This is a genomic window from Candidatus Zixiibacteriota bacterium, from assembly GCA_034439475.1.
Lineage (GTDB): Bacteria > Zixibacteria > MSB-5A5 > GN15 > FEB-12 > JAWXAN01.
In genome coordinates, this window is the sequence record JAWXAN010000048.1 from 1 (window position 1) to 115343 (window position 115343).

The window sequence follows — 115343 nt, forward strand, 5'->3', positions numbered from 1 at the left end:
GTCAGACGTCATTCGAGCCTGAAGTATATCAGTCCGGTTGACTTTGAACTCATAAACAAATAACCTTAGAAAACTCTCCATTATTTCAGGGCAAGATCACACCCGCCCTACCAGTACGAGACGGCCGGCGCAGCGAATCGCACGAATTTCAATACTGGGTTCCGCGCTTGACCGCTTCTATATCCACAATCTTATCCGCGATATTCTGCAGAAACATTTCATCGTGGCTGATAATCAGCTGACCGATATCGATTCGCTTCAAATGGTTGGACAAGGCACAAAAAAGCTGGATTGCATTCGCGTCCAATCCAGATGTCGGTTCATCGAATATTATGAACTGCGGTGACATGGACAAAATGCTGATAAAGGCGAGCCGCCGCTTCTCTCCGGCTGACAACGTATGCGGGTCGCGCTCCGCTAGCGTATCATAATCCAAACCAACCAATTCAAAAAGATGCCTCAACTCAACATAACTAAGTGTCATGCCGAGATTTATAGGCCCGAAAGAAACCTCGTCGCGGCAGGTCGACATGCAGAACATTTTTTCAGGCTGTTGAAAAACCATCCCAATAATTCGCGGATCAACGATAGTTTGTTCTTTCTCTGCGGTTAGCGTATGAATTTGGACGCTTCCTGTATTCGGTTTCAGAAGACCTGTCAGAAGCAGAGCCAAGGTGCTCTTTCCGCTTCCGGTACTTCCTCGCAGGCCGGTAACGTTTTCTGTCTCAAATGAAAAATTAATAGCTGAAAACAGTTCCGGACTGTTAAGAAACGCAAAAGAGAGATGGTGAAGTTTGGCGGCGGTAATTTTTGTGTTTTGCCGCTTAACCAGAAACGAAATTGTCGGGGCCGGAATATTTTGGTTTGGGACATCTGCGAGGAGCCCTATTCTTTTAAGCATTTCGCTGTCATTCAATATCACCTCAGGTTTGCCATCTGCGGCCACACGCCCCGCATCCAGGATTTCAAGCCTCGAATATCCGCGAGCAGTGTCGAGCGACTGCGTAATCCGCAGTTCAATAAGATTTGGATTCCGCGCACGCAAACTGCGCAACTGCTCGTCTAAAATCTCGCGCCCTTTGATGTCAAGAAACGAGTCCGGTTCATCCAACAGCAAAATAGCCGGATCAGTTATCATCACCGACGCCAAGGCCACACGCTGTTTTTCACCACCTGACAACTGCGATGTGTGACGACTAAATAGATGAGAAATCCCAAATTGTTGGGCGGTATCCAACACTTTTTCATGCATTTCACTAAAAGTCATCGCTTGATTTTCAAGTCCAAAGGCGAGTTCTTTCTCGACTGTAACAGCAACCATCTGATTGTCCGGATTCTGGAAAAGTACGGCAATTTGACCCCTGTCTGTTGAATCCTTATCGCCCCCTGCCCGCTGATGTGTGATGAAAATCATGCCCGAATCTATACTTAACAGCCCAGCGATTGCTTTAATCAGTGTTGATTTACCCGAGCCGTTTGCGCCCATCACACAAACCGACTCGCCGGGCCGGAAGGTCAGGGAAATATCTGACAGAGAATCTTTGTCAGATTTGGGATAGCGGAATGTCAAATGGTTGAGGAAAAGCATAGAATGGTTTGTTGTCACATAATATCTTACTTAAAAAAACCGGCCTTTCACACGAGGAAGGCCGGTTCAATTCAGTTTCAACCGCAATTATCCCTGATAATTCACATCGAGCATCCGCGCCGCAGTCGATTCATCGAGACGCCGCACGGGTGTCGTAAAGGGCGCCAAGGTGACTTTTTTGGGGTCGGTCTCCGCCTCACGGGCAATCTGTTCCATAAACCCGGCGAAATCATCAAGCGTCTCTTTGCTCTCGGTTTCGGTCGGCTCAATCATCATCGCTTCGGGAACGATAAGCGGAAAATAGTTAGTCGGGGCATGGACACCGAAATCCAGCAGACGCTTTGAGATATCTGAAGTTTTCACGCCAAGCTTTTTCTGGCGGTTGCCGGAAATAACAAACTCATGCATGCAATGTTTATCATAAGGCAGGTCATAATCTTTGCGCAAAAGCTCTTTGAGATAATTGGCGTTGATGACCGCATTTTCGGATACCTCGCGAAGTCCTTTGCCGCCGAGAGTTTTAATATAGGCGTAAGCTCGGACCATGTGGGCAAAATTGCCATAAAAAGCATGGAGTCGGCCAATCGAATGAGGGCAGTCGTAGTTAAGGAAAGAGCGGCCTTTGTTGTCTTTTTCTACAACCGGAGTCGGTAGATATTTTTTCAACCGCTCAGTCACACCAATTGCGCCTGCGCCCGGTCCGCCTCCGCCATGCGGGATGGTAAACGTTTTGTGCAGATTGAAATGCATCATATCAAAGCCAATATCAGCCGGACGAAAGATTCCCATATGAGCATTCAAATTCGCCCCGTCCATGTACATAAGACCGCCCTTGCCATGGACAATTCGGGTGATCTCTTTGATATTAGTTTCAAACAGTCCCAGCGTATTCGGGTTGGTTGTCATCATCCCCACCACATGCTCATCCATGACTTCGGCCACTGCCTCGGGAGAGATGACTCCGTGCTCATTTGACTTAATTTGAACGACCTCGAAACCTACCGATGTCACTGTTGCCGGATTTGTGCCATGGGCTGATTCCGGAATGATGACTTTGTATCGCCGTTCGCCTCCATTTTGAAGCTGGTGGGCACGCATTATCAGCAGTCCCGCAAACTCTCCCTGCGCTCCGGCAACGGGCTGAAGCGAGACTCCTGCAAAGCCCGATATTTCCCCAAGCATTTCAGCCAATTCATACATGATTTCAAGAGAACCCTGAGAGGCAAAATCCGGAGTCAAGGGATGAAGCGCACTGAATCCGGGCATCGCTGCCGCGACTTCGTTAAGCTTGGGATTGTATTTCATTGTGCATGATCCAAGCGGATAGAAGCCTTTGTCGATATGATGGTTCTTGACCGACAGATTCACAAAATGCCGCATTACCTGCGGTTCTGAGACCTCGGGCAGATTGGCATCCTCGGCGCGGAGATACTTTTCAGGAATAGAGTCAAGAATCTCGCGTTCGGTTCGCTCACCGGCAGGCAGGGTATACCCCTGCCGGCCGGGCATTGAATGATCATAAATCAGTTGCTTGTCGGTCACTCGTCTTCTTTCATCAATTAAGCCGTGGAAGAAATAGGTTCGCTCTACTTTTTCTCTTCGGTCGGTTTCGCTTTCAATTTGGCAATCTGTTTCTGGGCATAGGCCGTGTCTTCGGAATTCGGATGGTTTTTCATGAACTTTTCGAACGAGGATATCGCCATGGTAGTATCCCCTTTTTGCCTATATGCAACAGCTGTCATGATGTCGGCCTCTTCAGCGGCTGGGCCTTGTTTGAAGTCGGCGGCAATAGCAGAAAAGAGGGATATCGATTTATCATAATCTTTACTGCGCCGATACATATCGGCAATAGCAAGCCGCGACTTGGCCGTCAATGTATCTTTCGGCTCTCCTGCAGATATTACTTTGGTGTACCAGCTTTCGGCTTCGACCGATCCGCCGCGGTATTTGTATTTGTCAGCTATCTCAAAATAGAGGGCGCGATCTTCTTTGGTTTTGGCTTGATTGAGCAAGTCATCAAGCGTCCCGATACCGTTTTTGTAATCAGTCAGGGTTTTCAAGAAAGGTTCTGTCGCCAAATACCCGACAATTCGGTCAATTTCCTTGCCTGTCTGATCTGTCAGCACAATTGTAGGATACCCAGATACATGATAATGCTTTGCCAAGGCCGAATCAACTTCAGCGTTTACTTTGGTCAGCACCATCTGGGTGTTAAAGAAATCAATTGCATTTGAATCAACGAACACGACCGTGTCCATAACCTTGCACCAGCCTCACCAATCGGTGAAAAATTTTAGTACAATCGGTTGATTCTTTGCCGCCGCCTGCTCTATCGCTTCCGGCATGGTCGTGTAAAACGAAGCATGTCCTGGTTCCGATACAAGCGTGGCGCTCGCAGAACTCGCTAAAACAACAAGTCCGGCGATAACAACTGCCATTGTCAGTTTGCTCATACGCGCTCTCCTTTTCCACAGAGGTTAAACCGTTTTAATATGTACATGTCGATAATTTTTACCAAGTAATCCCTCAAGCGCGAGGAGGGCTTCTTCCTTAAACTCACGTGGAACCATAAGGACGATTGACTCCTCGCTTTGGTCGATGCCATTGCTGTCGATACCCTGCGCCTGAATACCGCTCAAATGAATTGATGAAACCATCGATGGTATGTTGACCGAGTGCAGAACTGCCTGGGACCGTTCGGCATTAAGCTTTCCATTGAGGGCGCAAACGGGGACCCAGCTGTCATCAGGCGATGTCGCCACAGTCGGTGTGAGCGGTTGGGCCACAAGCGTTTTGCCGCAATCAGGACAGACCCCGACGGTGGGTTCAAACTCGTATGAACATGACGGACAAAAGGGCATTATTGTTTATCTCCTCTATCGGACTTTCGTTTCCAGCGTTCGCCGACAGTCATTTCCAAAATGCCCGATGCTTCCTCGGCGAAGGAGCTGGGGACTGATATTTCAAAGAGCGATGAACCTTGGCCATAAAAACTATTCAATGTCAGGCCGATCTCTCCAAAATAGCCGGACTTGGATATAACCACGGCGGGTATATTGTACGACATCAATGCTTCGCGGGCAAAATCCGCAGAAAGTTTATCGTCGACTGTGCCGAGTAACATCCATTCCTGATCTTTCTCGTGTTCCGAATCAACGTCAAGTTCTTCCTTACAGATTGGACAGGTTGTCGCTTCATCGGCCCATTCATTATTACATACGGGACAAAACACCACTTGAGGTCAATTCCTTTAATCCTGAGACCATCCGGTCAATTTCCGCATCAGTTCGCTTTTCTGTTGTTGCGACAATAAGACAATTGTCCATTCCGCCGAACCACCTGCCGGCATCGACTCCGGGAAGCACCCCGCGCTCCACCAGAGCAGAGATAATTTCCGCGGCGGGACGGGGCGTCTCGACTGCAAATTCACGAACAAACGGGGCTTTAAAATACGAACGGTATCCACCCAGCGCAAAAATTCCACGCGCCAACCTCTGCGCTTTTTCTGCCGAAAGGAGCGCAACTTTTTTGAGACCTGTTTTACCTAAAAGACTCATATACGCTGTAGCCATAGTCGCGCAGAAGGCCTGATTGGTGCAGATATTTGAGGTCGCCTTATCGCGGCGGATATGCTGTTCTCGTGTTTGGAGAGTGAGGACAAAACCGGGACGGCCATCGACATCTTTTGTGCGGGCCGCGATTCTGCCGGGAAGATTGCGTATCAGTTCTTTTTTTACAGCAAAAAACCCTACCAGTGGCCCCCCGAATGAAATTGGAATGCCCAATGGCTGACCTTCGCCGACTGCGATATCCGCGCCATATTCGCCGGGTGTTTTGAGCAATGCCTGAGCAATGGGGTCGACCGTCATGATGAGTTTGCCGCCAACTCCATGGATTATGCGCTCTGCAGTTTCGATATCTTCGAGCAAGCCAAAGAAGTTTGGCTGGCCAAGCATGACACACGCCGTTTCTTCATTTACAGCATCCTGCAAACGATTGAAATCAGTCAAGCCCTCTTTCATCGGGATGGTTTCAATCGAGACTTCGCGCGCCGCAAGATAGGTGGCAATAACTTGGCGGTACATCGGGTTGACTGTCTCAGAAAGCACAATATGTTTCCGCTTGGTTGCCGCGCAGGCCAAAATAACGGCTTCGGCGGCAGCGCTGGCGCCATCGTAGAGTGAGGCGTTTGACACATCCATCCCTGTCAGACGGCAGATATGGGTTTGGAACTCATAGATTAGCTGTAGTGTCCCCTGCGCGACCTCGGGCTGATAGGGCGTGTACGCCGTCATAAACTCCGGACGCATGACGGCCGCAAATTCAGCCGCGGGAATAAAATGGTCATAGATTCCTGCACCAGCGAAGCAGGCGATCTCGGATGAATTTTTCTTACTAATTTGATCAATCTCGGCCAGCAATTCCATCTCGGAGAGCATAGGAATATCGAGCGGTCGATTCAAGCGGAGGCTGTCGGGAATGGCCCCGATGAGTTCATTGAAATTTTTGACACCGATTTTGTCGAGCATTGCTCGGCGATCGTCATCGGTATTCGGAATGAATGACATAGCTTCTGTTGACTTTCCTTATTCCTATTTCAACTGACTTGCTATATTGTGCGCTTTTTGTCGCTTACGATACTATCTTTTTATAACCGTCGGCATTGAGCAATTGTTCTACCTGCGCAAGGTTGCTCACTTCAACTTTAATCATCCAGCCCCCCCCGTATGGGTCTCTATTGATAACCATCGGATCAGCGTCGAGAGACTTATTGATTTCGAGAACTTTGCCGCTGACCGGCGAAAAAAGCTCCGAGACCGCTTTGACGGCTTCGATCGTCCCGAAATTGCTCATCTGCTCGATTTTCTTCCCGACATCCGGCAATTCAACAAAAACTATGTCGCCCAGTTCTCCCTGGGCATAGTCGGTAATGCCAATGGTCGCAGTCGAGCCATTAATTTTAACCCATTCATGTTCTTTTGTGTATTTCAGATCGGCTGGAATATTCACCAATCTCCTCCCGAGTTATTCTCGATCCGTTAAAGTTGTAACAGTGGCCGGTTCCTGCTGTTCGGTGTTCAAGTTTTCGGTCTCATTGGCCTCAAGACCGTCGCTCTCAGGGTTTTCTTCCCCTCGTCGGAGCGTGACGGACTTTTTTTTTGAACCGTCTTTTTTGAAGTTCGCCTCGATAAATCCGGTGTTGTACTTTCCGGCAATGAAATCAGGATGCTGGCAAATTTCCTGATGAAATCCGATTGTTGTCGGCACACCCTGTATGATAAACTCGCTCAAGGCGCCGGAAAGTCGAATTATTGCCTCTTCACGAGTTCGCGCTTTGACAATCAATTTGGCAATCATTGAATCATAATAGGGTGGAATGACATAGCCAGCATAGACAGCCTTATCCACCCGTACACCTGGCCCGCCGGGTATGTGCATCGCTTCGATCTTGCCCGGTGTCGGGCGAAAATCCTTTTCAACATCTTCGGCGTTGATACGCGCTTCAATCGATGCCCATTTCGGCTTGATTTCATCTTGGTTATAAATAAGTTTTTCGCCCAGAGCGACTCGGATTTGGTCTTTGACCAGATCGACTTCGTAGGCCTCTTCGGTGATCGGATGCTCCACCTGGATACGGGTATTCATTTCCATAAAATAGAAATTCAAATCATCGTCGCAGAGAAATTCGATTGTACCCACCCCAAGGTAATCTACCATCTTTGCGCCCTTAATTGCGGCATCGCCCATTCGTTTACGAAGGTCTTCGGTCATAATTGGCGACGGCGTTTCCTCTATCAATTTCTGGTGCCTGCGCTGAATCGAGCAGTCGCGCTCACCAAAATGGTAGATATTGCCGTGACTGTCAGCCAGAAGCTGGATCTCTATGTGATGCGGATTGACGATTACTTTTTCAAGGTACAAATTGGGGTTACCAAAAGCATTGCCGGCTTCAGTGGAGGCTATATGAAAACCCCGTTCGAGCTCTGCGGCATCTCGGCAGATGCGCATTCCTTTGCCGCCTCCGCCCGCCACGGCTTTAAGAATTACCGGATATCCAACTACTTCTGCAATAGTGACCGCTTCGTCATACGTCGGAACGATGCCTTCGGAGCCGGGGATAATCGGAACTCCCGCGCGTTTCATTACTTCCTTTGCTTTGGCCTTATCCCCCATCTGGCGGATAGCATGCGATTTCGGGCCGATAAATGTGATCCCGCAGGACTCGCACACTTCAGCAAAATCAGCGTTCTCGGCCAAAAAGCCATAGCCGGGATGAATCGCCTGGGCGTTGCAGACCTCAGCTGCGGCAATAATTCGTTTGAAATCTAAATATGATTCTTTAGCCGGACCCGGACCAATACAAACATCCTCGTCGGCGAATCGGACATGTAGGGCATCACGGTCAGCCTCTGAATACACGGCGACTGTCTGAAGTCCAAGTTCGCGACAGGCGCGGATAATGCGAAGAGCTATTTCGCCCCGATTTGCAATCAGGACTTTGGTGAAAGGTCTATTTTCAATAGTTGTCATACGCGAATATTCGTCCCTTGCTTGGCTTCATCCATTAGCGTAATAAGTTAAAAAGATACTGGGATTTACAAGAAATAACAAGTCCGAATATAAAACATAAATTGACTGGTTAACATGTTACCATCTATGACAATCCGTTTTAAAAAGCAGAGTTCATTGATTCATTCCGTACCAACACGTCGCGAACGAGAAGGCGAGGATTAAATAATGCTCGCATGTCGTCAAACGGCTTAATCCAATAGATTCCTGATACTCTGGCCGTTCTTTGGAACGAAGAATCGTACATTATTGTGCAAAAGGTGTAGGGCCGCAGATGAATATCTCTTGAGTTTACAGGCCATACTCCCGAGAGACGTTTTTCTTCGGTCGGAAATAGAGCATATATATTGAAAGGAATCAATTTTATGGATGAAAAAAACAAAGGCCAAGGGCGAGGATGGCATGGGGACCCAGCAGGACACGCGGCAGCAGGCCGCAAAGGTGGCGAGGAAGTCAGTAAGGACCGCCAGCATATGGCTGAAATAGGACGTAAAGGCGGTCAACAATCCGGCGGTAATTTCGCCCATGATCGTGACAAGGCGAGCGAAGCCGGACACAAAGGCGGAGAAGCCTCGCCCGAGAGCAACGAGAACGAAGAATAGGATTCTACTATCTACGCGGCACTCGAAATTATAGCACAATACTGTTCAAATTGGAAAACCCGCTAGCTTGGGGGTTTTTTATTGGTGTTCTCAATTCCGTCGGGTCTTGGCTTTGGCTGAGTGTAACGAAGACAAAGATGTGACCTGACGATCACTTGGTACGCGACTGAGACATCCCGCACGAAGAGAAATATCAAAGTCTTGTAGCGCGTCCGCCGCCGCGGACAGACACCACAGCATACCCCTATTCTTCATGCGGGGTGTTTCTGCCCCGCATCATATAACCGTCAGGTCACACCCACATCTTCGATGTGTGCAAGACCTAACGGAACATCAACCGAGTTTTGTGGCGCATCCGCCGCCCGACACCACAAAAAAACCCCACCGCAAGCAGTGGGGTACCCAATTAAAAGTCATTTCGGCAATTCCGGAGAACCGGATTAGTACTTACTATAACCGCCGGGCATATCCCGAGTGCTTCCGCCAATATTCTGTTTTGGCGGAACCGGAGCCTGCACATTGGGCGTATTTCCCGATGGCTCTTCGTCCCATCGGTCGGCCGCGCCGGTAATCCCCTTTAATCTGAGATCAAAATCGTCAGGATTGGTAGTCGCGCTCATTGCTTCTTCAAAAGTAAGCATCCCCTGTTTGTACAGACGCATAATAGACTGGTCGAAACTCTGCATACCGTACTGTACCCGTCCTTGCTCAAGCAGTTCAGGTATATCAACAGTTTTGTCCTGGTTCATTATGCACTCGCGAATGGCGCCGGTGTTGACCATTATCTCGAGCGCAGGCACAAGCCCGGGCATATCGGCTCGAGTCAACAGACGCTGGCAGACAATCGCTTTGAGTGTTCCTGCCAGAAGCAGGCGAATCTGCTGGTGCTGATGCGGCGGGAAAAATGAAATAATACGAGTAATCGTTTCCATCACATTCAATGTGTGCAAAGTGGTGATGACCAGATGCCCGGTGTCGGCGGCGGTCAGCGCAATAGACATTGTTTCCAGGTCTCGAATTTCACCAATCATGATGACATCCGGGTCCTGTCGGAAGGCATGCCTGAGGGCCGAGGCAAAATTCTCGGTATCTCCGCCGACTTCGCGCTGGGAGATTATTGCCTTCTTGTCGCGATAAATATATTCGATTGGATCTTCGATCGTCAAAATGTTGAGCGGTTCAGTCACATTCATTTCTTCTATAATCGAAGCCATTGTGGTCGATTTACCCGAGCCCGTTGTGCCGGTAATAATAATAAGGCCATGCCGTTCGCGGGCCAGCTTTCTGAGTATGGGCGGAAGATTAAGATCTTCAAATGTCGGCACTGAAGTATTGACCGAGCGGATGGCTATACCAGTGGTCCCGCGCTGGCGGAAAAGATTTATACGGAATCGTCCCAGCTTGGCAACGCTGAGGGCCAAATCCATTTCATTTTTTCGATTGAACCGTTCGAGTTGCTTTTCATTGAGGATCTGCGAGGCAATCTGATCCATATTGTCTATCGTGATTGGATCAGTGGAAATCTGTTCGAGATTGCCGTTCACTCGCAAATATGGGCGAATACCGACGCGAATGTGGAGATCCGACGCCCGTCGGTTGAGCATCTCCACGAGCATCTGTTTGAGCGTCATGGACGTCCCTTCTTGAGACTAAGTAAGCTAAAGTCTCTTATCCGTTCGGATCGATTAAGAAGAGAGCCTGACCGAATTCAACAGGTTTGCCGTTTTGAGCAAATATCTTGACAACCCGGCCGCTCACTTCAGCCTCGATCTCATTCATCAACTTCATCGCTTCGACAACGCAAATCACCTGTCCGGCGTTCACTTTTTCATTCAGTGACACGTAGGGATCGACATCCGGCGAAGCCGCCGAATAGAAAGTGCCGACCATTGGGGATTTGATTTCCACCAGCTTACTTATATCTTCGGCAGGCGCGAGAACAACTTGAGGTTGCGCCGCCGGGGCTGGAGTGGGAGCAGATGCTTGAGGGGCAGAGGGTTGGGGATTGTATGAGGGTTGGACAATCGCGCCAGTATTGCTATGGCCGTTTGTATACGGCGCATGCTTCTGGGTAATCCGAATCTTTCGTCCCCAGCTTGAAACTTCAAGGGACTCAATTTCAGATTCTTCGACCAGACGTATCAGTTTTCGAATATATTTTTCATTCATAGGCAATTACAAAGCAAGGCTGGCGAAAAATGCGCTTTCAAACTAAAGTACATGGGCCAGCCAACTCCTGTAAAAAATGATAGTGAATTCAACTTAGAGCTCCAACAATTTTTTTTCGGCCCTATTGAGCGGTTGACCACCGGATTTGGTCACCAAAACATCGTCTTCTATCCTCACACCACCCCATCCTTCAATATAAATACCCGGCTCAATGGTTACCACATTGTTAGCCTTCAGGGTGTCTTTGGAAAGTGAGGAAACCCTCGGTCCGGTATGGATATAGAAACCTATCCCGTGGCCTGTTCCATGACCAAACATCTTCCCATACCCCGCTTTTGTGATGATATCCCGACAGGCGGCATCGACATCTTTGGCCGGGGTTCCGGCCTTTACCTTCTTAATGCCTGCCAAGTGGGCTCTGAGGACAGTGTCATAAATCTTCTTCTGGCGGGAAGTTGCCTTGCCCAGAACGACTGTGCGGGTGATGTCCGAGACATAGCCATTTACAGTAGCCCCGAAATCAAAGGTGATGAAATCCCCTTTAGCAATTTTCTTAGCCGATGCCCGCCCATGCGGGAGGGCAGAACGATGCCCCGACGCGACTATCGATTCAAAGGCTGGTCGCTCAGAGCCAAGCACTGCCATCTGGTATTCAAGTTCCGCGGAGAGTTCATTCTCACGTATACCGGGCGAAATCATGCTCAGGATTCTCTCAAAAGCCCTATCTGATATTTTGACGGCAGCTTTTATCGATGCAATTTCCACGCTGTCTTTGACCCATCCAAGCTCGGATAAGATAGAATCGGCTGGGATAAAGATCGCCTCCGGCAGAGCTTTTTGCAGGCGGTTACGCACGGAAATGGTCACATAATCCCCGCTGTATCCGTATCGTTTGTTTTTTCCGTGAAGCTGAGTGAGGTCTCCGATGGCCGAAATCACTTCCGAAGGCACAATTGTAATACGGGCGTTTTTGACTTCGGCTGCCGCCTGTATGGCATAGCGTGAATCGGTAAGAAAGTCAGCCGTTCTGTCTGTCAGAGCAAACACTCCGGCCGTGCCGGTAAATCCGAGCAGATACCGGACATAATCCAAATGCGTCACAATTATCCCATCCAGGTTTTCAGCTCGGAGTTTTTTTCGAAGTTCTGCGAGGCGTTTGGCGTGCATCTATCAGCTTTCCCTTTCTCTTATTGTTTCCTCAGCCGTAGCCAGTTTGACCGCCAGACGTGGATTGTCGCTTGTCCCTTGAAGGTGCTTGTAGACTTCGGCGGCAAGGCGAGGATAGCCCTGCGACATATAAAGGTCACCAATTGTTTCCGTAAAAAATATAACCGGCCGCAAGGATACCGGTTTATTGACGACTGGCTCGGAGGTTCTATTCAGTATGATTGTACGGGTTGTCCCGATCTTATGGGGACGAATATCGGACCGAAGACCTTCGGTATCTGGATCAATTTCAAGAATCCGCTGATAATTCGCAAATGCCGTCCACTCATCCCCGTTTTCAAAGCTTATATCCGCCAGATATTTCAACGCGACAAGATTGTCAGGGTCATGCGAGATAACCTCATAGAATTGCTGTGAAGCAAGCTCCTTCTGTCCGGCATAAAACAGCGCTTTGGCATAGATGAGCCGTCCGGACAAAAGTGTCGGTTCGTTCACCAATTGCTCTTTACACAACTGGACAACTCCCGAGTATTTCTTTTCCTCAAGTAGTTTTGCCGCATGGATAGGCCAATAGTCGGAATGAACGAGTGTGGCCTGAGCTGAATCCACTGGCGTAATTGCATGTTCTGTCATAGAATAAGAAATAAGCAGTTCTTCTGCTCAAAAAGCAAGTGTGGTTATAGGCAGTGCATATTTTTATATAACGCGAGATAAAGCTGAAACTGATGCGAAATGATAAAGATTTAACAGAACTACCCGTTCGCAGCCCCCAGCTTCAGCGAGTAGACAAGCGCATTTCAAGCTGGATGGAGCGCCACGGCATGGTCTTCCTGCGCTATTCGCTCGGCATTATTTTTGTCTGGTTTGGGGCCCTCAAAATATTCGGCATAAGTCCAGCGGCTAACTTAGCGGCTCAGACTATTACATCTATTCCCTCAGATATTTTTATTCCTCTGCTCGGGGTCTGGGAAGTGGCCATCGGGCTTGGGTTGTTTTTCAGGCCCTTGCTTCGCGCCGCTATCTTTCTGCTTTTCTTGCAAATGCCGGGCACTCTGTTGCCGCTGTTTTTACTTCCCGAACAATGTTTCACCAGTGTCCCTTTTGGATTGACTTTGGAGGGACAATATATCATTAAGAATCTGATTTTAATCAGCGCGGCAATAGTTATAGGCGGCACGGTTCGAAAGAAATCTGACCCGAAAAGGTTCGAAGAAGCAGTATAATTCGCTAAGTGTACATTTTCTTAATAATTGAACTCGAAGATCGGCCTTTGACAATGCGGACTCGTTTGACCTGACCGCTGTAGGATTTAAGGAAATCGGCTCCGACTATCTGATCTAATTTATAATCAGCCCCTTTCACAAGCAGATCAGGCCGGATACGCTCAATCAAACTCAAAGGAGTCGGGTCGCTGAAAAATATGACATAATCCACTGATCGAAGTTCAAGCAAAATCGCCGCCCTATCCGCCTGCTTTTGAATCGGCCGTGATGGTCCTTTGAGACGTCGCACCGAAATATCGCTATTCAGTCCGACGACAAGAATATCTCCGAACGATTTGGCTTTCTTTAGATATTCGATATGTCCGCGGTGGACAATATCAAACACGCCATTCGTGAAAACAATCCGCTTCCCTTTTTTTCTCAAAGGAGCCAGAATTAGTGCCAATTTGGCAAGAGTTGTCGGTTTGGACATACGAAATATGTCAATACTGATAACGCACGGCGCGGGTCTCGACACTTTTGCCGAGGTATCGGCTTCCGGTGGAGTCGACTTCAAAGCCGTACTCAATTTCTCGGACGGTCTTTTCCGAACGCATAAGCAGGGTTTCCATCTCAACCAGCATCTCGGTTGTCAGCCGCATGACTCCCCTTCCGGCGGGATAACGCTGCAAGACCGTATCAGGAATATGAAAAAGGTCTACTATCGCTTTTAGTGAAAGGCCTGAAATTGAGGCAAGTTCTTTCGGGCTGGTTGCTGCCGTAATCTTAGTCTGAACGCACCACTTTCCCTGTAAACGGAGCGTATCCATGAGCCTGCTGAGAATGTAATACTTTTGGCTCGCGCCTTCGGGCATGAGATAAAATGCCGTGTCAGTTATTTTAGAATCGAGCGAGACAACCCGATCCACCAAATTGGCGGCTCGGCCGTTCCACTCGCCAACCTCACGAGCGCTCATTTCTTCGACCGACAATGCCGATTTAAGGGCCCCGGCAGTATCTGGCGGAAAAATTGAATCAATAACAGCGGGAAGTTTCTCATATCCATTTATCCCGGATGCAAACCCTTCAGCCGTAATATCCATACTGGTTTCCAAACTCGCAAATATCAGTTCAAGTGGATTGTCCAAAGACCTGCCGTTGCGAAGGCTTCGCTGGGAGGTAAACTTCGTGTGGAGAACATAACCGGAATTTGATTTTTCAAGGGTATGATTGGAAACAATGATGGTCGAGTCTACCTGCCGTTCGCCGGGTGTTATCTGTAACCGCTCCGTCGTGGTTATCATGGTGTAATTCACTTTGGGTGGCGGAGAAAAATTCAGAATCCGCGCTTTTGAAGCGAGAACAGATAATGATAATACAAGAGCAAGAATCAGCAGAAGACAGGCGGGTTTTTTCATCGCGAGGAACAATCTTTCGTATCCATATACGTCAATGGGCTGCAACCCGCTTCAAATTTCCATCTTTAATATGCCGCTCAAGTTCAAGAGTCAACTGCTCGATGCCTATTGTCGCGGTGCCGATTTCTCCGACAGTATATCCCGCGGCGGCGTTGGCAATGATTGCGGCCTCAATGAGATCGGCTCCGGCAGAAACTGCGGAAACAAAGGCCGCAATGACGGTGTCTCCTGCTCCTGTGACATCGAATACTTTCCGGGCGAATGTCGGGATATGGGTTGCCGGGCGGTCAACCTGGAAGAGAGACATCCCTTCGGCGCCTCGAGTAATCAGAATCGATCTGGCTTGAAGTTTTTCAAGCAGGCCATTGCCGACTATCAGTAAATCTTCCTCATTGCTAATCCTTCGGCCAAAGGCAAACCCGGCCTCATGGTGATTGGGCGTTATGAGCGAGACATGTTGATATGAAAAGAAATTGGCGTCTTTCGGATCGACGGCAATGAATATTTTATTCTCTTTGCAGAATGGAATGACTTTGGCCAGCAGAGATTTTGTTATGACACCTTTGCCGTAATCGGAAATAATAACTGCCGCTATTTTCGGAGCAAGCTTTTCCAGATGGGACATAATCTCATTTTCAATGTCGTCTGAAAGCGGATGACGGTCTTCGCGGTCGGCGCGAACAACCTGCTGGGAATGCGCGATGATGCGGGTCTTAATTGTTGTCTGGCGCGTCTTGTCGACCACAATATGGTCTTGGGAGATTCCCCGCTCATTCAGGAGTTTTTGAAATTTGAGCGCGGCATCATCTTCGCCGACGGTACCAATCAGAAGCGGGCTGTCTCCGAGCGCGCGTACATTGGCCGCGACATTGGCCGCTCCGCCAAGCAATATTTTGGTGGAAGATATTTCCACAACTGGCACAGGCGCCTCGGGCGAGATGCGCTCGACCGAGCCGAAATAATACTCATCGAGCATAATATCACCGAGTATAAGAACAGATGAACGTCCCATCTGCTCGGTGATTTCATGCATGCGGTCGCGGCTAAGCGGCATATGTCTCCTCGGCGTTGGTATAACGCTTTGGTCTGTTAAAATCAGTTGACATGAAGCGTGAATATATTACAATGCATGACTATCGACAAGAAAAATTCGGCCATTAGAAATGAGGGTAAAGCATGGCGCAGACGCCGCAACAGCAAATAAATATCGAACTCGGGGAAAAAGAAGCCGAAGGCATTTACGCCAATATGGCAATGATTACCCATTCACCCACTGAAATCGTCATCGATTTCGCCCGTCTCATGCCGCGATCTCCCAAAGCCCGTGTTCTCTCACGGATTATCATGACGCCTATGCATGCCAAACTTCTCCATAACGCGCTGGCCGAGAATCTGAAAAAATTCGAAGGTCAGTTTGGAGAGATAAAGATTCATGGCGCTCCCGGCGGCGGCGCAAAAACAATCGGTTTCCAATCGGGCGAGAGCGAAGGGGATTCCACGGAGAACACGAATGCCTAAGGGCTACTTTGCTTTCGTCCTGCACAGCCACCTCCCCTATGTCCTTTCCCATGGCCGCTGGCCGCATGGAACCGATTGGATATGCGAAGCCGCAGGTGAAACTTATCTACCGATTCTCCGCATCCTCAATGAACTTGTAGCCGAAGGCTACCACCCGAAACTCACTATCGATTTTTCCCCAGTCTTATCCGAACAATTGGCCGACAGTTCATTCAAAGATGAGTTTGTCTCGTATCTGAATCAGAAGATTGAAGCCGCCAAAATTGACAGCGAGGAATTTTTTCGCCACGGCAAGACAAATATGCTTGCTAATGCCCACATGTGGGAAAAATGGTACAGTGACACCCTCCTACAGTTCGAAGATATTGGTCAGGATATTCTCTTCGAATTTAAAAAACTACAGGACGCCGGAATTGTCGAAATTATCACCTGCGGCGCGACGCATGGCTACTATCCTCTGCTGTCGCGGGATGAATCGCTTCAGGCGCAAACCAAGGCGGCGGTGAAAAACTATGAGAAACATTTCGGACAGAAGCCGCGCGGGATCTGGCTGCCTGAGTGCGCCTATCGACCCCGCTATGAATGGACTCCGCCTGTCGAAATAAACGGAAAACAGGAATCGTATCCACGCAAAGGGGCCGATGAATTCCTCTCTGAAAACGGAATTGACTTTTTTATCATCGACACACCGCTTCTGAAAGGCGGCAAAGCTGTCGGGGTATATATCGACCGCTTCGAAGCGTTAAAACAGCTATGGGCACAGTTTGAGAGCCACTACCAGCCGCGCGCCGAAGAGCATGATAAGTCACCCCGCGAGGTCTACCTTGTCTCCTCGTCATCGGAAGGGAAAAAACCCACCGCCATTTTCACACGCGATCCAGAAACCGGGATGTTGGTCTGGTCCGGAGAACATGGCTATCCCGGCGATGGCAACTATCTGGACTTTCATAAAAAGCGGTTCCCCGGCGGACTTCGCTACTGGGCGGTCACATCCCCAAAATCCGATCTGGCGGATAAAGTGGAATACGTCCACACAACTCCGATTAGTCGCATCAACGAGAATGCCGATCACTATGTCGCCAAAATCGAGCAGATATTGACCGACTACAACGCCGAATCCAAAAGAGAAGGGATTCTGGTCGCTCCGTATGATGCTGAGTTGTTTGGCCATTGGTGGTTTGAGGGCCCGATGTTCCTCAAAGAAGTACTCAAAAGAATTGATAAAAATAAAAATGTCGATGTCACTTTCCTCAGCGAAGACTTGGACCGCCGGCGTCCCAATCAGATAGTGTCAATTCCCGAAGGAAGCTGGGGACAAGGAAATCACCATTACATCTGGCTCAATGAAAGCAATGAATGGACCTGGAAGCATATATATGCCTGCGAAGCAAAAATGTGCGAATTGGCAAAGCGATGGACAGATGCCAAACACGGGAGTAAAAGCGGATTTGATTTTGAAACCGAGCAGGTCATTAAGCAATTGGCTCGTGAGCTTCTCCTGATGTCGGCCTCCGATTGGCAGTTCTTGATTTCAACTCTGTCCGCACGCGATTACGCCGAACTCCGCCTGACAGAACATTACGAGGACTTCGTCCGCCTTGCAGCTATAGCTGAGAAAAAACTTAATCATGAGCAGATATCTAAGGGCGACCGGCAATTTTTGGAGGACTGCTCCAAACGGGACATCCTCTTTCAGGAACTTGAGATTGAGTGGTTTGCCAAGGTTGAATATCCGGTCTGAGCGATTCGGCTCTTCATAACATCCGACACCATCTTACCGCAGGACGACTTGGTAATCTCAGTTCTTCTTTTCTTAATCTCGTAGCGATTCCGCCGCCGGTTCGCCACAGGCAAACGGTTCAGCGATTCATCAGGACTTATAAATATGCCCTCACCCCCGCCCTCTCCCATAGGAAGAGGGGGAAACCGAGTACCACTAATATGTCGTTGCGTGGAGCCCTGCTTCTTAGCAGGACGACGTGGCAATCTCATATTCACAGATATTCGTAGGTAGATGTCTTCTTAGGTTTCGATGACTATTAACAAAGAAATACTGTATCCCCATTATCCCCTTTCAGAGCAGTTTTTGTTGACTGCCACCATGCATCAAATACAATAAGGCTGTGTCGATAGCCAAACCTCCAACCGCTTGTCCGTACTGCCGCGAGATGATTCATTCCGAGGCCATAAAGTGCAAACACTGCCGGACAGAGATTGTTGTTCGGCCCGAGAAAAAGACGTCTATCTTAAAGCAATTCAATAACTTTCGCGTAGGATTTCTGATCGGACTCTGCTTTTCAATTATCCTTGCGGTGCTTGCTTACTTCCAGTTCAACTGACCAATTATTTTTTCATCGCTTAATTACGCAAATTCCGACATTCGCCCGACAGAAATAATCATTGTCCGGCTAAATGGTTGGCCCGCCTTTGCCGACTATATATTCAAGCGCAGCAATCAACTACGTCCGAAATCGGACCAGACAGACAACTTGGCCTGATTCAAGCGCAAAAATAATATGTAGACCAAAAAGGCCTTCTGTTCGTGGTTGTGCTGTTGATTTCAATCTTCTCTCTTATTTTTCTCTTGATGGCTTTAGCCCAAATCATCCGGCTTTACAAACTGGGGCGAGGACAACTCGGCTGGTTAATCTGGGGAATGGGAATTGGGTCAATATCGATTCTTCAGGCTGTAACAATCATTCAGTCCTTTCTAAGCCCTCAGACTTCTAAGACCGAATTCCAAAGCGAAATAACTGTCTTGATCGTTTCGCTTCTTTTTGTCAGCGGCACCACTTTTGTGTTTTCATTGCTGAAAACCGCGGTATATCGGAATGCGGCAGATGTGGTGAACGAAGAAAGAATGGAACTGCTCGATATGAGCGGAATCGAAGGCATTTTAGTCCATGAAAAAGGCGTTATTGTCGACGCAAATCAAAACCTCTGCACTCTTTTTGGAGCGGGCCGCCAAGAGATAATCGGCAGGTCTATTTATGACTTTGTGCCGCCCGATTGCCAACATGCCGTCAAACACCATATCAGTTCCGGCAGCACGGCCGGACTCGAAACGAAGGCACAAAAAAAAGATGGTTCGGTTTTTCCGGTCGAGACTAATGCAAAGCAAATTTTATATCTGGGACGAAATGTTCGTTCGGTCTCACTGAGAGACATCAGCGCTCGCAAACTCGCAGAAGAAAAACTGCTGAAATCCCTCGCGACCAATCGCGCTCTTCTTGATGCCATCCCCGATATAATATTCCGGGTTCGAACTGATGGTACTTTTCTCGATTACAAAGCGTCCAACAGCAATCTGCTGATGGTGCCTCCGGGCTATTTTTTAGGCCGCCGGGTAGGAGATATAATGCCCCCCCATATTGCAGAATCTATTATGCAGTTTATTTCCAAAGCCCTCAGCACAGGAATGGTGCAGATATTTGAATATGACTTGCATGTCAATGAAGAGGATCATTCCTTTGAGGCGAGAATAGCATCATGCGGGGCCAACGAAGTTTTAATTTTGGCTCGGGATATCACCGAGTCCTCAAAGGCCCTCGCCGCGTTGCAGAAAAGCGAAACCCGATACCGGGCGATAGTTGAGGACCAAACAGAAATGATCTGCCGCTTTCAACCTGATGGAACGATCACTTTCGCCAATGATTCCTACTGCCGCTACTTCGGAATTGACCGGCATCTATTGATGGGCAGCAATGTAAAGGAAGTGATTCCATCCGAAGATCGTGAGTCAACCTTTGCCCGACTGCGTAGCCTTAATCCTATTAATCCCGTTGTAATGATAGAGCACAAGGTCTTTCTTAAAAACGGAGCAATCGGTTGGAACCGCTGGACCGACCGTGCCATATTCTCTGATAGCGGAGAATTGAGAGAGTACCAGGCGATAGGAATCGAAATTACCGAACGAAAACGGGTCGAGGAGGCTCTTCGCGAAAATGAAACGCGGCTCCGCATGCTCACAAATCAAATCCCAGCCATCCTGTGGAGTATCGATAACAATCTCAGATTCACATCGAGCGTCGGCAGCGGACTTAAGAGGTTGGGCCTCAAACCGAACGAAATAATCGGCGTTACTTTGCATAAATTCTTCGGGCCCTCTGAAACTGATAATATCGCAATACACATGCACCGTCAGGCTCTCGATGGGACACCTGTGAGTTATCCGCACGAATGGGGGGGCAGCAGTTACCAATGCTATCTTGAACCGCTTTTTGGAAGTGATAATGAGATTGTGGGATGTATCGGGGTCGCTGTTGATGTGACTGATCAGCAGAACGCGCAACTGGCGCTTACAAGAAGCGAGGAGCGCTACCGCCTGTTCATCCAGCAAAGCAGCGAAGGTATTTGGAGGATTGAGCTCGATTCCCCAATTAATATCTCTGACAGTCTCGAAAACCAAATCGAGCAGTTTTATAAGCTGGCACGCCTCGCCGAATGCAATGATGCCTTTGCACAAATGTACGAGTTTGCAAGCGCTTCAGAAATAATTGGTATTCCGCTGGATAAACTGCTGATTCGGACGGATCCTAAAAATATCGAGTTCCTCTTTGCCTTCATTCAATCCGGATACCGCCTGACCGATGTCGAAACGCATGAACAGAACAAGAACGGCGATGACATCTATATTCTCAACAATTTGATTGGGGTCGTTGAAAATGGGCTTTTGGTCCGGGCATGGGGCACTCAGCAAAATATCACTGAATTAAAGCGCTCTCAGCATATCGCCCTCGCTGAAAAACAGAGCAAGCTGGAATCAGATTTACAAATCAAGACGCTTGTCTAAAATTAAGTATGATGCCAACGGGCAATCCGCGATTTATCGCACAACCGCTGTCAGTAAATGCGTGACCTCATCCATCACAGCCGACACCGAAATCCCCCGCATACATCTCATAAAGTCTTCCCCTTTTAGCGGACAGACATTTTTCACACAGCTTATGCAGGGCAGTTCACTCAGACGGATCATTCGTTTGTGGTCAGAGAGCGGGGTTGTTTCCATCGGATCATCAGCGCCTGAAAGCACCACCAGTGGAGTCCCGACAGCGGCGGCCAAATGAGCCGGGCCGGAGTCGTTGCCGATAAACACTTTGCCTCGCGAGAGAATACCGGCCAGTTCTCGTAATGAGGTTTTCCCAGACAAGTTTACTATCCGGCCCTGGGAGTCGGAGGCTATCTGGTCACCCGTTGATTGATCATCGCCGGAGCCGATAAGCAGAACTTTTAGATCGATTCGCTCAATAATTTCCCGCGCCAACCTTGCATAATTTTCACTCCCCCATCGCCGTGATTCAGCTACAGACCTAAACGCTATCACCGCAAATTCATCGGCGTCAGCGATTGAGAATCGTGACAGAAGTGTATTGGCGGCGTCAGTGTCCTTCTCGTTGAGAAGAAACTTAGGGGATATGTATTCAATGTCCATCCCAGCTCCTCTGCGCAATAGATCGAAATAGACTTTCGAACGATGTTCAGAGTTGAGCGGCGACGGGGCCGCCAGAGGTCGGGTAAGCAGAAGTCGGCGCCCATCGGAAATATAGCCAATGCGCTCTTTCACTTGACCGAGACTAAATCCCGCCGCGGAGCCAAACGATGGCGGCAGGATATAGCCGACATCAAACCGCTCAGGTGTGAGCAGGTCGCGTATCCGCATTACTCCCACCAGACCATGAGCCTGTTCTTTGGGAATGGTCATGATTCTATCGACAGCCGGATTTGAGATGAAGAGATCAGCAAGATTTTCCGGAGCGAGTACTGTGACTTTTGAGTTCGGGTATGCCTCGCGGGTGTCGTTAATCATCGGCAACGCCATCAGGCAGTCCCCGAGATGATTCGGAACTCGGATTATAATTTTTGTGGCCATCGTGCTACGACGAAAACTTGCTCTCGAGGTCAATTCGGTTGATCAGATAGGTTTTCAGTTCGTCGAGATATTTGTCGCGGGCTTCAAGATGAAAAATCTTACTTCCAAGGTAGGTTATCTCAGATATCTGTCCATCTTCATATCTCCCTTTTGCGATCGAAAGACGGTTTTGTGCGAGGTCGATTTGTTTCCGAAATATCTCAAGCCGGCGATAGCTGACATCGATTTGATTGACAAGATTAATAATCGCTGCGCGGGCTGTCTTCTGGGCGCGTTGATATTCTAATCGAGCCTGATCGGCCTGAAAGCGCGAGGCTTTGACCGCGGCGCTTCCTGAGCCGCCATCAAAAACAGGCAGTTTGAAGTTAAGGGAAATACCATACGAAGAAGTTTTAATGTCATTGTTGAATACGCCGTCGACCCGTCGTGTTTCTACTTTTCCTCGTCCAAAGGAATAATTAAGCCCGAGGTCGCCGGTCAACCCATGTCCAGCCGCCGAAAAGTCCGCAGCCCTTTTGGCTTTAAAAAATTCATGTTCCGCTTTGTGGATTGAAACCGAGCTTTCCCATCCGTTTATCAGTCTCTCTTTGGTCGCTGGGTCAAAGTGATTTGTGATAACTGGCTCGGTCGCATTTATCGCTTCGGCGACATCGATGTCAAGAAGTATAGCAAGATCGCGCTTTGTCTGTTCCGCTGTGGTCTGAATCTCGAACTGCTGAAGCTCGGCATCGAGACGTGTTGAGGTCGATGTTAAGTATGTCTCTTCTGAAACGACCCCGTCAATCAGTTTTGCCGAATCGATCGCCGTTTTGAGAGTCGCTGCGTTCAGTTTATTTCCATAGAGCTCTGATTGAAGTGTCGTCTTGAGTGTTCCCATATACGCCTCTACCACTTCTTTTTTGAGAGCAGCTTCGGCTTCGTAGCGATTCACTTTAGCTATTTCTAAATCGTCACGGCGATTGTGCAGTTCGTTTTTTGCGCTCGATGGTTTGAGCAATGGCTGTGAAAATGAGAAGTCAAAAAAACCTCGGCGAGTGTCATCAAACACAACCGAATCCAAAGAGAAGGGCGCGCGAAAATCCGGATACCGTTCCGCTTGATTAAGCAGATTCGCGCGGACAGTCAGATCGCCGCCAGTTAATAGACTCTGCTTTAACTCGATGAAAGAATTGAAATCAACATTCCGCCTTGGCACCAGCCCCTTCTGGCCAAAAAATTCATCATACGATTTGTTTGAACTGTATGACGGAACTGATCCATTAATTGAAATCGCCGGAAGATAGAAATTGATACGCTTGGCGGAATAATTCTGTTCGGCGACTTCGAGATTGCCTTTAATCATTTCTCCGCGGGCAGTGCGTCCAAGTGCGATATCGATTGCTTCGTCCAAAGTCAGATCGCGCGCCTTGGCATCAGGTGCATGAACACACAGAGCAATGCACACAGCGGCAATCAGCTGTCTGGATAAACTTGAACTTCCGAGGATATATATTCGACTCATTGACTTCCCTTAATTAGATAATTTCTATTCGTAACGCAATGATTCTATGACATCGAGCCGCGCGGCCTTTTGTGCCGGATACAGTCCAAAGACAACTCCCACAGTTGTCGACACCCCCACAGCCAGCACGATCGAAAGCGCAGACACAATTGTCGGCCATCCGGCATAGACGCTTATTCCCTTGGAGATCAACAGACCAAGAATCAATCCGATCGTGCATCCGAGCAAACAAATGGTTACGGCTTCAATGAGAAATTGTCGCATGATGTCATTCTGGGTTGCTCCGACCGCGCGCCGAACTCCGATTTCGCGGGTTCGTTCAAGAACAGTCGCAAGCATGATATTCATAATTCCTATTCCTCCGACGAGAAGAGAAAGTCCGGCAATGGCGCCCATGACGATATTGAATATCTCCTGTGTTTTCTGTGTCTGACGGAGAAGAGACTCCGGAACAACAATCTCATAGTCTTCCACACCTGAGTGTCGGCGGGCAAGAAGTCGCTCGATAAGTTTTGTCACCCCCGATACGTTTTTGAGGTTGGTGACGGTCACGGTCAATTGGTCAATTTCAGGCGTGTTGTAATTCTGTCCGGTGGAGCCGTCATCAATTATAAAGAAGCGGCCGCGGCCGCCGCCACCGGTCACATTACTGGCCAAATCAGTCCTGTCGAATTTCTTTTGCGCGGTGTTGAACGGGATATAGACATCTTCGTTGAAATTCTTCAACTGAAGTCCCTCGACTTTGCCCCGTCCGATATATTTGTCAGCCATTACGCCTATGACTGTAAAGTCCAAATCCCCTATCCGAACTGCCTTACCAATCGGATCGGAAAAGGCAAAGAGAGATCGTTTTGCTTTTGAGCCCAAGACGCACACCTGTGTAAAATCGGCATTGTCGCTGTCATTGATAAACCGACCGCTTTGGACTTCAATTGATGACGAGAGCGTGAACTCCGGAGTGGTGGCAACCACCCGCACTGCGGCTTCGTGTCCCCCATGAAAAATACTTGTCACCGGCTCAAAACGCTGAGGCACGACGTTGAGAACTAACTCTTTGAACTCGGAGATATTTCGGCCATCCTCCAGAGACAGTCCGGGGGATTTCTGAAAATTCTCATCGATTCCCGGGCGTTCCTCGGGAGTTTTCGCGTTCACGATTATATTGTTTATTCCCAAAATTGAAATCTGCTCCAGGGCTTCCTGTTTGGCGCCCTCGCCAATGGAGAGCATGGAAATCACCGCCGCCACACCGATAATAACGCCCAACATGGTGAGAAGGGTGCGGAGTTTGTGCGAATTGAGCGATTCGACTGATATTTGAAGGACGCGCGAATAATCCACTTAACGTCCCTTGCGAGTCATTACTCTGGCTCCAGCCGGCGGCTGTCCTGCCGTTGGCGCCGATTGACGTCCTCTGTTTAATTCGGGTTCGGTCGCTTTTTCACCCGGTAGGCCGGCTTCGTCGAGGGTCGGATCTATGAGACAGATGCTTTCGTTACCGTCAAGCCCGGAGAGGACTTCGATTTCCATATCGTTGCGCCGGCCAACTTCGATTGGCATTTCTTTTTTATCATCACGGTAGACAACGGGACGTCCTTCTTTTTCAAAGACAGCTTCGAGCGGAACCGAAATGATATCATTCATACGGTCGATGATAATCCGTCCCGAAGCAGACATGCCGGGTTTGAAACTGTCGTCCTTATCGAGGATTGCGATGTCGATATCGAAGACATTGATCTTTGAATTCGGTTCTTTCTTTCTGGCCAGCGTCCCTTTTTTATAAACGATACCTTTGTACGTCCTGTCGGGGAAAGCATCAAGCTTGACAATAACTTCCTGTCCCGAGTCTATGGTGCTGGCATCGACTTCGGATGCCGTAGCCCGGACAATCATTTCTGATAAATCAGGAAGATTCACAAGTCCCTGTCCCGGCCACGGTGAGTCGCCAGCCTGGACTTTGCTCATCGATCCGCCCTTCCAGATCTCAAGATAGACAACCATACCGGGAATCGGAGCAGTGACGGTCAACTGCTCAAGCTCCTTCTGTGCGGCATTCACTTTGTCCTGAGCTCGCTGGACTTCGAGTTCCGCTTTCTGAACATCGGATTTAATCTGATCGAGTTTCGCCTGAAAGTTAAGTTGAGCCAGTTCGAGTTCGAGTTTGGCTTCCTCGGCAAGTTTGGGGGCGTCATGCTTTTTTTCGTCGTAGTTGCGCTGAGCCTGTTGAAGCTCAAGTTTCAATGATTTGTCCTGGATAGTGTATTCTTTTGTGGTCCGCTCAAGCGCAGTGCGGTTGATTTTAAGCGAAGTCTGCTGGTCGGATAGTTCGGTCATGACTTGAGTGACATCAAATTTAACAACCGGATCGCCGATATTGACCATTGAGCCTTCGGGCGCAAGCCAAGTCAACTGCAGAGAGCGAATTCTTGGAGTGCTCAACACGAATGCCTGTTTGGCATCTATCGCGCCATTGACATTAAGGCCGACAATAAACTCACCTTTTTTCACCTGTGCAGTTGGAATGTCAACGGCAGTCGCAAACAGGGCATTGACACCGTAGTAGCCTACTAAGACTACGCCCAAAGTTACACCGACAATAATCATCTTTTTCTTCATGGAGTATTCCTATGGTTGCAGCGCGATAGCAATCGTTTCAATTTCTCTGTTCAGCCAATATTGTCCGCTTTTGCTCACTCCGGACGCTAATCCGGTATATCGCCGATGGACGTTTTACGACATTAACATGCCTAAGTTGCATAATGTTTCCACAAATCAGCTTTGCACTTTCCATCGCCTATGCGTCCACATCCACTGGTCAGGGTATTGACGAATGGTTTGCTCAAAAAATTCAGTAAATTTTTTGGTGATGGTCAAAATCTCTGTTTCCTCGTTGTTGGCCGAGCCGGGATAAATAATATCTCCTCGCATAAGAATGTGTGAATCATACTTTTCCCGACGCATCATGAGCGGAATAATCGGGGCTCCCGTTCGTATCGAAAAATATGCCGGCCCTTTCGCCGTCGAGGCCATTCGGCCAAAAAATGGAACCATGACGCCGCCAGAAGGCGCGTGCTGGTCAGCCACAATGACAGCCAAGCGATTGGCTTTAAGGGTCTTAAACAGCTGCCTTGCGCTCGCATTGGAAGTAATTATGCCTCCTCCCAAGTCAGCCCTAATCGTATTTACCATCGAATTGATGTATTTATTGTGTTGTTTGGCAACCATGAAATCCACTGGAAAGCCCGATGCGGCGACCCAAGCCCCTGTCAATTCCCAATTTCCAAAGTGGCCGAAGACAACAATGCCACCTTTTCCGTGTGAAAGTACTTCAATTAATGCTTTTCCTGCTCCGCCGCTTTTGATTATCCGCTTGGCTGTCTCTCCTTTGAGTTTACCGAGGCGAGCGAGCTCCACAACCGTCCGGCCCATGTTTTCAAATACTTTTCGCGCGATAATGACTCGTTCAGCTTCAGACATTGAGCCATTGAAAGCCTGTCTGAGATTTTCGAGGGCAATTTTTCGGCGTGAGGCAAGCAGACGATATGTCAGCTTTCCTAAGCCCGCTCCGAAAGCATCGGCCTGTGAGGAAGTGAGTAAATTTGCGATGAATGCTCCTATTCGCGCCGCAAAGTATTCGAGGCTGTGACTTATTGACGCCATCGCTCGTCATCATCCAGATCGGCCTGCTCCGGTTTGTCGGAGTCGCCATAATCGAAATCAGTCGATTGAAGCCGCTCTTCGTCCTGCCATTTTTTGTAGAATTTCCTTCGCTGGCGGTATTTTACAATTCCGACAACTACAAAAAACAGCGCAATAATGAGCCAAAAGTACATCGTATCCGCCAATAGACTAACAGCATTGAATCGACTATTCAAATATACATGAAACTCCCGCTCAAAGTCAGGATAATTAGACCCGGTGGAATATAGAAGAGCGCGATCCACGCTGACACCTGTCGAGATTGAATCAAGGAACTGGTTGACGACTATAACTCCATATGTGTCAAAAAGATAGTTTACGGCAACAAACGATGTGGAGTAGGCGGTCTGAGCTTGGTTTTCGTTGAACATATTGACATCGTCAATTTGTGAAAGGGGAATTAATTGATTAAAGACGGCCGCCTTGCTCATGGCCAGGTTGTTCGACCAGTCCCATTCTGATGACGCTCTCATCGAAAGACCCTCGTCGAACCACCGTGGGGCGCTAAAAAGCCCTGTTCTATCGGCCAATGCCAAATGGGAATACTCGTGTATCAGGAGTTCTTGAAGTGATTGGCTGATATTAAAGCGGCGCGGGGACTTGATAACGGCCATCTTTCTGTGTGGGATAGCCGCCGCGGCTCCCCAATCAGGGAATTTGCCGCCGATAAGTGAATCAAAGAGCAGCGGGCTTTCAACTATGTAAATGGATGGGCGGTAATCGATTGTGTCCTGAAGAAGTCCAGTGAGATGACTTTTTGCATAGTTGAGAGCTGAGTCAACAGCGGACAGGGAAATAGATTTTGCAATGTGATACGAGAAGTGAGCGGACTCATGATGATCCAGAGTCTCCGCGCTTGTCTGGGCAGGCTGTAGAGTCAACACCAATAGGAAAACCACAGTCGCAATCATTCGCTTGATGAACATGGATGCAAGATACGGTTCCGAGAAGACCCACCGCAAGCGGCGGGGTACCCGAACTTGATGCAAACATTCCCGACACTGTCTTTGCGAGGAGCGAGGCGAAGCTGAGCGACGCGGCAATCTCATGTTCTTCTTCTCTTTGGTGCGCGACAGGGACGTCCCGCACGAAGAAGTTAGGTGGCCCGTCCACCGCAGGCTCCCGACAACAGAAACAATAAATATCCCCTTCTAACAAAAAAAGCCCGGCCAGTAATGGCCGGGCTTCAAAAAGCGAATAATTCGCTTATAAAATCAGACTAGAACATCTCGTAGAGGGCTGAGATACCAAAATTCATCGTTTCTTCGTTGTAGTTGTTGTCTGTTGATGCGCCGCTGATGAAGTTGAAACCGTTCAAGAACAGTTCAGGGTTGATATGGGTATCGAGATGGAGACGGTTGAAGTTGAATCCAAGACCGACATAGGTCATGTTATCAGGGAAGTTGTACTTAGTTTTGTCATTGGTTGAAGCCTCGAATGTCGCATTGTCCCAATACGAGGTAGCTCCAAGGCGGACATCAAGCCATGTCCAGACATCGGCCTCAAGACCCATCTTGAAGTAAGGCAGAGTGAAAACATTGAGCTTATCTTCAGTTGCTGTCCCACCAACTGGTGCTACTTTATCTTTCAACGTAAAGTAGCTGAATCCGAAATCGAGAACTGCGAGAACATTAGTTGTCGGAACATAGTGAAGGCCAGCACCGCCGGAAAAATTAATTCCGCTGAATTCCTGTGTGCCAAGGGATGTTGAACCACCACCAAACTGATTGGCTTTAAAGCTATAGCTAATGAAACGAGCATGTGGGACTAGAGTCCACTGCGGATTGACTGTATGGAACCAACGACCAGCGAGGAAAAAGCTCATATTTCCGTCCGGATCGTTATAGAAAGTGCTATCTGTCGGGCGATCGGTCCATGAAAGTAAGCTCAAGCCAGCGGCGACATCCCAAGTCGCTGCTGCGTTGGTCAAACCGAGCTTAAAGTCCCATTGGCTGAATGACTCTTCGTCTGAGCCACCACCTGGCGTTGCAGGCTCTTCTTTAGAGCTGGCACCGCTATAATTGAGGTTAAAGCCAAAATTGTTGCCACCGAGCATACGTCCGTAGAATAGAGAGACACGCTGTGTGCCACTATTGCTAGTCAGAGGATCGGATGGGAAGGTGAACCAGTTAGTAATATCAGGGGAAGGCAGACGATAGGGTAGCATTGTCGCAAAGCCGTAGTTGCTTAACTCAAACGGGTCATTGTCATTATAGAAGTAGGTTCCGAGAACCCATGGTCTGTCGGAGCCGAATTTCCAGTTGATACCGAACTGGGCAAGCGAACCGCCGTCATTCCAGTCACCGTATTGGTTATATCCGAGTTCGCCGGTGGCGAGGTTCGGATACATATTAATTCTCGACGGCCAGTTCCAGATGTTGGCATCGTCGACGAGGATGTCATAGTTTTCACCCATTGTCAATAATCTGTTGTTGGTGGCATTAGCATTCATGCTAAGCGCGACAACAAGAACAAAAGCTGACGTTAAAATTCGTTTCATTTCTATTTCCTTAGTTAAAAAACATTTCCTTTAAAACAGTGAGGCGGCCCAAAACCGACATTTACCGGATCTGTCCGAAACTGGCTTTTGGTGCGCCGTTTCAAAATGAGATGAACGGTCATCCCATTTACTGGGTCATAGGCATTCCTCCTTGAGAGAGCCGGTCAAAACCGACTTCAGTACGCTTCCTATGAGCATTCTCAAATCAAAATCTATAAGCAAACGAATCTTCTCTTTGGCGCTTCTTCTCATAAGTGGGGCTAATATTATGAGCCATCCAAAGCGGACACAACAAAAAAATAAGAATATTCCTCCCCCCTGTTTTTTCCTATTGACATGCCTTAAACAGAAACCAGTCAATAGGTTAGATGGCTTAACACTAAGGATTGAGATGTTTTTGAGTGATTATTTTTTTGATTTTATTTGCTGCCAGATGGCTTCAAGCTGGTCAAGAGTGAGGCCGTCGAAGCTTTTGTGCTCGGCTTTGACCACTTCTTCCAGTTGTTTGAAACGATACTGAAATTTGGATAGAGACCCTTTGAGAGCAGATTCGGGGTCGACTCCGACTTTGCGGGCAAGCGATGCTACGGCAAAGAGCAAATCGCCGATTTCATCTGCTAAACGCTCTTTTTCAAGTGTCGGTTTAGATAGTTCTTCTGAAACTTCCTTAAGTTCCTCATGGATTTTTTCCAGAACGTCAGCAGATTCCTTCCAGTCAAAGCCAACCCCGCCAGCCTTTTCACCGATGCGGAATGCTTGGGTGAGGGCAGGCATGCTTTTGGGAAGCCCGGACAATAGAGGCTTTTTGTTGTCTGTTCTCGACTTTATCTTCTCCCATTGGTCGCGAACCTGCTGGGCATCGAGATTGGATCGCTTCTCAAAGACATGTGGGTGGCGCAGTAGGAGTTTGTTCACAATACTCATGATAGAATCATCGACCGTAAATGTCCCTGCCTCTTTCGCAAGCTGGGCATGGAAAACGACTTGGCAGATAAGGTCGCCGAGTTCTTCCTTCAGATCGTCGGGATTGCCCGATTCGATTGCTTCGATAACTTCGTAGGTTTCTTCGATGAGATAAGGAAGCAAAGACTGATGAGTCTGTTTGCGATCCCAGTTACACCCTTCAGGGGAGCGGAGAATTTCCATTAGCCTGACCAAACGCTCAAAAGGGGTTTTTGCAGGGTCAAGAACTTGTTTTTTTAGGTCGTGCATTATATCAGGCATCTTTCAATTTTCAAGCCGCATGCCTTAGAACGGCGCTACGGCCAACCGGCCTTTCTTGACAAGACTGATAACCGTCTCTATACTAACAACTTTTGTAACTGCCACGCATTCGCGTAAACCGCGGCTGGCCAATATAAAGCGAAGTAAAGAGATGAGCAACGAAATCGAACCGCAACCGAAAAAGTCCTCTGCCTACGACCCTCAGGAAGTTGAAGACAGGTTGTACGCCCAGTGGCTGAAAAAGAAATATTTTCATGGGGACCCCATTTCACCCAAACCGGCATATTCCATTGTAATTCCCCCACCGAATGTTACATCGATTCTCCATATCGGGCATGCCCTCAATGTAACCATCCAGGATGTGCTTGTTCGGAAACACCGCATGGGCGGATTCGAAGCCGAATGGCTGCCTGGCTCAGATCATGCCGGTATCGCCACACAAGTGCTAGTTGAAAGACAGCTTGTAAAAGAAGGACTCACCCGGCGCGAAATGGGACGCGAGAAATTTCTTGAGCGCACCCACGAATGGGCCCACAAAAACAAAGACACTATTTTAGAGCAGATCAAAAAAACCGGATGTTCATGCGACTGGGACAGGACGAGATTTACCCTCGACCCGGAACTTTCCCATGCGGTGACCGAAGTTTTCAAGCATCTTTACAACAAGGGGCTGATCTATCGCGGAAACCGGATTGTCAATTGGTGTCCGTCGTGCAAAACATCGCTGTCAGACGATGAAGTCGAACATCAGAATGTTGACAGCCATCTCTGGTTTATCCGTTATAAAGTGAAAGGCTCCGATGATTATCTGACTGTGGCAACAACGCGTCCCGAGACGATGCTCGGTGACACCGCGCTGGCGGTAAATCCGAAAGATATTCGTTTCAAGAAATACATTGGCAAATCGGTCATCCTCCCTATTCTCGAACGTGAAATTCCGATTATCGGCGACAGTTATGTCGATATGGAGTTCGGCACTGGAGTGCTGAAAATAACTCCTGCCCACGATGCCAACGATTTTGAAGTCGGAAAACGGCATGACCTACCGCAGATTAATATTTTCAATATTGATGGCTCGCTCAACGATGAGGCCGGCAAGTTTAAGGGACTCGATCGGTACGAGGGGCGCAAACAGATTGTCGATGAACTGAGCCGCAAAAATCAGATGGCCAAAATAGATCCGTATGTTCTTTCGGCTCGCACATGCTATCGATGCCACAGCATGGTCGAACCGCTTCTGTCCGAGCAATGGTTTGTCAAGATGGCCGAGTTGGCCAGACCCGCGCTTGAGGCGGTGAAATTCGGAGAACTTACTTTCTATCCTGAATACTGGACCAAAACGTATCTGCATTGGATGGAAAATATCCGTGACTGGTGTATTTCGCGCCAACTCTGGTGGGGACATCGGATTCCGGTTTGGTATGCCGAAGATGGCACCATGTTCATTTCAGCAGAGCGTCCATCGGCTAAAGAGACCAAAGGGTATGACCCGGGGACATTAGTGCAGGATCCCGATGTGCTCGACACCTGGTTTTCCTCATGGCTCTGGCCGTTTTCGACATTCGGCTGGCCGAATGAAACACCGGAACTAAAGAAATTCTATCCGACAAAGGTTTTGGTCACGGCATCGGAAATTATTTTTCTTTGGGTGGCGCGCATGGTTATGGCAGGATATGAATTCATGGGCAAATCGCCATTTTCGGATGTCTATATTCATGGCACAGTGCGTGATGCCAATGGGATTAAAATGTCCAAATCTCTTGGCAATGGAATTGACCCGCTTGAGATCATAGAAAAATATGGCGCGGACTCGCTCCGCATCTCGATGATTCTGGCCACTCCCGACGGCGCTGATCCCTGGATAAGCAAAAATACATTCGAGAATGGGCGCAATTTTGTCAACAAACTCTATCAGGTGTCGCGTTTTGTTATTATGCGACTCGACGGACGCCCGGCCGAACTAAATAAGTTTGATGAAAACGATCTGGTTATTTTTGACCGCTGGATACTCTCAAGGCTTGAGCGAACAATCGAGACGGTGAATAAGGCCTTTGATGAGTATCGCCTCGCGGGGGCATCGAAGACATTGTATAACTTCGTTTGGGATGACTATTGTTCATGGTATATCGAGTTAATAAAACCCGACCAGCCCGGTGTGTCGATTCGGAAAACATCGCTCGATGTTGCGACGTATGTGCTTGATAAAATCCTGAAACTCATGCACCCCTTTGTGCCGTTTGTGACAGAGGAGATTTATCAACAGTTGATTGGCGACACCGAAGCAACAATCACTTTTGGGCCTTGGCTTGAGAATGAAAAGCATTACCGCGATGACGCGCTAGAGGATTCGCTCAAACAAATTCAGGAAGTGGTAACGGCCGTACGCGGGATGCGGGTGGAGCTGAATGTCCCGCCCGGCAAAAAAGCTGATTTGCATATCCGGGTAAGAGAGGAATCGCATGCTGAACTGCTTCAGAACCATGCCGAATATTTCAGGTCATTGGCGCGTGTCGAGAATTTGACCGCCGGAACGACTGTCAAGAAACCCCCTTTTTCGGCATCGGCGGTGATTGCGGGCGCGGAAATATATTTGCCCCTTTCGGGACTTATAGATATTGATGTCGAAAAAGGTCGCCTGCAGAAAAATCTCAATGAGCTTAAAGTCCAGCTTGAGAAACTCTCCAAGAAAATGGGGAATGCCGATTTTCTGGCCAATGCGCCGAAAGATGTGATTGACAAAGAGAAGACAAAACGCGAGGATTATGAGGAGCGTATTGAACGCCTGAACCGAAACCTTGAACAGATAATGGGCTGGTGAGGATAGAAAATGAGTCTGTATGGATTGTTGTTGCTAAAGAAGGCAATAAAACGCTTATTCTTATTATGAAGCAGTGTTTGACAAATCTTTCTTGTCTTCTTGTAGACAGATTCGTAATTAAATAGCTAAAGAGTAAGAGCAAGCTATTTGTGAATCGAGAACTGGATCTCATCGCCGCCGATACTCATGAAACAATAGAGCTTCAATCGAAGGCAGAAGGTCACAAACTAAAGCCAGTCAATCCCATCACAAGTCCGGTTCTGGCACAAGCCCACACCGCCATTTATAAAATGCATCGCTACTACGCACGGCGGCCACACAATGTTTTCTCACGCCTCATTAAGGAATACACAAACCCTTCTGATATAGTACTTGACCCTTTTTGTGGGGGAGGAGTTACGGTCGTAGAGGGCCTAAAACTTCGTAGAAAAGTGGTCGGTGTAGACTTGAACCCTCTTGCAACATGGATAACACAAGTAGAGTGCGAACCTATCGATATTGATGTTTTCACAGAACTATTTGCGAAATGGTACGATGAATGCAAGAAAGCAATCAGCCCTCTGTTTGGTTCTGAATGTCCAAAGTGCCTCACGGTTTCAGCGGCTTCTTGGTTTGAGTGGTCAAATGTCATAATATGCCCTCATTGCGAGGTCGAAAACGTGCTTGCGATTAGCAAGAAACTCAGGGCGGGAGTTTTCGAATGCTTCAATAAGCGTTGCAGGGCTAAGCTAAAACCCAGTAAATGCATTAGAAAAGACGATAGGATGATTGCGACATTTTTAGATTGTAGCAAGTGCGGATACAAGGGGCGAGCGGACTCATCAACTTACGACGTAGAGAAATTCGATAAATTAGTAAAATCAGAATCCAGAATTATTCATAATAAAGGCTTAGATATTCCGCAGGATGAATTTCCTGATATGGATCGCGCGAGAGATGACAATATTTTCGGCAAAGGAATTAAATACTTTAAAGATTTTATGACCGTACGTCAACGATTAGCGATGGCAATGGCCAAGAAATATCTTCCGCAAGATTCCAAAAAACCCAATGAAATAAACGCTTTGAATCATCTCTTTTCAGGAACACTTCGATTCACAAATAAATTTGTTTTTCAAAGTGCTGGCTGGCAGAGTGGAAAACCGATTGAGTGGGCCGGACACAATTATTGGTTGCCTTTTCAGTATGTGGAGCTAAATCCTATTGCCCCGATTCAGAGAAGATATTTGGCTATTAAATCTGGAAAGAACGAACAAAGAAAGCTTATCGGCACTTTCTACAAGTCTCCGAGAACCCGTACACCTTGGAAAGAATTACAAAATGGAGCAACATGCTGGCTACTCACGCAATCAAGCCATAAGATCAACATGCCGGATGCTTCCATCGATGCGATAATTACTGACCCACCGTTCGGTGGGAATGTGCAGTACGGTGAATTGTCAGATTTTTACCTTGTATGGGTTAAGGATTTATTAGGGCTAAAGGGACTTTCCGACAAGTCACAAGAAGCAATAGAAACACGGCATCAGGGATTTGATGGTGCAAAAGATCGAAAATTCTACGAGGAGACTTTATATAGGATTTTTAAAGAGTGCCGACGCGTAATAAAGCCAGACGGATGGATGGTTATGACTTTCCACAATCGTGATCTGGGTGTTTGGATGTCCCTTCATAGAGCCGCACTCCGCGCGGGATTCCGCCTTCCTTTAGAATCTGAAAGTGCTACAAGGGGAATGGTTTATCAACCGCCCGTTGAGAATTATCAACAGACAATCCACCAGAGAGCGGCCGGCTCAATGCTTGGAGACTTCATACTTTCCTTTAAGCCGGTCGATGTTCCGACATCAATAGAGAGCGTCAGAGCACAGTTGAGTTCAAATGAAGAAAAAGATTTACAAAACAAAGCTGCAGGCATTATCCAACACCATGGGGGTGCTGATGAGACGACATTAATGACTGGCCTTATTCCGTTTATGCATGAAAAATCAATACTCCACCGAATCGCTAGATATGATTTAAAGTTTCTTCTCTCTAACGGACCTTTCACTTTTATACCGAAAGAGAAAAAATGGTTTACTAACGATATGTTGGATGGTGGGACTACCTTGAAGCCAATGGATGTAATCCCTGCAGAAGCTCTAGTTCAGGATATTGTCTTCAGTTTTCTTACTGAACACAAGCAAGCCACAATGGACGAGTTGTTGGTGTCTATTTATAGCCAGCTTGTAAATTCTCATCGACCTCAAATCAGTACAGTGGATAAAGTTGTTTCCAAATACTGCAAAAAGAAAAAAGTTAAGGGCGAAAAAAGAGAACTTTATGTTTGGAATCCGTCAACTCGAACACCTTCGCAACACTTAACTGCCAAGAGTTCTCAAATCTCAATGGGACTTCAACTCACGCCAATGCGCGACCACAATTCCATAATCGAGAATTTGGCCGTTCGGTTCAAGAAGAAGGGATTGGACACGCACGTCGGAATGACTGAGCAACGCAAATCGCCGATTCTCAGAGCATTAAGCTTAACTTTAAGTGGGTTGGAACTTGGGTTACCACCAAAGGCTTTTAAGGTGATTAGAGAAATAGATTTGATTGCATTGCAAGACCACACAATGATTGCGGCTATTGAGGTCGCTACTTCAATTTCTACATTCAACAAAGCAATAAATGATCGCTTTCGAAATATCCTCCAAGTTGCTCCTAACTTGCGCGTAAGTCTAAATGTCATTGTTAATGATGAAGATCACAAAAAGGCTTCCGAGGAGTTATACTCACCTGCCAACATTAAGTCCGGACTTTCTGGCCGCGTCAAACTTTTTAAGACGAGCCAACTAGCAAGTACGGATATATTAGAATTACTAACTGAGAACCGAAACGTAAAATCAAGTTGAAATAAATGATATATTCAGACTGTCTGATTTACCTCTCGAAGAAAGATGCGGTGCTTCGCAGAATCATTAAAGAACTGCCGCCGCTCACATTCAAAAAGAAACGCGGCGGGTTCGACGCCATTGTCAAAATCATCACCGGACAACAATTGTCCGGCAAAGCGGCTGAGTCTATTTTTAACAGACTTCGCGCGCTCAACAATGGAAAACCGCTCACTCCAGAGTTTGTCGACAGGATTGCAGACACGACACTGCGCGAAGCCGGCCTGTCGACTGCAAAAATAATCGCGGTTCGAGCGTTGATAGAAAAGATAGCATCCAAAGAACTTCGGATCTATCGTTTTTCTAAAATGACGGACGAAGAAATAACCGAAGCCATCACCCAGGTCAAAGGGCTTGGGCCGTGGAGTGCGCAGATGTATCTCATGTTTGTGCTTCACCGTCCCGATGTTTTTCCCATCAATGATTTGGGCATCAAGCGCTCGGTTCAAAGACTCTATGAAGTCGAGGCGACAGTCGATGAGCTTATTGCCCTGAGCGATAAATGGCGTCCGCATCGAACGACTGCGGCCTGGTATCTCTGGCATTCTCTCGCGAACAGACCATAAGTCCGTACGCCGCTTAGGACTTGGGTGTTTGTCTTATTACCACAGATCACACTGCAATGAGCGATACTATCGAGCTTTCTGACATAAAATCATACCATGACCTAAAACGCCTTTTTGGGAAAGAGTCCGTGCAGGCTGTGGTGCGCTATATTGCATGGCATAACCGCCTGACGATGACTCCAATCATTACTGTATGGCAGGCGGTGAGCATGGGATATTTTGTTGAAACACGCGCTCTTGACCTGCTCTTTTATTCGACGGTGAAGAGATTCTGGGATGGAAAGTACGGGATAGGAATCACGTCGCTTGAGGAATGCCGCGCGATGGCGCGAGAACTTGAGGGGTATCTTTATCCCGCAGAGTGAAACCGAAGGCGATACACAGCGCGAGTCTCTCTGTATGTTGGCAACGTCATATTCTGTTTCATGAGTATCCAGTATGAGACCAAAAGACGAACTGAGATTGCCGTCCGCCGCGGCGGACCCGCCGTGGAGGGTCGCTCCTTGTGGAGGGTCGCTCCTTGGAAGTCGCTCCTCGCAACGACAGTGTTGGCAATGCCATCCTCATTTCGATGTCACCCTAGCGCCTGCCCGCTGTGGCGGGGAAGCTGGGGTCCATCTTCTCTCTAATCTTGTACCACACTCCGCCGCGGCGGACGGTGTGATTCGAATATTGGTGCGCGACAGGGACGTCCCGCACGAAGATCAAAACAAATTCCCTCAGCGGGCAGGCGCTAGGATAATATAGAATACAGAATCGCTGAACCGCAGTCCCGACATTCGTGGGGACGGTGTGATTCTCGCCAACAAGGATAATAAAGACCCGCGGGGCATAAGAATGACTCGCGCTACATGACTGTCGGGCGAGGGCGCCTGACAGCACAGACTATAAACATGTGATTGCCGCGTCAGCGGACGGGCTTCCCAGCGCTATCAGATACTAAGAAAAAAGTTATCACACAAAAAAAGACTGTCCGGAGGGGGTGGACAGTCTTTAGGGAATGGAAGTAAAAACAACGAGGGTAGATAATTTCGTCGATTAATTTCTATGTCGAAGCGCCATGTCATGCAAATATTCTGAAAGTGTCTTTGCTCCTGCGGCATCGGGATACGATGCCATTTCCAGCGAAATCAATTCACCTGTGCTCTGGCCGGACTTGGATGCGATATGCTGGCTTATAAGTTCACCAAGTCTTTTCCCTGCCGTTTCGGCACCTTGACGTGGAGTCTCGGGAAAGAGGATTGTCAGAGATGACTCATCGACAAGGGTAACATGGTCACACGCACGGGCGTTTTGACGGACGATCTGATATAGATCCTGACAAAGATCCAACACGGAAAGCTCCGCTTTCTGGCAAATTGCTTCGAGATCAAAGACAACAAGCGAGACAAAAACCCGGTATCGCTCGGCTCGCTTCAGTTCTATTGTGGCTTTCTCCAGAAAGTTCTGAAGGCCGAGATCAGAGGCGGCTTCTATTGGTAATGTGCTTTTTGTTTCCAAATCGTAATCCTTGGTTTCCTGAGCTATCTGACAAGACATAAAGCAATTCTTATTCCGATTTTTTGAAAGGATGTTTTACCAGAAAAGCTTTCCCATGTCAAGGAGCAAGAGCATGATGATATCCGCCCATTTTGTTTTATTTCAAAGAGTTAGGCTAGTCTTTAGGCGGCAAGAATTACGAAAACTGGCCAGCAAACTGGTCAGTCACGCAAAACATTGCGCTATTTTTGCACTATGAACGTGGTGAAATAATGTAACTTAAATCAGGTCTTGAGGATGCTGACTTGTTACTTGGTGGAATTGAGGTTGTAATCTTTGATCTTATAGAGGAGAGAACGATAGCTAATATCGAGCAAATCGGCGGCTTTACGCCGGTTCCAGTTAGTCTTATTTAGAACTTCAGCGATAAGTTTTCTTTCTTCGTTGGCGATTGTCTTTCCGACCCGATTTTTCAGCGAATAGTCATCGCCGCGTACTTCGGTGGCGGCATTGCCATCTGCTGCATAGACATGGACTGGCTGGCGAACATCCGCATAAATCGGCATGGAATGAAGACCGGCTCCGGCTAATTCTATTAGTTCGATAATTATCGCTTCGTCTCCACGCACGACTACCTGTTTTATCATATTTTCCAACTGACGCACATTTCCGGGCCAGCGGAATGAGACGAGGTGCTGTATTGTATCATTTGAGACGGCGGGATATTCTTTTTCGTACTGCTTGTTGTACTTCTTGATGAAATGGTTGACAAGAAAAGGAATATCCTCGGGTCGCTGCCGGAGCGGCGGGAGAAAGAGGGTGATCTCATTTAGACGGTAGAATAAATCATCGCGGAAGCCCTGCTCTTTTATGGCAAGCTCCAGATTCCTGTTTGTCGCGCATATAATCCGGACATCGACATGGATATTGTGTATCCCGCCAACCCGAACAAATTCCTGTTGTTCAAGGACCTGGAGGAGTTTGGATTGCAGTTCCATAGGCATATCGCCGATTTCATCGAGGAAGATGGTCCCTTTGTTGGCAAGCTCAAAACGTCCCTGCTTGTTCTTGTGGGCGCCGGTGAAGGCTCCTTTTTCATATCCGAAGAGTTCCGCTTCAAGCAAATCTCTTGGAATTGCGGCGCAGTTGACTTTGACAAATTCCTGGTCACGACGCGATGAAAGCTCATGGAGTGACCGAGCGGCAATTTCCTTACCTGTGCCCGATTCGCCGCGAATCAGGACCGTCAGTTCGGAATCTGCAACCTGTTCGATGATACTCTTCACTCGGGTCATCGGCTCGGAATCACCGATAAATCCGTTGTAATTAGTGCGCGATTGGAGTTCTTTTTTGAGCTGTCCGATTTCGCTTTTCATGCGTATGCGGTCAAGTGCGACGTTGAGGTGTATTTCGACTTCCTTGACATCGAACGGTTTCGGGATGAATTCCGCCGCTCCAAGTTTCATCGATTCGACCACATATTTTGTGTCTCCATGGCCGGAGATCATTATAACATCGGGTCTATTTTCCTGGCGGTTGAGTTTTTCGAGAACCTCAAGGCCTGTCATGCCCGGCATTTTGATATCGAGAAGTATCAGGTCCGGCTTTTCGGTTGAGACCATTTGAATGCCTTCGATGCCATCACGGGCTGAAAGAAACTCAAATGATGTGGACAGCCCTTCGGAGAGGAGCCAAGCGATTTTGGGGTCATCGTCTATGACGAGTATCTTAATTTTTTGTTTGGCCATATATTATGTTCTGCCTTGCCGCTAAGTATCGGCAATATTAGGATAAAATCAAGGCGTTTTTCTTTAGATTTGCCGATTTTCGGCAAAATTCTGCATTATAAAGAGGGGGCGCGCCTGAAAACGAAGGTGGGAGTACCGAATATGTTAATGTTGGAGCGGGAAATAAACGGTAAAAGTTGTACCTATTCCCTCAGATGATTCAACTTTAAGGGTGCCGTTGTGGGCAGAAATGATACGCTCCACGACCACAAGTCCGAGTCCGGTGCCGGTTTCTTTGGTTGTGTAATAACGGTCGAAGACCTGTGAGAGGTGTTCTTTTTTGATGCCAACACCGGTGTCGATTACTTTTACCGCAAGATAATCCTCTTTTTTGTGATCAGGCCGCTCCTGACATCCCACGACGGTCAGCGAGCCTCCTTTGGGCATGGCATCGATGGCATTAATAAACAAATTGAGAAACATCTCCAAAATTTGATTTTTATTGGCAATGACCTCCCAACTTGAGTCATCGAATACGGCTTCAAACTTGACCTTGCCCTTGCGGAGATCTGGCGCGACAAGTTCCGCGGAGCGTGAAATAGTATGTCTGAGGTCAAATTTAGTCGTCTCATATTTGTTTGGATTGGAAAAGTCAACAAGCTCACGGACAAGCTCATTCATCCGATGAACTTCTTCCTCAGCAGTTTTAAAGAAATCGGAATTGTCACAAATCTCCGGCCAGCGTTGTTTCAGAATCTGGAGGCCGCCGCTGAAAGAGGTGAGCGGTTTACGTAGGTCATGTGAAATTTCAGAAATCATATTCCCCATGGTGATAAGGCGGGTCGCATTGAGAAGTGTCTTCTCTTTTTCAAATAGGAGCGCCGATTGAGAAACTACCAGCCGCGCCAGAGACATGTCTTCGTCGCTGTATGTCCGCTCGCTTTCCGAACCGAAATAGAATAGATACGCAAGCTCTCCATTTCGAAGAGTCGGAATGGCCATATAGGCGCGATCGGGCTTTGGATACTGCGAGCGCTCGGATATTTTCTCGCCAATAAAAGCGGATAGTGACTGAAGATCGGTCAGGTCGAGCGAGTCGATTTCCAATTGTGTCAAGTTTATCTGACTCCGCTGGGCTTTTGATATATCGATCTTGCCGCTATCGGTTTGTGGCAAATCTGTTTCGCCGATTGAGCTATCGGGACTGAGGATTCCGGTCGCGGCATTCCAACTGAACCAAACGGCGTAGTCAATTGGAAACACGCGACGGAGCTTATCAACAAGTGTTGTCCGAAAACGCACCAGCGAATCCATGACCGGAAGTTCATTTGACATTTCCTGAAGGATTTCAAATTCAACCAGACGTCGGCGGCTCTTCTCGAATTCGTAGGCATCGTCTACAGCAACCGCGGCCTGGGATGCGAAAGTTGTAAGCAAACGGAGGTCATCGTCGGTGAATTGCTGACCGTCCTGTTTATTGGCCATATTGATGACGCCAAGAACGTTATTTTTAATCTTTAGAGGCGTGCACAGCAGCGAGGCGGCACCGTACTTGTCACGATTCATACGGCGAAAGCGGTCATCATTTTCGACATTGGCAACCATGAGGGCCTCGCCCGTTTTGGCGACATATCCAGATATAGATGCCCCAATCGGCAGGCGGGTGTTAAGAATAATGTCGTTTTCAAGTCCAATAGCCGCGGCGATTTTCAAAAACTCTTTGCGCTCGTCAAGGAGCATGATCGAGCCGATCTGCGCCTCGGTGACAGTCGCGGCAAGGGTGACAATCTGACGGAGCAAATCATTGAGATTAATCGAGGACCCGATAGATTTGCCGGCCTCATACAGCGCGTTGAGTTCCCCCACTCTTCGATTGAGGATAAGGTTGGACAGCTTTAGTTCTTCCAGAAGGCGAAATCGGGCAAGCTCACTGCGTCGTTTGTCCAACGCTCTATTTACTGCAAAGAGCAGGTAAGTAAACTCAACCGGTTTTAAGAGATAATCATCCGCTCCCTGAGAGACGGCATGGATTGCGGTATCGAGCGAACCATAGCCGGTCATGAATATAACAGGGATGCCTTCGTCCTGTTCTTTGACGGCTTTCAAAATATCAAGCCCGCTCATGTCGGGCATTTTAATATCGGTTATGACCAAGTCGACTTTTTCTGCTCGGATACGTTCGATTGCTTTGGAGGGAACCTGAAAGGTTTCGACTTTATAACCATCCCCCTGCAGGAGAACGGAAAGGGAATCGCACATCCCCTTTTCGTCGTCGATAATCAGGATTTTTTCAAACGAAGCCATCAGCGCTGCCTTATTCCTTTACTCGCGGAAGAACAATATCGATGCGTCCACCGAAATTCATATTACTGAATGTTATCGACCCGTTGTGGTTTTTTATTATTCCATAGCAGACAGACAATCCCAAGCCCGTCCCTTTGCTTGCCTCTTTGGTGGTAAAGAATGGTTCAAATATTCGCGGGACCAGTTCAGGCGGTATACCTGTTCCGGTGTCCTGAAACGACAGCGTGATATTGTCTTCGCCGCTTTCGATGCCGACGGTCAGTTTGCCGGAATCGGGCATTGCATCGCGCGCATTAATAATCAAATTTAAGAACACCTGTTTTAACTGTTCAGAATCACCTTTTATATAAACCGGTTGAGCGTTATACGCGCGAATGGTTTCGATAAGTCCCATAGCGAGCGGACGCTCCATCAAATTCAAAATAGTGTCGACTTCGGCGGTTAAGTTTAATGTCATAAACTGAGTTGCCTCAGGGCGGTGCATTTGCAGAAGCTGACGCACGATCCGGGCTATCCGGTCAATTTCGCCGCTGATGATATCGGCGTACATTTGAGCCTGGGCATTTCGCTCGTTGGTGCGCCGCATGAGGAGCACATAATTCTGGATAATTCCGAGCGGATTGTTGACCTCATGGGCGACCCGCGCCGACATTTCTCCAAGAGCCGCAAGTTTTTCAGTCTGCAACAGTTGGTGCTGGGTTTCGCGAAGCAGACGGGTGGCCGTGTTGACGCCTTCAAAGAGCAGCGCATTTTCGATTGCAACGGCAATTTGATTGGCAAGAACAGAAAGGAATTCGAGGTCATCAGTGCTGAAAACACCGCTGGAGATTTTGTCAGCCATGGCAAAAATGCCGCTCAATTTACTCTTGTAAATGAGAGGAACGATGACACCCGATGGAAACCGGCTCAGAATGGAATGCTCAGATGGCGTCACCAGTTCCCCTGTCAATTCATCAACCAGAATCGGTCTGTTGAGACGGGTTAAGTAATCTGTAAGTCGCGACGACGTAACAAAATGCTCATCTGTGTCAGGGAATTCCCCTGACCCTTTGGCCTTGGCAAGGAAGAATTTGTCCTTATGCCCTTCTCGGGACAAGAAGATAGCCCCTTTTGCCACGCCGACCTGTCCCAGACAGGTGAAAATAAAACTGTCGAGCAGTGTTTGGTATTCCAAGACCGAATTAATATTTCGGCTGATTTCGAAGACAGTATAAAGGTCAAATATTTTTCGTTTCAACTGGCGATTAGTGTCGCTGAGAAGCCGGACTTTTTCTTCGAGTTCTTTTTCAAGAGTCGCAACGGCTTTGATTGTCGTCTCTTTTGCAGGTTTGGTTGCCGTCGATTTGGCTGTAGTCCTGACTGGCAACGCCTTTTTTTTTCTAGAGAGTTCGCTCATGACCGTATGAAACCCTCCAGGAATTCTCCTACAAGATAATGCGATCCTATAATTGCGATGGGCATCGTCTGTTGTGGAGACAGTTGTCGTTTTTTGGCCGTCGCCAATGCGCTTCGGAGTGATCCTGAAGGGATGATTTCGACCCCATGCCAGTCCATTTCTTTTATAAACTCCGCCAGCTCGACACTTCGGTGGGTTTTCATCGGGACAAGGGTGAACCGTGCGGCAACGGGGGCGAGTTCGTCGATCATTTTCTGATGTTCTTTTTTCTTCACAAACCCGGCGATAATATCTGCTTTGCGATGCGGAAACATTCTCCTGAATGTATCGGCAAAAGCACGCGAGCCGCCCACGTTATGACAGACATCCAAAATTAAGGTAGGCTGGCCCTTCTTCTCCACAATCTGAAAACGCCCGGGCCAGTCGGTTGATTTGATCCCGTGGATTATGGCTCGTTTTGATAGAGGGAATCTATTCGTATTAAGTATCGAGGCGGCTTTGATTACAAGAGCGGCGTTGATAAGCTGATGCGTCCCTTTCAGTGACGGAGCCAAATGTGATATCTTCATGTTATCTGACCTGTAATCGAGTAAAAGCTTGGTTTTGTCGGCTTTGAAATCTCGCGAAGAAATTGTCTGATACTTTGTACCCACCAGTTTTGCTTTCTTCTTCAGAATTACAGAGGCTTCAGCAGGAACCAGCCCACTCAAATGCGGCACCTCGGCTTTAATAATGCCAGCTTTCTCCGAAGCAATCTGGGCCAAAGTCGAGCCGAGGATGTCGGTGTGGTCAAAACTGATGTCGGTTGTAATGGTCAGCAAGGGATGGAGCACATTTGTGGCATCGAGACGCCCGCCAAGTCCGACTTCGATGATTGCAATATCGACTTTCTGTCTGGCGAATTGATCGAAAGCCAGCGCGGTGACTAATTCAAAGAAGGAGACTTTTTTTTTACAAGTTGGGCGCGATGGCGGTTTACAAAAGCAAGCACAGTCTGCGCCGGGATATATTTTCCATCGATTTGGATTCGTTCGCGAAAATTAACAAGGTGGGGAGATGTATACAGCCCGGTTTTGTATCCGGCGGAGCGACAGATAGAGGCAAGCATCGCTGATGTTGAGCCTTTGCCGTTGGTTCCGCCAATATGCACCGTCTTATATTTCGACTGCGGATTGCCAAGGGTCGCCAAAAAATCCTGTATATTCTCCAGTCCGAGCTTCATTCCAAAAAATTCTCGCGAGAAAATAAATCTTTCAGCCGCTGAGTACGTGGTGTAATAGTTCATCATAAGGGTTTCCTCATGTAGTTGAGGAGGCGGATAATCGTATCTCGAAGTTCTTTGCGTTCGACGATTTTATCCAGAAAACCCTTTTCCATGAAGAATTCCGACGACTGAAAGCCCTCGGGTAAATCTTGCCCTATTGTCTGCTGAATAACCCGGGCACCGGCAAAGCCAAGCAATGCTTTCGGCTCGGCGATAGTGACATCTCCCAGCGACGCAAATGAGGCCATGACACCGGCAGTGGTCGGGTTGGTCAGCACTGAGATATACGGCAGATGCTGTTTGGCGAGAATAGAGAGCAGGCCGGAGGTCTTGGCCATTTGCATGAGCGAGAGAATTCCTTCCTGCATTCGCGCTCCGCCTGAACAGGAGACAATAATGAGCGGGACATTGTGTTTGATAGCGCGTTCGATAGTGCGCGCTACTTTCTCACCTACAACAGAACCCATCGAGCCGCCGATGAAGGCAAAATCCATAATGGCGAATGAAATTGGCATACCACCCATGCCGGCCAAGCCGGTTATCAGACCCTCGGTTCCTCCTGCTTTTTCATTGGCTTCTTTGAGACGGTCAGGATATCGTTTTGAATCTTTGAATTTGAGCGGATCACCCGAATGTAAATTGGTATCAAATTCATCGAGATGACCGTCATCAAGCAGAATCGAAATATATTTCTGGCTTGGAATGCGGAAATGATAATTGCAGCTTGGACAAACCCACAGAAGCTGCTCCATTTTTTTGCTGTATACAATTTCGCCGCATGAAAGACATTTACTCCAGAGCCCTTCCGGAATATTCATCTTTTCCTGATCCGGCAGACCAGATTTTGTTTTGCGGAACCATTCCATGGTCAGCGCTCTCTGCCGGGATATTCAAGTGTTCGAGTCATCACCAATGCATCCTCAATAGGGTTGTGGTAATATTTTGGACGGCGGTAGAGGAGCGAAAATCCATACTTTTCATAGAAGAGCTGGGCATCTGTATTCGAAGGACGAACTTCCAAAATTATAGTCTCGCATTTATGCTCACGGGCCATAGATAAGATATGCTCCAGCAGATGTTTTGCAACTGATTTCCGACGGAAGGCGGCGCTTACGGCGATATTGGCGAGATGTAACTCATCCAGCACAATAAGATAGCAGGCATAGGCGACAATTGAGCCATCGGCTTCGGCCACCAGCCCCCCCCAGTCGGAATCTTCGGATATTTCATGAAATGATTGTTCGGGCCAGGCATCGGAGAATATTTCACGTTCCAATTTTGCAACGGTTGAGATATCGGCTTCAACCATGCCGCGAATTGAGACAGCGTGTTCATTGTCTTTGCTGGCGCTGTTCATAGCGAATTTCCGCAGATGATTTTTGTATATAAAGCGGCTGAATCGAAGCGATATCGGCGAAGTCTTCTGTTTCGAGTTTTTCCCGCCCAAGATAGAGCAACTCGGATGCGTTATTGTCGAGTTCATCGAAACCGGGGCAGATTTGATGATCCGATAACACATCTTTCAAAGAAAACCCGATTCCTATGGCCAGCTCGGTTCCAATAGATGAGGCTAAGTCAGGCAATTTCACGACCTGAATGGAGAGCATCTCGGCCTTGCCCTTGGACATCGGTGCCATAATAAACTCATCGCGGGTTATTTTCACAATTGCCCAGAGCCGGTCGGTGATGGAACGAGTCTTCATTGCGGCAATCTCAAAAACACTTACGGCAACAATCGGAATATCGAGGGCGACTGCGATCCCTTTGGCAGCGGCAAGGCCGATTCTCAAACCCGTAAAAGAGCCGGGTCCAATTGAGACAGCGAGGGCGTTGATGGCTGTTCTATCCAACCCGCTTGATTCAAGCAGTTCCTGAATTTTTTTCATGATTACCTGGCCATGTGTCCGCTCGTCTTCGGCAGTTGACTGCACCGAGCGGTCGCTTCCAAAACTCAGGGCGAGTTTGAGTTTTTGGCCCGAACTGTCAATGGCGAGGACGTTTTGATATTTTTCGTCGAAATGATTCATGACCCAATCCGGGTGATGACTATTTTTCGTTCGGTCTCGCCCACAATTGAGAAATCGATAAGATAGTATTGACTTGGAAGTTTGTCCTGCGCCTTTTCGCCCCATTCGACAACAGTCAAGCCGGTCCGGCCGATATAGTCGTCCCAGCCGATTTCATATAGTTCAGTCGGGTCATTAATTCTGTAGAGGTCGAAATGGAAGATAGGACGCTCGGAAGGATATTCGTTCACAACAGTATAGGTGGGGGAACTGACCGTCGCTTCTTCGATTCCGCGAGCTATCGCAAGCCCTTTGACAAATGTTGTCTTGCCTGAGCCGAGTGCGCCTCTCAGCACCAGAACTTCCCCTTCGGGAAATGTAGCCGCGAGTTTTTGGGCAAGTGATTTGGTCTCGCTCTCAGAATGAGAGATAATCTCCAGTGCTTTCATAGAACGTTATCACTTGGGAGTCATGACAGCAACCGGAACAACCATCTCTTCGAGCGAGATGCCGCCATGCTGGAACGAATTCTGAAACTGCCTGACCATCTCATTGTAGTTATTAGGGTAAACAAAATAAAAGTCTTCTTTTGCGATGATATAGGTCGTCGCCAAGGTAAACGATGGCAGACGCCACTGCTCGGGTTTTTTCACAAGAATGGAATCCTTGGGATCAGAGTTCAGATTGTCGCCGTATTTATAGCGAAGATTGGTGGAGGTCGAACGGCGTCCATGCGCCATCGTCCCTCTCCGGCATAGTACGGAGCCATGGTCGGATGTCAGCACAATGGTAAAGTCCCGTGCGGCGAAAGATTTCAAAATTGCAAAGAGTGGAGAATGTACAAACCATGTTCGCATGAGGGTACGGAAGGCCGATTCGGTTCCGGCAATTTCTTTTAGAATAACATTATTTGAGCGGCCATGCGCCAATATATCCAGAAAGTTAAAGACCAGCGCGACAACCGGGCTGTCGAAGAGATCAGCGACTCGTTTTGCAAGCTCTTCGCCTTCGGTATTGTTGAATATTTTATGGTAGCGCAGTTGTCGATCATAGCGGAGTCCATTGCGAGCGAGATTGTCTATGAGAAATCTATCCTCGAAGCGATTGAGCGATCCTTCGTCCTGCACGGCATAGTTATCCGGATACTGGCGGTGGATATCATCGGGGAAAATACCGGCAAAAAGGGCGTTGCGGGCAAAGGGTGTGGCAGTCGGAAGCATTGAGAAATAATAATTGCGCTGGATATTATAGAAGTCTGCAAGCAGTGGTTCGACAAGCATCCACTGGTCGAGACGCATGCAATCGACAACAACAAAGAGCACCTTCTTTTTTTTCTTCAGTTCAGGCACAACATATGTGCTGACGATATCCGATGACAAGAGCGGCCGCTTGTTGCTTTGGAGCCAGCGCGGATACTGGCTTTCTATATATTTTGTGAACTCGACATTCCACTCTTTCGATGTTCCCTCGTGGGTCTCCTTGAGACCTTGATCATTGCTTTCATCGAGGTCGAGATTCCACTGGGCGATGGTGCGAGCGGCTTCGTGCCACTCTTCCGGCTCCATTGCGCCATACATGCGCTGATTGAAGCGATTTATTTCTGTGATGTAGCGTCGCATTGATGACGAGCCTATAATTTTTTTGGACTCGAGTCTTCGTTTGATGACAGAGAGGACCTGAGAGGGCACAACCGGTTTGACGATATAGTCGTCGATCTTTTGTCCTATCGCCTGCTCCATCAAGCTCTCTTCTTCCGATTTTGTTACCATGACAACGGGCAGGTGCGGGCGAATCTCTTTGATTTCCTCGAGGGTGGTAAGGCCGTCTTTTCCGGGCATCATTTCATCGAGCAATACGAGGTCAAAGAGTTCATCGCGGACAGCTTTGATAGCGTCATCGCCGGACATTACGCCTTTGACTTCGAATCCTTTGCCTTCGAGAAAGATAATGTGCGGTTTCAGTGCGTCTATTTCATCATCCACCCAGAGAATTCTTCCCTTGTCTTGTGCAACGGCCATTCGCTATTCCTTTATTTCGCCCGAATTCGGGAGAATGATTTCAAATACAGTTTCGCCGGGTCGAGAACGCGCAAGTCTGACACGTCCGACATGATACTCTTCCACGATGCGTTTGACGAGTGTCAGTCCCATTCCCCAGCTGCGTTTTTTTGTCGAAAACCCGGGTCGGAAAATCTTCCGCGATGCCGCAGTCGATATCCCGCCCCCGTTGTCGATTATATTTATTTGTACACCCTTTTTGTCCTGTGTCATGGCAGTTTCAAGAAAAATCCGCCCGCTTTTAGGGTCCACGGCCTGAAGTCCGTTCTTTACCAAGTTCTCTAAAACCCAGCCAAAAAGCTCAGGGTTCAGCATAACCATGCCTATTAGACCCGGCCTGAAATCAATTTGTGTCCCTTTCCCTTCAAAGGGGAGCCGCCTGCGATAATATTCGGCCGTTTCACGAATTAGCTCATTTAGATCACACTCCTGCAGTTTCGGTATGGAGCCGATTTTACCGAATCGATTGGCAACTCGTTGAAGCCGGTCGACATCAATGTTCATATTTTCGACCGTATTATCAAGCAATGATTCAATCTGTTCCGGCGATAGCTCGGAACGGTTCTCCTTATTCATAAGCTCAAGCCAGCCAAGCAGTGAGGAGATGGGTGTGCCGAGTTGGTGAGCCGTTTCCTTGGCCATTCCAACCCAGATAAGACGCTCTTCGCTCCGACGAATATTCTGAAATCCGATTATGCCTACTATCATGAACGCCAAAACCACGGCGACCTCAACAAACGGCATGAGCTTGAGTTTGCCAATAATAGCCGGATCGCCATAACAGAGAGAGTTTATCTGCAGGGTGCCGTAGAAGATGGGAAATACACGATTATCGTGGCGCATCTCGGCGGCCATGGAGTTAAGTCGTTCGATTGTCGCACGGGTGGTGTCGCTGTCGTCCAGTTCCGGAACGTTTCGCCATTGGATGGGATTGTTGTCTTTATCCAGGACGATGATAGGAAATGTCGCCTTGATAATTATTTCATCAAAAATAAACTGCAACTCTTCGCCCGAGGTCGGCGAATTGATAGCAAGCTCGAACAGTTTGGCATATCGCTCGACTTGAGCCCGGGTATCTTCTTTGAGATCTTCGATGAGCCGAAAAGAATACCATATAAACAATGCGGAAATAAAGGCGACTCCAAGCATGAGAAAAGTCTTGAAGAGAGTCGATTTCCCTATGTAGAGGTCTGAAGTAGTCGAAGAAGTCTTCGGTTCGGGGGGCATCAGGAAATTCTTTCCGCCCCCTGCATATACGGTCGAAGGACCTCGGGGATAGTGATAGTTCCATCCCCATTCTGGTAGTTTTCCAAAATAGCAGGAATAAGGCGCGCCAACGCCACACCTGAGCCGTTGAGTGTATGGGGGTGATGAATCTCTTTATTTTCATCGCGGAATCGGCATTTCATCCGTCGGCTCTGGAAGTCTTCAAAATTGGAAACCGAGGAGATTTCCAAATACTTCTCGACTCCTGCACACCAGAGTTCAAGGTCATAGCATTTGGCGGCGGCGAATGAGAGATCCCCTGATGCGAGCAACAGAACACGATAGGGAAGTTTGAGGCCTTGCAAAATCTTCTCTGCCTGCGCGACCAGTGTTTCAAGTTCGTCGTAGGAGTTTTCTGGACGAACAATTTTGACCAGTTCGACCTTGTCGAATTGATGCACCCGGATCATTCCTCGGGTGTCTTTGCCAGCCGAGCCGGCTTCACGTCGGAAACAGGGAGTGTACGCAACCATACGGATGGGCAGTTGGTCGGCGTTGATTATTTCCTGCTTATAGAGATTGGTGACTGGGACCTCGGCTGTAGGAATCAGGTAGAGATTATCCCCTTCGGTTTTGTACATATCATCGGCGAGTTTTGGCAGTTGGCCAGTTCCGTACATGGTGTCAGCATTGACAATATGCGGGACATTGACCTCGGTAAAGCCATCGGCGGAATGCAGATCGAGCATATAATTGATAAGGGCACGCTGGAGTTTTGCCCCCATCCCTTTGAGGACATAAAATCCCGAGCCGGTGATTTTTGCCGCTCCGGCGAGATCGAGAATCCCGAGTTTTTCGCCAATTTCCCAATGAGGAAGTACTTTGAAGGTGGTCGGGGCGGGTTCACCCCAATTGCGGACAATGACATTCGCGGCCTCGCCGCCTTCGGGGACCGACACATGGGGCAAATTGGGTACCCAGCTAAGAGTTGACTGCAGGAGTTCTTCGATGTCCCGAAGTTCTGTGTCAAGAGCGGTTATGTCGTCGCCGACGTGCCGCATGGCTGCGACATCGGCATCGGTGGTTTCGCCAGCCTTCTTCTTTTTGGCAATTTCTGCAGAAACGCGATTGCGCTCGGCTTTGAGCTGGTCGGCCTTGGTGAGGATGCCGCGCCGTTTGACGTCGATCGCCAGGATTTGGTCTATATCGCAATTGCTGTTTTTGCGGAGAACACCTTGTTTGACAAGTTCGGGATTTTCACGGATAATTTTTAAATCAAGCATCAGTTTCCTAATTTGTTATACAGTATCGGGCATCAAGAGGGAAAAAAGATTGCTAAATGCGACTTTAGCACAGTCTCCCGTTTCCACCCAACTTATTATACGGTAATAACAAAGATTAGTCAAACTGGGGGGAGGAATAGCACATCTGCTCTGAACTCTTGCCATGTCGATAAAATTTCCTTGCCTTATTGTCACAAGGAAGGTATTCTTCCGGTCTGTTTAGAAGGAGTTATAAGAAATTATGCCAAGAATGTGTGAATTATGCGGTAAGAAGACGACTTTCGGTCATAATGTCTCTCACGCTCATAACCTGACCAGCCGCCGTTGGTTGCCGAACCTACAGGAAGTTCGCGCCTATATAAACGGTGTACCGAAACGAATTCGTGTCTGTACCTCGTGCCTCAAAGCGGGTAAGGTTATCAAGAATTCGAACGCCAAGCGCACAAAATCTGCCGCGGCTTAGTAGAATACAGACCTCTCAGCAAATATGCTGATTTGAATCTGTCCTGACGCAGTTTGACTGCATGACATTGACTATTGAGAAACCATCGCAGAAACGCGGTGGTTTTTTCACTCCCAATAAAATATGAGCAAATGGATCACTTTAAAGATGTGATAGTATTAAAGCAAACATCTTCTTATTTTTCCCTTAGAAGTGCTGTCAGGCGCCCTCGCCTGACAGCTAAATTAGAGTATCGGGCGCGAGGGCGCCCGATACCACACAACGAGTACGATCACACCGTCCGCCACGGCGGAGTATGGTACGTGGCTGGTGCACGGGGACGTACACCAGCCACGTAAAAAGATGAGTTGGACAAAATAATAAACCGCCGGCAGGGTAGTTAAGCCGGCGGTTAGGTTGAGGAACCAAAACAATAGAGCGTCTTTAGCGGTGCTCTATATTTTTTATCTGTCGGATCTCATCGCATAGTCGATGAGCGTCTTCTTTATCGGTTGTTGTCATCCAATCTTCTGATATAGGCAGGGATTGTGCGGTCATCCTCGGCGAATATCGGAACGCGGTGGCGGTGGCGGTTGCCGTTTCCATTCAGACGGTTATAACCGCCATTTTCGTGGCTGGCAACTGCGGCTGTCTCCCCCGACTGATCATTTTTGACTTCTGCAGGCATTTGTACATCCGACGTTGTGAAGTTACCCACAGTCATGGCCTCGGTTGGGAAAAGTGTAATGGCCTTGGCAGAAGCGCCATCCTTTGACTTTGTATCGACCGCGGCAATAATAGCCGGTTTGTCATCGGCTCCCAGCCCGGTCGCTATTACCGTCACCCGCATTTGGTTGTTCATATTGGGATCGATAACGGCCCCAAAAATGATATTGGCATCAGCGCCTGCGGCTTCATAAATCAGTGATGTCGCAGTGTTGACATCAAAGAGGGTCATATCCTCACCGCCGGTAACATTAATAAGGACACCCTGCGCGCCGCTAATGGACACTTTCTCAAGCAACGGTGAGCTTATTGCCAAACGGGCGGCATCTACTGCCTTTTCGTCTCCTTCGCCCGCTCCGGTGCCCATGATAGCTTCGCCCATCTCAAGCATGACTGTGCGTACATCGGCAAAGTCGCAATTGATAAGACCGGGGATTGTGATAAGATCCGAGATACCTTTTGTAGCCTGATGCAGAACATCGTCGGCTGTCGCGAAGGCGTCAGACAATGTGGTCTTCCTGTCAACAATCTCAAGCAGACGTTCGTTGGGGATTATTATCAGGGTATCCACTTTTGACTTCAGTTCAGCCAATCCTGCGCCGGCGCGGTCAATTCTTTTCTTTCCTTCAAATCGGAATGGTTTTGTCACAATAGCGACAGTCAGCGCGCCTGATGCTTTAGCAATTTCAGCAACTACCGGCGCGGCTCCTGTTCCTGTTCCGCCACCCATACCGGCAGTGATGAATACAAGGTTTGGTTTGCCAATCGCTTCGCGGACTTCCTGGCGGCTTTCTTCCATTGCGAGCCGTCCGATTTCAGGATTTGCTCCGGCGCCAAGTCCGTTGGTTGTGTCGCGGCCGATCTGAATGCGCTTCTCGGCCATACTCTGATCAAGTACCTGGGCGTCGGTGTTGATCGCTATAAACTCCACCCCTTTTAATCCCGATGCAATCATGCGATTGATTGCGTTCCCTCCGCCTCCGCCAACGCCGCTGACTTTGATGCTGGCATAGCCGACATAATCGGCTGCGAAATTGAATTGATGTTTTTGAACCGCCATCTCACCTTCTCCTTAAACGCTCGTGGTTAAAACTGTTTAGTGATCCAATTTTCCATTTTTCTAATCCAAGATTTCATACTACCTCGATGCTGGTCTTTTGCTTCGTGTTTAAATCCATACTGCATCAGAGCATGGACGGTGGCATAACGCACCGAATTCAACTCATCCGGTGTATGCTCTATACCGCGTATTACGCCGCGTCGAACCGGCATGGAGAACATTTGCTCGGCCAGTTCAAGTGTCCCAGGCAGAAGCGACCCTCCGCCGGTAAGAACCAATCCACCAGTGAGGGACTTGTTGCGAGCTTCCTTCTTTATCTCCCGCCCGACAAGGGCAAGAATTTCTTCCATTCGCGGTTCACATATTGAGGCAAGTACATTTCGGGAAAGCTCCCGCATTGACCGTCCCGCGATGCCTGGGATATGAATCATATCAGCAGGATCGACGAGCGAAGCCAGCGCGGCGCCATGAGCGATTTTTAGTTCTTCAGCCTGATCAATCGTCATTTTGAGCCCGATTGCAATATCATTGGTGACATGTCTCCCGCCGACAGGTATGACGGCTGTGTGGCGAATGGCATTGTCATAAAAAAGCGAGACATCGGTAATCTCTCCGCCGATATCTACTGACACACTGCCGGTTTCGGTCTCGCGTTCGGTCAGCACAAACTCTGAGAGCGCCAGAGATTCCAAAACCATGTGATCAATCCCAAGTCGACTTCGCTCAAGAGCGCGAAAAATATTCTTGGCCGATGTCACAGAAGCGGTGACGATATGGGCTTGGACTTCAAGCCGGACACCAGACATTCCGACCGGGTCTTTGATATTCGTCTGATCGTCGACTGAGTAATCCTGCGGAATTACATGGATAATCTCACGGTCTACCGGGATAGCAATGGTACGTGCGGCTTCAATTGCCCGTGTCATATCAAGGCTTGTGATCTCATGATCGCTTCGTCCAATTGCAACCACCCCGTGGCTGTCTATGGAACGGATATGTTCTCCGGCGATACCGACGGTCACACGGTCGATCTCGGTGCCAGAGACAAGCTGGGCATCGTCGATTGCTTTTCGAATTGATTTCACTGTCTTATCCATATCCACTACCATACCGCGTTTGAGACCGTCGACCGGAGCATGGCCGTGTCCAATAACAAAGATGCCGCCGCACGAGTCTCGCTCTCCGATTATGCAGACAATTTTTGATGTGCCGATATCGAGTGCGGCAACCATGCTCTCACCGGCCATATTTATCCGCGGTTTCCTTCCAATGTTTTTCTGCTGTTTGTTTTCTTCTTGGGCGTTTTTGAAATCGGTTTATTGGAAGTTTTTTTTGCGTGTGTTGGAGTAATTTTGGCGTTTGAGACTGCGGGTATAGTTGCTGCTGCCACGATGACGGTCGAATCAGCAATACTATCAATTATTTCAAAAGCAGCAAAGCTTTCTTTGGTCGTATCGGGAATCGTGTCCTGGGCGACTCTGATAACGATTCCCTCAAAGCGGGCATCATAAGCAACAGTGCTGTCTGTTGGGGGTGTAAACTGCTCCATAAAATTTGAAAAGGAAACTATCTGTGAATAGAACTCGGTCTCGATGACTTTGACCCTGACCGGAAACGACGCAAATTTCACCTGGAGCATCTCAGAAGACCCAAAGTCTATTTCAGAAATATCTCTGTAGATACTCGAATTCTCCTGCTCAAGTTTGAGCAGTTGCGGAATAACCATTCGAACGCGGCTATCCTCGCAGTAGCGATAGAGCGTTCCGGAAAGGACGTTGGTCATTACCGGCTGATCCCAATCGGAGAATGACTCTGACAATTTTACAACTCGCCCTTCGGCGGTTACACCGCGCATGACACCGCTCACTTTATCGACGACCAGCGACAAAGAAGTAAACTCATTAGTCCTGATTTGAAGTTTGGAAGGAAGAATGTAGTCAATATCTACCTTTACGACTCCTTTGCGGCTCATGATTTCTTTCGCCATTTCATCAAGCGGCTGTTGGAGAAGCATTTTATCATGTGACAGCGAAAAGCGGTTTGACCAGTCAAGCAGCGGCTCATCATCCAAAGTTACAGCTTTGAGTGTGGCAATTTCCGTGAAATGAATAAGCCCGATGAGCGCAAGTCCGGCCAGTGTGAGTCCAACAACAATGAATTTCAAAATCCTGCCGAAAGTCATATTAGAGTATCTCGCGGAGTTTCTCCAACACGGGGTGTTTGATGTGAGTAATTGAACCGGCGCCGATTATTAAAATAGCATCGCCCGGCCTTACAATTCGCGCGATTTCTGTTATGGCGTTTTCTTTTGTCCCGACACAGACAAAATCACCAAGTCCCAGCTTTTTGGCTTCGTCACGGATAAGTTCCGATGTCACTCCCGGAATCGGCAGTTCACGCGCCGGGTAGATATCAGTCAAAATTGTCTTGTCGGCGATGGCAAGCTGCCGGGCAAAATCAGCCGCGAAATCTCTTGTGCGGCTATACAGGTGCGGCTGAAAGACAGCGATAACCCGCCTGCCCAAAGTTTCTTTTGCCGTACTGAGAGTGGCATGAATTTCTGTGGGGTGATGGGCATAATCATCTATCACCAGCACATTTTTTACTTCGCCTATTCGCTCAAAACGCCGTCCTACCCCGGTAAATCCGCGCAAGGCATCGGCAATTGTCGGAAATGATACGCCAAGTTCCACCGCTGTCGCGGTCGCCGCTAAAGCATTGGCAATGTTATGTCGCCCGGGAACTCGGAGAATTATCTCACCAAGCAAATCACCACCCTGGTAGACCGAGAATGTACTTCGCTCTGATTCAATTTTTATATCGACCGCGTGGAAATCGGCATCAACTGAAAATCCAAATGACTTGTGCGGGCGGCTTATCCGCGACCTGATAGCCCCCAGAGCCGGATCGTCGGCGGAGATAATTGCCGAGCCGTAAAATGGGACGCGGTTGATATATGTCAAAAAGGCTTCTTTAAGGTCGTCGAGGTCGCGATAGCAATCCAGATGATCGGCTTCGACATTCAGGACTACGGCCATCGAAGGAAACATTGCCAGAAACGAGCGATCGTATTCATCGGCTTCGGCGACAAGATAGTCGCCCGAACCTAATGTTGCGCCAGTGCCAAGTTCAGCCACAATTCCGCCCACAATGAGAGTTGGATTGAGGCGGGCTTCGCGAAGGATACGGCCTATCATCGATGTTGTTGTTGTCTTCCCGTGTGTGCCTGCGATTCCGATGGAGAATTTAAGTCGCATCAGTTCGCCGAGCATTTCAGCCCTTTTGATAACAGGAATGCCGCGTCGACGGGCCTCGATCACTTCGGGATTGTTCTCGCCGACGGCGGACGAAATGACCACGACATCGACATCGCTCACATTAGCGGAACGATGGTCGGCATAGACAGTTAAGCCAAGCTTTGCAAGATATTCGGTTACTTCACTCGGCATGCTGTCAGATCCGGAAACGGTGTATCCGAGGTTGTGCAAAATCTCGGCGATACCTGACATACCGGCTCCGCCAATTCCCACGAAGTAGAGTTTCTTTATCTTGCCGAACATAAGTGTATCACAAGCAAAGGGTTTGAGTGTCGTGTGTGGGGCTGTTTCAATTTTCAATTCGCTCCTCCGGTTACAACCTGTCGACGTGACGTAGTTTCGATTCGTGACAAAATATCCTCGGCTATAAGATCGACCGCAGGACGTCTATTTTGATTGCTCAGATGTAGTGCCGCTTTCATTTTCTGAGCGCGATCTGATTCGAGTAAAGCAACAGCGCGGCTGAGCAGATCATCACACTCAAGCTCGGATTCTTCGATAACCTCAGCGCATCCTCGTTCCACGAACGCAATCGCGTTCTTCCTCTGATGGTCGCCTGCCGCATAGGGGTACGGGATGAGAATGGCCGGCAGTTCGCAGGCCTCGAGCTCGGCCAGTGTGAGCGCTCCGGCGCGAGCGATAACTAGATCAGCCGCGGCATAGACGAGCGGCATACGGTTTTCAAATGGGAAAAGGGCGTGAATCCCAACGGCTTCACCCGCAGTGGCGACTACATCCGAGTAGTCCCTTTTTCCAGTTTGCCACAACAACTGATAGTTGTTGTTAATAGCATGAGTTTTTGAACTGTGTAAAATTGCGTTGTTGATAGCTCGGGCCCCCTGTGAGCCGCCGAGAATAAGGATTGTCTTCTTCTGTGGATCCAGCTTGAATGCTTTGATTGCATCGGCTCGGTCCCCCTGAGAAATCGTGCTGCGTACGGGATTGCCTGTGAAGACGGTGTGTGACGAATCTGAAAGCATGCTTTTGGCTTCGGCAAATCCCAAATAGACGCACTCGGCATGAGCGGCAAGCTGACGGGTGGCTATACCCGGGAACGAATTTTGTTCCTGAATGACAGTCTTGATTTTTTTTGAAACAGCCGCTCTAAGAACAGGGAGGGAGACATATCCCCCGGTGCCGATGACGATATCTGGAGAAAACTGTTTCATGAGCGCTCCCGCTTTGATCAAGGCTCCGATAAAGAGGAACGGAACGAGCAGATTCTTTAGGGTGAGCGACCGCACCAAGCCGCGAACATTGATGAGATGCAGTGGGTAGCCGAGATTGTCTTTGATGCGATATTCGATCCCGCGTTTTGTCCCGACAAAAAGAATGTCGACCGATTGATGACCTTGGAGCATTTCCTTTATGCGATCAGCTATAGCTATCGCAGGATAAAGATGGCCGCCGGTGCCTCCTCCGGCAAAAATCAATTTGAGTGGACGATTGGTAGGGTTCATCGAACTGTAACCCTACGAGAGAGATTGAGCAATACGCCAATGGCCGCGCTTGAAACTAAAAGCGACGACCCGCCATACGAGATAAAGGGCAACGCAATTCCGGTTACTGGCAGGATGGCAGTCACCATACCGATATTAATGGCAATGTTTACAAAGAGCGACCATGTCAAGCCTGCGGCGAGAAGGAATCCAAATTTATCCGGCTGTCCCGCGGCAATTTTACAGCCGCGATATATGTAGAGAAGCGCGCCAAGTACCACAAGTAAACCAACAAAACCAATTTCCTGTCCGGCAGCGGCGAATATAAAATCAGTATAAGGATACGGCAGAAACCAGAGCTTTTGGGTTCCTTCGCCAAGTCCCGTCCCCATTAGCCCGCCTGCGCCGAGTGTCAATGCCGACTGTTTTACCTGATAGCTCCCCGTAAGCGGATCAGAGACAGCGGCCAAATGGCTCATGACACGCGCTTTTTTGTAACCGATGACAAATATCACCAGCAGTGCAGTTCCAACCAGCGGCAGACCGGCTGTCAGCAGGTGACGAATGCGCGCTCCGGCGAGAAAGAAGATGCCGAGCGCGGTTATACCCGCCACTAAAACCGTACCGAGGTTTGGCTGAAGCAATATTAGCCCCAGCCCGACACCGATAATCGGGGCATAGGGCATGATAAGCTGTCTGACATCGGCAATATTTCTTTTGGGATTCGACAACGAGAACGCCAGAAACACGATAAGCAGAAACTTGAAAAACTCAGATGGCTGCACTGTGAGCGGGCCAAGCATGAGCCAGCGCTGGGCTTCGTTTCGCGCAGGCATGACAAACACCGCAAGCAAGGCGATCATGGTGAGCAGTAATGCGGGGACTGAATAGATTGCGAGTCGTTGCAAATCGAGTTTAAGAATTAGAAATATCGCCCCAAGCGACATCAAGGCCCACACGAATTGACTTTTGAAAAAATACAAATGCGAACCATAACGGCTTTCAGCTATAATCGATGACGACGAATAGACCATGACAATGCCGATAATGAGTACTCCCAAATAGGCAATGAGCAGTCCCTCATCGAATCGTGTTTCAGCCGGAGATTTTTTCATTGCTCTTCTTTCCGTTACGAAGTCCGGCGACAGCCGCTTTGAAGGCACGGCCACGGTGTTCAAAATTTTCAAACATATCAAACGAGGAACAGCCCGGCGAGAGAAGCACCGTATCGCCGGGCATAGCCAATTCAAAGGCTGTGATGACGGCTTCTTCCAATGAGCTGGCAAACTGTGTTGAGAATGATTTGGCGAGCGCCACAAATATCTTTTCTTTAGCTTCGCCTATCGCGATCAGCCCTTTTACTTTGCCCCTACCGGCCTCTATCATAGGAGCGTAGCTCCCCCCCTTGTCGCGTCCACCGCAAATAAGAACAATCGGTTGCTCGACTGATTTGAGCGCGTAACAAACCGAATCGACATTGGTCGCTTTGGAATCATTGATAAAATTGACCCCCGCGACCCTTCCGGCCCGTTCAAGTCTATGCTCCACACCGGGGAATCTTTTGAGAACGAGTGCCACGGTTGAAAGCGAAAGCCCAAGCGCGACTCCGACCGCCAGGGCGGCGGCGGCATTCTGCAAATTGTGCGGGCCAGGGATGAGAATGTCTTTGGCGCTCAGGACTTGGACGAGCTGGCCGTCTTTTTTAACACAGAGCGAGCCATCGCGCACGACAATGTCTGACTCGATTAAAGGAACGGTCGAGAAGTAGATTTTCCGAGCCGAACTGGCCGGGTTGTCGGATGATATTTCGGCGTCCCCTTTATTGACAATAAAATAGTTGTCTGCGTTCTGGTTTTCTGTGATTCGGTATTTTGCCTTTTTGTAGTTTTCAAAGCCGCCATGCCAGTCCAGATGATCCGAAGTAAGATTGAGCAGGAGCGCGACATGGGGTTTGAAATCGGCTATAGTTTCAAGTTGAAAGCTCGAGGCTTCAACGACCGCATATGCGTTGTCGTTAATCTGGTCGGCGATTTCGGAAAGCGGCAACCCGATATTCCCGCAGATAAAAGCTTCGTGTCCGGCGGCTTTGAGTATATCGCCGATGAGTGTGGTCGTGGTGGTTTTGCCGTTTGTGCCGGTTATGGCAATTATTTTACCGCGACAGACCCACGAGCCAAACTCAAGTTCTGAAAAGACCGGGATGCCTCTGGTGCGGGCCTGCTGTAAAATCTCAAGTGACAGAGGTACTCCCGGCGAGACGATAATGTAGTCGCTCTGAAGTAGCCGCTCGGTGTGGCCGCCCGTTTCATACGAAATGCCGAGCTTGGTTAGTTCAACAGTCTGAGACAGAACCTTTGACTCAAGAGCGGAATCAGAGACATATGGTTTCCCGCCGCGGCGAAGAGCCAGCCGGGCAACAGCCATGCCGGAGCGGGCCATCCCAATGATGCCGATATTTCGTCCGAGTATGCGTTCTTCGAGGGTCATCGTACCTTCAATGTTGCCAAGGTCAACAAGGCGCACATTGCGCCGACTATCCAAAACCGGATAACTACTTTTGATTCATGCCAGCCCGAGAGTTCAAAATGATGATGGAGCGGTGCCATTTTGAAAACCCGTTTTCCACCGCGATAGCGATATGATAAAATCTGAATGATAACCGACAGAGCCGTGACCACGAAGACACCTCCGACAATTACCAACAGCAGTTCTTTTTTAACCAGAATTGCTATTGCGCCCAGTGCGCCGCCAAGGGCCAGCGAGCCAGTGTCACCCATGAAAACCTGGGCAGGATGCGAATTAAACCAGAGAAATCCCAACGCTGAGCCAATAGCCGCGCCGCAGAAAATGGCAAGTTCACCGCTTCCGGGGAAATACTGAATCTGCAGATAGTGAGACCAGTCGAGCCGTCCTGAGACATACACCAGTCCGCCGAATGCCATAAAGCAGAGAGCACATAGACCGATTGCAAGCCCGTCGAGTCCGTCGGTGAGATTGACCGCATTCGAGGAGCCGGTCAATACAAGAACGACAAACGGTCCGAAGAGTATACCGAGGTTCAGCACGTAATCTTTCAGGAATGGAATACTGGTGACCCCATCGTACCACCCTTCTGGCGCGAAATAAAACAGCCCGACTGTGAAAAGTGTGCCGAGGATGAGTTGTCCGATGAGCTTCTTGCGCGCCACAAGTCCTTTGGGCTGTCGTTTGATCGCTTTGAGATAATCATCAAGAAATCCGAGCGCTCCAAGCCAAACGGTTACCATTAAAACCATAAGCACGTAGAAGTTTGTCAGGTTCGCCCAGAGAAGAGTCGGAATGACTATTCCGGCAAGAATAATAAGGCCGCCCATTGTGGGTGTGCCGGCTTTTTTCTTGTGTGTGGCTGGTCCCTCTTCGCGGATATTCTCTTTGACCTGATACTTTTGCAAAAGACGAATAAAGAGCGGCCCGAGAATCAAACAAATTATCAGCGCCGTAACGGTCGCGCCCGCGGTGCGAAAAGTGATATAGCGGAAGAGGTTGAAACCGCTAATCTGTTCTGAGAGCGGATAGAGCAAATGGTACAACATTAGGATTTTGCTCCCTGTTTCAATTGAACCGCGTCCACTATTGCCTCAAGACCCACACCACGCGAGGCTTTTAGATAGACTATGTCACCGGAGTTGACGATGGATTTCAGACCAATTGCAGCCTCGGCTGCGTTTTTGAAATGTAGGAGTTTGTTTCCAGATATTCCATGCTCAAGGGCTTTGTCGAGGATATGTCTCGAAAGCGGGCCGACAAGCACTATCTGGTCGAAATGTAGTTCGGATAAGAGCTGACCGATTTCGCGGTGATACTCGACTTCGTTCTCGCCAAGTTCCAGCATGTCGCCCAAAACAATTACCCGTCGTCCGGTCGATTTGATTTTTTCAAAAGAGATAAGTCCCGAGCGGACAGAATCGGGATTGGCGTTGTAACAATCAACTATGTAAGTGGTATTGTCGATCGTAACCGTCTGTCCGCGCATTGGGGCAGTGGAGAATTCAATTTTTGAAGTATCCACAGCATCGAAGGTATACCCAAGGGTTTTTGCTACCGCATATCCTGCAAGCAGGTTGTAGACTTGGTGATCGCCGAAGAGCGTCATATTGAATTGATCTCCTTCGATTACAATAAGCGATCCGCCTGAAGCCCGAGACTTTACGAAGTCAGGCATGAAGGCTGCTATGTTCTTCACACCGAAGGTAACTGCATCGGGACGGATTTTTTTAATTTCATTGACAAGCAATAGGTCGTCGCCGTTGACAACCACAGGCGCGCTGTTTGGCAACGACTCAACAAGTGAAACTTCTTCTTTTAAAACGCCTTCTATTGTTTGCAGGAATTCAAGGTGCGAAACTGCGACATTGGTAATGGCAACTATATGCGGTTGTACTATTTCCGCAAGCTGACTCATCTCGCCTGGAAGCGATACGCCCATTTCCATGACGGCAAGCTTTGTCTGCGACGGCATCGCGAATATCGCCATAGGCGCGCCGAAAAGGTTGTTGAGGTTGCCCGGTGAGCGGTAGGTGTTCGGTTCGACCGCATTTAATAACTGATAGCTGATTTCTTTTGTGGTCGTCTTCCCATTTGAGCCGCTTATGCCAATACGGCGGACATTAATGCTGTCGCGGTACGTAGCTGATAACTTAAGCATCGCTTCATAGCTGTTTTGAACAGTGACAATCGGCGAGACTGATTCAAATTCGCTCAAACGGGGAAAGTTGAACTCGGCTATAATACCACCTGCGCCGCGTGTTAGCGCTTGATCGATATACTGATGACCGTCGACGCGTTCTCCTTTGAGCGCGATAAACAGTTCGCCGGGTTTTACTGTCCGACTGTCGATAGAAACGCCCATGAAACTTTTCTGAGTGTGGGGACTTTTGAGAAGGGTCCCGCCGGTTGCAGCTGCAAGTTGATCAAAATTCAAGCTGATCACCTCTCCCCTGACACGTACTGGTGAAAGGTGAAGCCCATTTTCCCCAGCAACGATTCGACCGTCTCACGGTCGCTGAAGGGATATTTCACACTATTAATTTCCTGATACGGCTCGGCCCCTTTGCCAGCCAGAAGCACAGCATCGCCCGGTTTTGCCATTTTTAAAATCTTCTCGATCGCTGTTTTCCGATCGGGTTCAATTTCGTGGCAACTGCCCTGAAGACCGTGGCGGATTTCATCAATAATCGCGGCTGGGGTTTCATTTCGCGGATTATCTGAAGTCACCAGAACATAATCGGCCGATGTTGTTGCGGCGGCTCCCATGAGCGGACGTTTACCGCGATCCCTATCTCCCCCGCATCCAAAAAGAAGTAAAAGTTTTCCTTTAGAAATTTCCCGGACGGACTTGCACAGGCTCACTATCGCATCAGGTGTGTGGGCATAGTCGACATAGACTGCGAATGGTTGGCCGAAATCGATCGGGTTGAGGCGTCCGGGGATCGGACGCATCTCTTCGAGTCCTTTGACAACATTATCCAGATCGACTCCGCTTGCCAGACCTCCGGCCGCCGCGGCAATAGCGTTTGTCAGATTAAATCGTCCGGGAAGCTGCAGATCGATTGTGCGTGTGCCGAGGGCTGTGACAAGGTCAAAAATTGTTCGCTCCGGCCGGAGTTCAAACTCCGAGCAATAGACATCGGCTTTTGGATTCGAAAGAGAATATGTAACATACGAGCCTTCAACCTGCCCAAAGAGCGGTTGAAATTCAGGCACATCGAGATTGAGCACAACATACGAGTATGGCCCGCTCAGTTTATTCAAAAGGGATGCCTTGGCGGCAAAATAGTTTTCCATTGTCTCATGAAAATCAAGGTGGTCGCGGGTGAAATTGGTAAAGACCACCACATTGAAATCGATATTATCCACCCGATGGAGCACAAGGGCGTGTGAGGAAACTTCGAGCACGGCATGTGTGCGGCCATTGGTTCGCATTAAATACAAAAGCCGCTGCATATCGAGCGATTCCGGAGTCGTCCTCTCAGCTTCGAAAACTTCTTTGCCAGTATCATAGGTCAGGGTCGTCATGAGTCCGACCGCTTTGCGCTCAGCTTCAAGAATTTTTTTGAGCATATACGAAGTCGTCGTTTTGCCGTTTGTGCCGGTGACACCAAGACATTTCAGTCGTTTGCCGGGGAAATCGTAAAAACGCGCGGCCACATCCGACATGGCCTTCCTGATATTGGGAACGCAAATATAATTCTCTACTTCAGTTGTTGTTGCGCGCTCTCCCATGACTGCCACTGCGCCGTTATTCATTGCAGATTTTATATAGTCGTAACCATCAACTTTATAGCCTGTCACGGCGAAAAAAAGTCCGTTCGGTTTGAGCAGGCGTGAATCATATTCGATGGCATCGATTTCAAGATTTGGATCACCAACGAGCGCCGCATCAGCGACTCCATCAATTAGTTGACTGAGTTTAATGGGACACTCCCCATTTAGGTCGGCATTGGATACGACAGAGAGATTCCTTCAAAGCTAATTCGCCTGCAAGAATGGACTGCGAAAACACCGACCCCGAACCGGAAAACAGGAAATCCATTCCGATAAAGCTGAGATAGGCCGAGGCCGCCTGGATAGATAACCCTTGCAGGTCAGCAAGACGCATGGTGCCGTCTGATTCTCTCACGACTACCAACAGATTTTCTCCTTCATGAATAGGCCGCTCAGCCGGTGGAAACTGCCATATTACCGTCCCCTCAGCGGCGGAACATCGCAGGGTAATCCCCCGGCTTGCGGCGAGCTTATGTGAAGAAAAAAGAGTCTGACCAGTAAAGTCCGGAGTTGTGAAAATAGATTTCCTTGTTGTCGTTCGTGCGTGAAGAGTCCGTTCGGGCACGGTGAATATGTCAGGGTTGGCAACCGTGAACCGTTCGGCTATGCGTCCGAATGTCGGAGCGGCGGTAGCACCGGCTTCGGTTTCACGATCGAATTCCTCGAGCACTACAATTCCCGCGATAACCGGTTTTTCATACGGGAAGAAACCGGCGAAACAACCCAGATAGCGGTTGTGTGAATAGGCGCCGGTCTCCTGATCTATAAGCTGGGGTGTGCCGGTTTTTCCAGCAATGGCAACCTGCGGACTATTCGCCTTTTTACCTGTCCCATGTTCGACTACGGCGCGGAGGATACCATGCAGATACGCGCGTGTCTCCGGCTCGAAGGCCCGCCCTACAACTTCGCGCTCGCCTTGTTTTGTGAACAAACCTGTATGATCGACCTCGCCTTGGATTAATCTGGGATGCAGCAAATCACCACCGTTGGCGATTGCGGCAAAAGCGGTCGCCATTTGCAGAGCGTTCACCGCCACAGCGTGCCCCATCGCCAGAGTCGCAGTCGTGTGCTCCGACCATCGGTTAGGACGCGGCAGACTTCCGCGCGTCTCACCAGGAAGTCCGCATTTTATTTTTGTTCCCAGGCCAAAACGCAGAAAGGCTTGATAGAGTTCTTCGCCTCCAAGTTCTACGGCGACTTTACCGACGCCGATATTGCTTGATTTGGCAATGACATCGGTAAAGGTTAGATATTCATATTGTTTGGCATCATGCAATACCTTGCGTCCAAGTCGCCATGCCCCTTTTTCGCAGTAGACAAGGTCAAACGGCCGTATTGTGTGGGCGTCGAGCGCCGCCGCCGCTGTGAAGGCTTTGGCAGACGAACCTGGCTCAAATTGGTCCGATATTGCTTTGAGCTTTGTCGGGCGCTCGGGATTGGTTTCTGATTTATCGAAATGTGCCATAGCGAGTATATCACCGTTTGTACAGTCGAGAAAGACCGCCATTCCGGATTTTATTTTGAAAGAATCAACTGCCGCGCGAAGTTCCTGCTCAACAATTTCCTGAAATTGCCAATCAATAGTCAGGACCATTCCACGCCCGGGTATTGGTTTGACAAGCGCTTGCTCGGATATGCGAAACGCTTTTGAGAGTCCATCGCGCTGGAAATCAGCTTTACCAGGAATACCGGTCAGAATCGAGTCATAGGCTAACTCAAAGCCCGACTGCCCGTTATTGTCAATATCAGTAAATCCGAGTATCTGTTTACCCACCAACCCGAATGGGTACTGACGAAGCGGTTCGTTACGGAGAAAGAGTCCTGCAGGAATATCATCTTTGAGACGGACGATCTGCTCCAGATTTAGATTTCTCTTTATATAGCGGAATTTAAGCGGGGACAGCGCAAACTCTTTTAGCGCCGTGCCCGATTTATAGGTGAATAATTTGTCGATAAACCGCGCGGCTTCAGCAACTTCGGCTTCGTTTTTAGGACGGGCGCAAAGCGAAGTTCCTATAACATTTTTTGCAACGACGGTTCCGTTGCGATCAAAAATAACTCCACGCTCGGCTGGAATTTCAACCGAACCAGAGGACTGCCGTGCTACCATTTCGCTGTATTTTGGCGCAAGAAAGATCTGCAGCTGCACAAGGCGCGCTATCACGACCCCAAAGAAAAGAACAATTCCGCAGAATAAAATCCCAAGCCGGATATTCTCCTGCCGCGTCCGCTTCATTTAGTCTGCTCCTTTACCGCGGTTGTATCAAAAATTATGGGGCGAAGGTCGTTTGACACAGCTTGCGCTTCGGCGTTCACAGGCAGATAATCCATAACGCGTTTGAGCGAATTCACCAACACCGCAAACTCATCGGGCTGTTCCTCAGCTTGAGTGTTATCTATAAGCGTGTAGAGCTTATCGGCGGTAACCGACTGCATACCAAGACTGTCGGTTGCATAGGACTGAATCCGACCGGTCATGGACAACGCGGATATATCGCTGTTTACTTTTTTGGTGTCATCGAGCAGGCTTTTATTTTCATTACGTAACTGGCCAACTTCTTTTGCAAGTTCTATGACCATAACCCTTTGCCAGATATGGATGCAAGCCACGCCAAGAATTGCCATTGCCATGAGCGCGAAGGGAAAGTAACGGTGTGCACGAATGCGAGTTATCAGCGGTGAACGCAGTTCAACGGTTTCTTTGAATTGCCGGACAGAGTTTATCGAACTCATATTTTCTCCGCAACCCGAAGCCTCGCCGAGCTGGAACGGGAATTAGATTGCAATTCCAAATCGGAAGGCGTAATTGATTTTCGTGTCACTTTGCGGAGCCTTGGCGTGGGATTGCACACACAGACGGGAAACGACGGCGGGCAGATACAAGGAGGATTGCTTTCGACTCGGATGAATTGTTTGACACGGCGATCTTCGAGTGAATGATATGTTATCACTGCCACACGCCCTCCGGATTTCAACATTTTGAGACTGGCCGGGAGAACTGCATCAACTGCATCGAGTTCTCCATTTACGACAATGCGCAAAGCCTGATAGACTCGGGCCAGTGTTTTATTCTGATGAGGGGGCCGAACAACACTCAAGATGACTTTATTTAGCTGGATTGTGGTAGAGATCGGAGCAATCACGCGTGAGTCAACAATCGCTCGGGCAATCTTAACTGCTTGCTTCTCTTCGCCATAGGTACGAAAAATATCTATGAGTTCGGACGTGAAAAGTGTATTGACAAGTTCTTCGGCGGTTACTATCGAACTCAGATCAAAACGCATATCGAGAGGAGAGTCAAAACGGAAAGAGAAACCGCGCGAGGGATCATCAAGTTGGTATGACGAGAGTCCAAGATCCAAAAGAATGCCATTAACTTGGCTCAGGCTCATTGCGGCGGTGAAAGCGTCCATGTTTCCAAACGAACCGGTGAAAAGTTTAACTTCCTGTTTTGCCCCGGCAAGCCGGGCTTTTGCCCTCGCTAGTGCCGTCTTGTCTTTGTCCATTCCATAGAGCCGCGCCTCGGGGCTTAGCTTGTCTGCCAGGGCTTTCAAATGTCCTCCGCCTCCGGCTGTCAGATCCAGATAGATTCCATCCGGATCAGTAATCAAATGACTGACAGTTTCCTCAACCAGAACTGGCAGGTGTCCGAGCGGGTGGCTTTCCTCTTCGTGAGGAAAATCATCGTCGTTACTGTCGGGACTGATCATTGCTGGAGAAGAGACGTTCGGCTACTTCTTCGTAACTTCCGCCGTATTGCTCGAGATAATACTTGTAGCGATTCGGATCCCAGATCTCAATCCATCGATTGACGCCAATCACAAGCAGGTCTTTCTTCAGATGGGCCTCTTCGATGAGATGCGACGGGATGAGAATTCTTCCGTTTTTATCAGGAGAAACCGCTCCAGCAGCGGAATAAAATCGTCGACTGAAAAATCGAAAATCTTTTTGAGTGAAATTGAGTGTCGATAATCTTTCTTGAATTTCAGCCCACTCAACTTCGGGATAAAGACTGAGACAACCTTCGAGTCCTTTGGTTAGGACGACATCGCCGTCGAGAAGTGGGGATGTGTCTGAACCAGTTACGCTTCAGAGTTTCGCTGGCAATGAGAAACGGCCCTTCTCATCCAATGTGGTCTGATACTGACCGTAAAACCCTGTCAAGCGTTCCTCCACTTTACTCCACTATAACCCAATACTTGCCTCTATAATCACATTTTACCCACCTCAAGTCAAGTTGTTTTTTTCATTGGATTAAAAAAAAAGATGGGGGCTAACTATAATTATTCCAATCGGTAACGAAGTGAAATTAAATTCACATTCTCTAACCTCATGCTACTGTGCGACCCACATTAGAATTCTTTTCTCTTGACATCAATGTAGAAAATATCAAGGGGGGTCTTCGTATCGACTTAGAGCCATAGTTTTCGAGTTGTTGAAATCGGAAAAATTTTCCGGCCAGACAGGCTCTTCTCTCTAAGTTTTTCACGCACAACGGAATCGCCGATTTTCAGAAATCTAAAAACAGCCTCCTGTTTGGGGCAGTCAATTTGCAAAATCCATAGTGGATTCACAGTGAAACAGAGACAGCGGGCTTAGATATGACGAGGAAAGTACTTTTTTATATTGTGCTGATGTTATTTTCGGTAGCTCCCCTGAAAGGAGCGGATCGCGCCAGCATTATTCATGATATAACCCAGGTTAAGAGCGAGACCTTTGGGTCTAACTATACATATGACAATTATGATTCGATTGTAGTCGGGCGGGGCATAATCCTCTCCGGCCGGAAATTTGTTATCGAGCTTCTTGAAGGCGAAAACAGCCGGGCATTCGCATACACTTCCAATGAAACCAACGTGATACAACACGTAAATATTCCGAATCCCCTCATAGATATTCCGACCGCTGATGACTCGCGTTATGACGATATCCTGGTTGACGAAGGCGCCAGCTCCGATGAAACACAACTTGGCCGTGCACCGGTGTTTTTGCTTGGCGAGATTTCAGTTGAAGAAAGACGTTTTCTTGAAATATTGGTTCTGCCTGTCACGATTAGTGAAACAGATGATATCAACTTTCACTCTTCACTATCGTTCTCAATCGGCAATCGTGAGATCACGCCGGAAAATATTAAGCCATCCACGGATTTCTATAATAAGACACGAATTTTGTTTCCAGAGCAAAGCGCTTCGGCGACGACCCGTGGCAAACTTGTCATCATTACCCATTCGAGCTTTACCTATGCATGCGAACGAATGAAAAATTACAAAGTCGCTACCGGCTACGATGTCCGGATAAAACAGATTGAAGAGATAGACTCCGAATTTTTAGGACGCGATAACGCAGAAAAACTTCGCGAGTACCTGAAGGACTTTCATGCGACAGAAGGGAAATATGTCCTTCTCGTGGGGGATGAAACGCTGATACCGGTACGGTATGCTTCGCATATCAACCGAAACTCACAGCCTGAACTCATGAAGTTGCTGATCTGTGACCTCTATTTTGCCGATCTTACCGGTGAATGGGACATCGACAACGACAATATCTGGGGGGAGCCGCATCATGACAAGCCTGACCAGAACCCTGAGTTGATGGTAGGTCGGCTGCCTTTTCGTTCAATTGAGCAGATGAATCAGTACGTCGATAAATTGATCCTCTATCAAACTAATCCCGGCAACGAAGACAGATCATATCTTGGGCGGACACTCTTTTTTTCATCGGATCAGATGCGCGATTATTCCGAAGGCGGCCAGCATGCGCGGATTGCAAGAGCATTTCCGCAGACAGTTGATGTGGATACCGTAAACGGAATCGAGGCAAGCCGCGGAGATGACCTAACCCCAACAAATGCAGTTGGAGACGAACTCGGTTCATTATTTTCTAAAGGATATGGAATTGTAAATGTAATAGCTCATGGCCGGAGCGATGGCTTTGTTGTCCGCTCAGCCGGAGTAAACCAGTGGCCGAAATCGTTCCTGCTCACTCGCGATCAGGCAAATGCCAATCTTCTTTTTGATTCGCTCTCCCCTTCCAACAAACCGGCATTTTATTATTCATTGGCCTGCGATAATGGCGGCTTTGATTTGGACGCCGCGCCATTTACTAAGACTTCGCCCACAATGGTCGAGGCCCTTCTTGCCCAACAAGACGGGGCAGTTGGCTTTGTCGCCTACTCGCGCTGGGGCTGGGTGAATTCAAGCCATCTTCTGCACAAGGCATTTTTCGACTCGCTCTTTGCCCACCCCGGCGAGCCAGCTGCCCATGCAATGTACCGATCGCAATCTGCATATGCGTATTATCGTGACCTTGTATATGGCCAGAACTATTTCGGAGATCCGACCGTTCGAATCTACACAGAAATCCCCGCGAAAATACATTTGACCATTGAGGCAGAAGAAAGTGTCACTCGCGTCCAGCTTGTGAGTGCTGCAGGCATTCCTATTGAAGGAATGGTCTATCTTTCTGAAAACGGTGCATTGCTAAACAGTTATCAAATAGATAGCAGAGGAATTGTAATTCTTGAATATCCGCTGGACCCATCAATTGAGTATACAATCTCTGCGGTTTCAGACAGAGCGACTATTGCCCTCGTAAGATACCGCGAGCAAATAGTCACATCGGTTAACACGGATGACGAGTCTGGCCTTCCCACTAGTTTTGCACTGCACCAGAACTACCCAAATCCGTTTAATCCGTCGACTCAAATCTCATTCGATTTGCCAACTTCATCACATGTTCGGCTCGCTATTTACAATATCGCCGGACAGAATGTGGCAGTACCAATAGACAAGTCACTCGGCGCAGGAACGTACACCGTAGAATGGGACGGCAGTGATAATCACGGGCTGTCGCTTGCGAGCGGCGTCTATTTCTACCGGCTTGAATCCGAAAGCGCTGCTTCAACTAAAAAAATGATTTTGATGAAGTAAATCGTCTCTGAATGAAAAGTTGAAGCATCTTCGCGGGAAGACTCAGCATCAAGAGCAAACCACTCAATAATAGAATCGGATATTCAATAGGCTGTGAATATTTCCTGAGATATCGAAACATGGAACTGTGTGAACGCCATGCGTTCAGATACGGCCGCCTTCCGGTCGAGCCTCCGACATAATGCTCGACCACGGCCTGCGGGAAATAGAGCAGTTTGTATCCGGCATCCGAGATTCTTCGGCAGTAATCGACATCATTAAAAAATATCGGGAAGTTCTCGTCAAAGAAACCTATCAGTTTGACAATTGTTCGCGGCATCATGAGAGCCGAGCCCATTGGCTGATCGACCTCGCGCTCATGTTCATGATCGAACCAGCCCATTTTCCATGATAAAAATTCTTTATGCCGCGGGAAAAGTGTCGAGAGGAGTGTAACGGCATAGAAAACATGTTTGTGGCGCGGGAAAGCGCGAACTGACCATTGAAGTTCCCCTTCGAAATTGACAAATTTGGGTCCGATGGCTCCGATATGAGAATCTGATTTCAATTTCTGAAGAAGCACCGGTGTGCTTCCGGGACGGAAACGAAGGTCTTGGTTGAGAAGATAGATATATTTCCCACGCGCTTCTACAAAGCCAATGTTTACAGCCTTGGCAAAGCCAAGGTTCTTACCATTTTTAACAAGTCGAATTTGGGGAAAGCGCTTTTTTATAAAATCGGGCGATCTGTCAATTGAGCCGTTGTCAACTACGATAATTTCGTGCGAGAGCGCGGCCAAATCACGCGTCAATGTTTCAAGACACTCCGGTAAAAATTGCATTCCATTGTAGGAAATGACAATCGCGGAAAGTTCGGGGGTTTCGCTCATGACAATTATTTTATTCTATCAAGAAGATTTGCGAATCGTTGGGCTAATTTATCAGAAGAGAAAGGTTTGGCATATTCGGGAAGCGGAGTTATTTCGAGGCTGTTTGAAGTATGACGCTTTATGACATGAGCGACATAGTCGGTTGCCTGCGGGTGTGTAACATCGGAGAAGGTAAAGCCATTGTTTGTGGCTGAAACAATCTCTTCAAGCTCGCTCCCTTTTGGCGCATAGGCAAGCAATGGCCGTCCTGATGCAAGCAGATCAAAAACTTTCCCCGGCACAAAATCTCCTTCATGTGATAATGGCATAGCTATAAAGTTCAGTGAAGCGTCAGACATTTGTTTCACGGTTTCCGTGTGTGAGAGTCTTCCGCAAAATGTCATACGGTCTTCCATGTGATATTCCGACAGCAGATTTCGCATATCGGATTTATTAATCTCACCTACCTGTAATAAGCGAACGTTCTCAAACAAATCAGGATGATTGTTCTTGAGAATCTGGAGAACTTTCAACAGCGGCTCGACTATTAGAGTCGGAAACTGATGCCCCAAAATGCCGATAGTAAAAGCCGTGGACGGTGATGGTTCTGTCCACAGCGAAGCGATTTCGCTGTTATAGCCATTGGAAATTATTTCTGCATTGCCCAAATACTTTGCGATACTTCGATTGACCGCTACTTGCGCTTTCGATTCGTTTTTAATTCTCTCAAGCATTCGGTTTGCTTGCTCAACTTTGGATTTACTTGAATAATTCTTTTCAATTGGAAGCACACCCCAATAGTCCCGAAAATCGGCAATCCAAGGTAGGGCAAATTCTCTTGACAGAGTCTGAGCGACAAGATGACAGGAGACTGGCGGCGAGGTCGAGATTATCGCCGAGTAACGATAGTTTTCGATAAGCGTTCGTCCAAGTCGGATTGCTGGTCTAACCCAGCCGATTTTTGAATCGGGAAAGAACCGTTCGGAAAGAGATCGAGTCTTCTCAATATTTTTAGACGCGACCTGTCTTACACCGAGGAGATAGAGCAGTCTCTGTGGGTCGCGCGAACCGGCGCGGAATATTTTGGCCAAATCCAACCCGTCAAGCAATTCAGGTTCGTAGCCCCGATATGCCACGGCTTTGACCGTCAGGATATGGACATCCCAGTTATAGAACGGAAGCTTGGTGAATAAATTAAGCGGGCGGCCTACCCCCGCCAAACCCAAGGGCGGGAAATAATAGCACACAAGAAGGACTTTGTTCAACCAGCTCTCCGGTCGCGGAGTGATTTCATCAAATCGATTGTCTCGGCGACATTGTGTTCAAATAGAGCCAATCGCCGCACCCGTTGTAGATTTCTCTGGCGCATCTGTCTGTGATCATCACGGTCATAGATTATTTTTCGAATAACAGTTTGCAGACTTTCTGAAATGTATGGCTCGTAGGTATAGCCGCTTTCGGGTGTCATCCACTCCAGCACGCCCGGGATATTTGCGGCCACTGGAATAAGTCCGAGCCCCATTGCCTCGATGAGTGAGGCCGGGGAAGAATCAGAGACAGCGCTCGAGAGGTAGATATCGTGGCTTGCCATATGGGACATAAACTCCGCCCGGGGGGCTTTGCTGTAATAACGAATCTTGTCGCCAACCATGCTTGAGGCTATTTGACGGAAATTCGCTGCAAGACTGCCAAAATCCGGAAAGGTTATGATAACTTTTTCTTCATTAATCAGGGTGGCAAGCGCGCGAAGGATAAACATGTTGTTATAGACTTTCTCATGTTTCCTCGGGACAATGATCCTCAGCGGTTCGGTGAGAACGTAGGTGGACTTGTGTTGAGAGAAGAATGTCTCCTCGAGCCCCCAGGGGATTATTCGGCAGTCGATTCCATCATAGAGTTGCCGCGCGGCGTTGACAATATATTCCGAATCTGCTGAAATCAAATCGGCACATTTAAGGGCGAAGATTGTCTTGCGGCGGTGGAAGACTGATTTCTCAGGCACAATGAGGATGTCCGATCCCCAGAGATGGAGCAAGATCGGCAGTTTTGGCGAAGTTTGTGCCAGGGCGACGGCGAATCCATACCCTGAGGCAAAATGCGGATTGAGGACATCGGGCGCAAAAGATCGGGCTATTTTTTTTATTTCCGACGCGGCAAAGGCGTAGTGGAATATGGAGAGAAACCCACGCTCTCGTAGACGGATATGCTCTATCTGGCCTGCCTCAAGCGATGCAAGAATGACCTCGCAGCCTTGGTTGCGAAGCTCTGTAACATAGCGCTCAGTATGGAAGGCTTGGCTGTCGGCCAGTACCAGCACTTTAAGAGGTTTATCGCTCACGCTCACCATAATCTTCCCAGAAAGGATTTTCGGATATAACAGGGGTACGTTTTCTCGACTCCGCCCCATTTCTTCTTATACGTCTGGAGATCATTGCTTTGTGCCAAAGGGGAACTGCCAAAGTTCAGATGAGTAACCCCTCTTTTTTTGAGCATGACTGCCGCGGTCGCTGTCAAATATTGCCCCGCTTTGAACGAAGAGTGTTTCTTGTTTAGATAATTTTGCCAGTTGAGGGCCATTTCATTTTCGATGAGAAAAATCTGCGAGGCAATCGCCTCCCCCTCGTGCTCACAATAGAGCCAGAGAATCCTGCTGTCGATAGTTGCTATATTTGCCAAAGCTCGGTAGAATTGCTCGGGGTATTTGGGTCTCCGTCCGTGCCTCTGTTCAGTTTGATTCATGAGAGTAAGAAACGGCTGTAAATGCCGTTCGGCCTCAAAGATGCCCACTGATACATTCTCACGCTCGGCTTTTCGAATCTCAGAGCGAAGCGTCGTATCAGGCGGTGCCCAGGTCGGCGAGGAAATGTCGGCAACAAGGGTAGACGACTGGCAAACTTCCCATTCTTTTTGAATGGGTTGGAACAGCCGAAAATAGTCATTGAGATAGAAACGGGCATAACCCACCCGCTCTATTGCAGCAAGCAATTCGGCTTTGAGCGCCTCGATGTTTGGATTCGTTTCCTCGGAAAAGAATGTCGAATAACAGCCATCGGGAAGGGATTGGGCGCGACGAAATGGGCCGGCGCCAAATTCAACAACTGGCAGAATCGCTACGATATCGTTGTCTGCTTCAACTGTCCAATAATAATCCGTGCCACCTACAGTTTTCCAGAGTTGGATAAAGCCGGGTGAGCCGAAGAGAGACCGTCGTGTCATCCGTTGCACAATCGAAGCGCCTAACTCAGCGAAGCTTCGACGTATAACCTTCATTTTTTATTGACCAACAGGAATTTCCCGCGCCCGACTTTTCCTTCGCCATCGGTAATGGTAAAAAAGTAGACTCCCGACGCAACAGCATTGCCGGATGTGTTCAACCCATTCCACGTCAGGCTGCTTGAGTGATAGATCGTTTCGCCTGCAAGAGAAAAGATAGAGAGTGTGCCGCTGGCGCTGAAATTAAAACGTAGCGTCTCGGTGTTTGAGCTGATGATGTACGGGTTGGGAATTGCAAGGATGTTTTCCACGTCACCTGTCAACAGGCCGAAATTCGCCCGGCGGAGTGAGACACCTAATGGAGTCGAGACATACAAGTCATTTGATCGCGGATCGATTGTCACTTTGCGACAGTTATCGTCTATTAGATCGCTGTTTTCGGTAGTGAATGTAGAAAAATCGCCGGTGACGGCATCGAATAGCGCCAGACCGGTGGCTGAAGCAAGCCAGAGATTGCCCCGGGTGTCAAACTCTAAATCGACAATGTCCGGACCAAATCCCGCCGGAAGAGAAACATCGATAAACCTATTTTCGATCGTCGGCTCGATTCGCGAAAGGCCAAAATTTGTCCCGACCCAGAGTTCGCCGTTGGGGGCAAAGCGAACCACACGGACAACATCTGAGCGGAGATTGCTATTCGCTTGGTTAAGGACATTGCAGTTATCATCGGATTTATCAAAAGGACTCGCTCCAAGCGCGCAAAGAAACACACCGCTGGCTTCGGTCCCAAGGGCAAAAAAGCCATTGTGGAAGGCGAGGGTGATAACTTTGTCATCGGTGATGCCATCGCCGAACCCAAGAGAATCCCAGTGGGGTGAAAGGTTATCAATTGTAGAAAGCTCAAGAAGTGCGACCGGATAATCGGTGAAGGCGCGGTAATTGGGTGTAAAGAGCACTGACCCATCGGTAGCCAAGTCGAAGATAACTATGTAGTTGTTCCCTTCGTCATTGCCCCGAAGCGTCGTGTTGGTCGAATCATATCTGATGACAGTGTTTGCCTCATCATGTTTTATTCGCACCAAACCGCTTCCAAACGTTCCAACAAACGATTCGCCCATTGAGTCGGTCAAAATTGCCAGAGCCCGGTCTCCGACATTGAAATTATGGATCAGCCATGAGTCCCCGACTCTGGTTGCGGCTCCGCCTCGGCGAAAAAGTACGGTCGGTTGACGGCTGATTGTGCTCACCGAGACATCCATTACATCATTCTGCGAAAGACCAGTATTCGGGTACTCGATAAAAGGACCACCGGCATTGTTGTACAGACCGCCTCCTGTCAGTGCGAGCCATTGATAGCCTTGCACTCTCTGGCCGGTCCGGGGAGCTGAGGGAGTTGCCGGGGAGATGAGTTGGGTGAATGAACCGCCGCTGAGTCTCGCCACACCTCCAGAGTAATAGACAATAAGAACATTTCCCTCTCTTTTAACATCTGTTACAGAGAGATTCTGAGTGAGCGGAAATTCAAAAAAGGATGTATCAGCTAAAGACCTGTCGAGCCGGAAGAATCCGCGCGATGTTGCGACATAAATATTGTTTTCAAAATATTCGACTCTTCTAATGGTGTCAGAGCCTAAAATCGGAAAGTCAGCGAGACTGAATGTCTCCCATCGCGACGGCGCGTTCAAAAGAGCGGGAATACTCTTATCGGCGACAGCCAGACCGCTCGAGGTGGCTATCCAGATCGAGTCGCCTGCAATTACTACATCATTGACAGCCGAGCCGGGATTGAGCATGCCGAACAGATCATAGCTGTCCTGAATCTGGCCGCCATCGTCGACTTTTGAAAAGAGCACAAGCCCGATACTTGTCCCAACCCAGAGGTAGTCGCCGTCATCGGCGAGAACGAGGGCATCGAATGGGTCGTTGTTGGCGTCCCTAAATAAATATTGCTGAGGCCTATAGATGCCGAGTCGAACAATACGTCCTGCACCAGCAATCCATCTTTGGCCGCTTGAGTCCACAATGACATCGAATAAGTTCGTCGTGCCCAATCCGTCAACATTCGTATACTGAGCATAAGTCGTTCCGTCGATGACAAGCAGTCCGCCCGATGTTGCGGCGTACAGAGAGTTACCGATAAGGGTCAAGCGGCGTATGTCACGAAACGAAGTGATGCTCTCCCATTCGGGCAGAGGCTCTACAGGCGAGTCGGCATTGACTAAAATAGGTAAGAGGACAAGCACAAAAAGGGCTAAGATTTTTTTCTGAAGAAAGTTACTGCGAATATCCATTTCACAAGCAATATACCTGCAATTAAAGCAGTTAGCAAGAACGAGAACCGTCCGGCAACATCTCCCCAGCGGGTGAATAGTGAGCGACTTTCGCGAAGCAACAACCCTTCAGCGAGAACGGCTTTGTCATCCTGCGGCAGTTGGTGGCGAATTCGCCCATAGTCATCCACTATATAACTGTAACCGCTGTTGGCTGCGCGAGCCATCCATGTTCTGTTTTCGACGGCGCGGGTAACAAAAACGCGCGAATGCATATCCATGCCGATTGTATTTTCAAACCAGGTATCATTGGTAATCCCGACAATAAACTCGGCGCCGCTGTTGACCATTGTTCTGACAAATTCAGGGAAAGCCGATTCGAAACAGATAAGCACGCCATATCGGCTATCGGTCAGATCAAAGAGTCGAAGCGAGTCACCGGGATAAAAATCGGACCACCATTGAATTTCATAGGTCTCAATGAAGGTCAGATACTGCGTGAGGAACTCTTCGGTCAGAAATGGGAAATGATCCTGATACGGGACATGTTCGGCGAAAGGGACAAGTTTCATCTTGTCGTAACTTCGCTCCAGCCCTCCGTTCGGATTGAATTGAAACGAAGAATTATAAAATCGCCTGTTGCCATTGAAAGTTCGGGCTCTGAGAGCTCCAATTAAGTGGTGGCTCTGGGTTGCGATAGCTGTCTTGCCAAGCAGTTCGCGGCAATCATATTCAAGTTCAGGGTAACAGGGAGCGGCAGTTTCAGGCCAAACAAAAAGTTTCACCGATGTGTCTTGGACTGAGCGGGCTAGTGAATCATAGAGGTTGTAATTATACGCCTCGCTCACGGCATTCCATTTCAACTCCAGCGGTACAGAGCCTTGGAGGATGGCTACTTTGTAGTTGCCTTCGATGGGATAGACCGGCATGACAGCCCAGCCATATCCGATGAGAAATCCCACAGTACCAATTGACATAAAGGCCGAGGTGAGTCTCTTCTCTACCGATATTTCTGAGCGGAAGACCTGCCAGAGCAGAACATTCACCCCGACTATTAATAGTGAAAGGCCATGTACCGAAACGATAGACACAATCTGCAGAATGTACAGATAATAAGACTGGCTGTATCCAAGGTCAGCCCAAGGAAAAGCAAACTCGGACAAGGTGCGAAAGTGTTCCACGCCGACCCACAAGAACGGGACTGCGATAAGCCCGTAAAGCGCTTTACGTCTATAAAGCGCATTAAACAGACACAACCCCGCTGTATAATAAAAAGCTACGATCACAACGGCTGCGAGCATACCGGGGGGCGTGACTTGGGCAATCCAGTAGATACAGAATAAGGTGAAAAAAAAGCTGAAGAAATATGAGACCTGAAACACCGCTTTGCCGCGCAGTCTCGAAATAATCATGAGCGGGCGAATAAGCGAAAACCAGGCGAGAAAACCAAAGATGCCGGGATAGAATGAGAATGAGAGAAGAAACGACCAGAATATCAATTCCAGTCGTCGTTTGCGAATATCGATATCAGCCGGAACAATAACCCGCCAAATTTTTCTGGGAATATCTTTCAGCTTGGTCTCCTCACAAGATGAGTGTCAGGCCCGTCATCTCTTCCGGTTTTGATATTCCTAAAATATCAAGCACGGTCGGAGCGATATCAGCGAGGATGCCGCCATCGCGAAGTTTAACTGTTCCGTTATTTCTCCCTCGAACTTGATTAAAGGGGTCATAGAAGATACAGGGGACAAGCGATGTTGTGTGGGCAGTCCACGGAGTCTGAGTTTCCGGATCAATCATCATCTCGGCGTTGCCATGATCGGCGGTAATTATTGCCACTCCTCGTTTTGCTTTGACCGCCTCAAGAAGCCGCGAAAGCCCGCGATCCACTGCTTCCACGGCGAGCTTTGTCGCCTCAAAAACTCCGGTATGCCCGACCATATCGGCATTGGCGTAGTTGATGAGAATAAAATCATAGTCAGACGAATGTATTTTTTCGATAACAGCGTCGGTAAGCTCCACCGATGACATTTCGGGTTTGAGGTCATAGGTGGCAACCTTGGGCGAGGGAGCTAAGACTCGGTCTTCGCCTGTATTTGGACGTTCCACCCCGCCGTTGAAAAAGAAAGTGACATGGGGATATTTTTCCGTTTCGGCGGCCCGAAGCTGTTTGAGTCCGGCAGAAGAGAGAACTTCGCCGAGAAGATGAGAATGCGCCTGCGGGGGAAAGGCAACACGGGCGGCAGTCATGGCTTCATCGTAGTTGGTCATCGTCACCAAATCTATATGCGGTATTTTTTGATAGTCGAAGCCGGGAATATCATAACCAAGAAACATTTTGCTCAGTTGCCGACCTCGGTCGGAGCGAAAATTAAAAAATATGACCGTGTCGCCATCTTTTATGCGAGTATCTATTTCAGAACCATGGTCAACAACGAATGGAATTATGAATTCATCGGTCACACCCGCTTTGTATGAAGCTTTGATTCCGGCCACAGGATCGGCCACTTTTGTGCCTTCACCGAAAACACTCGCGCGGTATTGGCGGCTGGTGCGTTCCCAGCGTTTATCCCGATCCATCCCATAGTAACGTCCTCCGACTGTCGCAACTTTGCCGAGTCCGAATTCTTTGAATTTCTGCAGAACTTTACTCATATACCGCTCACCGGCATGCGGAAGGGTATCACGCCCGTCCATTAGGGCATGCAGGTAAAGTTGTTCGACGCCTTTGCCTTTAGCCAACTCCACAAGAGCAAAGAGATGGTTGAGCGAAGAATGGACCTGACCGTCGGAGACAAGCCCTATAAGATGCACACTTTTTTCGGCCTTGACTGATTTATCTATGGCAGAGACAATAACGGGGTTATCAAAGAAATCGCCGTCAGCGATTGATTTATCGATACGGGTAATATCCTGATAAATGACTCGCCCCGCGCCGAGATTGAGATGGCCGACCTCGCTATTTCCCATTTGACCATCGGGTAATCCCACCGCCAGACCGGAGCCGTCCAGCTTAGTAAACGGGCAACTCTCGATTAAGGTATCGTAGGTGGGTTTATTTGCGGCGGCTATGGCATTATCCGGCCGTGGCTCGCCAAGACCGAAACCATCCATGATACAGAGGAGGACAAGCACTCGTTAGACCAATTCCACTCGGCCATCGCCGGGCTGAATTTCTCCTATGACATAGGCTGTCTCGCCCATATCGGCAAGCGCCTTCATGACACTCTCTTTTTGTGATGCCGGGAGAACAATAATATATCCGATGCCCATATTGAAAGCGGAATAGCTATCCTCCAATTCCAGTTCTCCCAATTCGATTATATAATTGAACAGAGGTAGAATTGGCCAGCTTCCTTTTTGAATTTTAGCGGAAAGCCCATCGGGTATGATTCGACTCAGGTTGCCGGGAATCCCTCCGCCGGTGATATGGGCCATGCCGTGAATATCAAATTTCGAGAGCAAAGGATGAATGAGCGGAGCATAGCAGCGATGGACTTTCAACAGCGCATCACTCACCGTTGACTGCAACTGCAGGACAAAATCATCGGGCTTGTGTCCCGCGATATCGAAAAGGACTTTCCGGGCAAGTGTGTAACCGTTAGTGTGCAGACCGTTAGAGGCCAGACCAATGCAGATGTCGCCGGCTACTATGGTTGAACCATTGATAATTTCTTCCTGATCTACCATCCCGACAATGAATCCGGCCAGATCATATTCTCCGCTCTGGTAAAAATCAGGCATCTCGGCTGTTTCTCCACCCAAAAGGGCCGTTCCGGAATTGAGACATCCGCGGCTCATGCCTGAGACTATTTCCGCGATTATGGCGGGAGAGACTTTTCCGGTGGCGATATAATCCAGAAAAAAAAGCGGCTTTGCGCCATGTACCAAAATATCATTGACACAGTGGTTGACCAAATCTTCGCCGACAGTATCATGCCGTCCGGTCATGAAGGCCACTTTGAGTTTTGTGCCGACTCCGTCAGCCGATGAAATCAATACGGGATTTTTAAGACCACCGAGATCGGGTTTGAAAAAACCACCAAAAGAACCGATTTCAGAGAGGACATTTTTGTTAAACGTCCGGCTTGCAAGGCTCTTTATCTTTTCGACCGCGGATTCGCCAGCTTTGATATCGACACCGGATTCGGTATAACTTGTTTTTGGTTTTGGATTGCTTGCCATGAATTAAAGGTATCGTCTTGAGAAAGCCAAGTCAACATGCTCTTGGATGTTAGCGAGTCGAATCACTGCATTGAGTAGGAAATCGAAATGTATTCGGGGTGATAACTACGGATTTTTATGATTTTCGTCCTGCGTCTTTTCCGGGGGATTCAGGATTTCTTCGGGAATATTAAGCGCGGGAGTCATGATCCCGAGATATCTCTGATACCATTTCCATTTTTTCTTTTCTTCTTTGAGGAATTGCTTGACTATCCGCTCACGGCGGTAGGCTACAGCATCCTGGGCTTCGATTTTAAGTATGAGAATCTCAATTGAAGGTCTTTTTTCGAGGGCCGACCTGAGTGTGTCGTAATCTTTGAAATTAAAAATAGTCTGAACAATCGGCTCGAAGAATACCATTGCCTGCGAAGAGATATAATTGAGCGGTTTGACCGACTCGAGAAAGAGTATAGCCGGAACAGACATGCCGCGCTTGATAACCTGTGCCGCGAGTTTTTCGAGCATAGCATCTTCATCGGCCGGCAAAATCGGTCCAGAAGCTGGCAGTTCACTTCCGAAAAGGCTCATGACAGTCGTTCCGGCGCGGGGCTGCTTTTTATTGTGTCCAGCGAGGGTTTTGGCTCTTCGGATACACGAGCGGCAACAAATGAGACGACTTGTTCTTTGTTGTTGTCAAACATGAGATACAAGCCGCGGAAATTCTCCATCCGAGACGGAGCTACAAAGGGAGAAAGCAAAATGCCGTTTTTGTCAGGATAATAACTTCGATAGAGCGACCATTCTTTGGCAGTCATTTGGGTTGTGGTCTTGACTATAATTCTCTTGTCACTCAAACGATAAATAGTAGGAAAATAGAATTTTGCCAATGAGGCCGTCATTACAATGAGACTGAGCGCGGCAAACGCCGCAGAGTGGCTGCCGTAATAGACGATAATCGGAGTTGAGATGATAAGGAGGGTGACACCGAGCGACACGAGGGGTTTTCGCTTCACCGGATGTGTGCGCCATGTTAATGTTGCTCCTTCGTCTTCATCAATGGGCAAATTAAACGAATCGAATTTATCTTTCGGTTTGTTGACATCCATAGGGCAAACCCTATCGCTGATCCATCGTACGGTAGCGCTCTTTTTTGACTTTTTCCATCATTTCAAGCAATTCCTTCGGCTTAAAGAGTTTTCTTTCTATAAGCAAACGGACAAGAGCTTCCTGAGCGAGGTTATTGGATAAGGCGAGTTCTTCGTACGATATATTGCGTTCTTTGCCGTCGATCACCATTTTCAGGGCAATTTTCTTGTCTTCCATCTGTAGCCTCTCGTTGGGTAAGCGTTTTTTTTGACTATTGTCCACTCAGCCATTACCTGTGAACGGTCACGCAAGCAAAAATCTCATGAAAACAAGTCTCAATGAACTATTCCTGCTCGCCGTTCTTGGATTGGGAAACAACGGGTATGGCTTTTTTCTCCCGCACTTGATAGAATGGGACATTGCTGTTTTCACGATACTTGTTGAGGGTCAGCCTGCCGGATGCGCCAGTGTAGTCCTGCATTTTGGCCAGTTGAAAGGTGAGCGTCCCACGGGTTGTGCTTCCGTTGTGCCAAAGATGAGCGAGCATCGCGACTGCGTCGTATCCGAGCGCGGCGAGCCGTTCCGGCTTTTTGCCATAGCGGGCATCGTACTGTGTGGCAAATTTTCTGTAGGCATCCGATTGAAGTGCAGGAATAAGAGTCGATGGGAAGATGGCATTTTGGGTCACATCATCGCCAAGGGCGAGAATGCTTTCGTCTCCCCAGGCATCCGAGCCGAGATATTTCCCCCGGAGATTATAGAAACTTATCTGTGATAAGAGCAGACGCAGTTGAGTTGGGTTGCCGGGCAGGTAAATACAATCGACATCAGCCGGGACGCCATCGGCTTCAAGGGTATCGCCGCGCTCATTGATAAAGTGGGCTGACTCCGCGCTTCCTCCGCGAAGGGCATCTTTTACACTGCGGATATGCGGTCCAAAGTCTTTATCCCGTAAGTGGTAATATTGCTCGGCCAGAACTTTTCCGCCAAGCTCTTCAAAACGGGCTTTGAAAGCAGCCGCCATTTTTTGGTACTCAGATTCTGTAGACGTGAGAATTACAGCTGTTCTCGCGTTGAAGTTGGAATAGGCATGGTCAGCGGTGAGCATCGCCTGTACATCGAGGCTTGTGGACAGTTGAAAAATTGAACCTGATAAGCTGGTCAGTCCTCCGCCGCTTGCGGCTGGGGCAATGAGAGGAAGGGTGTCGTTGGCCAGCAGTGCGGCAGCAACTGCGCATTCGGCGGTTGTCAGCGGCCCGACGATGGCATCGGTCGCAGAAGGTATCAGTACTTTGATAACCCGTCCGGCATCTATAGGATCACCCTTGCTGTCATACTGCGTGAGCTTAATTGTGATGTCTGATTCAGCCTGCGCGAGTTCGGCGGCCACGACTGCCCCGCTATAGATTTCTTCGGCAAATGACTGCAATTCGCCGGAAAAGGGAAGAACCACCGCAATATCCAAAACAGATTCGTTCTCTGAGGGCGTGTCAGTTCGTAGTGAGACATTGTCCGATTGACCGCATTCGGACGTCAACCGCTTGATGAGCGGAGCCTCGTCGCGACTCGCAGTCATTATCTCACCAAGTTCACTCCATAGCGCGCATTGTGCAGACCTTGGAAGGTCGGCGATTTCTGAAACAGCGAAGCCTGCTCCATCATCCCAGCCTGTGTGCAAGGATGCCAATGCGAGCCGACTCAGGGATGTGTCCTGACTGGACGCAAATGCTTTGAGATAATTATCGAGCGCAGATTCACGGCGGCCCGATTGGAAATCACAGTTTGCGAGGAAAAAATAGGCATGTCCGACAGTAGCCGAGTTCTTAAAGCGTGAGATAAAATCCTGAAAGCCCGTTGCGGCATCGGTCAAATTGCCGCCATGATAGAGGGCTTTGCCGCGATTGAACATGAAAAGGTCTGTGTTTTTTGATTTGGGATATTTCGTCAGCAATTGAGAAAAGATCTGAGTTGCCTCAGACCAACGCTCTTCGTGGCACAACCGCTTGGCCTTAGTATAGAGCGCGACAACTTCGTCTTTGTCATCAAGCGTCTCTCCTAACACCTGCAATGCAGGCAGGAGGGCGAGAAAAAACGCAGCCGAGAAAACGGTTGCTAATCGGCGCATTTAGAGTGAGAATTTGCCGAAATCTTCCGGACCCATATTTTCAAGTCTCTTGCGGAGCGACTCTCTGTCGGTCGGCAGACTATTTGGATCGGGAGAGGAGTCCGGTTTGGATTGGAATAATTCTTCGTTAACAAATATAGCAGCGCCAGTCTTGAGCGCCAGAGCTATTGAATCTGAAGGGCGGGCATCGATTTTTTGGGAACTGCCATTTGAAGCCAGGTGAATAACTGCGTAAAAGGTCTGTTCGCGGAGTTCAGTTATCTCGATGCGCTCAATACGCGCGCCCAGACTCTCTATCATGTGTTTCATGAGGTCATGGGTCAGAGGTCTCTTGGAACCGACGCCGGAGAGTTCCATAGCGATAGCCCAAGCCTCGGCATGGCCAATCCAGATCGGCAGTACTTTATCCAGACTGGTTGGTGAGAGGATCACAACCGGAGTATTGGTTGTGATGTCCAACGCCAGACCCTCAAGTTTAACCTCAATCATATTCATTAACTAACTTCTTTTGATAACCCAGAGTTTCAAATTGGCCGTAACCTCTTTTTCAATCTTTATCGGTATGGTGAAGACTCCGAGCGTTTTTATAGGCTCTTCGAGTTCAATCGAGCGCTTATCGACAGTGACGCCTTCCTTTTCCAAAAGAGAGGCAATATCGGCAGATGTCACAGAACCAAAAAGTTTTTCTTCTTCACCGACATTGACATCGACAGTCAACGAAAGTTTCTCGATGCGTGTCTTGATGATCTCGGCAGATTTGCGGCGTTTCTTAGTGCGAATTTCCTTCTGCTTTTTAATTTCATCAATTGCTTTCACATTCGAACGACTGGCCGGGATAGCCAGATTTCGCGGGATAAGGAAGTTGCGGCCATAGCCGTCACGAACTTCAACTGTTTGTCCTGCCTGACCGAGGTCCTGCAAGTCTTCGCGGAGAATAACTTTCACTACTATTCCTCTTTCCTATACTATATACAATTAAACTTATTCTTTCAAGCCAGTGTTTGTAGTAATTCGCCCCCGCCAATCGGCAAAACTGTCAATCAGGCCGACCAGCGAAGCCATCAGGAAACCGATTAGGCCACTAAAAAACATCATAACGTAAAACCCAAATTTCAAATACCATGCAAAACGGAACATTCTCATGAAGAATTCGGTCAAGGCCAATCCTGCAACACTGTAAAAGACAGCCAGGATCGCCAGGAGATTATCGGCTGCGGTCACCAAAGGTTCGCCTGCCAGCAAACGAACAGAAATGGCAATTATAAGGAGAGGCATGACCCAAAAAGGAACTCGGACAAAAGTAATTGATTGGGGGACTGAACGTTCGGTCGCCGCTCGGGGAGCACGCATTAAAAAAAGGAAGAACCCAAGACTGTACTGGGCAACCGCGCTCAGTACTGTGGTAGCTGGAAGAAGCCGAATCCCTATTGATGAGATACTTTGCATTTGTTTGACCATACCGTTTGCGGCGTCCATCGTGTACCCCGAAGTGAGTAACCCTGCCTTAATATCGAGTATCATTCCTTCCGACATCCCCTTCATTGCCTCTGTCAGTTTTGTCCATTGGGGCGCAAGCCAGACCAGACTGCAGAGTGCGACAATCACCAGCCCACCAATGTACGTTCCGGTACGAGTCCAACCTGCGGCATACAGCCGACCAGCTACGACCCCGGCAATCACAATCATACCGCTTGCGGCAAGGGCCGAAATCATTCCTTCCTGCCCGACAACGATGGCGCTTAGAGCCACCGATAACGCTCCCACAGAAAGAACCCAAAGCAAGCGATTGTCCCAGACTATGAGCGGTATGCCATAGAACAAATATGTGCCGATGACATATGCCGCGCTCTGCCCAAAAAAAACCAAGCCGATCTCAGTGGAATTGTTAAAGAGCAGGAATCGCACCAGAGGATACAGAACCAAAGCAATCAGGATTGGCCAGTGGCTGACGCGACTAACAACTTCTCCAGATTCCATTTGCTCTGTTGGACTGGTTAGTTCATCAACGGAACGATTCACTGGCAAAAGCCAAAAAGGCCATATGCCGGCCGCGCTTGATTGCTTCTGTTAGAGTGCGCTGGTGCAGGGCACAATTTCCGTTGATTCGACGCGGGACTATTTTCCCACGGTCAGTTGTGAACCGACGGAGCAAGCGCTCGTCTTTAAAATCCACATATTCAATTTTGTTTTCGCAGAAGCGGCAGACTTTTCTACGTCTTTTGTCGCCAAAATCAGCCATGTTATTTTTCCTTCTTCAATTCTTATCTCAAATCCGTTACCAAAGCCAGCTGGAAAGTTTACTAATCCAGCGGCCTCATCGTCTGACTATCGGTCGTCCCGGTTTCTTGGGCCGCGACGATCATCGTCTCTATCATATCGCCCGCGTCCACCGCCGCCGCCATATCCGCCGCGATCATGCGACGATTCACGGTGGAATTGACCGGAGCGATGAGGCTCGGCCCGCTCCTGAGCTTCAAGAGCCGATGCAAAAGCAATCTGCTGCTCTTTGACCTTCTCTGGGTCTCCCGTGAAAAGGATAGTCAGATGACGCATATAGGAATCGTCAAGTTTGTAATGCCGTTCAATTAGCGGCAGTACCGATGTCGGAGCTTGAAAGACCAAACTTGTGTAATAGCCTTGTGACAGCTTATTAATTTGGAATGACAGCCGTCGGCTCCCGATTCGGTCTTCAATAACAACCTTACCACCATTACCAGTTATTATTCCTATAATGGCTTTGATTTGCCGGTCGATGGTTGTGTCATCGGTTTGGGGATTGAGAATAAAGGTAGTCTCGTACAGTCGCACTAAGAATCCTCCCTACGGACGTTGGTTTACTTCAAACGGCCCAGCCGTGGATCAGTGATTTTCAGGCTGAGCAGGGTTACTGTTCAATTGTAACATCACCTTATGCAAGGGATGTTCGGTGGCCAATATAACTGCCTGGGCGGCCATGTCAACCATTTTGGCGGCATTTTCTGTCTCAGAATCAAGAAATCGGCCTAAAACAAAGTCTACTACAGAGATAGTCTCAGGAAGCGGGCCAATCCCGAGCCGAAGTCGTGCGAAATTTTCATGACCCAGAGTCTGGATAATTGACCGGAGCCCGTTATGACCACCATCGGAACCGCTTGTCCTGAGACGAACCTGACCGAGCGGAAGGTTGAAATCATCAAGAACAATAAGCGTATCTTTGATTGATAGTTGAAAATTATCCAACAGATCGCTAACAGCATGCCCCGAGAGGTTAACGAGTGTGGTCGGTTTGGCAAGGACTATCTCTTTGTCAGAGAGCAGTTTGATGAAGACATCGACTGACGATAGATTTGTCTGTTTTGCAGCACCCGGGGCTTGGAGGAGTTTATCAATGACAGAAAATCCAAGGTTGTGGCGGGTGCGCGCGTACTTTGGGCCTACGTTGCCCAAGCCAATTACAAGTGAGATCATGAAGGAAAAATAGCTGCAAACAATCGCTGGTCAAGTCCTTTGAGATCTCGAAAAGGTAAGCACGACGAGTTTCGTCTGAGCTTTTTAAGCAATCTTGCCTTTGTTGCGTCATTATAATGAAAAGCCCGTTTCAATGACTGAAATACTTGTATATTGGATAGGAAAGTGTCTTAGAAATCACAGGGAGGGAATTTAGTGCGTCCAAAAGCTTATGTGCTAAGATTGATATTTGTATGTGTGTGCGGGCTATTGCCTCAATCATCATTCGCTGTCGATCCGGTTATTGGAGCTGAATGGTCAGGGGACCCGAGGTGGCTTTGGGGAAGAAGTTGGTCCGTAGATCCGTCGACAGGCGCTGGCGAGACTTTTTTTGGAAGTATCGGTAAAGGAAAGAGTTTTTTCGGAAGCTCGATTTCTGGCGCTCAATATAAACGAGTTGAGATTCGTTTCAATACTGATAGCACATTCTGTCAAACTTTCAATCGATCAGCAGGATACGCGTCGAATGGAGTTGGAATATTTCCCGGCTCGGCTTGGGACATATCTGATACGCTGAATCCGCGAAGATTAAACATTTGCTTTGTCGAAGATCCCGCCTTCGCTGTGCCAAATCAGATTTGGGATCCCAATACAACCTCATATGGCAAACGCGAATTTATTTTTATCATGGCCAGCAATTATGACGGCACAGGATTGACGTATGCCGGCAGAAATATCTACATAGAAGCGAATAGTCTCGATGTTATGTACGCCTGGTGGCCGCGTCTGCAATATCCTTATACGATGTCGCAGACTCTCCCCGGCACACTCAAAGTATTTGGATATGAACTTCTTGTAGTTCCCGAACAAAATCCCAATGCAATCATGCTGACTTGGCAGAAAATAGATCCAGCATTTTCGGTTTCGCGCTATCGTATCTATGCGGGAGTGACCTCGCCGCCACCCTTGTTCGACAGCGTCAATGGAAATATAATGTCATTTGCTCATTCCGGATTGACCATTGGACAGTTGTTCTTTTATCAAATTGAAGCGGTCAATTCCAGTGGCGATCCTATCGGATCCAGTCCAATAATTCGGGCGCGCGCGGAACTCGGGCTCAATCTTGTAGGCAGGTGGAATGGCCGGCCAAGTTACACTGATATTTGGGGGTACACTGAATCGTCGAGCGGGAAAGAATATGCTATCATCGGCTCGGGCGGTGGGGTGAGCATTGTCGATATTAACGGGGCTGTGCCGTTTGAAACCGGATTTATGCCGAGCGTGTACTCGGGCGGGGTGAAGGTATATAAGAATTATGTGGTCACCGGACAGGACGGCGGCCCGGCGCAGATTTATAATATAAGCAATGTAAACAGCCCTGTTTTGGTAAGCAGTATCCCTCGCGCCGCCCATACAGTCAATGTCTACAAAGACTATCTTTTTCTGCAGGGAGCGTCAAACAGCGCTCTGTATATATACGACATATCCAATCCCGCCTCGCCGCAATTTGTCAGCCATTACGTCTCGTTTTATTTTCATGATACGGACATTCGCAATGATACGCTCGCCGGTGCGGGGATCAATGGCCAGGGAGTCGAGTTTGTCGACATCACAGACATTTATAATCCCGTCCGGATCGGAGGATTTAATTATCCCTTATCGGGAGCCCACAATGTGGAGTTTTCAGCCGACGGGAAATACCTCTATGTCGGTGATGAAACAGGAATCGATCCATGGACTCGGATATTCGACATTTCTGATATAAACAATGTGGTGAAACTCTCTGATATTATTGTCGATTCGCAGGCGACAGTGCACAATAGTTATCTTAAAGACAGCCTGCTCTACATTGCACACTATACCGAAGGCGTCCGGGTATGGAATGTCAAAGATCCCGTGAATCCGCTAGAAATTGCTTCGTATGATACGTATCCTCAGGCGGGGTATGGCTATAATGGTTGTTGGACAGTTTACCCGTTTTTTGCTTCGGGGAAGATTGTGGCCTCGGATAGGTCTACCGGACTGTATGTGTTGAGACTTGGAGATGCACCATTAGATGTTGACGATGGCGACAACGCTCTCCCCCGTTCGTTTAGTTTGGAGCAGAATTATCCCAATCCGTTTAATCCAACAACCACGATTCAATTTTCGCTGCAGAATCGGTCACACGTGACTTTAGTCGTATATAACACACTTGGTCAGGAAGTGACTACGCTTGTCAATGAAACAAGGTCAGCCGGCATGCATACGGTAGTGTGGAACGGAAAGAATTCAGGCGGGCAGACAGTGTCGAGCGGGATATATTTTTACCAACTCAGGACCGATGCCGGCTTTGAATCGAAGAAGATGATTTTGTTGAAGTAATACGATTGGTTTGCACTCACGCGGGTGTTCTTCGGTTGTGATGTGATTGCTTTTTGGGCGCGGTGTGGTATCTTGGGGATGTTGAACAGGAATCGCGCCCATAGCTCAATTGGATAGAGCATTTGACTTCGGATCAAAGGGTTGGGGGTTCAAATCCTCCTGGGCGCAGATGATTTTGTAATAAAGGTTTTGTTTGCTGACATAAGCCAAAATTGATTGAAACAAGATGAGCGCTAAACACCCACTTGCTGAAGTATGATGAAGAATAAAAGAATTTCATGAAACTCAAGAAATTTAGAATTAAAAATTTTAAGTCAATCACGGATAGTGGCGATTGTTACCTAACGGATACAATCACTATTCTTGCTGGAAAAAATGAATCGGGGAAAACATCTATTCTTGAAGCGTTAGAGGATTTTGATACAGATATAAAAATTAGAGAAACTGCTAAACCGATTAAATCGCCAAACGAGATACCTGAAATTTCCATAACTTTCACTGTTGAGAAAGATACTATCAAGGAAATTCTTACTGAAATAGGTAGCACTCAAAAAGCAGTTGCGGATGTTGAGCTTGAGATTATTAAAACTTTTCCAGATGTCTATACCTTTGGTGAAGCTACCAAGGGGAACGACCTTTTCGGAATAAAGGAAATTGAGAAAATTAAAAAAACAATCAAAGATAAATGGAGCAAGGTAAAAGCATTACACACTAAATATCCACAGTTAGCAGGTACTTTTTTTGATTTTGAATTTTCTGATTTGGCAAATAACAAAACTCTCCTCATAGCTTTCAAGGGTGCTACTGCACCGAACATTCCACAAATTGACGAAAAGGATCGTGAGGATTTCCAAAAACTTTTAGCAGAAGTTGAAACAGAGATTCAAAATCTTGAAAACCTTGTTGCTACGGAAGATAAGTTTTTCAAAGCACTAAAACAATGGATTCCGAATTTTGTTTTCTTTAACTCGTTTGAAGATGTTTTCCCAAACAAAATACCCTTTGCGGAGCTTGAAACAAATGAGTGGATTACGGATTTGTCAGTGATAAGCGATTTGGATGTTCCTACTATTAAAACCGCCACCGCTCGCAATAAGCAAAAACACAAAACTGATATAAATATCACTCTCAACGATGATTATAAAAAGTTTTGGACACAAGATGTTTCAAGTTTGAGTGTTGACTGGGATTCTCAAGACCTTCAATTTTGGATTCAAGAGGACGGCTATCCATATGAACCAAGTTTGCGAAGTAAGGGCAGACAATGGCACCTCGCTTTTTATATAAAAGTGTCCGCACGAGTAAATGAGGATGTTCCAAACATTATTTTGATTGACGAACCCGGATTATTCCTCCACGCAAAAGCTCAAAAAGATATTTTAAGTAAACTTGAAGCTTCAGCAAAAAAAGTCCAGTTGATATTTTCAACACACTCACCATATCTTTTAGAAGCCGACAAACTTAATCAAATTAGATTGATTCATCGTACAAAAAAGGCAGGAACAAAAATAGAAAACAAAGTTCACGCTTTGGCGAATAAGGAAACCTTAACCCCTATTATGACCGCGATAGGATTAGAATTAAACGCAGGAATTACAGCGTTAGACAAAGTTAATAATGTTGTGGTTGAAGGAGCGTCTGATCTTTACTATCTAAATGCGTTTAAGAAAATCCTTAATAAGGACAGGGTGAACTTTATTTTCGGTGGCGGAGCTGGAAATATGCCTGTTGTTGGGACTATATTGCATGGTTGGGGTGGAAAGGTTATTTATCTTTACGACAACGACCAAGGGAAAAAGGACGGAGAGAAAAATCTGAAAGATAATTGGTTAGTTCCGAAAGATTTGGTTCTCGCTGTTTTGAATACCGCAGGAAGTATTGAGGATATTTTCTCGCCGCCTAATTTTCAAGAATTTGTGTTGGAAGATACGAGCAAAACTTATACTGAATCTAACTCGGAGTATGTTAAAAAAAGTAAATTAGGTAAAGTTTTGCTCGCCAAGAAATTTTTGGAAACTTGCCAAAATGGAACATCAATCAATTTGGATACAAAGTCAAAAGATAATCTGACCAAATTGTTTTTGAACATAGAAGGCAAGTTTAAATCCTAACCCCGTCCCCAATTCGCCAAAAGAAAACAGCGGAGCAAGCGGAGGACGCAAGGTATTCTTCTCAATAAAAGTTCGAGCAAAGTGTATAATTACAACAGATGATTTTGTCTCCCAGACCCGATACACTTCAATAGCAAAATAACGACTGAGCGGCTGCTCCTCTATCTCCCTTCGGTTTTCAGAATCTCCAACACGGTCGCGAAATCCTCCGGCAGTGGCGCTTCAAACACAAGCGGCTTCTTTGTAACCGGATGGTCGAACTCAAGTCGTCCGGCATGCAAGGCCTGATGGCTGATCACTCCCAACAACTTTTTGGCATGCGGGCGTTCAGGCGCAAATATCCCCCGGTGCCATTTTTCCCGCCCCCCATACTCAAAATCTCCAAGCACCGGATGATTCAGATGCGATAAGTGCACACGAATCTGGTGGGTTCTTCCCGTCTCAAGACGGACTTCGAGATAATCATACAGCCGAAACCTATCGAGCACTTTATAATGGGTCACTGACTCGCGCCCGCTGGTCTTGGTGACAATCATGAGCGTGCGGTCTTTATGCGAGCGGGCGATAGGCAGATCGATTGTGCCCTCGTCGTCGGGAAAATGTCCGCAGGTCACAGCGGAATAAATTCGTTTGACATCGCGCCGGGCGATGGCCTGCTGGAGATTCTGGGCAATCTGTTCGTTTTTGGCCACCAAAAGCAGTCCCGAAGTATCCTTGTCGAGACGGTGGACTATCCCGGGGCGGGCGTCCTCAGCGCTTATGATGACACCGCGCGGCAAGGATTCGATATGGTAAAGCAGGGCGTTCACGAGTGTGCCTGTGAAATTACCGGCGCCGGGATGGGTTACCATACCCGATGGTTTATTTACAACAACGATATGCTCGTCTTCGTAGATTATTGAAAGCGGGATATTTTCAGCTATGAGAGTCGACACTGGTTCCGGCGGGCGCACATACGTTATCTCTTCGCCGCCAAACAATTGCTGTTTGCCGATTGCCGGTTTGCCATTGACGAGAAGATTGCCGTCGTTGATGAGAGACATTGCTTTGGTGCGTGAAAGCTCAAGATCTTCGCGCTGGCCGAGATATTTGTCGAGACGGATTGGCGCCTCGAGCGGCTCAACGACTATTTTCTTCCATTCGCCATTTTCGGCTGTGGGCTCGGTCATGAAATTTATGTGCGCCTCGGCGCGACGCGCACTAACTGCACCATTTCGGCTGCAGCCCGCTCGAAACCAACCAGCAAAGCTCGCGAAGTCACAGCCGATCCAACAAGAAATTCATCGATCATTCCTGTCTCCACAAGCGGCGATATATTCTTGTATGAAAGCCCTCGCCCGGCAAGAACTGTGAGGCGGGATTTGACCGCGAATTGCGCGGTATTGTCAATCTTATCCAACTCTTCCTGCGCTTCGGTAACTGTGCGGGCATCCGAATAGCGGCTGCAGTCCAGAAAAACGGCATCAGCCTGAACTTTCAGTGACGCCTTTATTGAATCAGCATTGGGATCGATGAGCAGGCCGACAACAATACCATGCCCTCGTAGCTGGGTAATCGCTGCCTGATAATCGATCTTTGTCTGCTGGAGATTGATAGGCTGTACGACGGAATCTTCGGCAGAAGGCTCTTCGTTGAAAATCACCATCCAGGGCTTGACTTCGATAATGCGGATCATCATCTCATCTTGAACTGACATTTCAACAGTCAGCTTGGTTCTAACCATCTCGCGCAAAATATAGAGGTCGCGGTCGCGAATGTATCTGCGGTCGGGACGAAACTGAACAGCTATGCCATCGGCTCCGGCAAGCTCCGCCAGCACCGCGGCATGGGACGGATCCGGTTCTTTGAGTTTGCGGCTGTCGCGGAAGGCGCCAATGCCGTCCAGATTAATTGAGAGAAATGCCATGAATATATCCTATCCTCGTTACATGCATACAAATTGATTGAGCGTCCATGTCAGTCGCGGGCAAGTAACTTATGGTCTATCAGATAGTTAGTCAACGCCAAAAATTGCTCGATTGATATTTGTTCGGCCCTGATTTTTTTTGTGAGGCCAACGGCGGCTATGGTCTGCTGAGAAAGTTCTGCATTGGGAAGAATTGTTCCCGAGAGGTTGTTCGACAGGAGTTTCCTCCGTTGATGGAAAGATGCCCTGACGACTCTTTCAAATCCCTTCGGAACATCGATCGGCGTCTTGCGTGGAGATAACCGGATTACTGCCGATGTCACTTTCGGAGCGGGAGAAAAGCTGGATGGTGGTACGGAGAAAAGATAAGTAACTTCGAAGTAGAGTTGTGTCATAATTGAAAGCGGCGACCAATCTTTAGAGCCGGGCGAAGCCGCGATACGCCGCGCAAGTTCATCTTGTACCATGAGGACAACATTTACAATTTGATGTCTGTATCGAAACAACCAATCAATAACCGGCGATGTGATATTATAGGGAATGTTGCCCACGACCGTAAAACGAGAGTGCGCTGCTATATCAGGTTGGAAAGTGAGAAAGTCATGGTTTATGATATGAACGCGGGGATAAACGGATAAAAGCTCGGATACATAGCTTATAATATCCCGGTCAAATTCGACGCCGATGATAGTCGCGCCGGACTTAGCAAGAGGAAGTGTCAGTGCGCCTCGACCAGGACCTATTTCTATGATAGTCTGTTCAGGTGAGGGTTTGATGGCCTGAACGATTTTGTCAATTACATCAGATGCGACGAGAAAATTCTGGCCAAAGCGTTTCTTGGCATGGTACGGATTCCCCATTTCAAATTATCCCTCAAAAGTCTCAGAAAGTCGATAGAGCCGTTTTGCGTTGGCATCTGTCACACGCTCGACCTCTTGTTCACTCCGGTTCTGAAGTTCGGCAAGTTTAGCGCAGACATAGCGGACATACGATGGTTTGTTTGTCTTGCCGCGAAACGGAACTGGAGTCAGATATGGGGCATCGGTTTCGAGGATAATCTTTTCAAGCGGGACCTCGGCGGCCATTGCCGCCATCGAGGACTTGTTGTATGTGATAACGCCTCCTACCGAGATGACAAAACCGAGATCAGAGACACGAAAGGCATCATCTGCAGTTCCGGGAAAACAATGAAAGACTCCTCCAACGAGGTCTTTGGCATATCCCTTGACTATCGCATACGTGTCATCAAATGATTCGCGGGTGTGAATGACAATCGGCAATTTTCTATCTATCGCAAGTTGAATCTGTCTTTCGAAAGCTGTCCTTTGAATTGGACGCGGCGACAAATCGCGGTAGTAATCAAGGCCTATTTCGCCGATTGCTACAACTTTTTTGCGAAACGATAGCTCTCTCAGCTTTTGAAGGGACGCATCATCGAGTGTGGCGGCATCATGGGGATGAATGCCGACCGTGGCATAGACCATATCGTGGCTCTCGGACAGTTCGACTCCTCGAATGGACGATGCCAAATCCGCTCCGATATTTACAATCGTGTGTATGCCGGCATCGCGGGCCTCGGTGAGAACCTCATCCCGATTTGAATCGAAATCTTTGAAATCAAGATGGCAATGGGTATCGATCATCAGCCGACTTTTGCGCCGGGCGGCAAATCTCCGTCCGGAGTGACGATGAATAATTTTTTGCCGGTCTTGGCCGCGAGGAGCATGCCGTTTGAGGTCACTCCGCGGATGATGGCAGGTTTGAGATTGGCGACGACAATAATCTTTTTCCCGACAATCTGCTCCGAGGTGTAATACTCGGCTATCCCGGCAACAATCTGGCGCTTATCACTGCCCAAGTCTATTTGGAGTTTGAGAAGTTTGCTTGCTCCTTCGACTGGTTCGGCAGACAGTACTTGCGCAACTTTGAGTTCTACTTTGCCAAAATCAGATATATCAAGCAAGTTGTCATCGTTCGCATTTGACTGTTCGGTTGCTTTTCCCTGCGGTTTGCTCTGAGTTGCCGGCTCGGTTTCAACTTCGAGACGCGGAAAAAGCGGCTTCGTTACAGCTATTTTTGTACCGGGCTGAAGCTCAAAGAATGTCGATGCGCTCTCTAACGTTAGCCTCTCAGCGCCCAAACCGAGACTAGCTCTAAGTTCCATCATTTTCTTCGGCATTGTCGGATAGAGCAGGATGGAAACAATACGCAGAGCTTCGGCGCAGGCATAAAGTATTCCGCCGAGTTTTTCTGTCTCGCCTGATTTAGCCAGTTTCCAAGGGGCGGTGTCGTTGAAAAATTTATTTGTGGCCCGAACAAGCTTGAGTCCTTCGGCGACTGCGGCGTGGAGACGATAGTGCTTTATATGTTCATAGGCGGAGCCGGGAGCAGCTTCGGCGGCTTGGAGCAGTTCGTCCATTCCTTCAATAATCACGCCTTTGCCGGGCGCAGGCAGTTGGCCATTGCAGTGGGTTTCAATCAATTTTACCACGCGCGAAACTAAATTCCCAAGATCATTGGCGAGATCGGAGTTGTATTGAAGCAGAAATCTTTTGGCCTGAATATCGCCGTCAATTCCGAATGGATACTGGGTCATGAGCAAATAGCGCGCGCCGTCACTGCCGAACTGCGCGACCATATCATTCGGGTCGATGACGTTCCCCAGAGTTTTGGACATTTTGCCGCCATCGACAGTGAACCAGCCATGAAGATAGATAGTGTCCGGAATTTTTATTCCCGCGGCCATGAGCATTGCCGGCCAATAGAGGCAATGAAATTTGAGAATCTCTTTGCCCATAAGGTGAACGACTTCAGAGCTATTCCACCATTTTTCAAAGCCCTTTGGATCATCTCCGTATCCGATGGCTGAGATATAATTTGAAAGGGCGTCGACCCAGACGTAGGCCACTTGGCTTTTATCGAAAGAAAGCGGTATTCCCCATGTCACCCGTTCGCGGGAGAGAGAAAAATCCGGCAGGTCCTGATTGATAAGCCCCAGCACTTCGTTTCTTTTCTCCTCAGGCAAAATGACCATGCGGCCTGATTTTATTTCGTCGCGAATGGCGGGAAGAAAAGCTGTGAGCCTGAAAAAGTAATTTTTCTCTTTGAGTTTTTGCGGCACGGTTTTGTGTTCCGGGCACAGTCCGTTCTCGAGTTCTTTTTCAGTGAGGAATTTTTCACAGCCAGTGCAGTAGAGCCCTTCGTAGAAGCTGGAATAGATGACCTCCCGTCCGTCAGCCGTTTTAGCCGAGCGCATGGCATCAAGAATCTTTTCGACAGCCTGGGCATGGCGCTCGGAAGTCGTTCTTATAAAATAATCATTGGCGATATCGAGATTTTGCCAGGCCGTTTGAAATGTTTTGACAACCGTGTCGCAAAACTCCTGCGGCGCAAGACCCGCTTTGGCTGCGGCTTCGGCGATTTTTGTCCCATGTTCATCGGTTCCGGTAAGAAAAAAAGTTTCTCTTCCGGCGAGTTTATGAAAACGGGCAATCAGATCAGCGGCGATAGTCGTATAGGCATGGCCGATATGTGGCCGGTCGTTGACATAGTAGATTGGCGTTGTAATATAGAGGGGACGGGACAAATGTTTCTCCTTGGAGATGTATCAGCGGAGATTAATTATCGGGTTCGTCAAGACGTCGGAGCGCTTCGTTATCATCATCCCCTTGGTCACCATTCTGGCGTTGCTGGGTCCTGCCCCGGGATATTTGCACCGATTGTATGTCTTCGAGTTTGGCCCGGAAGAGGATATTTTCATCATTCCGTATGACCGCTTCTTCTTTGAAATAATCAATTCGTTCTATGATACCGGTTCCATGAACTGTTTTTAAAACCGAGCCGAGTGGAGGAAACTGCTTTTTAAGACCGACATACATCTCTACTTCGTATTTTAGGCAGCAGAGCAGGCGGCCGCAATTACCGGAGATTTTTGTGGGATTGAGCGACAATTCCTGCTCGCGGGCGTGCTGAGTGGAAATCGGCGCAAATTCCTTAATATGACCATTACAGCATTGCCGTTTCCCGCAGATGCCATAGCCGTCGATGCGACGGGCTTCGTCGCGGACGCCGATCTGGCGAAGTTCTATCCTTGTGCGATAGCGGCTTGCCATATCTCGGACCATCGTTCTAAAATCAACCCGGTGCTCAGCCGTAAAATAGAAAGTTATTTTGCTTCCATCGAATTGGCATTCAACATCCACAATCTTCATCATTAGGCCGTGACGACGCGATAGTTGGATGACTTCCTTTTTGTATGCGCTTTCATTTGCGCGAAGTTCTGCATAGCGGAGCTTATCCTCTTTTCCCGCCGGCCGGAGTATAGAGCGGGGTCGAACGGTCTCTGGAATCTGTGCGCTGCCGTTGATTTTCTTGGTGAGAATGCCAGCATCCTCGCCTTGTTCGGCTTCAACAATGACATGCTCTGATAATTTTAAAGCGTGATGGTAGGAATTTAGAAAAAACTCACGGCGGGAGCCTTTGAACTCAACTTGATACAATTCTGCCATATATCGTCCAGTCGTCTATCCCTGATAAGATGAACTGTCAGGCCGCAGGAGAATGAATCTCGCGCCGCGCCTTGAGCATCAGTCCAACAAATGCAGTCTGAATATGCACATTACGTTTGAGGTCAGCAAGCATAAACTTGTACAGGTCGGTCACGCGGGCCGCAACTTTCGCGTTGTTGAACGGATAGGAGCATTCATTAAGCTCAGCGGCTATATCGATATTAATGAGATCGGCGTCTTCGCCTGTGGCGGCCAGACAAACCGAATCGCGCAAAAATGTCTGCCAAAGGCGGAGAATCTGCTCTGCATCGGCGACAGTAGCGCCCTGGAGAAGATCGACCGCAAGGGAAATTGAATCCTGCGTTTTTTTGGCAAAGAGCGACTTATAGAGTAAAAAGGCCGTTGCGCGAGCCGATTGTTCATCATCACCGCCAGTTTGAACAAGTTGAACGGCACGGCCTGGGGAGCCCTCGCTCAGTCTCGCGGCCAAACGAGCCCGTGATTCGAAGGCTGAATATCGGCTTTTCAAATATTCAGTAATTACTGTATCGCTGACTCTATCCAGACGAATACGCTGTGATCTGGAAATAATTGTCGGCAACAATGCCTCAGGGTAAGCAGTAGTAAGAATAATGACAGTCTGTGGCGGAGGTTCTTCGATAAGTTTCAAAAGCGCATCGGCGGCTAATTGGAGCATCTTATCCATTTGATCAAAAATAACGACTCGAGTGATTCCAACTGGGGCTTTCATGGAGAGCTTGCGCTTTACCTCACGCGCCAGTTCAATCGAGATATTGACAGTTTTGGGTGAGACCGGAATGCAGTAGGGCTCGTCCCGCCTTTGTTTGAGCGCCTGACCGATTAACTCAATCTGTTCGTCAAGGTTTTTGAAGCTACTTAAGGGGACTACAATTGAGAGCTCTGGGAAACTGAGCGAAAATATCGACTTGCAGTGAGCGCACTCACGGCACGGAAGAGCCATTTGGTTATTAGTGAGCGATTCTTTCCTTGGGCTCTGGCAGTTGATCAGTGCGCTAAACCAGATGGCAAGCGGCCACTGGCCGGAGCCCTCACGTCCTTGAAAGAGATAGGTCGATGCCACTCTCTTGTTCTCGTGCGAGCGTGAGAGGATATTGGCAGCACGCGGTTGCAGAATATGACAGTCAAAAGGATTCAATTAAAATCCATGTTACCGGGTCGAGGGCGTCCCGTCCTTTTCTCAGTTCAAACTTTACCAATCCATCGCTGGCCGATTTACCGACAACCATCCGGGCGCGGACTATTTGGTCTTTGGCAACAAGGGCTTCGCCAAGACCCGCGTATGTCGTATAATACTGATCGTCGTGATTGATAATAACAAAAATACCGTAACCGCGCAAATTCCCTGAATAGGCAACAGAGCCATCGGCGACCGACATAACTGGCGAGCTGGGCTTGCCCTGAATCGTAATCCCGGGCGAAAATGACCTGAGCTTTGTCGTTTTATCCTGTGATGGTCCAAACGGCACGACAACCGTTCCCGGAAACGGAGACTGGAGGTTTCCCTGGAGAGATGCAAAAATTGACGGATTGCTTTCCTTCTTTTTTCGTTCGGCCTCAAGTCGGCTGATAATCGATTCCATCTCCTCGGCGGCCTGAGTGAGCGTAATCAGCCGGTCGGATTCATTCATCTGGGTCTTTCTTAAGCGTTCGAGTTCCCGCTCTTTTTTCTGTTTTTGGCTTTCACCGAGCGAGAAACTGGTCTCACGCTGTCTTTTAAGTTTGGAGACAGCGGCTGTTTTCTGGGATAGCTCCCCCTTGTAGCTTTCGGTCTCGCTGACAATTTCTTCGGTCACATCTATAGCCCGGCCCTCAAATCCCGCCAATGCTTTTAAGTATGTGATCTGACGGGTTTTGTTGAGCATGAGTGAAGGCTTGGCATGCATCGCAGGCTGCGGAAATCGGGACATAACATAAAACTGCCTGATATTCCCGAGGTACCGTCTTTGGGATCTTTCAAGCATTCCTTTGCGAGTATTAAGCGCTGAATCGGTTTGTGTCGCTTCCCTACGGAGTGTCGAGAGTTCACCGCTAAGCCGGTCGATGACTTTTCGATCGGATGTAATTTTTTGATCGAACTCGGCCACTTTTTTCTGAACATTTTTTTGAGCATTCTTGAGAGAGTCCAGCTTCTTCTGGCTTTTGTTAACATCCGCCTTTATTTTTTCAAGGTCGCTCTGCTGGTTGCGAAGGTCCTTTTCCTTGGCAGGGATTGAAAGTGAAAATCCAAGCAAGGCGAAGAAAATGATAAATGGAATACGTCTCGATAGCATAGTATCTAATACCTCAGAAGCTTTCTCACGCCAAGGAAACCGCTTACAGCCCCAAGCAACGCCACGGCGAGGCAGAAGAGGGCTATCTCCTGAAAGGATGGCAGGATAATTTCGATTTGAGGCAGAGAGACATGTTTCTTAGCATAGAGAACTGCCAGCCAACTCAAAATAGCTGACAAGCCGCTCAAAAGAAGCCCTTCTAAAATAAAAGGGAGCGAGACAAACGTCCGGCTTGCTCCAAGCAGCAGCATCTGATGAATACCAGTAGCCCTCGCCCGCGCCATAAGTCTGATGCTATTGGCGGTATTAAACAGCGCCGTTAACAATATGAGACTTCCCAGAACCAAACCAACTTTAAGAATATACGATTTGCTCGACTCTGCTTCTTTGAGCCATTCATTGTCATAGATGATCTCGGTATACTGAGCGGTCATACGAAGCTGTTCTTCAAGTCCGGTTAGCGCGTTTGAGGTAACATGATCCGGTTCGAGACTTAACAAAAATGAGCGGGGAAGCGGATTCAAAGTATCATAACCAACAAGAAGATCAACTCCCGCAAGCTCGGTCAATTCCATTCGCGCGCGATCCTTGGAGAAGTATTCAACCAAACGCACAGCCTGCATGTCTACAAGCGACTGATGCATCTGGTCTATTGTCGAATCAGGAACCTCTTCGGAGAGATATATTTCCATTTTCAAAGTTGTGATGAGGGAATCATAGGCTTTGTGCGACGTGCGCGCGGTGACCCAAAAGAGATCAAAGAGCAACAGAAGCAACGCAAGCGACAGCAGTGAAACGATCGCGGTGAGCGGACTTCGCGAAATCGTACGTCCCAATTCTTTACCAATGTAGCCCATCAAAGCGCTTTCAATGCGCCATGGGAAAAGCGATAATAATCGGCCCCGGGCAATTCGGTTTGAAATTTTTCAGAGGCGACAATAATGAGCGAACGCCCGGAAAGAGTAATTGCTTTTAGAAATGCAAAGACCCGTTCAGAGGTCGCTTGGTCGAGTCCGGCGGCTGGCTCATCGATTATGACCAGCGGCTGATGGGTCACAACACTTCGCGCAAGTTGAGTCAGTGTTCTTTCCACTCGGGTCAAAGAACGGGGATAGTCCCCTGATACAGGCAAAAGTGATAACTCTGATAACGTTCTGTCTACAGTTCCCCTGAAAATTCTTTTTGGTTCACCGGCGATAACCAATGGCATAGCGACATTCTCCGCGACTGTCAGGGAGTCCATTAACCCGAATGGTCCACCGACGCCACCAATGTTCTTGCGTACTTTTAAGATTTTGCCGAACTGCCCGCGCTTAACAGCGGTCCCGAGGACCTCGACCGATCCGCTGTCTGGGAATCGAAGACCCACAAGCAATTCAACGAGACTTGTCTTACCTGCGCCGGCTGGGCCGACAATTACCGCAGATTTCTTCTCAGAAAGACAAAAATTGAGGTTTGTGAAGAGGGGAGTTCCCCGGTCAGTTTTCAAGTGAATATTATTCAACTCGACAATAGCCATACTCTCATACCTGTCCGATGAAGAAAATCCGCCACGAAAGCCCTTCGGGCGCGTAAATTCTCTAATAGGACGAAATAGTTTTCAACTTATACCGAAGTTTATGGTAAAACAGAAAACATTATATTACAATTAAAACCGTATGCACAAAACAGCCCCCGTCCGTCTTTCGTACCTTTGTCTTATCCTGCTCACATTTATCAGCCTCGACTCGGCCTTTGCTCAATCATGGGAAAATTTAACTTTTCCTGGCCGAGCAACGCTCACTGGGGCATCGTTTTTATCCGATGATACTGGATATGTTTCGACGTCTGAAGGTCAGTGCGCAAAAACTGTCGATGGCGGCAGAAAATGGTCTATTTTTCAAGTCGCCTTCGGAAGGCATTTTGAAGACCTCGATTTTCTCTCCGCAAATCTGGGATTTATCTGCGGACGAAAGGGAACAGTCTACAAAACATTCGACGGCGGTCAGCGCTGGGTGAATATTTCTGTGCCTGATAGTATATGCTGGCTTCTCAGCATCGAGTTTTTTAATGCCGGCACCGGTATCGTCACAGGTATGACTCGTGAGGCAAATATCCCTGCAAGGGGGGTCAGTTATCGCACGACCGATGGCGGCAAAAGCTGGCAGAAGCAGGCCAGCATGGGTTTAGGTTACGGCGACCTTCTCAATCGAACTGGAAAACCGTTGATGCTTCTCTCATATGGACAGCTTCATGAATCACGCGACAGCGGAAAGAGTTGGACAACGATAAAAACTACCCAAGGAAAACCTGCCCGTTCGCTCGCAGTGTCGGGACAAAATGGGATCATGGTCGGAAATAACGGCATGTGCGCTGTCTCAGCCGATGGCGGCAAGGCATGGGATACGGTCGTGGTGAATATCAAGAACCATCTGACATCAGTGGCCATGGTCTCACCACTATCGGCCTACATTGCTGGAGTGCAAGGGACCATGATGTTCACCGGCGACGGCGGTTTGACATGGACGAAGGAAGAGATACCAAAAACTTTTGATATTTTCGATTTAGCGCTTACAAACACAAGACTCTTTGCCATCGGCTCAAAGGGCAGCATTCTCAGCAAGAACCTTAAACGATAATATTCTCTTGATCGCCTTCTGATTATCAGGGGTAGATTACTTCAATCTTTCACGCGTATTATTCTTTAGAAATAAAAAAACCGACAAGAGACTTACGGCTCTATTTTCTTCCCCAGCACGATCACCGGCGGAAAATATGAGATGTACGGATCGAAGGCATGGGTGATCTTATTCTGGGCTAGCGGAATCTGAACCACTCGCCCGGGAAGACCGCCGGCGCCGTAGATATATTTTCCGTCGGGAGTCATAACTAAACTCGTGAGATTAATTGTTATAGTAGTGGCTCCTTCTTGGTAGGTCGTCGGGATTGAACCGCTTATGGCATCGCCCGGGATGGAATACTTCCACAGTTTCCCACTGCCAGGAGTAGTCAATCCACCCGGGTCGGCTTTGTACGCAGTTTGGCCGTCGGTACTTTTCATGAAATTCCCTATCGGAAAGTCATGCGGTGTAGCCAGGACGATGGCTTTAGTCAGCGTGTTGTATATATACGCGGCGCTCGCGTTTCCTCTAATCCCGTAGAAATAGATTCTATTTGCGGAGCTTACCGGAAGTAAATTGGTCACAGTAATGGCTCCACCTGTTCCATCGACAATTGCCAAAGAATCGATAAAAGTCATAGTAAGATAATCATAACGGTAAATGAACGTGGCCGGAACGCCGAACGGGCCGGTTGTATAGAGAACTCCGTTTGCCGTATCAATCTGGCTGTATCCATTTGCCCGGTTAATGCTGTCGCCGAGAGTAAAATTGGACGGGTTGATTTCGTAAAAGAGAGACGGGGTAACTAAAAGCCCGAGGTTTCGTTGGTGGTCAAAGTGATATGAACCGCCAAACGGAAGAACGATTACTCTCGTGAGCGAATCAGCATCATAGACAACTGTCGAATCGACTCCAATTCCTGAGATGAGCACACTTTGCATATCCGGCGTTATCGAGAGCGTGGTGAAGATATCCGGGATGGAATCGACAACTCTGAGGACGGTGTCTGATGGAATATCAATTAGCGCAAGCCCTGTGCTGGTAAAAAATCCCGAGGTCAGAGCGTAAAGTTTATAGTGGTCGACTATTTCAGGCGGGGGGGGCGGATCGTCATCATTATCCACCGGATTCTTCTCACAACCTGCGCTCAGCAGCGTCAGAAATAAAATCGCAAGAGCCACCTGTCTCATGGACAGGTCTTTGAAACGGGCGAAAGCGATGGGTCGAACCCGAAGCAATTCGGGATTGAAGTTTTCAATGTTTATCATGCAATGAGAAGACGTGTCAGAGATTCATTTTGTTGATAGAATTAATATCTGATGTATTCACATATCTTGGGCATTTTCTGTGAACGCACTTTGGCATTCGTTCATTCGCTGCGGCCCTAATCTTTCATGGATGTCAGGAATTTTGCATTACTCTTGGTCTTCCTCATTCTGTCAATCAGAAACTCCATCGCTTCGATTGGATTCATTTCGGCGAGGAATTTACGCAGTATCCAGACCTTACTGAGCATTTCTTCGGGCATTAGCAGTTCTTCTTTACGAGTCGATGAGCGGTTTATATCCATCGCTGGGAAAATTCGTCGGTCTGCAAGACGGCGGTCAAGTACCAATTCCATGTTACCAGTTCCTTTGAACTCTTCAAAAATGACTTCGTCCATACGCGAGCCAGTCTCGATAAGGGCAGTGGCGATAATCGTCAGCGATCCGCCCTCTTCGATATTTCGAGCCGCGCCAAAAAACCGCTTCGGTTTGTGCAGAGCATTCGAGTCCACACCACCTGAGAGAATCTTACCGGAGTGAGGCACAACCGAGTTATGGGCGCGCGCAAGACGGGTGATGGAATCCAACAGAATGACAACATCGTGTTTATGCTCAACAAGCCGCTTGGACTTTTCCAGAACCATTTTGGCCACCTGAACATGCCGGTCGGCAGGTTCGTCAAATGTGGACGAAACGACCTCCCCTTTGACTGAACGGCGCATATCGGTAACTTCTTCGGGGCGTTCATCAATGAGCAAGACGATAAGTTTCACATTCGGATGATTGGCGGTAATGGCCTGCGCCATTTTCTGCATGATAATTGTCTTACCAGCTTTGGGCGGCGAGGTAATAAGCGCGCGCTGGCCTTTTCCTATCGGACACATCAGGTCAATTATGCGAGTGGTCAGTTCATCTTCGCCAAGCTCCAGTTTGAAGGGATCGTAGGGATAGAGCGGCGTCAGGTTATCAAAGTGGGTCTTGTGCTTGACCACATCCGGATTATCGAAATTGATGGCTTCGATTTTAAGCAGGGCAAAATACCGCTCGTTGTCTTTTGGCTGGCGCACCTGTCCTGAAATGGTATCGCCGGTTCGGAGGTCAAAGCGCTTGATCTGCGACGGCGAGACATAGATGTCATCCTGTCCCGGGAGGTAGTTATAGTCAGAAGAGCGAAGAAAACCGTAGCCTTCTTCCATAATTTCCAGAACCCCCTCGGCATAAATTGCGCCGTTGGAGTTGGACTGGTTTTCCATCACCTTATAGATGAGTTCTGATTTGCGAAGTCCTGACACCCCGGGGATATCCAGATCCTCGGCGAGTTTCAATAACTCTGCGATTGTTTTTGTTTTGAGTTCAACGAGTTCCATAGTGAAATCCTAATTCTAAATACGATACATTACGTTTTCATAGTGAGGAGAGAATCAATCATCCGATAATTGTTCTATCGGAGCGTCTCCCCATAGTTTTTCAAGAGCATAAAAGCGGCGTGTAGGTTCAAGAAAGACATGGACCACGACGTCGATATAATCCAACAATACCCAATTCCCCTCTCTCAGTCCCTCCCTATAGTTAGGGCTGTGTCCGAATTGGACCAAGCCGTCTTCAATTCCACGGGCAATAGATCGAACATGAACATCGGCGTCGCCCGATGCGACCACAAAGTAATCGCACACCGACGATATAGCTTTCAACTTGAGAATCTTTACGTCAAAACCTTTTTTGTCCAGCGCAAGTTTGCCAGCTTTCCGCGCCAGCATCAAAGGCGTAATTTTCTTTACTTTTACGCTCAGCTTTTTGCGCCCCGAGCGGGGAAGCGTCCGCTCATCAAAAAATCTTTGCCAAGCACAAGGGTAGCCGAAATGTGCTCGCTATTCTGCTCGAGCTCCCGATAGATCACACAAGACGGATCGAGTCCAAGTCTGAGTGCGAGTTGTTCCGCGGCATCTCCGTTTTCCTCGCGAGAAATTATAAAAGATTTGGCCGCTTTTCGGATTTTGAATTGACTGGCTTCAACAACCGTCAACTGCATGTCATTGAAATTCCGGCTTTGCAATTCCTGCGTGATTTGCTTTTCGAGGCCAGCCTGGCCGCTCGCATTCTCTATTTCCAAACGCACTGAGTATTGCGGAAGTTCAACTGAGCGGGTCATTCCCTTATTTACTGTCAGGCCGAAGTACGCAAAGTAACCACATACGAATAAAAAAAGCAAGCCGACAGTTAGATATGAACACCAGATGAGTGTCTGTCTTTTATACCGATGTAATGCGCGCTGAAAATTAATAATGCTGATAGTGTGACCTGTATATTTATTGTGCATGCGATCAAAGAAAAAAAGGAAAGTCCGAACGGCCGGGAGCCGATCAAAAAGGAAGGTTCAAACGAGGTATTATTCTGTAAATGCCGGGTTTGACCACCCGTAGTTTCCTCTGCTGTGATATGGTGTATACATTCCTTTGTAACTCTGGAAGCTGACCGACATCCGGAATTTTTCCGACGGATGATAATCAAGCGAGAATCCAGGAATAATCGAAGCATCGCGCGGTCCTGTCGAGGAGCCAAATATCGCGCCGGTATTGTGCACCAATCCGAGATTCAGACTCATCGAGAGTTTAGGCGAAAAATCATAAAACATTGTCGAGCGTAAAAGTCCAAGCGATCCCGAAGTATTGCCGCCCGAGAAAAATGAAACCGAATAGCTGTTGGAGAATCGGACCTTGGAGAAATCAAGCAGGCCGGAGGGCGACAACGATGGCTTAATTCCCAGCGTGTTAGTCGAAGAAATCTGATTCAGACGACTGACATCAGCGCTTTGACTAAAGGCCGTTAGACCTAAAGTGAGCAGAAAACCCGCGTAAAATATTATTCTTTTCATAGGTTTATTCCTTTTAGTCTATCGAATCTCACAACAGCCGTCAATAAAAAACTTTTGCGGCTATTCCTCTTTGGTATAGATTCGATTATCGACTACTTATTATAACACGTTAACTGGCCTAAAGGTGACCTAATTTTATAAAATCAGGTTCTGTATACAAATTTCTCGGCTAGTTCTTCTAATTGATCCATTGAATTTACCCCTTGAACTTCATCGGGGTTTTCCGCTTGAACAATTGCAACTCGTAAGCCCTTGTCATTCAATATTTTGATGGTGTCAGTCAGGTAATACTCACCTTGGGCATTGTTATTTTTTAGCTCACCGAGGGCTGTAAACAATTTTAGGTTATCAAAGCAAAACGTGCCTGAATTAATTTCATTTATTTCCCTAATTTCATCCGAGGCGTCTTTGTGCTCCACGATTTTTGAAAGAAACTCGCCAGATTTATCCCGAATAATTCGGCCATAACCGTCAGGATCTTCAAAAATGGCAGACAGGCATGTTGCCGCGGCATGATTATCCTGATGTACGCGAAAGAGTTCTCTGATTGAATTGATAGATAGAAATGGGACATCGCCGGCGGCAATCAAGGTTGTGCCCTCGAATTCTTCTAAAAGGTCCTTGGCCATCTGCACCGCATGTCCGGTCCCGAGCTGTTCTCTTTGCCAAGCAAAAGAGATTGGGTAATCGGCCAAAGCGGATTGAAGCTGCTCCCCCTTATACCCGATGACGACAACTATTTGCTCAAAGCCGAGCGGTATGAGTCGGTCGAGCAGGATTTTGATCATCGGTTTGCCGCCAATGTTGTGGAGAACCTTTGGTAAATCAGAATTCATCCGTTTGCCTTGACCAGCAGCGAGTATTATGGCGGCCTTTTTAGATGTCATGAACCTTCATTCCTTTTTAGTGTGCGAAAATAGCAGGGGCAGATTTAGTTAATTGGTGGGTTTATTCATCGAATCGACATGCACAACTGCCGGCGAAAAGCCAAGAGATAAGCTTTTATCAATTTGTGCGTATGCTATAATTATGATCAAATCCCCTTTTTGCCCTTTACGGGCAGTCGCTCCGTTTAGTCCGATAACCCCGCTACCTGCTTCTCCCTCAATAACATACGTCTCAAACCGCTCGCCGTTGTTGATATTGACGACATGGACTTTCTCAAACTCTATAAGGTCGGCTTTACGAATCAACTCGGAATCTATGGTAATTGAGCCAACATAATTGAGGTCGGCCTGCGTCACAGTAGCGCGGTGAATTTTGGATTTACAGACAGTTATCAACATTCTTTTCTTCTAACATTGTGCTTCCTAAACAAGTTCGTCGAATATAGCATATTCGGTGGATGGCGCAAGCACCAAGGGGAAGGGGATTTTTTTCGAGCGTTCTATTTTGACTAACCAGCTGCGGCTATTAGACCGGTAGCGCAATCCAGCTTGAAGCGGGAAAGCGCTCAAGTTCTTCCTGAAGTTCATTGAGAATGTGTACGAGGTTTTTCCAATTGACCTTTTGCTGGGCTTTTCGGTAATCCAGCCAAAAATACTCACAGTTTTCAGGACAAAGGGAAACTTTCGATTCCGAATTTACGATTGCGACCAAAACCGGAAGAAACCAAATCGAATCGGAATACGGCTCATAGAATTGGATAAGATGTTCTGTCGTCCAAAGGCTGTTGGCAGTCAAACCAGTCTCTTCGGCAAGTTCGCGGATCGCGGTCCGGGTCACTGTTTCGCTGTCATCAGACATTCCCGTCACAAAACCGATCCGGCCGGGATAGGTCTCCGATTCCGAGCGTTTCACTATAAGAAATTTCCATCCCGTTTCATCTTTTGCCACGACAGCGATATTGACGCCCGGTGTCCGTAATCGCATATGCTGAGTTGGTTTAGTCATTTCATGAAGAGACTTAGAGAAGTTTCAAATTGTCGATCAGACGAACTCCGCGAATTCGAACCGCCATTGACACATATGTGCCTTTGGCAATTTTTGGCGAAGAAGACAAAGTCTCAAAATCGGTGAAAGCTATGTAGTCAATTTCTGCTTCGGGAGATATTTTCAGAATGACCTCACACATTTCTTGTTCGACCTTTGTTGCACTCAACTCTTCTGACCGCACAAGCATTTTGGCCGCCTGTAATGCCTGAAAGAGAGCCAGGGCTTCCTTCCTGCCTTCGGCATCAAAGTATGCGTTCCTCGATGACATGGCCAGGCCATCCCGTTCACGGACAGTAGGTGAAATTATATATTTTATCGGATAGCCCAAATCAGTCGTCATACGCTCAAGGACTCTAGCCTGCTGGAAATCTTTTTGACCAAAGACCACAAGATCAGGACGAGTGATATTAAACAGTTTCGCGACAATCGTTGTCACGCCGCGGAAATGATCCGGTCGCGCTGAACCTTCGAGGGTTTGGGTGAGCTTTTCGACGACAACATAGGTCTGAAAATCGGACGGGTATATTTCTGAGACATCGGGAACAAAGACAATGTCTCCCCCCGCGGATTTTATTTTTCGGACATCCCCTTTTTCATCGCGCGGATAGCGAGACAGATCTTCGGTAGGAGCAAACTGCGCCGGATTTACAAAAATAGTGGTGATAACAGTGTGCGTCTGTTTTTTTGCGCGTCGAATAAGAGAAAGGTGACCTTCGTGCAAATATCCCATTGTGGGAACAAGCCCTATACGCTTTCCTTCGGCAACCAGGCGCCGGGAGAGCGACTGCATTTTGGCAATGGAACGAATAATCTGCATTGGGTCTGCGATACTGGATTTTTCAGCAAACTTATTCGGTCTTGATTGGTGACGTCACAATTTCGGGATTGACGTGCTCATCCACAAAAAACAGAGACTGCTCATCTCCAATCAGATGATTGTCTTTGATCTTGCGAAGCGCGGCATATCCTCGGGCCTGCGCAGCGGCGATAATTGCCAATCCATATCCAAGTACAGAAGCAAATATTATAAAGAGCACAACAGCCATCCCATAAGCCGCCGGTGTTTCGGCCCATCGCCGGGCAAATTCCGAGACTGAAAAAGAAAACGTGACACCGGGAAAGAGGCTGAAAACCGATGACACAAGCGCGGAGTTGTGCGGAAGGAGTGTCAGGCCTGACTGGGTTAAAGTCACAATTTTTTCTCCGCCGCCAAGCGAGACCGACCAGACCAAAAACATGACAGCCCGGTAGGCGAAGTAGGCGAAGACGAACATTGAGACTTTGGCCGCGGCGAGTGAATAAAGAGTATATCCCAGCCATCGAATCGGCTGGCGGATAATAATCGAGAAAGTCTCAAGTATTGCGGTGAATGTCTCACCCTGCCTTTCAGCCGCTGAAACTGCTGGCAAAAGAAGAATGCTTGCGACACATACAAAGAGTATAAAAATAACAAAAATTGTAATTATAAAACCAGGGAATATGAAGAAAAGCAAATAGAGCCAGTCGCCCAAGTACGGGATGCGTGTGATCAATCCAAAAAGGAATAATAAAAATATTACAAATCCCACAAAGAGAACTATCGAAAGCTCAGAGAGAAATATCTGAGACATTCTTTGGCGGGTGAATCGCAGAACCTGGCGGATGCTCATAAATCGATTTCCGCGAATAAGTTCTATATTAAAAGCCGCGATGGCAAACATTCCGAGCATGATGACAAAGACCGACACGCCAATGCCGCTGTAGTAAACACTTCGGGCAAGGCTGCTTTCAAAGGTATGATAGTCAAATGGAAGCAATCCGTATACTGAGAAGGCCGATGAGAGCGGCTGATAGTCTACAGCCAACGCGCTGTAAGTGAAAAGATTGTAAACCACAAGCGACAGCAATAGAAACAGGGTCATAGTCGCTATCTGTTTTGCTGACAGCGCTTTTGCCGGAGCCCACAAAACATCATGATAATTATAATGGGGTTTGGATTCCATTATCTAAATCTCCGCCAATACCCCCTCAAAGTCAAGCTCTATGAACTCACTTACTACCGCCGGTATTTGGCTATGACAGCCGAGAGAGCGTCGCATACGGTGTCAACCTGAGCCAAAGTCAGGTCGGGATACATTGGAAGAGAGAGCACACTTCGTCCGGCTTGAGCAGTGTTCGGAAGATTTTTGCCTGAGTAACCAAGCGCGCGATAGAAGGAGAACTCATATATCGGCCGGTAGTGAATGCCGCATTCGATACCATGAATTGACATTTCATAAATGAATTGGTCGCGTGAGATTTTTAGGGAATCAAGTTTGAGGCGGATAATATAGAGATGCCAACTGTGGTTAAATCCTTTCTTCAAGAACGGCAGGGAAAGACAATCAGAATACACTGCGAGATTTTTGGCATACCTCGCTGCGATAGTCTCACGTTGTTTCTGTCGTTTGGCAAATTGCCTCATTTGTCCGAGTGCTACTGACGCGTGTATGTCGCTCAGGTTGGCTTTGGAGCCCAATGCCGAGACATCGTAGGCGGCTTTACCGGCTTTTTGTCTTTGAAAGGCATTGGCGGTCATGGCATGACGGGACAGCAGGCGAACACGCTCGATCAACTGCTTATTTGTCGAAGCGACAATTCCTCCTTCGCCTGAAGTCAGGTTTTTGGTGGCATGAAGCGAGTAGACGGCAATATTGGCAAGTTGCGCGATGGATTTGTCGTTTACAGCCGAAGCAAGAGCGTGTGACGAATCTGAGAGGATCGGCAGTAAATGTTTCTTTCCGACAGTTCGCAGGGCTTTGTAATCGCACGGGAAACCGGCGAGATCGACCGCCAGGATACAGGCAGTTTTCCGGTTGATTTTCTTCTCGATCAACGCCGGACCGATAGTGAGGGTTTCAGGATCAATATCGACAAAAACAGGTTTTGCTCCGCAGTGGAGTATAACTTCAGTTGTCGCGACAAAAGTAAAAGGCGTGGTAATGACCTCGCTCCCTTTCGAGACGCCAAGAGCCTGAAGCGCCAAGAGCATCCCAGATGTCGCCGAGGAGACTGCGGCCACATGGCGAACTCCGAGTAATTCTCCGATCTCTTGTTCGAGCCGATCTGCTTTTGAGCCGGTCGTCAGCCAGCCGGATTTGAGCGTGGCTGTGACTTCGCGGACTGCCTCCGGGCTTACGGTCAGATTAAAAAGCGGAATTTTAGGCTTTTTCATTGAGCGCTTGTTCGTAGATTCCCTGCATCATATCCAAAGATTTCGACCACACATAACGGGATTGAACAAATTCACGCCCGGCCTGTCCCATTTTTTCGACCAGAGGGATGTTTGTCGCAAGTTTCGTAATTGCTTCCGCTAATGCCTGCGGATTATTCGGCTGAACAAGAATACCCGTTTTACCATCGAGCACAACTTCGGGGATGCCCCCCACATCTGTTGCAATTACCGGCCTCCCTGCGGCTTGGGCTTCGAGCGCGGCCACACCAAATGATTCGCTGAGCGATGGCATAAGCAGGGCATGGTGCTGGGCAATAAAATCATAGATTTTATCATGGTCAAGGTTTCCGATGAGATTCACATTCTCCGCGAGGCCAAACTCCTTGATCATTTCTCTAATTTTTGCTTCGTAGGTTCCTGCACGCAGGATTGAAACTGTGACACCGATGTTTTTATTCTTCAATATAGCCATCGCCCGCATCATGGTCTCGACTCCATAAATATGTCGATTTGCTTTGAGCATACAGAGCCGGAAAGGAGAATGTGGCGGGAACGCTTCTATTTTTTGAGGAGCCGTTACACCGAACGGAATGACGGTGAGTCTATTTGAAATTCCGGGCGCAATCTCAAGCGTTGCATTTTTCAGAAACTCGCTTGTGGCAGTTATATGCCTTGCGCATTTCAGCATCCGTCGCACGAGCATCCTCCCCCATCCTCGCGCCCCAAACTCGAGTATGTCGGATCCCCAAACCGATGCAATAGTCGGAGATATTCTCGCGCCAACTGACCAGAGACCAAAACCTGACACGGCATGCAAATGCAAAATATCCGGTTTCAAGGCGCGTGCGTGTTGAACGGCGCGGAGGA

Annotated in this window: 103 protein-coding genes, 1 tRNA gene and 1 pseudogene (1 of these 105 running past the window's edge); 15 read left to right on the forward strand and 90 right to left on the reverse strand. The window is 48.2% G+C overall.

The annotated features are described in order from the left end of the window. Positions 1-148: 148 nt before the first annotated feature. From SGI97_06900 to accC, 9 genes are all read right to left on the reverse strand, one after another. Complete coding sequence (locus SGI97_06900) at positions 149-1606, reverse strand: energy-coupling factor transporter ATPase (GenBank protein ID MDZ4723615.1); 1458 nt, start codon at positions 1604-1606, stop codon at positions 149-151. A gap of 69 nt (positions 1607-1675) precedes the next feature. Further along, positions 1676-3130: an aminomethyl-transferring glycine dehydrogenase subunit GcvPB gene (gcvPB, locus tag SGI97_06905; protein MDZ4723616.1), complete on the reverse strand. Its 1455-nt coding sequence runs from the start codon at positions 3128-3130 to the stop codon at positions 1676-1678. Between the two features lie 44 nt (positions 3131-3174). Next, a complete protein-coding gene (bamD, locus tag SGI97_06910) occupies positions 3175-3846 on the reverse strand; it encodes an outer membrane protein assembly factor BamD (protein MDZ4723617.1) in 672 nt (223 codons plus the stop codon). Positions 3847-3861: 15 nt separating this feature from the next. Further along, positions 3862-4041 carry a hypothetical protein gene (locus tag SGI97_06915; GenBank protein ID MDZ4723618.1) on the reverse strand — a complete coding sequence of 60 codons (180 nt, stop codon included), beginning with the start codon at positions 4039-4041 and terminating at the stop codon, positions 3862-3864. A 24-nt stretch (positions 4042-4065) separates the two neighbouring features. Further along, complete coding sequence (locus SGI97_06920) at positions 4066-4449, reverse strand: hypothetical protein (GenBank protein MDZ4723619.1); 384 nt, start codon at positions 4447-4449, stop codon at positions 4066-4068. Then, positions 4449-4712, reverse strand: a complete 264-nt coding sequence (locus tag SGI97_06925; GenBank protein MDZ4723620.1) for a hypothetical protein — start codon at positions 4710-4712, stop codon at positions 4449-4451. Before SGI97_06925 ends, SGI97_06920 begins: the two co-directional genes overlap by 1 nt. Positions 4713-4800: 88 nt before the next feature. Beyond that, the gene (gene gcvPA, locus SGI97_06930; GenBank protein MDZ4723621.1) at positions 4801-6156 is read right to left on the reverse strand and encodes an aminomethyl-transferring glycine dehydrogenase subunit GcvPA; all 1356 of its coding nucleotides are present in this window, start codon (positions 6154-6156) and stop codon (positions 4801-4803) included. Positions 6157-6220: 64 nt separating this feature from the next. Continuing rightward, positions 6221-6598: a glycine cleavage system protein GcvH gene (gcvH, locus tag SGI97_06935; GenBank protein MDZ4723622.1), complete on the reverse strand. Its 378-nt coding sequence runs from the start codon at positions 6596-6598 to the stop codon at positions 6221-6223. Between the two features lie 15 nt (positions 6599-6613). Further along, a complete protein-coding gene (accC, locus tag SGI97_06940; GenBank protein ID MDZ4723623.1) occupies positions 6614-8119 on the reverse strand; it encodes an acetyl-CoA carboxylase biotin carboxylase subunit in 1506 nt (501 codons plus the stop codon). A 461-nt stretch (positions 8120-8580) separates the two neighbouring features. On the opposite strand from accC, the pseudogene SGI97_06945 reads away from it, so the two are divergent. Beyond that, positions 8581-8760, forward strand: a pseudogene (locus tag SGI97_06945) (general stress protein). A 440-nt stretch (positions 8761-9200) separates the two neighbouring features. On the opposite strand, the gene SGI97_06950 reads toward SGI97_06945, so the two are convergent. The 4 genes from SGI97_06950 to SGI97_06965 form a co-directional block, all read right to left on the reverse strand. Continuing rightward, the gene (locus tag SGI97_06950) at positions 9201-10391 is read right to left on the reverse strand and encodes a PilT/PilU family type 4a pilus ATPase (protein ID MDZ4723624.1); all 1191 of its coding nucleotides are present in this window, start codon (positions 10389-10391) and stop codon (positions 9201-9203) included. 37 nt (positions 10392-10428) lie between these two features. After that, complete coding sequence (accB, locus tag SGI97_06955; GenBank protein MDZ4723625.1) at positions 10429-10929, reverse strand: acetyl-CoA carboxylase biotin carboxyl carrier protein; 501 nt, start codon at positions 10927-10929, stop codon at positions 10429-10431. 93 nt (positions 10930-11022) lie between these two features. Further along, complete coding sequence (locus tag SGI97_06960; GenBank protein ID MDZ4723626.1) at positions 11023-12096, reverse strand: Xaa-Pro peptidase family protein; 1074 nt, start codon at positions 12094-12096, stop codon at positions 11023-11025. Positions 12097-12099: 3 nt separating this feature from the next. Continuing rightward, on the reverse strand, positions 12100-12729 hold the full coding sequence (locus SGI97_06965) for a hypothetical protein (protein MDZ4723627.1): 630 nt from the start codon (positions 12727-12729) through the stop codon (positions 12100-12102). A gap of 92 nt (positions 12730-12821) precedes the next feature. Here SGI97_06965 and SGI97_06970 point away from each other — a divergent pair, with 92 nt between their 5' ends. Further along, positions 12822-13319, forward strand: coding sequence for a hypothetical protein (locus tag SGI97_06970; GenBank protein ID MDZ4723628.1), 498 nt, complete (start codon positions 12822-12824; stop codon positions 13317-13319). Positions 13320-13323: 4 nt separating this feature from the next. On the opposite strand, the gene rfaE2 is transcribed toward SGI97_06970, so the two are convergent. Genes rfaE2 through rfaE1 form a run of 3 tightly spaced genes read right to left on the reverse strand, consistent with a single transcriptional unit; the run spans position 13324 to position 15770 of the window. Then, positions 13324-13791 (reverse strand): D-glycero-beta-D-manno-heptose 1-phosphate adenylyltransferase, encoded by a 468-nt coding sequence (rfaE2, locus tag SGI97_06975; GenBank protein ID MDZ4723629.1) that lies wholly within the window; start codon positions 13789-13791, stop codon positions 13324-13326. Positions 13792-13801: 10 nt separating this feature from the next. Next, the gene (locus tag SGI97_06980) at positions 13802-14716 is read right to left on the reverse strand and encodes a hypothetical protein (protein MDZ4723630.1); all 915 of its coding nucleotides are present in this window, start codon (positions 14714-14716) and stop codon (positions 13802-13804) included. A gap of 31 nt (positions 14717-14747) precedes the next feature. After that, positions 14748-15770 (reverse strand): D-glycero-beta-D-manno-heptose-7-phosphate kinase, encoded by a 1023-nt coding sequence (rfaE1, locus tag SGI97_06985; protein ID MDZ4723631.1) that lies wholly within the window; start codon positions 15768-15770, stop codon positions 14748-14750. Positions 15771-15892: 122 nt separating this feature from the next. On the opposite strand from rfaE1, the gene SGI97_06990 reads away from it, so the two are divergent. The 3 genes from SGI97_06990 to SGI97_07000 all read left to right on the forward strand — a co-directional run bounded on the left by SGI97_06990 (position 15893) and on the right by SGI97_07000 (position 21026). Beyond that, the gene (locus SGI97_06990; GenBank protein ID MDZ4723632.1) at positions 15893-16234 is read left to right on the forward strand and encodes a DUF3467 domain-containing protein; all 342 of its coding nucleotides are present in this window, start codon (positions 15893-15895) and stop codon (positions 16232-16234) included. Then, complete coding sequence (locus SGI97_06995) at positions 16227-17975, forward strand: 1,4-alpha-glucan branching protein domain-containing protein (protein ID MDZ4723633.1); 1749 nt, start codon at positions 16227-16229, stop codon at positions 17973-17975. The genes SGI97_06990 and SGI97_06995 overlap by 8 nt, the downstream gene beginning before the upstream one ends. 846 nt (positions 17976-18821) lie before the next feature. Then, positions 18822-21026: a PAS domain S-box protein gene (locus SGI97_07000; GenBank protein ID MDZ4723634.1), complete on the forward strand. Its 2205-nt coding sequence runs from the start codon at positions 18822-18824 to the stop codon at positions 21024-21026. A 33-nt stretch (positions 21027-21059) separates the two neighbouring features. On the opposite strand, the gene waaF is transcribed toward SGI97_07000, so the two are convergent. The 8 genes from waaF to mazG all read right to left on the reverse strand — a co-directional run bounded on the left by waaF (position 21060) and on the right by mazG (position 31015). After that, complete coding sequence (waaF, locus tag SGI97_07005; protein ID MDZ4723635.1) at positions 21060-22103, reverse strand: lipopolysaccharide heptosyltransferase II; 1044 nt, start codon at positions 22101-22103, stop codon at positions 21060-21062. Between the two features lie 4 nt (positions 22104-22107). Then, positions 22108-23604, reverse strand: a complete 1497-nt coding sequence (locus tag SGI97_07010; protein MDZ4723636.1) for a TolC family protein — start codon at positions 23602-23604, stop codon at positions 22108-22110. 24 nt (positions 23605-23628) lie between these two features. After that, entirely contained in the window at positions 23629-24945 is a 1317-nt protein-coding gene (locus SGI97_07015; GenBank protein ID MDZ4723637.1) for an ABC transporter permease, read from the reverse strand. Beyond that, positions 24946-26220, reverse strand: coding sequence for an efflux RND transporter periplasmic adaptor subunit (locus SGI97_07020; GenBank protein ID MDZ4723638.1), 1275 nt, complete (start codon positions 26218-26220; stop codon positions 24946-24948). It lies immediately after the preceding gene. A gap of 156 nt (positions 26221-26376) precedes the next feature. Further along, complete coding sequence (locus SGI97_07025) at positions 26377-27264, reverse strand: lysophospholipid acyltransferase family protein (protein ID MDZ4723639.1); 888 nt, start codon at positions 27262-27264, stop codon at positions 26377-26379. Continuing rightward, the gene (locus SGI97_07030) at positions 27252-28229 is read right to left on the reverse strand and encodes a peptidase MA family metallohydrolase (GenBank protein ID MDZ4723640.1); all 978 of its coding nucleotides are present in this window, start codon (positions 28227-28229) and stop codon (positions 27252-27254) included. The genes SGI97_07025 and SGI97_07030 overlap by 13 nt, the downstream gene beginning before the upstream one ends. Positions 28230-28522: 293 nt before the next feature. Next, positions 28523-29803, reverse strand: coding sequence for a hypothetical protein (locus SGI97_07035; protein ID MDZ4723641.1), 1281 nt, complete (start codon positions 29801-29803; stop codon positions 28523-28525). A 405-nt stretch (positions 29804-30208) separates the two neighbouring features. Then, positions 30209-31015: a nucleoside triphosphate pyrophosphohydrolase gene (mazG, locus tag SGI97_07040; protein ID MDZ4723642.1), complete on the reverse strand. Its 807-nt coding sequence runs from the start codon at positions 31013-31015 to the stop codon at positions 30209-30211. A gap of 163 nt (positions 31016-31178) precedes the next feature. On the opposite strand from mazG, the gene SGI97_07045 reads away from it, so the two are divergent. From SGI97_07045 to SGI97_07060, 4 genes are all read left to right on the forward strand, one after another. Beyond that, the gene (locus tag SGI97_07045; GenBank protein MDZ4723643.1) at positions 31179-33845 is read left to right on the forward strand and encodes a valine--tRNA ligase; all 2667 of its coding nucleotides are present in this window, start codon (positions 31179-31181) and stop codon (positions 33843-33845) included. 149 nt (positions 33846-33994) lie between these two features. Beyond that, positions 33995-36736, forward strand: a complete 2742-nt coding sequence (locus tag SGI97_07050) for a DNA methyltransferase (GenBank protein ID MDZ4723644.1) — start codon at positions 33995-33997, stop codon at positions 36734-36736. Between the two features lie 5 nt (positions 36737-36741). Next, positions 36742-37341: a DNA-3-methyladenine glycosylase 2 family protein gene (locus SGI97_07055; protein ID MDZ4723645.1), complete on the forward strand. Its 600-nt coding sequence runs from the start codon at positions 36742-36744 to the stop codon at positions 37339-37341. A 56-nt stretch (positions 37342-37397) separates the two neighbouring features. After that, the gene (locus SGI97_07060; protein MDZ4723646.1) at positions 37398-37706 is read left to right on the forward strand and encodes a hypothetical protein; all 309 of its coding nucleotides are present in this window, start codon (positions 37398-37400) and stop codon (positions 37704-37706) included. A 673-nt stretch (positions 37707-38379) separates the two neighbouring features. Here SGI97_07060 and SGI97_07065 read toward each other — a convergent pair. The 13 genes from SGI97_07065 to serS all read right to left on the reverse strand — a co-directional run bounded on the left by SGI97_07065 (position 38380) and on the right by serS (position 52063). Beyond that, the gene (locus SGI97_07065) at positions 38380-38880 is read right to left on the reverse strand and encodes a hypothetical protein (protein MDZ4723647.1); all 501 of its coding nucleotides are present in this window, start codon (positions 38878-38880) and stop codon (positions 38380-38382) included. Positions 38881-39128: 248 nt separating this feature from the next. Further along, positions 39129-40568, reverse strand: coding sequence for a sigma-54 dependent transcriptional regulator (locus SGI97_07070; GenBank protein ID MDZ4723648.1), 1440 nt, complete (start codon positions 40566-40568; stop codon positions 39129-39131). Positions 40569-40712: 144 nt separating this feature from the next. Beyond that, a complete protein-coding gene (locus tag SGI97_07075) occupies positions 40713-42851 on the reverse strand; it encodes a response regulator (GenBank protein MDZ4723649.1) in 2139 nt (712 codons plus the stop codon). 10 nt (positions 42852-42861) lie between these two features. After that, positions 42862-44247, reverse strand: a complete 1386-nt coding sequence (locus SGI97_07080) for an ATP-binding protein (GenBank protein ID MDZ4723650.1) — start codon at positions 44245-44247, stop codon at positions 42862-42864. After that, positions 44244-45257 carry a cyanophycin synthetase gene (locus SGI97_07085; protein MDZ4723651.1) on the reverse strand — a complete coding sequence of 338 codons (1014 nt, stop codon included), beginning with the start codon at positions 45255-45257 and terminating at the stop codon, positions 44244-44246. The genes SGI97_07080 and SGI97_07085 overlap by 4 nt, the downstream gene beginning before the upstream one ends. Continuing rightward, a complete protein-coding gene (locus tag SGI97_07090) occupies positions 45173-45535 on the reverse strand; it encodes a hypothetical protein (GenBank protein MDZ4723652.1) in 363 nt (120 codons plus the stop codon). The genes SGI97_07085 and SGI97_07090 overlap by 85 nt, the downstream gene beginning before the upstream one ends. Next, on the reverse strand, positions 45532-46377 hold the full coding sequence (gene accD, locus SGI97_07095; protein ID MDZ4723653.1) for an acetyl-CoA carboxylase, carboxyltransferase subunit beta: 846 nt from the start codon (positions 46375-46377) through the stop codon (positions 45532-45534). Before accD ends, SGI97_07090 begins: the two co-directional genes overlap by 4 nt. A 2-nt stretch (positions 46378-46379) precedes the next feature. Beyond that, the gene (gene rimI / locus SGI97_07100; protein MDZ4723654.1) at positions 46380-46868 is read right to left on the reverse strand and encodes a ribosomal protein S18-alanine N-acetyltransferase; all 489 of its coding nucleotides are present in this window, start codon (positions 46866-46868) and stop codon (positions 46380-46382) included. After that, positions 46843-47538 (reverse strand): tRNA (adenosine(37)-N6)-threonylcarbamoyltransferase complex dimerization subunit type 1 TsaB, encoded by a 696-nt coding sequence (tsaB, locus tag SGI97_07105; protein ID MDZ4723655.1) that lies wholly within the window; start codon positions 47536-47538, stop codon positions 46843-46845. The genes rimI and tsaB overlap by 26 nt, the downstream gene beginning before the upstream one ends. Continuing rightward, positions 47535-47966 carry a tRNA (adenosine(37)-N6)-threonylcarbamoyltransferase complex ATPase subunit type 1 TsaE gene (tsaE, locus tag SGI97_07110; protein ID MDZ4723656.1) on the reverse strand — a complete coding sequence of 144 codons (432 nt, stop codon included), beginning with the start codon at positions 47964-47966 and terminating at the stop codon, positions 47535-47537. The genes tsaB and tsaE overlap by 4 nt, the downstream gene beginning before the upstream one ends. 9 nt (positions 47967-47975) lie before the next feature. After that, complete coding sequence (locus SGI97_07115; protein MDZ4723657.1) at positions 47976-49535, reverse strand: response regulator; 1560 nt, start codon at positions 49533-49535, stop codon at positions 47976-47978. A 3-nt stretch (positions 49536-49538) separates the two neighbouring features. Further along, positions 49539-50801 (reverse strand): HAMP domain-containing sensor histidine kinase, encoded by a 1263-nt coding sequence (locus SGI97_07120; GenBank protein MDZ4723658.1) that lies wholly within the window; start codon positions 50799-50801, stop codon positions 49539-49541. After that, on the reverse strand, positions 50801-52063 hold the full coding sequence (gene serS, locus SGI97_07125; protein MDZ4723659.1) for a serine--tRNA ligase: 1263 nt from the start codon (positions 52061-52063) through the stop codon (positions 50801-50803). Before serS ends, SGI97_07120 begins: the two co-directional genes overlap by 1 nt. 241 nt (positions 52064-52304) lie before the next feature. Here serS and rpmB point away from each other — a divergent pair, with 241 nt between their 5' ends. Then, positions 52305-52526, forward strand: a complete 222-nt coding sequence (gene rpmB, locus SGI97_07130; protein ID MDZ4723660.1) for a 50S ribosomal protein L28 — start codon at positions 52305-52307, stop codon at positions 52524-52526. A gap of 484 nt (positions 52527-53010) precedes the next feature. Here the strand turns inward: rpmB and ftsZ are convergent, their stop codons facing one another. From ftsZ to rsmH, 13 genes are read right to left on the reverse strand one after another with little or no spacing between them, the layout of a single operon-like run. Beyond that, the gene (ftsZ, locus tag SGI97_07135; GenBank protein ID MDZ4723661.1) at positions 53011-54291 is read right to left on the reverse strand and encodes a cell division protein FtsZ; all 1281 of its coding nucleotides are present in this window, start codon (positions 54289-54291) and stop codon (positions 53011-53013) included. A gap of 26 nt (positions 54292-54317) precedes the next feature. Next, entirely contained in the window at positions 54318-55538 is a 1221-nt protein-coding gene (gene ftsA / locus SGI97_07140; protein ID MDZ4723662.1) for a cell division protein FtsA, read from the reverse strand. A 2-nt stretch (positions 55539-55540) separates the two neighbouring features. After that, positions 55541-56473, reverse strand: coding sequence for a hypothetical protein (locus SGI97_07145; GenBank protein ID MDZ4723663.1), 933 nt, complete (start codon positions 56471-56473; stop codon positions 55541-55543). 1 nt (position 56474) lies between these two features. Next, positions 56475-57908: a UDP-N-acetylmuramate--L-alanine ligase gene (gene murC, locus SGI97_07150; GenBank protein MDZ4723664.1), complete on the reverse strand. Its 1434-nt coding sequence runs from the start codon at positions 57906-57908 to the stop codon at positions 56475-56477. Further along, positions 57905-59068, reverse strand: coding sequence for an undecaprenyldiphospho-muramoylpentapeptide beta-N-acetylglucosaminyltransferase (gene murG, locus SGI97_07155; GenBank protein MDZ4723665.1), 1164 nt, complete (start codon positions 59066-59068; stop codon positions 57905-57907). The genes murC and murG overlap by 4 nt, the downstream gene beginning before the upstream one ends. Continuing rightward, entirely contained in the window at positions 59065-60162 is a 1098-nt protein-coding gene (locus tag SGI97_07160) for a putative peptidoglycan glycosyltransferase FtsW (protein ID MDZ4723666.1), read from the reverse strand. Before SGI97_07160 ends, murG begins: the two co-directional genes overlap by 4 nt. Then, complete coding sequence (gene murD / locus SGI97_07165) at positions 60143-61570, reverse strand: UDP-N-acetylmuramoyl-L-alanine--D-glutamate ligase (GenBank protein MDZ4723667.1); 1428 nt, start codon at positions 61568-61570, stop codon at positions 60143-60145. The genes SGI97_07160 and murD overlap by 20 nt, the downstream gene beginning before the upstream one ends. Further along, complete coding sequence (gene mraY, locus SGI97_07170) at positions 61531-62619, reverse strand: phospho-N-acetylmuramoyl-pentapeptide-transferase (GenBank protein MDZ4723668.1); 1089 nt, start codon at positions 62617-62619, stop codon at positions 61531-61533. Before mraY ends, murD begins: the two co-directional genes overlap by 40 nt. After that, positions 62619-64007 carry a UDP-N-acetylmuramoyl-tripeptide--D-alanyl-D-alanine ligase gene (gene murF, locus SGI97_07175; protein MDZ4723669.1) on the reverse strand — a complete coding sequence of 463 codons (1389 nt, stop codon included), beginning with the start codon at positions 64005-64007 and terminating at the stop codon, positions 62619-62621. Before murF ends, mraY begins: the two co-directional genes overlap by 1 nt. Before the next feature lie 5 nt (positions 64008-64012). Beyond that, on the reverse strand, positions 64013-65500 hold the full coding sequence (locus tag SGI97_07180; GenBank protein MDZ4723670.1) for a UDP-N-acetylmuramoyl-L-alanyl-D-glutamate--2,6-diaminopimelate ligase: 1488 nt from the start codon (positions 65498-65500) through the stop codon (positions 64013-64015). Beyond that, entirely contained in the window at positions 65496-67586 is a 2091-nt protein-coding gene (locus SGI97_07185) for a penicillin-binding transpeptidase domain-containing protein (protein MDZ4723671.1), read from the reverse strand. Before SGI97_07185 ends, SGI97_07180 begins: the two co-directional genes overlap by 5 nt. Beyond that, positions 67583-68083, reverse strand: coding sequence for a hypothetical protein (locus SGI97_07190; protein ID MDZ4723672.1), 501 nt, complete (start codon positions 68081-68083; stop codon positions 67583-67585). Before SGI97_07190 ends, SGI97_07185 begins: the two co-directional genes overlap by 4 nt. Then, the gene (gene rsmH, locus SGI97_07195; protein MDZ4723673.1) at positions 68080-69060 is read right to left on the reverse strand and encodes a 16S rRNA (cytosine(1402)-N(4))-methyltransferase RsmH; all 981 of its coding nucleotides are present in this window, start codon (positions 69058-69060) and stop codon (positions 68080-68082) included. The genes SGI97_07190 and rsmH overlap by 4 nt, the downstream gene beginning before the upstream one ends. Positions 69061-69951: 891 nt before the next feature. On the opposite strand from rsmH, the gene SGI97_07200 reads away from it, so the two are divergent. Further along, on the forward strand, positions 69952-72279 hold the full coding sequence (locus SGI97_07200; protein MDZ4723674.1) for a C25 family cysteine peptidase: 2328 nt from the start codon (positions 69952-69954) through the stop codon (positions 72277-72279). Here the strand turns inward: SGI97_07200 and SGI97_07205 are convergent. From SGI97_07205 to pth, 18 genes are all read right to left on the reverse strand, one after another. Continuing rightward, entirely contained in the window at positions 72254-73147 is an 894-nt protein-coding gene (locus tag SGI97_07205; GenBank protein MDZ4723675.1) for a glycosyltransferase family 2 protein, read from the reverse strand. The genes SGI97_07200 and SGI97_07205 overlap by 26 nt on opposite strands. A gap of 5 nt (positions 73148-73152) precedes the next feature. Beyond that, on the reverse strand, positions 73153-74391 hold the full coding sequence (locus SGI97_07210) for a hypothetical protein (GenBank protein ID MDZ4723676.1): 1239 nt from the start codon (positions 74389-74391) through the stop codon (positions 73153-73155). Then, a complete protein-coding gene (locus SGI97_07215) occupies positions 74388-75464 on the reverse strand; it encodes a glycosyltransferase (GenBank protein MDZ4723677.1) in 1077 nt (358 codons plus the stop codon). The genes SGI97_07210 and SGI97_07215 overlap by 4 nt, the downstream gene beginning before the upstream one ends. A 2-nt stretch (positions 75465-75466) precedes the next feature. Next, positions 75467-76396 carry a GNAT family N-acetyltransferase gene (locus SGI97_07220; GenBank protein MDZ4723678.1) on the reverse strand — a complete coding sequence of 310 codons (930 nt, stop codon included), beginning with the start codon at positions 76394-76396 and terminating at the stop codon, positions 75467-75469. After that, positions 76393-78630: a T9SS type A sorting domain-containing protein gene (locus tag SGI97_07225; GenBank protein ID MDZ4723679.1), complete on the reverse strand. Its 2238-nt coding sequence runs from the start codon at positions 78628-78630 to the stop codon at positions 76393-76395. Before SGI97_07225 ends, SGI97_07220 begins: the two co-directional genes overlap by 4 nt. Next, positions 78591-80108, reverse strand: a complete 1518-nt coding sequence (lnt, locus tag SGI97_07230; protein ID MDZ4723680.1) for an apolipoprotein N-acyltransferase — start codon at positions 80106-80108, stop codon at positions 78591-78593. Before lnt ends, SGI97_07225 begins: the two co-directional genes overlap by 40 nt. A gap of 85 nt (positions 80109-80193) precedes the next feature. Then, on the reverse strand, positions 80194-81744 hold the full coding sequence (gene gpmI, locus SGI97_07235) for a 2,3-bisphosphoglycerate-independent phosphoglycerate mutase (protein ID MDZ4723681.1): 1551 nt from the start codon (positions 81742-81744) through the stop codon (positions 80194-80196). Positions 81745-81747: 3 nt separating this feature from the next. Then, entirely contained in the window at positions 81748-82794 is a 1047-nt protein-coding gene (gene purM, locus SGI97_07240) for a phosphoribosylformylglycinamidine cyclo-ligase (GenBank protein MDZ4723682.1), read from the reverse strand. A 105-nt stretch (positions 82795-82899) separates the two neighbouring features. Continuing rightward, positions 82900-83361 (reverse strand): hypothetical protein, encoded by a 462-nt coding sequence (locus SGI97_07245; GenBank protein MDZ4723683.1) that lies wholly within the window; start codon positions 83359-83361, stop codon positions 82900-82902. After that, positions 83358-83879, reverse strand: coding sequence for a hypothetical protein (locus SGI97_07250; protein ID MDZ4723684.1), 522 nt, complete (start codon positions 83877-83879; stop codon positions 83358-83360). The genes SGI97_07245 and SGI97_07250 overlap by 4 nt, the downstream gene beginning before the upstream one ends. A 10-nt stretch (positions 83880-83889) precedes the next feature. Beyond that, positions 83890-84096, reverse strand: coding sequence for a hypothetical protein (locus SGI97_07255; GenBank protein MDZ4723685.1), 207 nt, complete (start codon positions 84094-84096; stop codon positions 83890-83892). A 106-nt stretch (positions 84097-84202) separates the two neighbouring features. Beyond that, positions 84203-85984, reverse strand: coding sequence for a penicillin-binding protein activator (locus tag SGI97_07260; protein ID MDZ4723686.1), 1782 nt, complete (start codon positions 85982-85984; stop codon positions 84203-84205). Next, complete coding sequence (locus SGI97_07265) at positions 85985-86473, reverse strand: bifunctional nuclease family protein (protein ID MDZ4723687.1); 489 nt, start codon at positions 86471-86473, stop codon at positions 85985-85987. 9 nt (positions 86474-86482) lie between these two features. Continuing rightward, positions 86483-86929: a 50S ribosomal protein L9 gene (rplI, locus tag SGI97_07270; GenBank protein MDZ4723688.1), complete on the reverse strand. Its 447-nt coding sequence runs from the start codon at positions 86927-86929 to the stop codon at positions 86483-86485. Positions 86930-86965: 36 nt separating this feature from the next. After that, positions 86966-88003 (reverse strand): DUF2232 domain-containing protein, encoded by a 1038-nt coding sequence (locus SGI97_07275; protein ID MDZ4723689.1) that lies wholly within the window; start codon positions 88001-88003, stop codon positions 86966-86968. Beyond that, positions 87987-88223, reverse strand: a complete 237-nt coding sequence (gene rpsR / locus SGI97_07280) for a 30S ribosomal protein S18 (protein ID MDZ4723690.1) — start codon at positions 88221-88223, stop codon at positions 87987-87989. Before rpsR ends, SGI97_07275 begins: the two co-directional genes overlap by 17 nt. Positions 88224-88309: 86 nt before the next feature. Further along, positions 88310-88792 (reverse strand): 30S ribosomal protein S6, encoded by a 483-nt coding sequence (rpsF, locus tag SGI97_07285; GenBank protein ID MDZ4723691.1) that lies wholly within the window; start codon positions 88790-88792, stop codon positions 88310-88312. Between the two features lie 51 nt (positions 88793-88843). After that, entirely contained in the window at positions 88844-89431 is a 588-nt protein-coding gene (gene pth / locus SGI97_07290) for an aminoacyl-tRNA hydrolase (protein ID MDZ4723692.1), read from the reverse strand. A gap of 195 nt (positions 89432-89626) precedes the next feature. Between pth and SGI97_07295 the strand changes: the two genes are divergently transcribed. The 3 genes from SGI97_07295 to SGI97_07305 all read left to right on the forward strand — a co-directional run bounded on the left by SGI97_07295 (position 89627) and on the right by SGI97_07305 (position 93885). Beyond that, positions 89627-91774 carry a choice-of-anchor B family protein gene (locus tag SGI97_07295; GenBank protein MDZ4723693.1) on the forward strand — a complete coding sequence of 716 codons (2148 nt, stop codon included), beginning with the start codon at positions 89627-89629 and terminating at the stop codon, positions 91772-91774. A 94-nt stretch (positions 91775-91868) separates the two neighbouring features. After that, positions 91869-91942, forward strand: a tRNA-Arg gene (locus SGI97_07300). A 110-nt stretch (positions 91943-92052) separates the two neighbouring features. Further along, positions 92053-93885, forward strand: coding sequence for an AAA family ATPase (locus tag SGI97_07305; GenBank protein MDZ4723694.1), 1833 nt, complete (start codon positions 92053-92055; stop codon positions 93883-93885). Positions 93886-94046: 161 nt separating this feature from the next. On the opposite strand, the gene SGI97_07310 is transcribed toward SGI97_07305, so the two are convergent. Genes SGI97_07310 through SGI97_07355 form a run of 10 tightly spaced genes read right to left on the reverse strand, consistent with a single transcriptional unit; the run spans position 94047 to position 104130 of the window. Beyond that, positions 94047-95054, reverse strand: a complete 1008-nt coding sequence (locus SGI97_07310) for an RluA family pseudouridine synthase (GenBank protein ID MDZ4723695.1) — start codon at positions 95052-95054, stop codon at positions 94047-94049. 5 nt (positions 95055-95059) lie between these two features. After that, a complete protein-coding gene (locus tag SGI97_07315) occupies positions 95060-95791 on the reverse strand; it encodes a pyridoxine 5'-phosphate synthase (protein MDZ4723696.1) in 732 nt (243 codons plus the stop codon). Positions 95792-95841: 50 nt separating this feature from the next. Then, on the reverse strand, positions 95842-96651 hold the full coding sequence (gene rsmA, locus SGI97_07320) for a 16S rRNA (adenine(1518)-N(6)/adenine(1519)-N(6))-dimethyltransferase RsmA (GenBank protein ID MDZ4723697.1): 810 nt from the start codon (positions 96649-96651) through the stop codon (positions 95842-95844). A gap of 6 nt (positions 96652-96657) precedes the next feature. After that, a complete protein-coding gene (locus SGI97_07325; GenBank protein MDZ4723698.1) occupies positions 96658-97434 on the reverse strand; it encodes a TatD family hydrolase in 777 nt (258 codons plus the stop codon). Beyond that, positions 97434-99377 carry a methionine--tRNA ligase gene (metG, locus tag SGI97_07330; GenBank protein ID MDZ4723699.1) on the reverse strand — a complete coding sequence of 648 codons (1944 nt, stop codon included), beginning with the start codon at positions 99375-99377 and terminating at the stop codon, positions 97434-97436. The genes SGI97_07325 and metG overlap by 1 nt, the downstream gene beginning before the upstream one ends. Before the next feature lie 31 nt (positions 99378-99408). Beyond that, positions 99409-100299 carry a regulatory iron-sulfur-containing complex subunit RicT gene (gene ricT / locus SGI97_07335; GenBank protein ID MDZ4723700.1) on the reverse strand — a complete coding sequence of 297 codons (891 nt, stop codon included), beginning with the start codon at positions 100297-100299 and terminating at the stop codon, positions 99409-99411. A 37-nt stretch (positions 100300-100336) separates the two neighbouring features. Continuing rightward, a complete protein-coding gene (locus SGI97_07340; GenBank protein ID MDZ4723701.1) occupies positions 100337-101476 on the reverse strand; it encodes a hypothetical protein in 1140 nt (379 codons plus the stop codon). Continuing rightward, a complete protein-coding gene (locus SGI97_07345; protein ID MDZ4723702.1) occupies positions 101463-102611 on the reverse strand; it encodes a peptidoglycan DD-metalloendopeptidase family protein in 1149 nt (382 codons plus the stop codon). The genes SGI97_07340 and SGI97_07345 overlap by 14 nt, the downstream gene beginning before the upstream one ends. Before the next feature lie 5 nt (positions 102612-102616). Next, positions 102617-103468, reverse strand: coding sequence for a permease-like cell division protein FtsX (locus SGI97_07350; GenBank protein ID MDZ4723703.1), 852 nt, complete (start codon positions 103466-103468; stop codon positions 102617-102619). Further along, the gene (locus SGI97_07355) at positions 103468-104130 is read right to left on the reverse strand and encodes an ATP-binding cassette domain-containing protein (protein MDZ4723704.1); all 663 of its coding nucleotides are present in this window, start codon (positions 104128-104130) and stop codon (positions 103468-103470) included. Before SGI97_07355 ends, SGI97_07350 begins: the two co-directional genes overlap by 1 nt. 139 nt (positions 104131-104269) lie before the next feature. Between SGI97_07355 and SGI97_07360 the strand changes: the two genes are divergently transcribed. After that, positions 104270-105229: a YCF48-related protein gene (locus tag SGI97_07360; GenBank protein MDZ4723705.1), complete on the forward strand. Its 960-nt coding sequence runs from the start codon at positions 104270-104272 to the stop codon at positions 105227-105229. Between the two features lie 92 nt (positions 105230-105321). On the opposite strand, the gene SGI97_07365 is transcribed toward SGI97_07360, so the two are convergent. The 12 genes from SGI97_07365 to SGI97_07420 form a co-directional block, all read right to left on the reverse strand. Then, a complete protein-coding gene (locus SGI97_07365; protein ID MDZ4723706.1) occupies positions 105322-106479 on the reverse strand; it encodes a hypothetical protein in 1158 nt (385 codons plus the stop codon). A gap of 116 nt (positions 106480-106595) precedes the next feature. Then, positions 106596-107843 carry a transcription termination factor Rho gene (gene rho / locus SGI97_07370; GenBank protein ID MDZ4723707.1) on the reverse strand — a complete coding sequence of 416 codons (1248 nt, stop codon included), beginning with the start codon at positions 107841-107843 and terminating at the stop codon, positions 106596-106598. Positions 107844-107897: 54 nt separating this feature from the next. Next, a complete protein-coding gene (gene rsfS, locus SGI97_07375; GenBank protein MDZ4723708.1) occupies positions 107898-108233 on the reverse strand; it encodes a ribosome silencing factor in 336 nt (111 codons plus the stop codon). Between the two features lie 29 nt (positions 108234-108262). Next, positions 108263-108625 carry a LytR C-terminal domain-containing protein gene (locus tag SGI97_07380; protein ID MDZ4723709.1) on the reverse strand — a complete coding sequence of 121 codons (363 nt, stop codon included), beginning with the start codon at positions 108623-108625 and terminating at the stop codon, positions 108263-108265. Between the two features lie 237 nt (positions 108626-108862). After that, positions 108863-109348 carry a hypothetical protein gene (locus SGI97_07385; protein MDZ4723710.1) on the reverse strand — a complete coding sequence of 162 codons (486 nt, stop codon included), beginning with the start codon at positions 109346-109348 and terminating at the stop codon, positions 108863-108865. A gap of 143 nt (positions 109349-109491) precedes the next feature. Next, a complete protein-coding gene (locus SGI97_07390; protein ID MDZ4723711.1) occupies positions 109492-110235 on the reverse strand; it encodes an NTP transferase domain-containing protein in 744 nt (247 codons plus the stop codon). 48 nt (positions 110236-110283) lie between these two features. Then, positions 110284-110634 carry an aspartate 1-decarboxylase gene (gene panD / locus SGI97_07395; GenBank protein MDZ4723712.1) on the reverse strand — a complete coding sequence of 117 codons (351 nt, stop codon included), beginning with the start codon at positions 110632-110634 and terminating at the stop codon, positions 110284-110286. A gap of 127 nt (positions 110635-110761) precedes the next feature. Further along, on the reverse strand, positions 110762-111241 hold the full coding sequence (locus tag SGI97_07400; GenBank protein MDZ4723713.1) for an NUDIX domain-containing protein: 480 nt from the start codon (positions 111239-111241) through the stop codon (positions 110762-110764). A 13-nt stretch (positions 111242-111254) separates the two neighbouring features. Further along, on the reverse strand, positions 111255-112100 hold the full coding sequence (gene panC / locus SGI97_07405; GenBank protein ID MDZ4723714.1) for a pantoate--beta-alanine ligase: 846 nt from the start codon (positions 112098-112100) through the stop codon (positions 111255-111257). Between the two features lie 31 nt (positions 112101-112131). Further along, complete coding sequence (locus SGI97_07410; protein MDZ4723715.1) at positions 112132-113265, reverse strand: hypothetical protein; 1134 nt, start codon at positions 113263-113265, stop codon at positions 112132-112134. Between the two features lie 53 nt (positions 113266-113318). Next, positions 113319-114476 (reverse strand): DegT/DnrJ/EryC1/StrS family aminotransferase, encoded by a 1158-nt coding sequence (locus SGI97_07415; protein MDZ4723716.1) that lies wholly within the window; start codon positions 114474-114476, stop codon positions 113319-113321. Further along, positions 114463-115343 carry the 3' portion of a glycosyltransferase family 4 protein gene (locus SGI97_07420; protein ID MDZ4723717.1) on the reverse strand. 181 nt of this gene lie beyond the right edge of the window, so only the last 881 of its 1062 coding nucleotides appear in the window; its start codon lies off the right edge, out of view — the gene reads right to left on this strand; the stop codon is at positions 114463-114465. Before SGI97_07420 ends, SGI97_07415 begins: the two co-directional genes overlap by 14 nt.

What these genes read in the sequence shown, in the direction of transcription:
- SGI97_07390 (MDZ4723711.1), bottom strand. Translation starts at nt 110,235, where the DNA reads ATGACATCTAAAAAGGCCGCCATAATACTCGCTGCTGGTCAAGGCAAA.
- SGI97_07185 (MDZ4723671.1), bottom strand. Translation starts at nt 67,586, where the DNA reads ATGAAGCGGACGCGGCAGGAGAATATCCGGCTTGGGATTTTATTCTGC.
- SGI97_07065 (MDZ4723647.1), bottom strand. Translation starts at nt 38,880, where the DNA reads ATGTCTTGTCAGATAGCTCAGGAAACCAAGGATTACGATTTGGAAACA.
- SGI97_06970 (MDZ4723628.1), top strand. Translation starts at nt 12,822, where the DNA reads ATGCGAAATGATAAAGATTTAACAGAACTACCCGTTCGCAGCCCCCAG.
- SGI97_06960 (MDZ4723626.1), bottom strand. Translation starts at nt 12,096, where the DNA reads ATGCACGCCAAACGCCTCGCAGAACTTCGAAAAAAACTCCGAGCTGAA.
- SGI97_07205 (MDZ4723675.1), bottom strand. Translation starts at nt 73,147, where the DNA reads ATGAGCGAAACCCCCGAACTTTCCGCGATTGTCATTTCCTACAATGGA.
- SGI97_07160 (MDZ4723666.1), bottom strand. Translation starts at nt 60,162, where the DNA reads ATGAAAAAATCTCCGGCTGAAACACGATTCGATGAGGGACTGCTCATT.
- ftsA (MDZ4723662.1), bottom strand. Translation starts at nt 55,538, where the DNA reads ATGGCCGGTGAGAGCATGGTTGCCGCACTCGATATCGGCACATCAAAA.
- SGI97_07200 (MDZ4723674.1), top strand. Translation starts at nt 69,952, where the DNA reads ATGACGAGGAAAGTACTTTTTTATATTGTGCTGATGTTATTTTCGGTA.
- SGI97_07385 (MDZ4723710.1), bottom strand. Translation starts at nt 109,348, where the DNA reads ATGAAAAGAATAATATTTTACGCGGGTTTTCTGCTCACTTTAGGTCTA.
- SGI97_07315 (MDZ4723696.1), bottom strand. Translation starts at nt 95,791, where the DNA reads ATGGCATTTCTCTCAATTAATCTGGACGGCATTGGCGCCTTCCGCGAC.
- serS (MDZ4723659.1), bottom strand. Translation starts at nt 52,063, where the DNA reads ATGCTTGATTTAAAAATTATCCGTGAAAATCCCGAACTTGTCAAACAA.
- SGI97_07310 (MDZ4723695.1), bottom strand. Translation starts at nt 95,054, where the DNA reads ATGACCGAGCCCACAGCCGAAAATGGCGAATGGAAGAAAATAGTCGTT.
- SGI97_07190 (MDZ4723672.1), bottom strand. Translation starts at nt 68,083, where the DNA reads ATGAGTTCGATAAACTCTGTCCGGCAATTCAAAGAAACCGTTGAACTG.
- SGI97_07245 (MDZ4723683.1), bottom strand. Translation starts at nt 83,361, where the DNA reads ATGAGCCTTTTCGGAAGTGAACTGCCAGCTTCTGGACCGATTTTGCCG.
- panD (MDZ4723712.1), bottom strand. Translation starts at nt 110,634, where the DNA reads ATGTTGATAACTGTCTGTAAATCCAAAATTCACCGCGCTACTGTGACG.
- mraY (MDZ4723668.1), bottom strand. Translation starts at nt 62,619, where the DNA reads ATGTTGTACCATTTGCTCTATCCGCTCTCAGAACAGATTAGCGGTTTC.
- murG (MDZ4723665.1), bottom strand. Translation starts at nt 59,068, where the DNA reads ATGAACCCTACCAATCGTCCACTCAAATTGATTTTTGCCGGAGGAGGC.
- rimI (MDZ4723654.1), bottom strand. Translation starts at nt 46,868, where the DNA reads ATGAACAGCGCCAGCAAAGACAATGAACACGCTGTCTCAATTCGCGGC.
- SGI97_06915 (MDZ4723618.1), bottom strand. Translation starts at nt 4,041, where the DNA reads ATGAGCAAACTGACAATGGCAGTTGTTATCGCCGGACTTGTTGTTTTA.
- SGI97_06920 (MDZ4723619.1), bottom strand. Translation starts at nt 4,449, where the DNA reads ATGCCCTTTTGTCCGTCATGTTCATACGAGTTTGAACCCACCGTCGGG.
- tsaE (MDZ4723656.1), bottom strand. Translation starts at nt 47,966, where the DNA reads ATGAAAGCACTGGAGATTATCTCTCATTCTGAGAGCGAGACCAAATCA.
- SGI97_07305 (MDZ4723694.1), top strand. Translation starts at nt 92,053, where the DNA reads ATGAAACTCAAGAAATTTAGAATTAAAAATTTTAAGTCAATCACGGAT.
- accB (MDZ4723625.1), bottom strand. Translation starts at nt 10,929, where the DNA reads ATGAATGAAAAATATATTCGAAAACTGATACGTCTGGTCGAAGAATCT.
- SGI97_07265 (MDZ4723687.1), bottom strand. Translation starts at nt 86,473, where the DNA reads ATGATTGAGGTTAAACTTGAGGGTCTGGCGTTGGACATCACAACCAAT.
- SGI97_07020 (MDZ4723638.1), bottom strand. Translation starts at nt 26,220, where the DNA reads ATGAAGAAAAAGATGATTATTGTCGGTGTAACTTTGGGCGTAGTCTTA.
- tsaB (MDZ4723655.1), bottom strand. Translation starts at nt 47,538, where the DNA reads ATGAATCATTTCGACGAAAAATATCAAAACGTCCTCGCCATTGACAGT.
- SGI97_07415 (MDZ4723716.1), bottom strand. Translation starts at nt 114,476, where the DNA reads ATGAAAAAGCCTAAAATTCCGCTTTTTAATCTGACCGTAAGCCCGGAG.
- SGI97_07250 (MDZ4723684.1), bottom strand. Translation starts at nt 83,879, where the DNA reads ATGGATGTCAACAAACCGAAAGATAAATTCGATTCGTTTAATTTGCCC.
- SGI97_07350 (MDZ4723703.1), bottom strand. Translation starts at nt 103,468, where the DNA reads ATGGGCTACATTGGTAAAGAATTGGGACGTACGATTTCGCGAAGTCCG.
- rfaE1 (MDZ4723631.1), bottom strand. Translation starts at nt 15,770, where the DNA reads ATGCCGCTTAGCCGCGACCGCATGCATGAAATCACCGAGCAGATGGGA.
- SGI97_07070 (MDZ4723648.1), bottom strand. Translation starts at nt 40,568, where the DNA reads ATGGCCAAACAAAAAATTAAGATACTCGTCATAGACGATGACCCCAAA.
- SGI97_07055 (MDZ4723645.1), top strand. Translation starts at nt 36,742, where the DNA reads ATGATATATTCAGACTGTCTGATTTACCTCTCGAAGAAAGATGCGGTG.
- accD (MDZ4723653.1), bottom strand. Translation starts at nt 46,377, where the DNA reads ATGGAATGGTTCCGCAAAACAAAATCTGGTCTGCCGGATCAGGAAAAG.
- rho (MDZ4723707.1), bottom strand. Translation starts at nt 107,843, where the DNA reads ATGGAACTCGTTGAACTCAAAACAAAAACAATCGCAGAGTTATTGAAA.
- SGI97_07000 (MDZ4723634.1), top strand. Translation starts at nt 18,822, where the DNA reads ATGGCTTTAGCCCAAATCATCCGGCTTTACAAACTGGGGCGAGGACAA.
- SGI97_07260 (MDZ4723686.1), bottom strand. Translation starts at nt 85,984, where the DNA reads ATGCGCCGATTAGCAACCGTTTTCTCGGCTGCGTTTTTTCTCGCCCTC.
- SGI97_07360 (MDZ4723705.1), top strand. Translation starts at nt 104,270, where the DNA reads ATGCACAAAACAGCCCCCGTCCGTCTTTCGTACCTTTGTCTTATCCTG.
- SGI97_07365 (MDZ4723706.1), bottom strand. Translation starts at nt 106,479, where the DNA reads ATGATAAACATTGAAAACTTCAATCCCGAATTGCTTCGGGTTCGACCC.
- purM (MDZ4723682.1), bottom strand. Translation starts at nt 82,794, where the DNA reads ATGGCAAGCAATCCAAAACCAAAAACAAGTTATACCGAATCCGGTGTC.
- SGI97_06980 (MDZ4723630.1), bottom strand. Translation starts at nt 14,716, where the DNA reads ATGAAAAAACCCGCCTGTCTTCTGCTGATTCTTGCTCTTGTATTATCA.
- gcvPA (MDZ4723621.1), bottom strand. Translation starts at nt 6,156, where the DNA reads ATGTCATTCATTCCGAATACCGATGACGATCGCCGAGCAATGCTCGAC.
- waaF (MDZ4723635.1), bottom strand. Translation starts at nt 22,103, where the DNA reads ATGGCCACAAAAATTATAATCCGAGTTCCGAATCATCTCGGGGACTGC.
- rsmH (MDZ4723673.1), bottom strand. Translation starts at nt 69,060, where the DNA reads ATGATCAGTCCCGACAGTAACGACGATGATTTTCCTCACGAAGAGGAA.
- rsfS (MDZ4723708.1), bottom strand. Translation starts at nt 108,233, where the DNA reads ATGCTGGCGCGGAAAGCTGGCAAACTTGCGCTGGACAAAAAAGGTTTT.
- SGI97_07035 (MDZ4723641.1), bottom strand. Translation starts at nt 29,803, where the DNA reads ATGAAACGAATTTTAACGTCAGCTTTTGTTCTTGTTGTCGCGCTTAGC.
- bamD (MDZ4723617.1), bottom strand. Translation starts at nt 3,846, where the DNA reads ATGGACACGGTCGTGTTCGTTGATTCAAATGCAATTGATTTCTTTAAC.
- rpsR (MDZ4723690.1), bottom strand. Translation starts at nt 88,223, where the DNA reads ATGGCTGATTTTGGCGACAAAAGACGTAGAAAAGTCTGCCGCTTCTGC.
- ftsZ (MDZ4723661.1), bottom strand. Translation starts at nt 54,291, where the DNA reads ATGGCGGTTCAAAAACATCAATTCAATTTCGCAGCCGATTATGTCGGC.
- SGI97_07225 (MDZ4723679.1), bottom strand. Translation starts at nt 78,630, where the DNA reads ATGGATATTCGCAGTAACTTTCTTCAGAAAAAAATCTTAGCCCTTTTT.
- SGI97_07380 (MDZ4723709.1), bottom strand. Translation starts at nt 108,625, where the DNA reads ATGACCCGCTCAGTTGAACTTCCGCAATACTCAGTGCGTTTGGAAATA.
- SGI97_07080 (MDZ4723650.1), bottom strand. Translation starts at nt 44,247, where the DNA reads ATGAGCGAACTCTCTAGAAAAAAAAAGGCGTTGCCAGTCAGGACTACA.
- accC (MDZ4723623.1), bottom strand. Translation starts at nt 8,119, where the DNA reads ATGACAACTATTGAAAATAGACCTTTCACCAAAGTCCTGATTGCAAAT.
- SGI97_07010 (MDZ4723636.1), bottom strand. Translation starts at nt 23,604, where the DNA reads ATGAGTCGAATATATATCCTCGGAAGTTCAAGTTTATCCAGACAGCTG.
- SGI97_07400 (MDZ4723713.1), bottom strand. Translation starts at nt 111,241, where the DNA reads ATGACTAAACCAACTCAGCATATGCGATTACGGACACCGGGCGTCAAT.
- rsmA (MDZ4723697.1), bottom strand. Translation starts at nt 96,651, where the DNA reads ATGGGGAATCCGTACCATGCCAAGAAACGCTTTGGCCAGAATTTTCTC.
- SGI97_07410 (MDZ4723715.1), bottom strand. Translation starts at nt 113,265, where the DNA reads ATGGAATCCAAACCCCATTATAATTATCATGATGTTTTGTGGGCTCCG.
- SGI97_07115 (MDZ4723657.1), bottom strand. Translation starts at nt 49,535, where the DNA reads ATGGCCGTTGCACAAGACAAGGGAAGAATTCTCTGGGTGGATGATGAA.
- SGI97_07030 (MDZ4723640.1), bottom strand. Translation starts at nt 28,229, where the DNA reads ATGTTCATCAAGCGAATGATTGCGACTGTGGTTTTCCTATTGGTGTTG.
- SGI97_07120 (MDZ4723658.1), bottom strand. Translation starts at nt 50,801, where the DNA reads ATGCCCCCCGAACCGAAGACTTCTTCGACTACTTCAGACCTCTACATA.
- rpmB (MDZ4723660.1), top strand. Translation starts at nt 52,305, where the DNA reads ATGCCAAGAATGTGTGAATTATGCGGTAAGAAGACGACTTTCGGTCAT.
- SGI97_07025 (MDZ4723639.1), bottom strand. Translation starts at nt 27,264, where the DNA reads ATGGCGTCAATAAGTCACAGCCTCGAATACTTTGCGGCGCGAATAGGA.
- SGI97_07355 (MDZ4723704.1), bottom strand. Translation starts at nt 104,130, where the DNA reads ATGGCTATTGTCGAGTTGAATAATATTCACTTGAAAACTGACCGGGGA.
- SGI97_07090 (MDZ4723652.1), bottom strand. Translation starts at nt 45,535, where the DNA reads ATGATGAACTATTACACCACGTACTCAGCGGCTGAAAGATTTATTTTC.
- SGI97_06990 (MDZ4723632.1), top strand. Translation starts at nt 15,893, where the DNA reads ATGGCGCAGACGCCGCAACAGCAAATAAATATCGAACTCGGGGAAAAA.
- panC (MDZ4723714.1), bottom strand. Translation starts at nt 112,100, where the DNA reads ATGCAGATTATTCGTTCCATTGCCAAAATGCAGTCGCTCTCCCGGCGC.
- SGI97_07045 (MDZ4723643.1), top strand. Translation starts at nt 31,179, where the DNA reads ATGAGCAACGAAATCGAACCGCAACCGAAAAAGTCCTCTGCCTACGAC.
- pth (MDZ4723692.1), bottom strand. Translation starts at nt 89,431, where the DNA reads ATGATCTCACTTGTAATTGGCTTGGGCAACGTAGGCCCAAAGTACGCG.
- SGI97_06925 (MDZ4723620.1), bottom strand. Translation starts at nt 4,712, where the DNA reads ATGTTACTCGGCACAGTCGACGATAAACTTTCTGCGGATTTTGCCCGC.
- rfaE2 (MDZ4723629.1), bottom strand. Translation starts at nt 13,791, where the DNA reads ATGTCCAAACCGACAACTCTTGCCAAATTGGCACTAATTCTGGCTCCT.
- SGI97_07075 (MDZ4723649.1), bottom strand. Translation starts at nt 42,851, where the DNA reads ATGGCTTCGTTTGAAAAAATCCTGATTATCGACGACGAAAAGGGGATG.
- SGI97_07345 (MDZ4723702.1), bottom strand. Translation starts at nt 102,611, where the DNA reads ATGCTATCGAGACGTATTCCATTTATCATTTTCTTCGCCTTGCTTGGA.
- SGI97_06965 (MDZ4723627.1), bottom strand. Translation starts at nt 12,729, where the DNA reads ATGACAGAACATGCAATTACGCCAGTGGATTCAGCTCAGGCCACACTC.
- SGI97_07255 (MDZ4723685.1), bottom strand. Translation starts at nt 84,096, where the DNA reads ATGGAAGACAAGAAAATTGCCCTGAAAATGGTGATCGACGGCAAAGAA.
- mazG (MDZ4723642.1), bottom strand. Translation starts at nt 31,015, where the DNA reads ATGCACGACCTAAAAAAACAAGTTCTTGACCCTGCAAAAACCCCTTTT.
- SGI97_07060 (MDZ4723646.1), top strand. Translation starts at nt 37,398, where the DNA reads ATGAGCGATACTATCGAGCTTTCTGACATAAAATCATACCATGACCTA.
- SGI97_07325 (MDZ4723698.1), bottom strand. Translation starts at nt 97,434, where the DNA reads ATGATCGATACCCATTGCCATCTTGATTTCAAAGATTTCGATTCAAAT.
- ricT (MDZ4723700.1), bottom strand. Translation starts at nt 100,299, where the DNA reads ATGGCAGAATTGTATCAAGTTGAGTTCAAAGGCTCCCGCCGTGAGTTT.
- SGI97_07145 (MDZ4723663.1), bottom strand. Translation starts at nt 56,473, where the DNA reads ATGACTTTCGGCAGGATTTTGAAATTCATTGTTGTTGGACTCACACTG.
- SGI97_07220 (MDZ4723678.1), bottom strand. Translation starts at nt 76,396, where the DNA reads ATGAAGGTTATACGTCGAAGCTTCGCTGAGTTAGGCGCTTCGATTGTG.
- SGI97_06950 (MDZ4723624.1), bottom strand. Translation starts at nt 10,391, where the DNA reads ATGACGCTCAAACAGATGCTCGTGGAGATGCTCAACCGACGGGCGTCG.
- SGI97_06995 (MDZ4723633.1), top strand. Translation starts at nt 16,227, where the DNA reads ATGCCTAAGGGCTACTTTGCTTTCGTCCTGCACAGCCACCTCCCCTAT.